Source organism: Shewanella aestuarii, from assembly GCF_011765625.1.
GTDB classification, from domain to species: Bacteria; Pseudomonadota; Gammaproteobacteria; order Enterobacterales; family Shewanellaceae; genus Shewanella; species Shewanella aestuarii_A.
The window spans coordinates 57,672-173,014 of the sequence record NZ_CP050314.1; the positions used below are offsets into that span (position 1 = coordinate 57,672).

Consider the following 115,343-nt stretch of genomic DNA (forward strand, 5'->3'; position numbering starts at 1 on the left):
CACAGAAATTAGAGCGAGTGGAATGGTCACCGTTTACGAAATTCGTAACGGTATCAAGGTACTTATTGGGGCTTCATGGAAATGGGGACCTCTTCTAACACGGTAAAACAAATCAGGTGCTTCATTGAGGCACCTTTTACCCACGACTCGCGGAAACCACCAAAGTTTCTTTTAGCGAGGGGATTTTGGGGTTTTCGTGAGTTATTAGGAGAAAAATTATGTATCAATCCACTCAATCTAAGATGAAAAAAGTCAAAACCTTGGTTAGTCAGCGTGGCGGTTGGCGAAATGTTTTCGATCACTTCAGTGGTTTAAAACTCGCTATTGACCGTTATCCAGCCCAAACACCTTGTCCAAAATCAGGTCAAGGTAACACTGTGTTTCGTCTCGTCTCTGGATGGGAAGAAACAGGGCAGGCGTTTCATAATCAAGAAGGTCGCTTAACTGACGGATTGAATGTCATTGCATTTTATTTGAATTGCTCTCTTAAAGAAGCAGCAGATGAAGTATTACGCATTACTGGTGGAGACATCAGTACAATCAAGAAACATGAAGTGGCCAAACAAATGAACCAAGAGAAAGTTTTATCATCAAGTTATTGCAGTAATGAAGAAAAAAGCAAGCGATTAGCAGCTTTGCAAAAAGTATTTGCAGGCGCTATGCCAGCAGATCAATCGCCAATCGCTATGAACTACCTACGCAGTCGAGGTTTAACATTGACCGAAGCAGAAGTTCAGCGTTTTTCTGACACACTGGGGTTTCATCCGGGACTCAGTTATTACTGTACTGAAGATAAAAAATTCAAAGGTAAATTTCCTGCATTACTTGGCATATTTAAAGATAAAGATGGCAACAACCTGACTATTCACCGCATATACCTCAAGCCTGATGGCAGTGGTAAGGCTGAAGTTAGCAATCCCAAGAAGATGATGAGTCCACCTGATTATGTCGGTGGTGGCGCATTTCGTTTGGGGGAGCCGATAACCTTAGCTGGTGGCGGTAAATATTTAGGAGTAACAGAAGGTATTGAGACTGCGCTTGCGCTTTTCAATGCCAATCAGTTACCTTGCTGGTCGTTGTACTCTGACACTGTACTAGCTTTGTTTGAGCCAGCATCAGATATAACACACGTTGTTATATGGGCTGACAAAGAACCAAGTCAGGCAGGTCTTAATTCTGCCCAAAAGTTGCAGGAAAAACTGAGAAATAAAGGGGTTGTGTGTCAGATAGCATACCCTGATTTTCTCAACACAGAAAAAGAGGATTGGTTGGATGTTTTTGTAAACTGTCCGACAAATATCCGAGGCTATATTGCCCGGTGAATACTCCGTTACCGGCCCTTAATGGGTCGGTAACTGGGTTGTTCATCTCTAAACGCATCATGGTGCGTTTAGGGATGAACAACCTTATTAACTTTTAATTTAATGGAGTATCACTATGCAAGTACAAGGTATTTATGATGTAGATTCTCGCATTCTCACTGTAGGGATGGACAAAGCTTTTCGTGTAAGTGAAACATTGGATACATTAGATGTGGAAGCACGATTGCAAAAACTAACTGAGTGGGCACGAGCTAATTCTTACATCGGAAAAGACAGTATCATAGCTGAAATTTGACTGTGGATTGCAGAGGTTAGATTAACCTCTGCAATAAACCTAAATCGATTTAAATTGAGTCGCTTTAGGTTTATTCAGTTCCACCAATCGTTTTTTTTATTCACTTGTCCACTGTACCTTTTTTGGTACTCGTTCATTTGTTTAATAAAACGCATGTCAGCTAAACATGGGAAACATTAGCGGTTGCACTATTCACGAATATGCAATGACCGGTATAACGATATTCAAAGCGAATAATGTTATATGAGAGCGATTAAGCTACTTAACCTACCCAACTGGGAGACTAATTATCCCATTGGGATCAATGTCTTCCTATACTTGTCTGGAGGACATCTATGAATAAATTACACATCAATCAACACATTGAACTCAAAACGCTCACCAATCTGATTAAATTCGATTGCAAAAGCGGTTTTTGTGGCCAATGTAAATCAAAACTTATAAGCGGCAAAGTAAAACTCATTCAACAACCTATAGCAATTTTGGAAAAGGATGAGATTTTAGCTTGTTGCTGTGTTTCGGTATCACCCATTGTCATACAACAAATTTAAGGGATCATTATGCAAAGCATTGTAATAGATAACTTAGTTTTGGTGGCGCTGGTTAAAGCAATCGGGAACATTCTCACTGCTGCGGTACCATCTATCACGACCTATATCATCGGAAAAAAGTTGATAGCAAGGGAGAGATTGAAGCGAAAATTGAATGTGGCTCTAATGGATATTCAATATTTGCTAATGGTCGAAGCCTTACATTGTCGTGAACACATGGAGTACCAAGGGAAGAGTAACAAACGAACAATACGTAACCTTGTTAACCAAGAAACAAAGTTCATTTGGTCGGGCAAAAACACATTATCTCAAATAGATAAAGCCATGGAAAATGACTTAAACAATATCGTTAAAGATAATACCCCCGTAAGACCTTCTCGATACTACTCAAAATACTAATTTTTAATCAATTTTACCCATAAGGGCACTTACCCCTTACGGGATTTGTGTCCTTTAAATTTTGGAGAGACACAACATGACTACACTAATTGAACTCAAACCACTTAAAGAACAAAGCTTAGATGCTCAGTTGATGCAATTGACTGGTGATGGATTTGGTTATTCTTCTTTTCATAATGAAGGAGATACAACTAAATTAACCCCTTCAGGGATTCTTGTTCATAAAAAAAGCGGTATGCGTTTTAAGGTGCCTTTACCCATTTTTACGCTTGCAGAGTATAACCAACAGGCTCAAAAGGATGTTTGGGATACAGAGCGAACAGATTGGAAAGATTGGCCAAAGATACGACATCAATTCATAGGAAAGCGTACTTTTCTCGGTAACGAGAATGGGGCGACAGTTCTGTTTATTGAAGATCAACATTTTGTTATAGAAAACTAACCCATAAGGGCACTTAACCCTTACGGGATTTGTGTCCTTTAATTTTGGAGAGACACACTATGTTAAACGCAACAGAAATCATCAAAAAAATGACTGAAATTTCAAACAGCTTTGATATGCCAAAAGCATATAAAGAAGATTTGAATATCGATTTTTCACTCATCAAGCAAGCTGAAACTCAATCAAACTCAACTGAATATGTCTGGATATTACGGGAAAACGGAACCTGCCTAATACCCTTGTATTGTGGCGCTAATCCGGTCCACGTATCCGCTTGGGAAAGTAGTGACTACCACTATTTTCATATCGCGGGTGCAAATGTAAATCAGATAAATTTTAAGTTCGCCTTATCTTTGGCAAATGAGTTTCCATTTAATCCAACAAAGGTGACTTCTATGTCGCAATTGATGGCTGATATGGATCGCTTATTGTCGGGTTCAATTGTCCAATCGTCAGCATTTGAAGTAGTTCATTTAACCACTTCACTCAGTTCTTGGAGTGATTGGCAAAAATGGTTTGCATCAACTAAAAACACGATGATGGCAGAATTTATGATAAAGGCAATTAAGCAACACAAGTTGCTGATTGACATCAAGCTAGCTGCTTAAACCCCATAAGGGCGTAACTTCCCTATGGGGATGATTGCGCCTGCAATTTCGTCTTGGAGGACAATCATGAACACTCAACAACAATCGATTTATAACAACGCTATTGCGGTGTATTTAACGTTAACTGAAGGTGCTCAACAGTCACTAATGGAAGTCTATGAAACTATAGAGGATTACGTGGTTGAAGGCGGTACGCTTGAAATTCAAGCGGTTGTCAATGTTGAGTACCAACATCTATCTTGGCGCCAAATTCAAGATGGTATTCAGCATTTAGTTAATTCACAAATTTGAAAAAGGCGTTAGTTAACCAATAAACAAACGCTAAACCTATCCTGACGGGATCACATACCCGCTAGGGAGGTTGTGATCCACAACATTTAATTTATTAATAATTTGGAGTAACAACTTATGGGCTTTTTCTCATTTAAAACATGCGATAGCAAAGAATCGATTGCAAACATTCATAGCAATCACCCCAATGCAGGTAGAACCGTCTATTTGCTTCAACCTAATGGTGAGCGTCCCATTCAAGAGACCGCTTATCAGGGATATGGCGATTTCGGTCATGTCGATGCGTATGCATGGCTAGCTAAGTTTAACGCGACAGATGTGGAGCATTTGGATTTAGTTAAGGATGCTGAAACGCTGCGACATATTGGGATAGCGATGACATTTGAAGAACCAGAAAAAATCAAATATCCGCTGAAATTTTCATTTAATGAGAAAGCGGTATATGAATTACTGGCTGCATCAGAAGATTGTGAATATCAAGGCTATTTCTACCATGGAATAGCAATTTAATTTAATTAACACACCCCTATGGGCGCAATTATCCCATAGGGGCTGATTGTGCCTTCAAAATACTAAACGTCTTTGGAGGACGCATTATGTTAACAGCACATCAAGTAAACCAGCAGAAAAAGTATGACGAATTTCGAGCCAGTATACTAAAAGAGTCACCAACGCCTTGTAATTTAGAGGTAGGTGATTACGTCACATTTACGAATGATTATGGCGTATTCTTTAGGCGACCAAGGCAAGTTATTGGTTTTGATTTTGCTGACGATTCCAATCGGTTTATCTATACCGAAGGTGATGCTTACTGGTTTCCTAGCTCACCGGAACAGCTGCACAAGGTTGAAAAAACACCAACAGGCTGTTTGCTTGTACGTGAATTAACCTTTTTACCAATGTATGAGTTTGAAAATCAATTATACGAGCAACAAGGTTGGTGCCGCTTAGTGATTGAGAGCTCATTACATTGTGTTTGGTGTAATGCCGAGAGGTTAGAGTTAGTAACGTACTGCGAAGGAGATGTCATTTGGGCCACTGCTTTGAATGAAGACATGTATGAATCTGAAATTAAGCGAACCATTGAATTTTTCAATGAATGCTAAGGAAGGTGATATATGTTTAATTCTAGTGTGGTGTCTTATCCAGATAGGGGGCATTTTGGCAATTCCCAGTATAGAGGTAACACAACCGGAAAAATCATCATTGATTTGATTGATAACTTTTTACCTTGCGATGGATTATTTGTAGATCCAGCTGTAGGTGGAGGGACGACCATTGATGTTGTAAATCATTTATGCATTGCAAATCGATTTGCTGGCTTTGATTTACATAGTGGTTTTAATTTAATTCGTGATGATTTAACCAGTGCTGTTGGACAACAAGCCGATCTCATCTTCTTTCATCCTCCCTATGGTGGCATGATACATTACAGCGGGAATATGTGGGGCGAACCGCATAAAGATGATCTCAGTCGCATGAGTGAATATGACTTTGAGCAAGCATTAAAACTTGCCCTAGTGAATATTTCTGATGCAACAAAAGCTGGTGGTCACTACGCTGTATTAATAGGCAATCAAAGAAAGAAAGGGCGCTATTTGAACTGGTCATCAATGACAGAGCAATTGGCACCAGATCCTTTGGTTGAAGAGATTATAAAATGCCAACACAACTGTGTTAGTGATAATCGCCAATATGCAAAACCACTCATACGCATTAATCATGAAAAGCTGCTTATTTTTAAAAAAGGTCAAAATACTAATGCAATAACAGACCTTGAGGGTATCCTCAACGGTATGAGCGAGACGTTTATGGCCAACATTTTGGTCATGTTAAAACGCCTGTTTCAGTGTCGAGACTGGACGCAAAAAGAGTTATTTGACACGTTAGCGCATTTAGCCAAAAGCAGTCCCTATGAACTGTTTCCGGCAATTGACTATTTATTAAAAACCGAGCATTTCAAAATGATTGATGGCCGATACACTTTGGCCTAAAAATCACAACAAGATAATCAATGTTGAGTTCACTCAATAATATTATCAACTACCCAATGGGACATTTATCCCATTGGGGTAAGTGTTCCTAAATCGAGGACACACTTATGAAAACACCCCAAGAAAACCAAAACCCATATTTATTTATGGCTGGCATTGCCCGTGGATCGTCAATAAGACGCATACACACTCAATGGCGGCCACATAATTCAACAATCAATGTCGCTACTTTTGGGATACCAGATAAAAAATGTGTAGTCCATATTGCGCGAGATGGCCGTACCTGTTTATCGCTGGATGTCAGAATACTTGACAGATATTCGATGGCTACTGCGATCAATCAAGCGCAAGAAATTTTAGCGAAACTGTAACCATAGCCCTTGTAGCCTCCGACTGTCGGAAGCACAAGGGCTTTCTCGTTAGAAATTAATGCCACAAATGGAAATGGGATATGCAAAAACAAGTGTTATTTAGTGCGATTGTCATTGAATCAAAAGACAAAGGAGTTGGAAATGAAGATCACTTAAATGCCTGGGATATTGATTCGTCACCAGAGCGTTGTGAAATTGAATTGATGTCACTAGGCTGCAATAAAGAAACGTTTATTGAAGCATTACTGAGTAGCAGAATAGGCCATTGTTTCGTAAGGTATAGAAGTGGAAAAATTGCTGATATTGGCGGCAGCTCTCTGTTATTAGAAGCTGGACAGACAATCAACATATTTAGTGACTTTTCAGTTTCAAATTAATATGTTTGTTAGGTTCTTTGTTACATCAACTAAGCTAATAAAAAACCGCATAGCAATGCGGTTTTTCAGGAAATCAATTTACAAATTCAAATTTAATCATCGACATTCTTTGCAATAACTTTGATTTGTAGTTCCTTGAGGGATGTTCCTAAAACCAAATGTCGCTTCAAGTTCCTGTAGGGTTTTAGCTACCTTTTTACACTTAGGGCAGGTGTGTGGTAATTTAATTGTGCCGCTCATAATTATTCCTTTATTTACGTTTACTCAAATACTCTTCGGCTTTAACCTTGAGTTCATCCTTGGCATTTGGATCTTTCAGAGTGTCCTCGGCCATCTTATTCACTTTGTTAGTCATTGCAGGTAGCACTTCTGTCACAGCAAAAACACCAACATTGGCAACACTTTTACCAAAAACCTTCAGACCCGACTTCAACCGTTGTCCAGCACCAAACCCATATCGAACATCATCGATGTCATCACCGATTTTAAAATACTTGCTCATCGTATAATCCTTCATTTAGATAAAACAAGTCTGATAATACACGTTTCTAACGAAATAAATATATAAAAATCTTAAATAAATGTAGAGATAGTCAAAACTAAGTAAATTAATATTTTGTATTACTGCGCCGTAATAATATCAATAGGTAGAATGGTGAAAGTGAGGCTAAAGGCCCTTAGAAAACTTCATTAAATTTACACTGATGAGTTCGCATAAACTTTCTGAAAAAAAAGTTAGTTGATACAACGTCACTAATGTTGATCTTGAAGTTTAGAGATGGGTCAATAATCACGTCAACAGAATTGAGAGAATTTTGACATTTTAAACGTAGCTGCTTTGCTTTTTTTAACGCAAACTTTACTCCTTCATCATGCGACATCTCAGTAGATAGCGTCTCAAGTTTTTTTTGCATAATTTGATAAGGTGATATGGCAATATTCCAATCAGTTGCAACTACATTCAGGATCATAGGGCGCGAGTTATCAGGAAATACAAATTTATCAGCTTTAATTTTGGACATTATGTTAGAAGCATCTAATCGATACTGATAGCGTAATTCATTAAACTCTTGTGCTTCATATTTTAAAAATACGACCTCCCCGTCAGATAATTGCATACAAGAACGAGCATATTTAGGCCATTTAAAATCAAGCTCAGATAGGATTTCAACAAGAGAGACCTGAGATAGCGATGGTCCGAAAAAATAAGCATCCATATGTCAGAATACTCCGTAGCTCGTCATTAACCCAAGCAAAAATGAGTGTTGTGTTTTATTGCAAAGTACCGGTGTTTTACCACTGATATTAAAAAAATCGCCATTGCTATATAAATATTTATTCAGTGTGTTACTTGTTGGTTGGCTAGAGCTACTTTCTGGCGGGCGATTAGTAGGTATAAAAATAGTCTGAAAATCATCTGAATAAACAGGCTTGATTTGCTCTACAGCTAGGATATTTAAAGTCATCAAAGAAGGCGCCTAATAGTTATAGATAATCATTATGTGAGATTTTAAAGAAAAATTTTAGCTAAGTGTCAGATTAAGGTGTCTTTTTTTGAAACGCTAAAATAGCGAAACATCACCTCATACAGTCAATATTGGGGTTAACACCTATACTTACAAGCAAGAGAATATGAAAAGTAAGATTTAAATCGAAAAAACAAGTGATTAAGGCTGTTTAATGCAGGGGTTATCAAGACTACAATTTATGGTTGTGTTGTGATATTAAATTTGGTGTGATAAAAATTTGTAACAGGTTGATACGTTTCTAACTGAGCGCAAACGAAGAAATCCTTTAACATGAATAAATTGCTGAATAATGTTTATATTCTCACTAAAAAGTTAAACTCGGGCATAGAGCACTTTATGTTAAGTTGGGTTGGCTCTGATATTAAATTGACTAATATCGAGCAAGGCACTGAGTTCTTTTTTGAACCATCTCATCTGAAAACACTAATAGATACAGGTGTGTTTGATATAGCGAGCAAATCTGAAATATTAGCTTTATTTTCTCCAAAACCGAATCCCGATAGTCCTAGAAAATTAAAAGCGATCACGGAGCAAAAAAGGCGTTTGGATTACGTTAAGGGAGCTATTAGTGCGGGAATAGCTGTCGGTACACAAAGAGTATTAGAAGATTACATAGCGATAAAGTCACTTGAATTATTAGACCAGAAGGCGCCTAGCGCGGTTACTCTATACAGGTGGATTAGAGCATACAAAAAGAATTATGATGATAATAGCCTGTTCCCACGATATAAAAAATCTGGGAATAGACTACCTAAAATAGCTAATAAACATAATGAACTGCTAAATAACTTCCTGAACACGATAGACCTCAGCTTAAAGGTAAGCGTGATCTATAAGAGTTACCTTCAATTGGTAGGTAACGAAAATATAGAACCTATAAGCGTAAATTCACTAAGGAAGCGAATAACAGCAAGGAAACTGCAGACGCATAGTGATAACTAATTAGAAAATATGGCAAAAATACCAGTCGCATGTAGTCGTGATGATTTAAGTAGGTTACTTGATGTAATGGACGTTCCAAGCGGCAAAGCTTGTAATTGTGTTTGCCCCTCTTGCAAAGCACCATTGATCGCCCGTCATTGCAGCGGAGACCGAGAAAGTAACTTTGCACATGATCCCGCATTTGAAACTGAATATAACTATTCAGAATGTGCATTATCTTATTATGTAGCGTTAAAACTAATGCTCAAACAGATAATGGCCACTGCTGATAAAATCTGCCTACCTGATTATTTTATTAAAGATCCTTATACTGGCAATAAAATTGAAGTCACGAAAAGAAGGACATTGAATTTCGATAAGATTGAAGTAGACAAAATGGGATTTGATGCCCTGATTTATTTTAAAGGTGTTTATAAACTAGCTATCATCATTACATATCCTGAACGTACTTTTATATCACTACCTGAGCATGAGGATATACACGGTATTCTTGAGATTGATTTAAGTTTATTGCAAAGAAGCAATTTTGCTGTCCAAAAGAGTTGGACTGATAGACTAAAGTGCGCCCTATTGAGTCAAAGCAAAAGTAAACAATGGCGTTGGCATATTAGAGCTGACAAAATGCTAGAAAATGCTAAGTTAGAATTTGAAAAAAAGATGGTTGCTGAAAACGAACCAATAAAACAAATGCTATCTGAACGGAGAAACGACTTCGCTAAGGCTCAGACGCATACCAATTCATTAATGATTAATGTATATCGTTGTTATAATTGTGGTAAAGATTATTCAGAGAATAGTGGGCTAGAACTGTGTCCCAATTGCAATAGGATTTTGCATCTGACCTCAATAGCTCAGAAAAATTTTCAACGTTAAAGCGACACATTCAATTAACTCTCAACTACGTAATGGGAAAGCAGATGAACATACTGGTTGAGTTCCTAAGCATTATAAGCGATGTCATACTGAATTTAGCAATCGCTTTTGCAGCAATATTGATACCTATATTGCTGTTTAATGTTCTACAAAAACTCTTTGTAACCGGAATAAAAAATAGACCAGGGTTGATGCTGCGACTCATTGGTTTGCTCGCTGTGCCAATACACGAATTAAGTCACGCCTTTATGTGTATCATTTTCAAACACAAAATAGATAAGGTGGTACTGTTTAATTTAACGTGTTCAAACAAAGCTCTCGGTTACGTAGAGCATCGCTATTCTCCTACATCAGCCTTTCAGCTAATTGGCTGCTTTTTTATCGGTATCGCACCTATCTTCGGTGGTCTTTTTGCCATCTCATTACTAACAATCGGTATGCTGGATAATGGTCACCAATGGTTGCTTGAGCTCACAAGCATAGGAGCTGCTTTACGGATTGAATCGCCAATTGACATCATATTGTTATCACAAAGTTGTTTTGCTAGCACAATACAGCTAATCACCGTTGAGTTTAATAGTAACAGTTTAATGACTATTTTTTGGTTCATGCTGGTGGCAAGCATTGGCCTTTATTTATCACCATCAAAAGCTGATCTACAAGGAAGCCTAAAAGGGTTCATTGTCATAATTATTGGCCTTGTCAGTATTCAATGTTTTACTTCAACACAGTTAAACTTTACTTTTATAGAAGCAATGCTGATCCCATTGTCCACCATTTTAACAATGACTTTGTGCCTATCATTGGCCTTATTTGTCCTCACCATTGCAATATCAACAATAATTTCTCATTTGTTTACTTCAAAGAGAAATTAGTGTGACGAAATAAGTAACCTTAAATTAACGAATGCCTCAAAATAATAGATAGACTAGCGCCAGTATTCAGAGTTGAGGCTGAAATATGGAAGATAAAGCAGAGGCATTAGGTCAGGTCATTGAGTTGGCGAAGTACAATAATTTTTACAATTCAGCAAATACCAAAACTAGCAGCCATGAGAATCAGAATGAAGCAAATGATGCTAATGAAGCTAATGATGCTCAAGATACAGATTTAGCAATAATAGAGGTAACTAATGACTCATCTAGGTCTGTAGAAGTTGATATTAAAGAACCACAAATCCCTGATTTCTTGCTCGAAAAAAGGCGAACTGAATTATTACACGCTATTTATGCCAAAAAACGCGTAGGTGGTAGTAGATTGCATATGAGCCGGTTAATTAAGTCGTTTGCTGACAACAATGGTTGTGACACTCAAGACATTAAAGAAGACTTAGTGCAAATGCGTGATCCAGCAATTTTTTTAACACATAAAAAGGCATTGAGATCTCACTTGCATAAATTAAACTCTCAATGTAATGCTGCAATATCGAGCGCAATGAACGACTCTGAAGTCTTTACAGAAGATAAAATAACTCACTTAGCCACTCAATATAAATGCTCGCCAAGAAAGATTTCTAAAGAAATTCAACGAAATAAAAAATTTAAAACACACCTAGCAGATCTAAGAACTGGCTCTAAACGTGGGGTTATTAAAACAATAGGACGTTATCTGAAAATGAACATGCTGTATTAATATTTTGTAACCGTTACAAAAAAGCAATATACAAAAGGCCAAAATAGATAATATAATACAACCTGATACATTGTTGATTGCGAAATCATAATGTGTCCTCCAAACAGCGGGAGGGGTCCTGCTGGGAAAAGAACCTGTCTTTGACAGGTTTTTTTTCGCCCTAAGAATGTAGGTAATAGTTCCGTACTGTCATGTACTTGTAGCAATAATGGTTGTCACATTAGAAAGCACTTCTTTTTCCTATATCGTCCTGTTGTGCGTCCGTATTAAAGTTTGATAAATCATAAAGTTTGATCATTTTCAAACACACTTTTGGACATTTCTGAGTTGCATTTTAGCTAATTTAGAAAAACATGAATTAGATAAAGTATGGAAATTTCAAATCAATATGAGGCGGACATGAAGAAATTGAAAAAAGTAGCTTAACTGGGTTGGTCAATTTTGGTTGACCACGTCATGTTCCGGTGAGTACGCAAGTCATTGGCGCTAACGAATATGAAGGTCACTTTGCTTTTGACTTACTCTATAACAACTCTTCAGATATACAGCCTAATACCTTATCGACCGATACGCATGGTACCAATAATGTTAACTTCGCTATATTAGATTTCTTTGGTTACACATTCGCCCCTCGATACGCGAAAATGAAAAAGGTGTTTTTTGAGCTATTTGAAGTGACTGAAGAGAACGGAGGCCGTATTCAATTAAAGAAAGATATTAATCATAAGCTAATTGCTGAAGAATGGGACAATATTCAGCATATTGTTTGTTCATTGAGTCGTAAAACCACCACTCAAAGCACAATCATTAGAAAGTTGAGTAACGGCAAGAGCCGAAGATTGTCAGCATTGCATGAGTACGACCGTTTAATTAAATCTATTTATGTTTTGGAGTATGTTGATAATTCAACGTTGCGTCATTACGTCCAGCAAGCCTTGAACAGAGGTGAAGCATACCATCAGTTAAAACGTGCTATTACTTCAGTTAATGGCAATAAATTTCGTGGGGGAATGATTACCAAGTATCACAATGGGGTTCTAGGGATTTTCCCCTCTAAAAAGACTTAATCCTCTGTAGACCACACCAATAAATGGCTGCGGAGGTGGGTTACTACTTATAAGTGTGGCAAATTAGGTAAATATCGTACATTTAATACGGAACAGCCCTGATATGGCCATCAAAAACGAAATTACTATTCTCACGAGAGCAGAACAGGCAGATCTTTATTCCCCACCCATTTTTTCAATCGAAGAACAACGTCTGTACTTTTCTCTGAACGATGCGGAATTGGCAGTTTTTCGGTCAATTCGTCTCAGAGCTCATAGATGTTACTTTGTCGCGATTTTGGGATACTTCAAATCAAAGCCCGTCATCCTAGATATCGCTTACTCGCAGGTTTCTAAGGATTTAATGTTCATCAGTAAAGAGCTGCTTGGCGGCAAGGGGCTCAGACCATTCACTCCCTCACAAAAACAAAAAGATCGACTCTACGCAAAAGTATTAGACCTTGCTGGTTATCACAAATGGGACGAAAGTCAGCACTTCAATTCTCTTTTCGACCACCTTGTTCAGGTGGGCAATGCCTGGCTGGAGCCGCGTTACCTCTTTGATACTGCTATTGAATTCCTAACCAGTCACAGCATTGCTATCCCTAGGTACACCGTACTCCAGAGACTGATAAGCAGAGCGATGCAGCAGGTCAGAAAAGACCTGGCGCACCAACTTAATCAACTCACCAGTCCTGAACTTCACGTCTTTCTGGACAGCATAACAGCCATTGATGACGGACTAAGCCTGAACCAGCTCAGAGGCGGTGCAAAAAGTCTGACCGTACCTGAACTTAAAAAAGAGCTTGCCCTTTATCATCAGTTAGCGCCATGGCGCACGCAAATCAATGGCGTTATCGATGGGCTTAATCTGTCTCTTAAAAATCGACAACACTTCGGTGAGCTCATCAACTATTACGGTAGTAAACTCAAACGATTCAAACGCGCACAGCAGCATCTATGGTTGCTATGTCACCTGACAGAGCGGATACAACTGGCACTGGAACGGTTAACTGATGGGTTCATTTACCATATCCGCAAGCAACAAGAAGCTGCCAACACCTTTGCACAACAAGCAGTGTTCCTGTCCTGGCAGTCAGCCGCGGACAATGTCACGAAAGCGGCAGAGTTACTGCATCTGTTTGTGGATGAGAACATTGATGATAATCAACCCTTCTCAGTAGTCAGACAACAGGCATTGAAGGTCATGAATGACAGGGATATCCAGACCCTCTGCCTTTACCTGAAAAAACAGAAACGGACCGTGGAAGAGTACCAGTGGCAACATTACGATGAACAATGCAATCTCCTGGAGCAACTGTTAAGGCAGGTGTTCTTGTGCCTTGAATGTGAGGCCGGTAAAGGCTCAGAAGCCGTCGTCGCCCAACTTCAACAGATGCAGACGGAAATCGCATTCGGTGGACCACTGAAGACGATGGATACGTCGCTCATCCCGAAAAAGCACCTCCCATGGTTGGTTAAACAGGATAACGTTAACCCGCAACGTTACGAATGGCTGCTCTACCGGCAGTTAACCTCACGACTGAATGGACGCATTTATTTGCCAAATGTTACCAAATACCGCGCACTGGAAGACGACCTGATCCCCCAGACATCGCAGGATACCTTGCTGGCCTCATCAACACTGGACAGACTAAAACAGCCCGCAGAGTTATTGTTACAGGAGAAACAACACCGGCTGGAAAGTGCACTCAAAGACGTTGCTCTCCATATTGATGAGGGAGACAATCGAAATGTGATCATGAAAAATCGTACCGGTACCCGCTGGCGTCTGCCGACCAAAAGCGCTACATCTCTGGTCAACAATCCCTTTTTTAAGCGAATGCAACCGGTCGGTATCGCGGATGTACTGCGGTATGTAGAGCGCGAAACCGGGTTCATGAAATGTCTGACTCATGTACTTCCGATACAAAAACAAGGGTTCACTCATCAGGATGATTTACTGGCCATTCTGATTGCCAACGCCACTCACCGTGGTGTGTATGGCATGGCGCAGATCTCCGATCGAAGCTATGAACACCTGAGTACGGTGCAGGCCAACTATATCCGGCCTGAAACGCTGCATGACGCCAGCGACGTGATCAATAATGCGGTTGCAGCGCTACCCATCTTCCGCCACTACCATATTCAGGAGGACCAGCTGCATGCCAGTGCGGATGGTCAGAAATTCGAAACCCATCTGGAAACCTTTAAAACCCGGTACTCCTCTAAGTATTTCGGCACCAACAAAGGGATCACGGCCATGACACTGGTGGCCAACCACAGCGCCCTCAATGCTCGGATCATCGGTTCCAACGAGCACGAATCACACTATATTTATGACCTGTTACAATCCAACAGCAGTGAAATCAAACCTGACGTACTCTCGACAGATACACACGGTGTCAATCATGTTAACTTCGCCTTACTGGATCTATGCGGTTACAGTTTTGCACCGCGATACGCGCAGTTCAGTAGTGTCATCAATGATCTGTTTGACGTAACTGAAAATGAACACGGCGGCACCAACCTTGCCCTGAAAAAGCCCATCAGGACGAATGTCATCGAAACGGGATGGCAGGATATTAGGCGCATTGTTCTGTCACTTCAGACAAAGCGAACGACACAGGCAATGCTGGTAAGAAAGTTGTCTGGTTATCCTTCGGGGCACCCGACATTACAGGCGCTGACGGAGTATAATCGACTGGTTAAAGCGCAATATTTACTTGACTACATCGACGATGCCAGTTTGCGGCAGTATGTGCAACGTGCCCTGAACCGGGGAGAAGCATGGCACTTCCTTAGACGAGCCATTGCGTCGGTGAATGGTGATCAGTTCCGTGGCAAAAACGAGTCTGAAATCGCTATCTGGAATGAATGCGCAAGATTGCTTGCCAACGCGATCATCTACTTCAACTCCGCGATACTGAGTCATCTTCTGGGACACTTTGAAGCGAGAGGAGATGAAGAGAAAGCGGGTATCACTCGTGCTGTTTCGCCCGTTGCGTGGCAAAATATCAACTTAAGCGGAACGTATAACTTCACTAATACTGGGAAATTGCCCAATATTGGCGAAATAACAAGGCCGATAGTGGATGATTAGGCTCCAAGCTGAAAGTAAACCACCTCCGCAGCCATTTATTGGTGTGGTCTACAGAGGATTATGTCTTTTTAGAGGGGAAAATCCCTAGAACCCCACCTTGAGACAGAACGCGCCTTGGTCAGAATCCCAGTCGCTGGGCGGGTTTGCGCCTACGCTCTTGACCCCCACGAGGTCTGGAAAGGGTACGACAACGCCAAAGAATACGCGGCCTTCGTGACCAAGACGCTGGTCAACAAGGACGGCGATATTAAGCGCCGGATCATGTCGATGTTTAGCCCAGAGGAACGCCCAGACGACAGGGAGTGACGGGCACTGGCTGGCAATGTCTAGCAACGGCAGGCATTTCGGCTGAGGGTAAAAGAACTTTCCGCTAAGCGATAGACTGTATGTAAACACAGTATTGCAAGGACGCGGAACATGCCTCATGTGGCGGCCAGGACGGCCAGCCGGGATCGGGATACTGGTCGTTACCAGAGCCACCGACCCGAGCAAACCCTTCTCTATCAGATCGTTGACGAGTATTACCCGGCATTCGCTGCGCTTATGGCAGAGCAGGGAAAGGAATTGCCGGGCTATGTGCAACGGGAATTTGAAGAATTTCTCCAATGCGGGCGGCTGGAGCATGGCTTTCTACGGGTTCGCTGCGAGTCTTGCCACGCCGAGCACCTGGTCGCTTTCAGCTGTAAGCGTCGCGGTTTCTGCCCGAGCTGTGGGGCGCGGCGGATGGCCGAAAGTGCCGCCTTGCTGGTTGATGAAGTACTGCCTGAACAACCCATGCGTCAGTGGGTGTTGAGCTTCCCGTTTCAGCTGCGTTTCCTGTTTGCCAGCCGGCCCGAGATCATGGGGTGGGTGCTGGGCATCGTTTACCGCGTCATTGCCACGCACCTGGTCAAGAAAGCGGGCCATACCCACCAAGTGGCCAAGACGGGCGCGGTCACCCTGATCCAGCGTTTTGGATCGGCGCTCAATCTGAATGTTCACTTCCACATGCTGTTTCTCGACGGTGTGTATGTCGAGCAATCCCACGGCTCAGCGCGTTTCCGCTGGGTCAAGGCGCCGACCAGCCCAGAGCTCACCCAGCTGACGCACACCATCGCCCACCGGGTGGGTCGCTATCTGGAACGGCAAGGCCTGCTGGAACGGGATGTCGAAAACAGCTATCTGGCCTCGGATGCGGTGGATGACGACCCGATGACACCCCTGCTGGGGCACTCGATCACTTACCGTATCGCTGTCGGTTCACAGGCGGGGCGAAAGGTGTTCACTTTGCAAACTCTGCCGACCAGTGGTGATCCGTTCGGTGACGGGATTGGCAAGGTAGCCGGGTCCAGCCTGCACGCCGGCGTGGCGGCCAGGGCCGATGAACGCAAGAAGCTCGAACGGCTGTGCCGGTACATCAGCCGCCCGGCGGTATCCGAGAAGCGGCTGTCGTTAACACGAGGCGGCAACGTGCGCTACCAGCTCAAGACGCCGTACCGGGACGGCACCACGCACGTCATTTTCGAACCATTGGATTTCATTGCAAGGCTGGCCGCCCTGGTACCGAAGCCCAGAGTCAACCTAACCCGCTTCCACGGGGTGTTCGCACCCAACAGTCGGCACCGGGCGTTGGTCACGCCGGCAAAACGGGGCAGGGGCAACAAGGTCAGGGTGGCTGATGAACCGGCAACACCAGCACAACGGCGAGCGTCGATGACATGGGCGCAACGGCTCAAGCGTGTTTTCAATATCGACATCGAGACCTGCAGCGGCTGCGGCGGCGCCATGAAAGTCATCGCCTGCATTGAAGACCCTATAGTGATCAAGCAGATCCTTGATCACCTGAAGCACAAAGCCGAAACCAGCGGGACCAGGGCGTTACCCGAAAGCCGGGCGCCACCGGCTGAGCTGCTCCTGGGTCTGTTTGACTGACGAGCCTGAAGGCCAACGATACCAATCAAAATGCTGCGTTCACAGCGCCGCGGCAGGGATCCGCCGTGCTGGTTGTCGGAAAAGGAGCCGCTAGTGGGAAAGAGGAGGGTAAATTTTCAGCGTTGCTGGCTCCCCGTCAGCCGGATTGGGTTGCATCGCAGGGGTGTCGAAAGAGTCAACTGCGGTCCAAAGCTGTTGGACTTGGGTGAAAAGGGCGTTTATTCTTCCTATACGTTCATTAGGTCATCTAGCCTTTCTTCCGCAGGTTTTGTTCTTGGTTTTTTAGGGGTAATGTCATAGGGTTTGTCTCTTAATATCTTGTGCTAAAAGCAAATCTGATAGGGGTATCATAGCACTTAATATTGATATGCTAAAACTTAGCTCGCTGGTAGCTTCGCTATTTTAACTATCTTTTTGGTGCTTCTATAAAAAGATAAAATAAATACAATCAATAAAACATACATTATCGCACCAATCATCCATATCCAGCCATCCCAACTTGCCAGTGTTTGACCAAAAATAAAGCTAAATAATAATGGGCCGATCACCCCCGTCGTATTGGTTAAGCTGACTAGAACGCCTTGTAGCTTACCTTGGTTAGTTTGATTGACTTGAGCTGACATTAACCCCTGTAAGGCTGGTAGCGCAATACTGCCGCCGGCGAGTAAGATTAATGTAGGGTAAATCATCCAACCCTTTGTCAATAATGACAAAATAATGAATGCTGCTCCATCAACAACAAAGCCCACAATAATCGTCACTTTTTCATTGAATTTCTTGGCGATTGCGCCCGCTACAAATGCTTGGAACAAGGCATGCATGATGCCTAACCCCGCTAAAGATAGGCCGATCTCCATACTGCCCCATTGAAAACGATGTTCCGTAAATAACACCCATGTCGTTGCTGGAATTTGCCCTATCATTTGAGTCATAAAAAAGATAAATAACAATAGTATGACTGGCTTGATCACTTGCAGGAAAGGTCGCGAATTTTCTGCTGTTTCTGTGGTGTTTTTTTCAGTATTTTTGATTTTATTATCTTTAAATATCAACATAATAACTAAAAAAGAGAGCGCATTTAAAATGGCAGCAATAATAAAAGGAAGATGAGCTGAGAATTGCCCTGTAAAGCCGCCAATTGCAGGGCCAGAGATTAACCCGACACCAAAAGCCGCCCCTAAGCGTCCAAACCACTTAGTACGCTCTTGTGAAGCAGTATTGTCAGCAATAACAGAAGCGGCGACCGCACCTGTTGCGCCAGTAACTCCAGAAATTAATCGCCCAACGTATAGCATCCAAAGTGAGCTAGATAATGCAAGCAAAGTGTAATCCACAGCAGCGCCTGCAAGAGATAGTAGTAATATTGGTCGGCGCCCGAATTTATCAGACCATTTGCCAAGTAGAGGAGCAAAAAAAACCTGCATGATGGCATACAGTGCCAGCAGGATACCGTAATGATTTGCTAAATTTTCAGCCGACACGTATTCACGTAACAATGTAGGCAATACAGGCATGATCAAGCCGATCCCCATAGCATCTAGGGCGGTGATCGTTAAAGCGGTGATCGCAAATTTATTCATCGTTTTTTCTCTATCATTGATAGAGTTGGAATATATCCCTATCAGTGATAGAGTGTCAATAGAAAAAAAGAGAGGGCAGTATGGCGCGATTAGATAAAGAAACCATCATCACAGTGGCATTAGAGTTGCTAAATGAAGTGGGAATGGAAGGGCTGACAACGCGAAAACTAGCTCAAAAACTGGGCGTAGAGCAGCCTACACTATATTGGCATGTGAAGAACAAGCGCACATTGTTGGATGCATTATCTGTTGAAATGCTAAAGCGTAATCATCGTCATTCATTACCCGCAGTTGGGGAAACGTGGCAACAATTTTTACGTAATAATGCATTGAGCTTTCGTGATGCATTATTAAGTTACCGTGATGGCGCAAAAGTGCATTTAGGGACTCGCCCGAGTTCAGACCAATATGACACCGTAGAAATGCAGTTGCAGTTTATGGTGGACAATGGTTTTTCATTAAAATGTGGGTTATATGCAATAAGCGCGGTTGGTCATTTTACGTTAGGTTCTGTGTTAGAGCAGCAAGAACATATCGCAGCACTTAATGATAGGCAACAAATAGCAGATGATACGATGCCTCGACTATTAAAAGATGCTTTGCAAATTATGGATCAAGATGATGGCACAGAGGCTTTTTTATTTGGTTTAGAAGCATTGATTAATGGTTTCGAAAAGCAGTGATAAGGTGTCTGTGTTTTTAGGCTCGCACAATAGGGGGGATTTGTGCGAGTGGTGGATTTATTTAGAACATTGTTTTTCAATTTGGCGTTTTTGTTCTACCAATTTTTTAGCTGTTGCCATCGCGAGTTGTTCATCGGCTTGCATTTTTGCTAAACACAGTATTGCAAGGACGCGGAACATGCCTCATGTGGCGGCCAGGACGGCCAGCCGGGATCGGGATACTGGTCGTTACCAGAGCCACCGACCCGAGCAAACCCTTCTCTATCAGATCGTTGACGAGTATTACCCGGCATTCGCTGCGCTTATGGCAGAGCAGGGAAAGGAATTGCCGGGCTATGTGCAACGGGAATTTGAAGAATTTCTCCAATGCGGGCGGCTGGAGCATGGCTTTCTACGGGTTCGCTGCGAGTCTTGCCACGCCGAGCACCTGGTCGCTTTCAGCTGTAAGCGTCGCGGTTTCTGCCCGAGCTGTGGGGCGCGGCGGATGGCCGAAAGTGCCGCCTTGCTGGTTGATGAAGTACTGCCTGAACAACCCATGCGTCAGTGGGTGTTGAGCTTCCCGTTTCAGCTGCGTTTCCTGTTTGCCAGCCGGCCCGAGATCATGGGGTGGGTGCTGGGCATCGTTTACCGCGTCATTGCCACGCACCTGGTCAAGAAAGCGGGCCATACCCACCAAGTGGCCAAGACGGGCGCGGTCACCCTGATCCAGCGTTTTGGATCGGCGCTCAATCTGAATGTTCACTTCCACATGCTGTTTCTCGACGGTGTGTATGTCGAGCAATCCCACGGCTCAGCGCGTTTCCGCTGGGTCAAGGCGCCGACCAGCCCAGAGCTCACCCAGCTGACGCACACCATCGCCCACCGGGTGGGTCGCTATCTGGAACGGCAAGGCCTGCTGGAACGGGATGTCGAAAACAGCTATCTGGCCTCGGATGCGGTGGATGACGACCCGATGACACCCCTGCTGGGGCACTCGATCACTTACCGTATCGCTGTCGGTTCACAGGCGGGGCGAAAGGTGTTCACTTTGCAAACTCTGCCGACCAGTGGTGATCCGTTCGGTGACGGGATTGGCAAGGTAGCCGGGTCCAGCCTGCACGCCGGCGTGGCGGCCAGGGCCGATGAACGCAAGAAGCTCGAACGGCTGTGCCGGTACATCAGCCGCCCGGCGGTATCCGAGAAGCGGCTGTCGTTAACACGAGGCGGCAACGTGCGCTACCAGCTCAAGACGCCGTACCGGGACGGCACCACGCACGTCATTTTCGAACCATTGGATTTCATTGCAAGGCTGGCCGCCCTGGTACCGAAGCCCAGAGTCAACCTAACCCGCTTCCACGGGGTGTTCGCACCCAACAGTCGGCACCGGGCGTTGGTCACGCCGGCAAAACGGGGCAGGGGCAACAAGGTCAGGGTGGCTGATGAACCGGCAACACCAGCACAACGGCGAGCGTCGATGACATGGGCGCAACGGCTCAAGCGTGTTTTCAATATCGACATCGAGACCTGCAGCGGCTGCGGCGGCGCCATGAAAGTCATCGCCTGCATTGAAGACCCTATAGTGATCAAGCAGATCCTTGATCACCTGAAGCACAAAGCCGAAACCAGCGGGACCAGGGCGTTACCCGAAAGCCGGGCGCCACCGGCTGAGCTGCTCCTGGGTCTGTTTGACTGACGAGCCTGAAGGCCAACGATACCAATCAAAATGCTGCGTTCACAGCGCCGCGGCAGGGATCCGCCGTGCTGGTTGTCGGAAAAGGAGCCGCTAGTGGGAAAGAGGAGGGTAAATTTTCAGCGTTGCTGGCTCCCCGTCAGCCGGATTGGGTTGCATCGCAGGGGTGTCGAAAGAGTCAACTGCGGTCCAAAGCTGTTGGACTTGGGTGAAAAGGGCGTTTATTCTTCCTATACGTTCATTAGGTCATCTAGCCTTTCTTCCGCAGGTTTTGTTCTTGGTTTTTTAGGGGGTAATGTCATAGGGTTTGTCTCTTAATATCTTGTGCTAAAAGCAAATCTGATAGGGGTATCATAGCACTTAATATTGATATGCTAAAACTTAGCTCGCTGGTAGCTTCGCTATTTTAACTATCTTTTTGGTGCTTCTATAAAAAGATAAAATAAATACAATCAATAAAACATACATTATCGCACCAATCATCCATATCCAGCCATCCCAACTTGCCAGTGTTTGACCAAAAATAAAGCTAAATAATAATGGGCCGATCACCCCCGTCGTATTGGTTAAGCTGACTAGAACGCCTTGTAGCTTACCTTGGTTAGTTTGATTGACTTGAGCTGACATTAACCCCTGTAAGGCTGGTAGCGCAATACTGCCGCCGGCGAGTAAGATTAATGTAGGGTAAATCATCCAACCCTTTGTCAATAATGACAAAATAATGAATGCTGCTCCATCAACAACAAAGCCCACAATAATCGTCACTTTTTCATTGAATTTCTTGGCGATTGCGCCCGCTACAAATGCTTGGAACAAGGCATGCATGATGCCTAACCCCGCTAAAGATAGGCCGATCTCCATACTGCCCCATTGAAAACGATGTTCCGTAAATAACACCCATGTCGTTGCTGGAATTTGCCCTATCATTTGAGTCATAAAAAAGATAAATAACAATAGTATGACTGGCTTGATCACTTGCAGGAAAGGTCGCGAATTTTCTGCTGTTTCTGTGGTGTTTTTTTCAGTATTTTTGATTTTATTATCTTTAAATATCAACATAATAACTAAAAAAGAGAGCGCATTTAAAATGGCAGCAATAATAAAAGGAAGATGAGCTGAGAATTGCCCTGTAAAGCCGCCAATTGCAGGGCCAGAGATTAACCCGACACCAAAAGCCGCCCCTAAGCGTCCAAACCACTTAGTACGCTCTTGTGAAGCAGTATTGTCAGCAATAACAGAAGCGGCGACCGCACCTGTTGCGCCAGTAACTCCAGAAATTAATCGCCCAACGTATAGCATCCAAAGTGAGCTAGATAATGCAAGCAAAGTGTAATCCACAGCAGCGCCTGCAAGAGATAGTAGTAATATTGGTCGGCGCCCGAATTTATCAGACCATTTGCCAAGTAGAGGAGCAAAAAAAACCTGCATGATGGCATACAGTGCCAGCAGGATACCGTAATGATTTGCTAAATTTTCAGCCGACACGTATTCACGTAACAATGTAGGCAATACAGGCATGATCAAGCCGATCCCCATAGCATCTAGGGCGGTGATCGTTAAAGCGGTGATCGCAAATTTATTCATCGTTTTTTCTCTATCATTGATAGAGTTGGAATATATCCCTATCAGTGATAGAGTGTCAATAGAAAAAAAGAGAGGGCAGTATGGCGCGATTAGATAAAGAAACCATCATCACAGTGGCATTAGAGTTGCTAAATGAAGTGGGAATGGAAGGGCTGACAACGCGAAAACTAGCTCAAAAACTGGGCGTAGAGCAGCCTACACTATATTGGCATGTGAAGAACAAGCGCACATTGTTGGATGCATTATCTGTTGAAATGCTAAAGCGTAATCATCGTCATTCATTACCCGCAGTTGGGGAAACGTGGCAACAATTTTTACGTAATAATGCATTGAGCTTTCGTGATGCATTATTAAGTTACCGTGATGGCGCAAAAGTGCATTTAGGGACTCGCCCGAGTTCAGACCAATATGACACCGTAGAAATGCAGTTGCAGTTTATGGTGGACAATGGTTTTTCATTAAAATGTGGGTTATATGCAATAAGCGCGGTTGGTCATTTTACGTTAGGTTCTGTGTTAGAGCAGCAAGAACATATCGCAGCACTTAATGATAGGCAACAAATAGCAGATGATACGATGCCTCGACTATTAAAAGATGCTTTGCAAATTATGGATCAAGATGATGGCACAGAGGCTTTTTTATTTGGTTTAGAAGCATTGATTAATGGTTTCGAAAAGCAGTGATAAGGTGTCTGTGTTTTTAGGCTCGCACAATAGGGGGGATTTGTGCGAGTGGTGGATTTATTTAGAACATTGTTTTTCAATTTGGCGTTTTTGTTCTACCAATTTTTTAGCTGTTGCCATCGCGAGTTGTTCATCGGCTTGCATTTTTGCTAAACACAGTATTGCAAGGACGCGGAACATGCCTCATGTGGCGGCCAGGACGGCCAGCCGGGATCGGGATACTGGTCGTTACCAGAGCCACCGACCCGAGCAAACCCTTCTCTATCAGATCGTTGACGAGTATTACCCGGCATTCGCTGCGCTTATGGCAGAGCAGGGAAAGGAATTGCCGGGCTATGTGCAACGGGAATTTGAAGAATTTCTCCAATGCGGGCGGCTGGAGCATGGCTTTCTACGGGTTCGCTGCGAGTCTTGCCACGCCGAGCACCTGGTCGCTTTCAGCTGTAAGCGTCGCGGTTTCTGCCCGAGCTGTGGGGCGCGGCGGATGGCCGAAAGTGCCGCCTTGCTGGTTGATGAAGTACTGCCTGAACAACCCATGCGTCAGTGGGTGTTGAGCTTCCCGTTTCAGCTGCGTTTCCTGTTTGCCAGCCGGCCCGAGATCATGGGGTGGGTGCTGGGCATCGTTTACCGCGTCATTGCCACGCACCTGGTCAAGAAAGCGGGCCATACCCACCAAGTGGCCAAGACGGGCGCGGTCACCCTGATCCAGCGTTTTGGATCGGCGCTCAATCTGAATGTTCACTTCCACATGCTGTTTCTCGACGGTGTGTATGTCGAGCAATCCCACGGCTCAGCGCGTTTCCGCTGGGTCAAGGCGCCGACCAGCCCAGAGCTCACCCAGCTGACGCACACCATCGCCCACCGGGTGGGTCGCTATCTGGAACGGCAAGGCCTGCTGGAACGGGATGTCGAAAACAGCTATCTGGCCTCGGATGCGGTGGATGACGACCCGATGACACCCCTGCTGGGGCACTCGATCACTTACCGTATCGCTGTCGGTTCACAGGCGGGGCGAAAGGTGTTCACTTTGCAAACTCTGCCGACCAGTGGTGATCCGTTCGGTGACGGGATTGGCAAGGTAGCCGGGTCCAGCCTGCACGCCGGCGTGGCGGCCAGGGCCGATGAACGCAAGAAGCTCGAACGGCTGTGCCGGTACATCAGCCGCCCGGCGGTATCCGAGAAGCGGCTGTCGTTAACACGAGGCGGCAACGTGCGCTACCAGCTCAAGACGCCGTACCGGGACGGCACCACGCACGTCATTTTCGAACCATTGGATTTCATTGCAAGGCTGGCCGCCCTGGTACCGAAGCCCAGAGTCAACCTAACCCGCTTCCACGGGGTGTTCGCACCCAACAGTCGGCACCGGGCGTTGGTCACGCCGGCAAAACGGGGCAGGGGCAACAAGGTCAGGGTGGCTGATGAACCGGCAACACCAGCACAACGGCGAGCGTCGATGACATGGGCGCAACGGCTCAAGCGTGTTTTCAATATCGACATCGAGACCTGCAGCGGCTGCGGCGGCGCCATGAAAGTCATCGCCTGCATTGAAGACCCTATAGTGATCAAGCAGATCCTTGATCACCTGAAGCACAAAGCCGAAACCAGCGGGACCAGGGCGTTACCCGAAAGCCGGGCGCCACCGGCTGAGCTGCTCCTGGGTCTGTTTGACTGACGAGCCTGAAGGCCAACGATACCAATCAAAATGCTGCGTTCACAGCGCCGCGGCAGGGATCCGCCGTGCTGGTTGTCGGAAAAGGAGCCGCTAGTGGGAAAGAGGAGGGTAAATTTTCAGCGTTGCTGGCTCCCCGTCAGCCGGATTGGGTTGCATCGCAGGGGTGTCGAAAGAGTCAACTGCGGTCCAAAGCTGTTGGACTTGGGTGAAAAGGGCGTTTATTCTTCCTATACGTTGACCCGATTAAGGTGTCAGCCCCTACTAAAAAAAATCTACTCAACACCTAACTGTAATTTTGCAGAACTAAGATGAATTTCATCTTGTGTTTCTAAAGCAAAATATCCATAAGCTAGAGGTGCGGCAGCAGCTCGTTCAACTGCTTGTTCAAACAGTTTATCCCATACTTCTCCACCTTGTTTTTCGTATGCCGCAATTAAATTTTTCAGACTTTCTTCACCGAAAACAGTAACGTGACCTGAAAAATCTTGTGCTATATCGCTGACTTGTGCAGTTGACCAATCAATAATTCCACAAACTTCTCCATTATGATGAGTAAGTGTATGACCTGCATACAAATCACCGTGAATGAATTTTGTAAAATTCGGCCATAAGGCATCATTATCCAGCCATTTTTGGTACCGAAGTTCTAATTCGGCATTTATCCCTAATTCAGATTTCACCAAAATCAATCTTTCAGAAATCTCATTTCTAACCTGTTCAGGTGTCAAAATTTTTAGATTATTACGAAGTACTTCTTCCGTAGGAATTGAATGAAGTTCTATAAGTGCTTTCGCTAATGATGGTATATAAAGGTCGTTTTCTTTAGACATATTCCAGGTTACTTCATAAGTCTCCGCATCATAAGTAAGTGCAGGTTTTCCATCGAGCAAAGGATAGGCTACCAGTTTTTCATTAGCTATACGCCAATCAGGAACTTGAACCGAAAGGTATTTCGACACCAATTGAAGAATGCGTTTCTCATTCGCAATCTGTTCGCCTAAGGTTGTTCTTCTTGGAATACGCAACAACCACTTTGTGCCATCCCTATCTGTAGCGAAACCAACCTTAAAATCAATTCCCATTTCATTAAAACTCATTTCATCCGAAAGAATTAACCCATTTCTTTCCGCTAATTTTTGAATATCTCTATTTTTCATTTTTTTAAATATTTTTGATTTTACCTAATTGCATTAAGTTGCGAGTGCTAAACGAAAGAATACCCACAAGGATTGCCAAACAACCGCTTATGATAAACGTAATGTTTACACCAATAACTTCTGCAATCAGGCCTGTGAATAATAAACCGATTACACTTGGCAAAACTGCCAAACTATAATAAAGTGAAAATACACGTCCTAATTTTTCAGGACTTACCTCTGTTTGTACAATTGCTGTAAAACAGCCATTGAAAACAGACAGGCTGATACCGCCAATGGCTGTTACCATCACAAATCCTACAAACCAACTTGCAGGTAATACACCACTCAAAATAAATGTAAGTCCCAATAATACATACATAACATTGACTGCGACTACTTTTGAGCCTTTCAATTTGAAAATACTCAGGATGACACCGCCAATAAGCATACCTCCGCCCCAAACCACTTCTACAATTCCTATCTCCCATTTTCCTCCTGCAAAATGCCCTGTTGTGAGCAACGGAAACATAATGGCAGCTGGCATTATAACAAAGGTTATCGCCATTGCATAAAGAAAAAGATAACGCAAACCTTTGTTTTTTGAAACAGTCTGAAACCCTTCCGAAAATTCTGTAGCAATAGAATGTGCAGACGATTTTGACTTCGCAACCACATTGGGAATTTTCACCATCACGAGTGAAAGAATAGCCAGCAATGCTCCAATCAAATCCAAGTACAATACTTTTGAAATAGGAAGATAAGCAATGGCTAATGTGCCAATGGCAGGACCACCAATACTGCAAACCGAATGTAACACCTGATTAATTCCTGCTACCTTTATCAATTCATTTTGGGGTACAATCAGCGGAGCAATTGCCTGTAGTGCCGGAGCGTGAAAAGCATTACCAACAGAGCGTAAACCCAATAAAATGTATATCCATATAAGATTAACATTTTCATTTTGTAAAATGACGAGTAACAAAAGGGCACAGAGAGCTATAAAAGCATCCGAAAAAATCATTACATATTTACGATTGAGACGGTCAACATATACACCTGCTATTAAGCCTATCAATGCTTGAGGCAACATAGCTGCTATTCCTGCGTAGGCTAAAACTTCGGCTGACTTGTACTCCAGACTAAGCCATATAACAATAGCAAACTGAACAGCATAACTTGTAAGCATTGAAGCAAACTGTCCAGCCCATATAAACATATAGGTCTTAAACCATTTACGGTTTTCCATAAAAACTTGATTAAATTATACAACAAAATAATTGTAGCATAATACTAATAGAGTACTATACCATAAAAGTGGGTTTTGAAGAGAATTACCCTAATAATTATTTAATCCAAGGCTTTGCCACGTGTTGTATACTTTTTGGAAGTGAAGCCACAAAAGTACAAATTATTATCTCAAAAAATAAGCTATTTTATCAAAATTAAGCCCAGCAGCTAACATGAACTCGGGTCGCCCTCAAAGGGGACATGCCTGCTGAACCGCGAATATAGAGAAATATCCCGAATGTGCAGTTAACGAATTCTTGCGGTTTCTTTCAGCGCCGCCAATACCGCCAGCCCGTCGCGCAAGGGGCGCGGCTCGTGTGTGCGGATGAAGTCAGCTCCACCTGCGGCGGCGGCAAGCTCTGCAGCGAGTGTCGCGGCCCCGACATCCCCCGGACCACGGCCTGTGAGCGCGCGCAGAAAGGATTTGCGCGAAACAGACAGAAGCACCGGCAAATCGAAGCGCAGCCGCAATTCATCGAACCGCGCCAGCACCGAGAGCGAGGTTTCGGGAGCAGCCCCCAGAAAAAACCCCATGCCGGGATCAAGGACAAGGCGGTTGCGTTTGATACCGGCACCCGTCAGCGCCGCGATGCGCGCGTCAAAGAACGCCGCAATGTGATCCATGATGTCGCCAGCGGGTGCCTCGCGCCGATCTGCCTGCCCGTCTTGCACCGAATGCATAACGACGAGTTTGGCAGATGATTTCGCCAATTGCGGATAGAACGCAGCGTCTGGAAAACCGCGAATATCATTGAGATAGGCCACACCACGCGACAAGGCATAGGCTTGCGTCGCGGGTTGATAACTGTCGAGCGAGACGGGAATGCCATCTGCCTTGAGCGCGTCCAGCACCGGCGCGATACGCGCGATTTCTGTGTCGGACGAAACAGGCGCGGCGTCGGGATTGCTGGATGCCGGACCGAGGTCGATCACATCTGCCCCCTCGGCCATCAGCTTACGCGCCTGCGCAATGGCTGCGTCTGGCGCCAGATACCGGCCTCCATCGGAGAAACTGTCCGAGGTTATGTTGACGATGCCGAAAATGATGAGCGATTTATTCATGGGGGCTTCTATAATAATAATAATCGAGCATGAGTCTCATACGGATGCTCGGGTCGAAAGGGAATCCCCAGGCGAGTAACCTGTTTGCGGTGATCCATTAGCTGCAGGAGCAGAATAGCATACATCTGGAAGCAAAGCCAGGAAAGCGGCCTATGGAGCTGTGCGGCAGCGCTCAGTAGGCAATTTTTCAAAATATTGTTAAGCCTTTTCTGAGCATGGTATTTTTCATGGTATTACCAATTAGCAGGAAAATAAGCCATTGAATATAAAAGATAAAAATGTCTTGTTTACAATAGAGTGGGATACAGACACGCTTGATATGTTTGGAGATGGGGTTCTAGGGATTTTCCCCTCTAAAAAGACTTAATCCTCTGTAGACCACACCAATAAATGGCTGCGGAGGTGGGTTACTACTTATAAGTGTGGCAAATTAGGTAAATATCGTACATTTAATACGGAACAGCCCTGATATGGCCATCAAAAACGAAATTACTATTCTCACGAGAGCAGAACAGGCAGATCTTTATTCCCCACCCATTTTTTCAATCGAAGAACAACGTCTGTACTTTTCTCTGAACGATGCGGAATTGGCAGTTTTTCGGTCAATTCGTCTCAGAGCTCATAGATGTTACTTTGTCGCGATTTTGGGATACTTCAAATCAAAGCCCGTCATCCTAGATATCGCTTACTCGCAGGTTTCTAAGGATTTAATGTTCATCAGTAAAGAGCTGCTTGGCGGCAAGGGGCTCAGACCATTCACTCCCTCACAAAAACAAAAAGATCGACTCTACGCAAAAGTATTAGACCTTGCTGGTTATCACAAATGGGACGAAAGTCAGCACTTCAATTCTCTTTTCGACCACCTTGTTCAGGTGGGCAATGCCTGGCTGGAGCCGCGTTACCTCTTTGATACTGCTATTGAATTCCTAACCAGTCACAGCATTGCTATCCCTAGGTACACCGTACTCCAGAGACTGATAAGCAGAGCGATGCAGCAGGTCAGAAAAGACCTGGCGCACCAACTTAATCAACTCACCAGTCCTGAACTTCACGTCTTTCTGGACAGCATAACAGCCATTGATGACGGACTAAGCCTGAACCAGCTCAGAGGCGGTGCAAAAAGTCTGACCGTACCTGAACTTAAAAAAGAGCTTGCCCTTTATCATCAGTTAGCGCCATGGCGCACGCAAATCAATGGCGTTATCGATGGGCTTAATCTGTCTCTTAAAAATCGACAACACTTCGGTGAGCTCATCAACTATTACGGTAGTAAACTCAAACGATTCAAACGCGCACAGCAGCATCTATGGTTGCTATGTCACCTGACAGAGCGGATACAACTGGCACTGGAACGGTTAACTGATGGGTTCATTTACCATATCCGCAAGCAACAAGAAGCTGCCAACACCTTTGCACAACAAGCAGTGTTCCTGTCCTGGCAGTCAGCCGCGGACTGACACATCAAAATCAAGCACTGGAAGCATCGAGTCGAGATTCATCTTTTTTTGAAGAGCTGAGGATTCCAACAAACCAAACTCTTCACCATTATGATACTGAAATTGGTATTTTTTAGGCTCACTAGCAATGTCAACTAAGCGCCGTAACTCACCTGAGTTACCAGCGTAATAAAGATATCCAGCCTGACTAAAAGGGTCGAACTTCTTAATGTCGCAAAATGCAATGTAAGTCTTTAAGGCGCTTAATTTAACTACTAGAGACCATGCATTGGTTTCATTTTTCTTCTCTTGATCAACCCATCTTTTTAGCTTTTGCATTCTTTCCAGTCGAGAGGGTTTAGCTAATGGTTTTTTGGGATCACACTGTTCATGACACCAATAAATAAAATTGTGTCTTGTGCTGTTTAGCACCCCTTCTGGCCGTATATCAACGATCAAATCTAATGAAGTAACATTTTTCTTAGTAATCGGCGGAGCGGGTGATTTATTTTGATTTCTCGATGCTGCTAATCGACTTTTTGCCATATCATCACCTCAGCGATTGTTGTGCGAATTGATTTTTACGCTGAGCGAATTCCAACCATGTTTTATTGTCATTCATGTAGTTAACGTATTTTTGAGTGGTAGAGGTGCTTTCATGCCCCATCAAATCAGCCAGCTCCTGTAACAAAGCCTCGAAGGGCTTACCTGTTTCCATATGTTTGCTGTACAGCCAGTCGGTTGCGAAAGTGGCTCGTAAGTCATGAGGGGCAAAATAAATATCAAGCCCACAGTGTGTCAAATCATTGCGGATAGTTTCCACATACTTTTGAATGGTGTTTGGAGCGTAGATATTGCCATTCGATTTAACGAATAAGTGGTTATGGCGAAGTAATCCTTTTTCAATAGCCTTCTTCCTCGCCTTACTTAACTTGTACTCGTACAACAGATCCATGACACTGGCTGGGATTTCAATTGTTCTGTTTTTTTTGAACTTGGTTAAGCAACCGTTAATATTCTCACCAATTTGCACCTTAACTACTTTAGCTTTTGGCTTGTCCACGACAGAGGCAGGAAATGTTATTAATTCCTCCAATCTCAATCCCGTTTCAGTTTTTAAGTACACCATTAGGGCTTTAGTGTCAGATGAATTTTCAATATCAAGGTGTTTATAAAGCTCTTGTTTTTCATCTTCACGAAGTGGGTTAAGCTCTCGAATATCAGCATCTTGAGGTTTTTTTATGTTCTTAAATGGTCTAGTGAGACCTGTGGTGTATACAATAATTTCCTTACTGTGACTGCGATTGAGATGTGAGAGCATTTCATGTTGTGCTCTGTTTCCTTTGTTGCTTATGCGAACAGTCTTTGCCTTAAACTCAAATGGTCGAAAGGTTTTGCTGATTGAAATGATCCGCTGGCGATGAAGGAAGATGAAGTAATTGACAACTTTCAAAACATAGTTAGAGGCTGTACTTGGAGAACCACCGACTTTTCCAGTTTCATCCTTGGTATAAAGGTTTTCCAATAAATAGTCTCGATATCTCACGATTGGACTTTCCTCTACCTTCTCGGTGCAGTCATATATTGTTAACGGAGGTTTTTCATCAACCAGAAGGCCAGTCCTTGGGTGTGTATGTTCGGGGATTTCCGTGCTCAACCACCGATAGAAGCTCAATAACGCAACTGCATGGGATTGAATCGTCTTATCGGAGGATATATCTGGATCTGCCAACAAAGAGTGAAGATATAGATTCACTGGCACCACATTGATACCATCGGGGTCTATTAAAATTGGAAGTTTATGAGCAAATGGTTTTGAGTTGTCCCTAACGTCATGGATGATCTCGCCACTGTCTGTCAGGGTGTGGCCTACTTATAAATGAGGGATATTTCTCCGTACTAATCCACATAAGACAATAGTCAAAGCCGAAGTCATCTGGAAACGACCTATTTTGTTCAATCACATTAACACCTAAATCATCCGTTATTCACACTGCTAAGCCTTCCCCCAGGGGGTTACGCGTTCATACATCTACTTTTTCAAGATATTTCTTAACCAATAGTAAAAATTGTAACCACCCCTCATCTCGACGTCTAATTTATACAACCTGAAACATTACAACATGTGATGTCTAAAGTATTTCCCAACTGTAAGCGCATAGTTGGACGAGAATGCCAAAATGCCATGGCGCTGCATTTCAGCTTTGATTTGAAAGACGGGTACGCCCATTTTAATACCGAGTAACTTAGCTTCACGCGACCGTGCAACCACGCAGCCGTCATTGTTGGACAGCACCACAATCGGCGTATCTTTTAAATCAGGACGAAACAGCTTCTCACAACTGGCGTAAAAGTTGTTGCAGTCCACCAAGGCAAATACTGGCATGGGATAGTCACGACTTACGGCGTATGTTTCGCACCACATTGGTGACCACACCAAATATCTCTAACTCTGTCCCTTCAGGAATATGAATGGGCTCATACACCTGGTTTCTTGGGATCAGCATGACGCACGGCCTTAGTTGAAGCTCCTTTACCGTGAGTTCACCATGGATGCCAGCGATGACAATGTCACCGTGTTCGGCTTGGACAGAGCGATCAACCACCAGAATATCATCTGGGTGAATCCCGGCATCAATCATTGAATCACCTTCAACACGCACAAAGAACGTTGCAGCCGGTCGCTTGATGCACAGCTCGTTGAGGTCGAGCGTTTGCTCAACATAATCCTGCGCTGGTGAAGGAAAACCAGCAGAAACACGTTCCATGAACAATGGAATACGAAGGCGCTTGGCTTTGATGAAGGCAAGTGCGCCGCTACGGCCTATCAGCGAGACACTCATGACGAACCTCGAAAAATCATAATTAATACTGTTTGTTTATACAGTATCTAATGCTATGCTGATTTCTACAAGTAAAATTGTAGGTAAAACTGTAGTTGTTCGAGTAAGACGTTGTGTCGTGGGTGATTTATTTCTTGTGTTGAAAAGCTTGATGTGGGGATTGCTCGCCCTCGTCAAAGCCTGCAAGGCTTGGACAATACTGCTTCTGCCTACTGCTCTTGTTTCTGTTACTGATCCTGTTACTGCTACTGGTTAACGCATGGGTCAAGTAACCGTCAGACAAGGCTTGTTGGACCCTTCGCAAAGGGTTTCAAAACAGTTAGTAAAATTCTGTTTCGTATTGAATTTACTGGCTTAAAGGGAAGTCAGGAGCATCATTAAAATGCTCAGTCGAACTCAGTTAAAGCCTTTTTCAACCGTTTGAAAAGGGGTTGGCTAAGCCATACGTAAAGGGTATTGGTAAGGGTTACCTAAAGGGTTTAGCTAAGGCTTTCTGAAAGGCTTAGCCAAAGCCTTCATACATGGGTTCACCCAGTAGAAAGATTAAAAAAACGCTGAGGTATCCAAGGTGCATTTTGAAAAACCTGTGGCACAGTGAAATAACCCAAAGCGAACAATAGAATTGAAGAGGAACCATCAATGACAAGAGCCCCTGCGCCATTTCCGCTAGAGCGCCTCGCGGAGATCCCAGAAAGACCAGAAGATTTTAGATTGCTGGAGCGCATTCCATTAACGCGTGAACCGCAGTCCTGGCCACTTGAACTTTCTCCTGTGGTCGGTGATGAACAGCCAATGGTGCTGCTCGATACAGAGACAACCGGACTGTCTGCCGATGACGAGTCCATTATTGAGCTTGGTATGGTTAAGGTGCTTTACAGCCCATCAGCTATGCGGATTGTGTCGATTGTTGATGTGATCAGCCTGTATGAAGATCCCGGCAAGCCAATCCCCGAGCTGATCACCGAGTTAACCGGTATCACCGATGATATGGTGCAAGGCCAGCGCATTGATGATGCAATTGTAGCGAGTTGGTTATCCGATGATCCGCTGGTGGTTGCACACAATGCACAGTTTGATCGTCCTTTCTTTGAAAAGCGGTTTGCTGCATTAGGCCATCTATCTTGGGCCTGTTCAGCCAGTGGCATAGATTGGAAAGCACTGGGCTTTGAAAGTAGAAAGCTTGAGTACCTGCTGCTTCGCTTAGGTTGGTTCTATGAAGGACACCGAGCTGCAACCGATTGTTTGGCGATGGCCTGGTTGTTCTATTTGTTGCCCGAGTCCGTTGCAAACTTGTTGTCTGAAGCAGACAGGCGAACTGTATTAGTTCGTGCGTTTGGTGCGCCGTTTGACGTAAAGGACTATTTAAAAGAGCGCGGTTACCGTTGGCATGACGGTGTTAAAGGTGCCAACAAACATTGGTGGCGCGAAATCAGCGAAGACGAGCTGCCGCTGGAGCAAGCTTACCTGGATGATTTGTACCATCGTGGCTCAGAACATGCCCACTATGACTACAAAGATGCCCGCAATCGATTTAAAGCTTTGTCATAGCCTCTTGCATATTTGAAAACCTCTGGAAAATGGAAAGTGAACTCATGGTTTAACCAACAAGAGGAATCTTTCCATGTACCAAGACAGCTACATTGAATACTGGGGCGAAATCTTCGTCTCTGCCCGCATCATTGAATTTGGCATCACGTTCGAGCGCTTTCTTAAAGATCCATGGAAGCATTTGATGTCCTGTGGCCAAGAGTCTGCCCCAGACGCGATTGCTGAAGGGATGCTGCCATTGCTGCCAGCTCAGGCAGAAGTTGCCAGGCGCATTCGGGAGAGTGAGCAACGAGCCCTGATGTCCACATACTCGGAAAAAGGGAAGTCTGAAAGCAGTAACATCGTGGTGCCACTGGTTCGGGTAGCGCATTGATAGCGGCTACCAGCAATGGCATGAAACAGTGTCTTCACGCCCATACCTGAGCGGCAATTGCAATCCAGATCAAAAAGTTGCCGCTTAGTCTTCCCTACAAAATAATTTGTGATAGGATGATACCTAATAAAATTAATTAGGTTGAAGCCTATTCAGTGTGTTATGGCCATCTGTCCAGCTTCAACCGGTAGAGATTGCTAAGTCATTGCGGATAAAGAGCAGCATTGAGTGACACTATTCAATGTGATTACGCGATGTCGGTCCGTACTTTATAAACAGAGTTTTAAGAAACTGGTTGAATTGGATAAACAAGACGCATGACAAATGATGGTCTGAAACAAACGGTAGTGGCGAAGTCAGATAGGCTTTCGCAGATAGCGCAGTTGCCACAAGCAACCAGGGATCGCATTGCCCACATCGATTTCACCTTATTGTTTAAGGGAGAAGCGGTGCGAGCGGATTTAGTCGATCGCTTCAGCATAGCCGCTGCACAAGCAACGAAAGACTTCACAATGTACAGAGAGCTCGCGCCAGGCAACATTGAGTATGACCAAAAGCTCAAATTGCATAAGCGTGGTGAAGCTTTTGAGCCCCTGTTCGACTATGACGTTGTGAGAACACTGGCGACGATTAGCCAAGGGTACGGAGATGGCTTCACTGGAAAGGTAAAACCACCACTGGCTTGTGAAGCGCCTTATCACCTTAACAAGCCGAGTTTATCGATAGTAGCGAAAGTCACCGAGGCCATCTACAAAGGCAAAGCCTTGAGTATCACCTATGTGTCGTTATCGAGCGGTGAAACCACGCGTGAAATTGTGCCGCATACGCTGGTGGACAATGGCCTGCGTTGGCACGTTCGTGGTTTTGACCGCAAGCATAATGAGTTTCGTGACTTTGTACTGACCCGAATTAAAGCAGCGGGTGTGCTTGAAGATTCAAAGCTGTCTGAGGCTGAACTTGAAACTCAGGACCGACAATGGAACAGATTTGTAGAGCTGGAGTTAGTACCACACCCACGCATTGAACACAGCGAAGCGATAGAGCTGGACTATGGCATGACGGGTGGCGTTCTAAAGGTTGAGATTAGAGCAGCAACCGCTGGGTATTTGCTACGCCAATGGCATGTGGATTGTTCTACGGAACACTCATTAATGGGCTTTGAGTATCAGCTTTGGTTGCGTAACAGCCAAGCACTTTATGGTGTCACAAACTTAAATCTAGCGCCTGGCAGAACAAGTTAATCGAACGATGTAGCGTCCATTTAGGCGTTACATAAAGAACAGAATTTTAAATTTGTAGTGAAGCCGTTGCAGCAACCTAGTGGGGTGCAACCAACACTGAACAGGAAAAGAAAATGGATCATAGTGTACATAACAAGCTCATCTCATTTATTTGGAATATTGCCGACGACTGTTTACGGGATGTGTACGTTCGCGGTAAGTACCGTGATGTGATTTTACCTATGGTGGTATTACGACGTTTAGATACGTTACTTGAACCTACCAAAGAAGCCGTGCTTGATGAGGTAAAGTTCCAAAAAGAAGAGATGCAAGCCACGGAGCTTGATGATGAACCATTAAAAGCGGCCAGTGGTTATGTTTTTTACAATACATCTAAATGGACGCTGAAATCCCTATTCAACACCGCAACGAATAACCAACAGATATTACTCGCCAACTTTGAAGAGTACCTGCTTGGCTTTAGCGATAACGTTAAAGAGATCATTGAGTGCTTTAACCTCAAATCGCAAATTCGTCATATGGCCTCCAAGCAAGTCCTTCTTGATGTCGTCGAGAAGTTTGTTTCCCCCTATATAAACCTAACTCATGAAACGGTCGAAGACCCAGATGGCAACAAGATGCCAGCCCTTACCAACCTGGGTATGGGTTACGTGTTCGAAGAGTTGATCCGCAAGTTCAACGAAGAAAACAACGAAGAAGCAGGCGAACACTTTACGCCACGTGAAGTTATTGAACTGATGACGCACTTGGTGTTTGACCCGGTGAAAGACCAGTTGCCGCTTACCATGACAGTGTATGACCCTGCGTGTGGCAGCGGTGGTATGTTGACTGAATCTCAAAACTTCATTGAAGAAAAATACCCTAACGACAGCCGTGATGTTTACCTCTACGGCAAAGAGATCAACGACGAGACCTACGCGATTTGTAAATCGGACATGATGATCAAAGGTAACAACCCTGAGAACATCAAAGTAGGCTCAACCTTGTCTACCGACGAGTTTGCGGCTTCTCGCTTTGACTTTATGTTGATTGACTACCTACGAGTTGCGTGATTATGGACATTGCTAAAAGCATTGTAGAATCTTATCTGTGGCCTTATAGAGTATGTCCATAGGCGTTTTGCAAAATTTACTATTATTAATCAATTTTCGTCCATGCTATTTCGTAAGGTTGATCCATCTAAATCTTTAATTTTTTCATACTGTTCATCAATTTCTTTTAAGGTCAAATAATACCTTGGCCAGCGATTATTGCATTTTTGGCACATAATTAGCACAATAGGGTTTTCAGGCGTACTCTTTTCAGGGCTAAATTCAACAAACTCTACAGCATCACAATAAGGATCTCGACGTATTATTTCAGCTGGAATAAATGCCCGATTTGTCAGTAAAATCTAGCACAGATTCTAAAGAGTCGCGCACGTCATCAAATTTCTTTCCCACATTGAAAATTTTTTCAAGTTGATTTAATTGCTCTTCAAATAACTCACGAGAAAAAACACCTTCATAAGGGTCATTTAACTTCTCCCTTGTAGGAGCCCAAAACTCGTTATTCACTAATGAATCAATGTCTCTACTTGAACCAGCTCTATATTTAAAAACTCGCATATCAAGAAGCTTACTCACCATGAACATTATGAAAAGGACTAATTCTTTCTAAGTTTTCTGATACCTTCTTTTGGTCATTTGAAATTTCCATCAGACTCTGAGATATGTCAACATGCTTGCTTGAAATGTCTTTCAAGGTTTCGGAAATAATCTGTAACTCACTTGGTATTTGGCCAAGGGGCATCTCTTCTACTTTGACGGTCGTTTTGCCCCAAAGATTGATGCTAACAGAGGCCGCTGAAACTATTGTTGATAACACAAGAGCAGAAAATGATAACCAAAAAGCTTTTTTAGTATGAGTCAGTTGATCTGATAGTTTCCCCATTTCCACTTCATGCCTTAAGTCTTCAGCGGATTTGTATTTATTGTTAACATGATTCATCAACGTCTGGCTAATAAAAATTTCAGATGCTGCAAATGGGTATAGCTTTTTTCGGAAATTATCAGGCAAGCTATCAAAACTGTCGGAAGGCAATAATTATAAATAGTTCGTTACATGTAACTGTAGCTAACCTTATGTTTTATATAACTTTGTTTAAGGTTACACTTTTGGATGTTTTTAACTATCTCAAAAGTAACCTTAATTTGAAATTATTACCATTAAATTCAGGCAATTAGCTGTATATTAGTTGCGTTACATTGTTATTGTCCGCACGAGCATTGCTCAGAGCCATGTTTTTTCGTATTAACGTAGCATTTTGTGATTGAACTTTAGCGAGCATAGCTTTCAATTCTGCCACCTCAGACCGCAACTCTCGATTGCGGTCTTTGTATTTATTAAGTTCAGTTTGTTTGGCATCACGTTGCTGTCGAATGTCTTTGTTTACACCGCCTTTAATACGCTCTAATAGTTCAGGGCAATCACGGTGAATCAATGCTCGACTTACACCTGCTTCTTCGGCAACGGCAGCGACACTCATTTTACGTTTATGAGAAACAGTATTTGGACGACCTTTTTCGATTCGAACAATGGCAAGTCGAACCGCTTTATGTGTCGCTTTTTCTTTCTGGTTAGACATTTATCACCTCGATATCCTTTCTCTCGTTAATCTCTTGCTTCATAGCTTCAACATCAATACCCAATGCCACTAGAACCTTTTCACAGCGTTCCATGCCTTTTTTTACCGCCGCTCTACCAGCTTCACCAATATCATCCAATTGCATCAGTTTCATTTGCTGCACTAGCATTCCCTCCCAATAAGGCAGGTGTCGCTTATCTACAATGCCGCTTTCACAGCTATCAGGCTTACCACACTTACACTCATCATCATTGGTGCACCACCCAATACCTGTTGAGCGAATTGGTATGGAGCTAGAGTATGCCTTTGCCATAGCACTAAGAGAGCCAAAAGATTTAATTAACTCTTTATCCTCACGGACCTTCATGATGTTTTGAGCTATGTCGCCACCAGTGATAGGCGTGTCTAGTTCAAACCAATCTTGCTTAATTTCTTCTTCAACCAGATATTTCTCTCGAAGCATTTCTTCAAACAATTCAGCATCCAAAGCATCATTAAAGGCATACAAAGTGGTCATGGTAATTGACCAATGTTTAAAGTGATCTTTTAATGCTCTCAAGTCACCTAATTCAGAGTGAACCGCATAATTAGCAAAGGTACGTCTGAATTGGTGCGCTGATAGGTTCCAATTACTCCCTATCTGTTCACATAAGTTTGGCAACCTAGCGTTAGTCATTGCCACCCCTGACAATAGGTAAATTGCGTTTCCTTTTCCCAGGTTTTTCGATAGGCAGATGTGGTTTGATATTTCCTCAAGTCGATGTGCTTCCACATGATCGTTGCTTGCTTTCGCTTTTAGTAAATCACACTCAAGTTGATCTTGAAGTGGAGCGCTCAAACGGCCAAGAATATCAATCGCTTCCGTGGCTATCCTTGGCGCAATCCACTCAGCTAACCCTGTATGTGTTTTCTCAGAGACAGTTTCGATGTGGTAGTAAGTGGTGTCACCTTTCGTTTCAGAGCGATACGCATCACGCTTAATGCCTAATATTTCATGGATACGCATACCCGTTGTGAGTAACAGCCAGAAGATACAGCTATCTCGCAGTAGCAATGTTTCTCTCTTTTTTGACGATTTCAGAATTTCATCAGCTTTATCTAGGTATGATTTAGTAAACTGGCACAGCGGAATTAGCACTTTATTTGGAATAATGGGGGTCTTACCTTTGGTAATGGCTTCCCGATACGCTTCACCAACATACCCTGCTTGCTCATTAGCGGTTGATTGAGGCCAAGGATGCTCTTTGACAAAATCAAACTCTTTGCAGTGGTAATAAAGGTCTTCTAGAATGCGGAATCTATCCACCTTGGTGACTGCTGTCAGTGGTTTAGTCTCGCCTTTTCGTTTTGAGTGCAGGGTATTTACATGCCTAACGTAGGCATTTGAGGTAAAAGCTGTCAGCCCATGTGTAACTGTAGTATCTGAACTTAAAACCCACTGAAAATAACTTTTCAACTTGTCCAATGTTTTCACAAGAGTATTAAGAGCTAACCCCTTTTTGAATTTGCTCCAGATTACCCACTTTGCCATGCGCTTCATTTGAGTATCATCAATCGTAGAAAAAGTAAGGTTTAATGCACTTGCTATAGTTGCTTTCGTACCTTTACTAGCAGGAAACACCCATACATCTTCCTCAAATCGAGATAGCGTTTGGTATTCACCATTGGCGAGTTTAATGTAGGTCACGATACCCGTTAGAGAGCCATCAATGACTTGCTCAAGCGCACTGGTGCTTGGCTTTGGACATTGCTGAATTGCAAACTCAGCTTGTGTGAGTATTAACTCAATTGAACTCATTGCGTCACCTTCAACATATCAAGGTTTTGCCAGTACGGATGTGGATTAGATCTTGCCCGTTCTTTTTCAGTCTCTACACGCTGTAGCTGGCCAAGCTTAGCAAATTCAGGGACAACTTCTTCATCTACGATTCTTAGAACATTTTTTAAATGACGCTTCCAGTCTTTACGACCAAACTCGTCACGGCTTCGAATAATCGCCCAATAAAAACTAAAGAGTTTATACAAATCATCACCTGTAATAACGAAGCTTTTACAGCGGAAGCAGCCTAAAAAGTCATTACAGAACGAGCCATTTTTCGGTGCTTTATCGCCATTCTTAGGGTCTTTACAATGCCCTACAGGGACGCTTGGCTCTGCGCACGTTAGCTCTTTAACTCGTATCTCACCCATTAAGCCCAAGTTGCGCTTTGATTGCTCGGGAGCTTGCAGGTAGTGGTCAAGCGTTCCTGTCCCACTGTGTTTGGCTTGCCGCGCAGCAATTAACAAACTCTCACCACTCAGCTCATAAATACCATTGATGAACGTCTTGCGAAAACGGCTTACATTAAGTTTCATCGTTCGACCATCTTCATCTCTTAAGTCGTACTCTTTGATGAATTTTTTGATGTTATATCTAAGCAGCCTTTCTGCTAGAGAGGAGGCCGTACCTCTCTCGGCACCTATGTGGGCAACTCTAGACTCATAGACAAATAACAAGTCGGAATCGATAGACTTTCTCACTTGGCTATTACGCTCAATGATAGCCTCAATAAGATAAGCCACATCAAGCTTTATTCCTTGCACTACTTCAAGTTCCTGTGATTTTCGTAAATTGTGCAATTGCGTGGAGTTGCCTCTTTTTTTGAATACGGTTAAGAGCTTGCGGCAATCTTTAAGTGGGTGGTCGGTCAATGAGTCGGTAGTCATATTGAGAAGCGGAGATGTGTTGATGCCTGTCTGAATCGCCACAGCTAACAAACACAGTGTTAACTGATAACCTGTTAGTGGTTCGGTCTTTTGATAAATCGGCTTAATTGCTTGTTTTAGCGCAACCACCACCTGCCTTTTTTCATGGGGAGTCAGTGGTTTCTCGCCCTTTGCACGTTTACTTGAATTTGGAAATGGGCTCTTAGGAAAGAAATCACTGTTTAGGTTTATGTCATCAATGACTGACCAATAGCCCTTGTCCCTCATGTGTATCAGCATTGACTTGAGATGAGTGTAGTAACCTTTTAGGGTGTTATACCCTAACTCACAACCTCTAAGGTGCAGTAAATATTGCTCGATCAACTCTGGCGTAATGTCATCTTGTGTTAAGTCCTCACCCGCTGAATACCTAAATAATGTAAGGTATTCAGCGAAATGGAAAAAACCATTTTTAAAATAACCTTTTTGAGTTTCCTCGCTAAGAGCATCGGTATTTTTCAGCAGAGCTTTTGCGGTGTAGTACACTCGATTTGTAATGTCGTCATAACCTTTGCCATAGAAACGAGTAAAATTGACGTTAGAACCATTGCCACCTTTTGAACCGATATTCGGGTAATTCACTACAGGGTTGATTGGTCGGACTATTTCTCGATTTTGAGCAGTGTCAGTTGTTGACTCTACTGCCGATGTTTTCTTTAGCTTGTCTTTGTTAATAGACAGTTTTTTTCTTTGTCTCGCCATATTTCACCTACACAATCGCATCAATCTGTTGTTGATACTCAATCGACAAGTCATCGACCAAATCATTAACCAAATGTAAATATTTCATCGTGGTTGTGATACTTGAATGTCCAAGCCGAGCTTGTAGGTACATCAACGGTTCAAATTTACTGCTTTTATGCTCTAACATTCCTTTCAGCATGTGCGTTGCATAAGTATGCCTTAACATATGCGGTGATACGTGAAAGGGTAATTTAAGCGACTTGAGAGCCTTACCAAAAGCAGAACCTTGAGAAGCCCACCCTTGACCATCAGGCGTTAAAAACAAGCAATTTGACTCCACTTCCGACTCTTGTTGCTTCTGAAAACGAGCCTCATTGACATAACGCCACAAGTCCTCCATCAATCGTGTCGGGATGTGTATTTTGCGCTCTTTCTCACCTTTGGTTCGTGAAATATTGACCTCATAGTAAGCTCTGTTTCCAGTAGGCTTTCTTATTATATTCAAGGGAAACAGCAACAGTTCTTTTCGTCTAATTCCTGTCTGTAGACATAAGCGAACCATCAGCTTTAAGGTTGAATTTTCAATCGCAGATAAAAGATCTCGCACTTCAATTACCGATAAAAATTGAGCTTTTTTCTCAAAGGTTTTCATCATCAAATCAGAGCTGTATTTCTTACCACCATTTCTTTCTGTATGAGCTAAAAACTGCTGGCCTTTATTCACTGAAACGGATTCTAGAGAGTAAGGTAATGACTTAAACCACTTACCGACGCCATAAGAATAGAAACGCACTATCGTTCTTAAATGCTGATTGGTTGAATTTACCGACATGCCAAACTCACCAACACAAAGGTCACGATAAGCACTGACTAACATTTCATCTTCACTGCTTTCTGAAATGTCTCGCCAATCCAAACTGTTCTGCTCACAGAATGTCAGGAATTGAGCTAGGTGATTGCCATACGTCCACCAAGTGTTCTCACTATTCACTCGACCTCGTTTTAAGCACTCATATACCAAGAACTGCAACGCCTCTACACAAAGCATTCCTGATTCAATCCCTAGATCTGAATTATCAACTTCCCACGTTAAGAGGGGAAAGTTAGGGTACTTCACACTTTCAATTTCAAAGTCAGATGTGGATTTAATGCAAAGCATAATCGCCCTAATTCACTGTATATTAACACAGTATAATTGTACGCATTATGCTTTGCTACAAAAATAAACGATTTTTTATGTGGACATTGGTATGTAACACGTTTCTGGACATAAATGAGTTAAGCCATCTAACCCACTTTGGGGCAACTATGTCTTTGAATGTCGGGATCGGAGCCCTAATAAATAGGGCTCCTTTCAACTAACAATCAATGCTTTCTGAAAGTAACAGTGCATCTTCTAATTCAACACCAAGATAGCGGATCGTGTTATCTACCTTTGTATGCCCGAGTAAAAGCTGCACTGCTCTGATATTCTTAGTTTTTGCATAGACTAATGTCGCTTTGGTTCGCCTCATTGAGTGCGTACCATACAAATTTGAGTCTAATCCAAGATTTGAAGCCCATTTTCTGACAAGGCATCGATAGTATGAATAGCTAATTGGTTGCTGTTTTCGTCTTTGGCTTGGGAAAAGAAAATCGTTAGGGTTTAGAGAAGCAATCAACATCCATTTCATTAGACTTTGTTGAGTTCTTGTCGTTATTTCAAATTGGACTTCAATGTCTGTTTTTCGCTGAATATGCTTAACACGGTTAAATATTCTATCTTGCGAAGATACATCGCAAACTCTGAGTGGCAGTAAGTCACTAGATCTAAGTTTACTATCAATAGCTAAATTAAGTAGCGCAAGTTGCATCAAACTATTTTCAATCTCTAGCCTGGTTCTGATACGCCATATCTCTTCAAGCCGAAAAGGCTTTTTGACACCACTACGTTTCGCTTTACTAAAACACATCATGACGACCTCCTTTTATTTTGGTCATCACGATTGTAGTTAGAAAGAAATGGATGTATTCACATTAGTATTTCTACGGAATAACTCTGTAAGAGTGTGCCCAGTTAAGCCAATGAAATACTGGTCATTCCAAAACTTTAATTAATCAACTTGAATAGCCCCACACAAAGAAGGAATGGGGCTATACAGAGTTGTTATGACCTAAACTCTTTTAATTTTCCTTTAGAAAAGAACTGATATAGGCTTGGAACAACAAATAGCGTGAGTAACGTTGCTGTAATTAAGCCACCAACAATTACACTAGCAAGCGGCCTTTGAATTTCAGAACCAACCCCATTTGACATCAACATAGGTATTAATCCTAATGCTGACGTAATTGCGGTCATAAGCACTGGACGTAATCTCGACGTAGCACCATCAAATATAGCTTCTGCTGTTGTCAGTCCATCTTTGACGCGTTGGTTAATGCTTTCCACCATGACAACACCATTGAGAACTGCTACCCCAAATAAGGTAATAAAGCCTACGGAGCTTGGAACCGATAAATACTGACCTGAAAGGTATAGTGAGAATACCCCCCTATAACTGCTAAAGGAACGTTAAGCAGGATCAGCATAGCTTGCCCGACAGAACCAAACGCATAATATAGGAGTGATGCTATCAAAGCCAACGATAACGGTACTACAATAGAAAGGCGCTGCTGCGCTCTTTGTTGGCTTTCGAATTGACCTCCAATCGATACTGAATAACCTACAGGTAATTTTACTTCTGAGGCTATCGTTGCCTGAATATCTTCAACTACACTTCCCATATCACGGCCTTGGACGTTAGCTTGAATAACCACTCGGCGCTGCACATCATCACGCCTAACCTGTGGAGGTCCAGACTCAAAAGACACAGAAGCTACATCACCAATTCTTACCCAAGCGCCTGTAGGAGACTGTAACCTTATATCGGCTATAGCTTCACTATTCGCTCTAAATTCCTCGCCTAGACGCACGTAAATATCATAACGCTCGTTTCCATTAACAATCTGACCGGCTTCAGCACCACCAATTCCGTTTTGAACCACTTCCATGACATCGCCAACAGATAAACCATATCGAGAAAGTTCAATTCGATTAGGTGCAATAACCAGCTGTGCTTCACCAGCTATCTGCTCAAGAGCAACATCTTTCGCACCTTCGATTGATTTTATAGCAGCTTCTATTTCTTGGCCTTTATTAGCAAGTACCGCTAAATCAGGTCCAAATAGTTTTATTGCAAGTTGGGCTTTTACACCTGATAACAATTCATCCACACGAGTAGCAATAGGCTGGGAAAAATTTAGTAGTAACCCAGGGAACTCTTCTAATGAGAGTTCCATTTTATCTTGTAACTCATAACGATTAGAGGCGCTTGTCCATTCTGAAACAGGCTTAAGGCCAATGTAGATTTCAATGTTGTTCACAGGCTCGGGGTCGCCGCCAATTTCTGCTCGACCAATTCGGCTCAGTGCATAGGTCACTTCAGGGAAAGCCATTAACTTTTCTTCCAATATTGGAGCAACCGAGAGCGCTGTTTCTAAACTAGAAGAAGGGGCTAGAGTAACCCTTAGGTTAATCGTTCCTTCTTCAAGTTCTGGCACGAACTCTGTCCCAATTTGTGGAATAACTGCCGCAGCTGAAGCAACAAGTGCTAATGAAACAAAAACAACAAATTTGGTCTGATTTAAAGCAATTTTCAATGACTTCCGATACAGAACATCGATAGGTTTTAAAATCAAACCTTCCCTTTCTTTTACCCCACTTTTAAACATAAAAGTGGCAAGTGCAGGTACAATAAATAAAGCAACAACTATAGCTGACACCACAGCTAGCATAATGCTGATTGCCATTGGCTGAAATAGTTTTGCCTCGACACCTTCAAAACTAAACAGTGGTGTAAAAACAACAAGAATGATTGAAGTAGCAAAAAAGATTGGACGAGCAACTTCTTTACCCGCAAGTTTTAACTTTTGCTTAATTTCAATACTTGCTTCATCGTTGCCGCTTTCCAGTTGCTTATTTAGATGTTTAAACATGTTTTCAACCATTACAACGGAACCATCGACTAACATGCCAATAGCCACGACAATACCACCAAGCGACATCAAGTTGGCTGAAACACCCAACCACGCCATCACCATTAATGCAATACCAATAGAAATTGGAATAGAAATCAGCACTAAAAATGTAGCTCTTAAATTCATTAAAAAGAGCGCCAATACAACGGTAATAAAGACAAAAGCTAAAGCAAGGGCTTCAACAACGGTTGTCACCGCTTTTTCAATTAAATCTGCCTGATCGTAAAAAGGCTCAAACCTTACACCTTCCGGGAGTGCCTGGTTGATAAGCGTGGTTCTAGCATTAATACCATCTATCGTCGCTTTGGTATTCGAACCCATCCGCTTTAAGACTATGCCAGAGACAACTTCACCCAAATTTTCGACAGTACCGTTGTCAGCTTTGCGTGTCATAGTGACAGCACCTTGTCTGATCTCTGAACCAAGTGATACATTCGCTACATCAGAAACAGTAACAACGACACCATTTAGTGTTTTCACAGGCACTTGCTGAATATTTTCAATACCTTTCTCACCACTTTCAAACCAACCTGTACCACGAATAACTAACTGCTCTTGGCCGCGGTTCATGTACCAGCCACCGACATTGGCGTTGTTATTTTCAAGCGCTGAAACTACTTCTTCTTGTGTTAACTCGTAGGATAATAATTTGGAAGGGTCGACATTAACTTGATATTGTCGAACATTACCACCAAATGACAGTACATCAGTCACACCGTCTACAGGCATTATTAATAGTTTAATGATCCAGTCATTCAGACTTCTAAGCGCCATTGAATCATACTTGCTAGTGTCATCTGAAATCAGCAAATATTGAAAAACTTGTCCTAAGCCAGAAGTGTTGGGCCCCATTTCTGGTGTCCCAACTCCGGCAGGAATAAGCTCCTTTGCAGCCTGTAACCGCTCAAAAACTAACTGTCTAGCAAAATATATGTCAGTGCCTTCTTTAAATACTACAGTTACACCGGACAAACCTGTTTTTGATATAGAGCGCACTTGTTCTACATCCGGCAATGCATACATCACAGCTTCAATTGGATAGCTAATAAGCTGTTCTACTTCTTCAGCGGCTAAACCCGGCGCTTCAGTATTAACGGCGACTTGAACATTTGTTACATCTGGAAAAGCATCTAAGTTCAACTTAGGTATGGTTATAACGGCACTTGCCATCAACGCAAATAGTGCGATTAGCACTAGCAACCTGTTGTTAATGGACCAATCAATTATTCGATTAAACATGGTTGGCCTCCTTAATGGTTATGCGGATCAAATCCGCCCTTAGCTATCTCAGAGGCGACAAAAAAAGCGCCACGGGTAACGACTCTAGTTCCAGGTTCAATACCTAAAACTTCGCGATACTCGCCAAAAGATCTGCCTCTTGTCACTTCAACTGCCATAAACTCATTTGGATGGTCTTCAATAAACACTGTCCAATCACCATCACTGCTTCTTATCAACGCTTCTTCTGGTACGGCAATGACCTCACTGTTCGATTCGAACTGAAAATAGACTTTCACAAACATACCTGAATGAAGCTTATGTTCAGTATTATTAACTGACAGTCTGACAATTCGGGTACGGGTGATAGGATCGATTGTGTGAGCTTCTTGTATTACATTGGCAGGATATTTAGAACCACTTACTTCAACTAGAGCAGGGCTGCCTAAGACTATATTTAACGCTTTATTTGGTGGAACATTTGCTTCTACCCAAAGGTCTGTCTCATCGGCAAGTAACATGATGGTTTCACCCGCTTCAATGCGCTGACCTTGCATAAAGTCATCCTGTAAAACAACACCTTCTCGCTCAGCAATAAGCGCATATTGCCCAAAGGTTGAGTTATCTTGCTGATATATTTTTTCAATTGCCTGTTGAGTCAAACCAAAAGCAAGTAACTTACCGTAAACTCCTCTATAGATGCTTTCAGCCTCCACAAGAGTTCGCTCGCTTACATTATCACTACCTAACTTTTTAGCTCGCTTCCAATTGGAAGATGCAATGATAAAATCAGCTTGCGTTTGTGCCATCGTCTCGCTAAACAATGTAACCAGCTCTTGCCCAACTTTAACGTGGTCTCCTAAGCTTGCATGGCGGCTAATAACTACAGAGTCAGTTCGTGGAGAGACAATATAGCTCTTATAACCATTTGCTTGGATTTCTCCCGGAGCATAAATACTTTTAAAATGTTTTTTTAGTACAAGCTCTTCAACTTTTATTCCTGCTAATTTAATTTTCTCAGCACTTAAAGTAATACCTTCTTCGTGCTCCTCTTCCTCAACTGAAAGCTTCTGAGGGATATTTAATTCCTCTGTAGCATGCTCAAGCTCATGAACAACAGTTTTAGTGGAGTGTTCATGCGAATGTTCATCGTGATGAGTGTTATTTTTGCTGCTACTAGCCGATGTTGGGTTTATTGAAAACACACCCAAAGTAATCACTAGGGTTACCCCTGTGATTTGAAGAAAATCATTCATAATGTCTCTTAACTTTTATTAAACCAAATTTTGTTTGCGTGAAGACGCGGTGCATTGAGTAAAGTTAAGCGATGGGAGGGCGATTGAGCCTAGTTGAATAACTATGAGGAAACAAAGTCAACTTATTGAAATTGTAGAAGTGGTTTTTGGGCAGGTTTAAGGTAAATGCTTTCACCAAAAACCAATTGGTATGATTGCCACTACAGTGCCCACAATGGTGACAGTCATGCATATCATGTTTTTTATCATCATCAAGCTTGGATGTATGATCAGTCTCGTGGTTATGAGTAGATTGGAAATGTTCAGCATCTAGTTGATGAGCATCTGCAGATACGGATACCGCAAATGATTGTAAAATAATAGATAATATAAGCAGTATTTTTAAAGCAACGTTAGTTTTCACAGCTATACTCTCATCGTTAGATGAATATAAAATAGCAAATTCATGAACTCAAATCTAAGGCTATCATCACATCATCACATCATCAATGATTTTTTTCTCTCCTTAGCATTTTTAATACTAAATGTACTATCGGTCTGTAGTGAAACGTGTAAGATTTGAAACAACTCTACAGCAATTTGGTGTATGTAAAATTCGGCACCGGTTACACAAATCAGTAACCAAACAAATATTCAGGGAGGAAGCTGCTAATGAATTCAGGTATTTGGTTCAGGGCGGGTATCGTTATCATATATGGCTCGTCTGTAGATGCCTCTCCTCATAGCCACCATGCAATTCAACTTGCGTGGCCTCGATCTAATTCTGGTTGTACATTAGATAATAAGGAAATTAATACAGCTGTAGTTATTGATTCTAGCATCAAGCATCAGTTACAAATGGATGAGGGTTGGATCTTATTAGTAGAACCCTCCAGTGAATTAGGTGTTGCATTGACAAAAAAGTTGGAAGGAAGGCCATCAAGGCTATTTGAAGGCTCTGTTCTCTTTTTCAACCATCCCAAAAACACTGATGATTTGACGGAACATCTATCTTCACTGTTTGAAAGCCTAGGTCTGCAGACCATGTTTCCACTTTGCAATCAAACGCTAACAATAGACCCTCGTATTAGGACATTACTGAGCGAACTTTCTCAATGCTTAGATGGGCAATGCCTAAAGCCAAACCATTGGAGAGCATCAGATGTTGCCAAAAAGCTTGCACTATCTGAAAGTCGATTTCTGCATTTGTTTAGTGAGGAACTAGGCATACCTTGGCGACCATACCTGTTGTGGTGTCGAATGATATGTGCGGTAAGAGCGATACTTAAAGGAGCATCAGCGACAGACGCGGCCTACATGGCTGGTTTCTCTGACAGCCCACACTTGAGCCGAAGTTTTAGAAAAACGTTTGGAATGACAATTCGCCAAGCAAAGACCATTTTTCAAGAAAGGTAGCCAGTTTATTCAAGTCTTGTATTCTCCTTTTGTTTACTCTTTATGTGTGTTCTCAGAGAGGAGATATTCATGACTTTGGTATCTAAAAAATATCTACAAGAAACGGCGATGCTAGATTTTAAGCACCCAGACATCCAAGAGCTAGTTGAGAAAAAAGAGTGGAATAAGCTCTCTCAGTACGAGGTTATTGGTGCAATTTACAAGTATGTCCGAGATGAAATTCAATTCGGTTATAACAAAGATGATCGCTTGGCGGCAAGCCAAGTGCTAAAAGACGGCTACGGGCAATGTAATACCAAAGGTACTTTATTGATGGCATTGTTACGTGCAGTAGGTATAGCAACACGCTCCCATGGTTTTACTATTTTTAACGAACTGCAGCGAGGAGCGATACCGAACTACCTATTTGTGCTCGCGCCAGAGCGTATCATTCATAGTTGGGTAGAAGTCTATCAGAATGAACGCTGGATTAATCTAGAAGGCTATATTTTAGATAGTGATTACTTAAAACAGGTGCAAAACAGATTCGCTGAAGTTAATGAACCATTCTCAGGTTACGGAGTTTCTACCAAATGTTTGTCCAATCCTAGTATTGATTGGAAAGGAGAAGATACCTATATACAAAGTGAAGGGATCGCCGACGATTTTGGCGTGTTTTCGCAACCCGACGATTTCTATTTTATACACGGTAGTAACTTGTCAGGTATAAAAAAAGTGATGTTTCAATATGCACTCCGCCACTTAATGAACTGGAATGTAAATAACATACGAACAAAAGGGATTTCAAACTGAGTGGATTAGATAAATTGGCTACATATATAGAGCTTTCTGCATGAGAAAAGTAAGTCAAATTGCAGGATTTGAAACTGACTTCAATTCCTTCCTAGCTCACTTTGGGGCAGAAATGCTTTAAGAAGCTCTGAAAGCTTCCATAAAAAAATCCAAGTGCATTAAATACACTTGGATTTTGATAACTCTGGAAGGCCTTTCTACCAATCAATTCTACTCTAACTAGTGCAGGCTAAAATAGGGCTGACCTGCTAGCAATTGTTAACATTTACTTGGGTCGGTTGTTACTTCGTATTTCGGTAAGCCGCCAAGAGTTTTTGCTTCAGTGTACAACAAAGAACAAGTAGGAAAACCAGTACTATCCAAAGGTGATCCTCGCTGCCATATTCTAGCTAATCCTTCTGCAGGATTAATACTTTGAGTAATCACCCATTCGCTTTTTGAGTCAACAAAACTGACATCAGCCACATCTAGATCCATTGCAAGTCTAAAATTCAATGCTGTAGCTTTCAAGTAACCAAAAGCAATACCTACCTCTTGTGCAGCGCCAATATCAACGGAAACACCGTCGCCATTTGCAGCCTTTTCTTTTCCTGCGATTGCCGCTTTGGAATAGACTAAAGAATTAGCACCTTGAAGTGCGGCTTTAACACCAGCTAGTGCGGATACTCTGGCATCACCTTGAAGATTAATAAATTTAGGCGCGGCAGTTACCGCTAAAATACCTAAAATAATGATAACTACAACTAACTCGATTAATGTAAAACCATGTTGCTTTTGCATTTATCACCTCTTAAATAATAGAACAAAACATTTGTTATTTTGTTAGTGAATTTATAGTTAAAGGTTAAGTATCTGTCAACATTCATAATGCACTCTACTTAGATAAGAAAAAATAAGCCAAATAACTACTCTCTAAAGTGAGCTGTCAAATAAACCTATCAAACTTTGGGGCAGAAGTAAGCTTGCCACATAAGGTTCTTAGCTTTAAGCTAACGTTGAGTGCCTCGGGTATCCCTGCTTTTTCATTGAACTGCTATTTGCTGTCTGGCCAGAAGTAATAGCATCAATCTGAACTTGGCGTAATTACAAAGCAGCCCTCCGAGGACGTACGATAGCCCTGTTATCTTCCGCTCATAGAGTATTGACCATAGGCAGCGCGTAATAGAGCCACTAATTTTAGTGGTTCTTGTCGTTTCTAGCATTCGAAAAAGAAAAAGCTCTGCAAACGCAGAGCTTTATCATCGTGAGATTTACTTGTAGTACTGATAAAGTCGTTTGGAATTATGTTTCCAACTTTTTGCTAGGCCAAAGACATACGCTGGATAGTCATCCCATGGGTTAGCCAAAGATCTTCCTCGAGCAGCTCGCAGCTTGATCGGGTACCCTCTGCACTCAATCATGTGAAGGAAATAATAGCCCTTTTCCTGTTTTGTTGAAAAATGCTTGTGGGTTCCACTGTGAACTCTGGGATAAAAATCCCAAAGATATTGATTCTGGCATTTAATACGTTTTCGGTACTGCTGTTTTAATTTTTTCATTTACCCTCCAGGTTTACATTACCTAGAAGGGGTCCTCTGCAAAGTAGTTCATTCGTCCACCTTTATGTGATGTCTAATTTAGTCCAGCAAATCAGCAGTCGTATGATCACAGTTAGTGGTAGAACCTGAAATCATTATCAAAGCTTATCGATAAAAACATGAAACCTCAAACACTTTGGGCAAAAATGTGCTAACTCTTAACCCGCAAATTCACCAAAAACCCCCTGTGTCAGGATAGTTGTCGCCTCTAATTTTACTTAGAGGTAAAGCAAATGAAGCGTTATTTTACAACATCATTTAAGATACAAGCCGTTGAGAAAGCACTTAGCCGAGGCGAAAATATATCCTTAGTTGAGATAGCTGAATCTTTAGGCGTTGGTTATTCAACACTCAATAGGTGGATAATCAAAGCAAGAAACCAAGAGTTTGATTCTGTTTCATCTGTCGAGATAAATAACATGAGTAAAGATAAGCGTCCGTCAGATTGGACACTTGAAGAACGCCTTAAACTGATTGTTTCCTGTGGCTCGTTGACTGGTGAAGAGCTAAATGAATACTGTCGTGAAAAAGGGGTATATCCTCATCATCTTGAACAGTGGAAGCGTGATTTCATCAATGGCAGTACTCCGAAAGCCAAAACAGCGATGCCTACAGAAGTAAAAACGCTTAAGCATGAAAATAAAGCGTTAAAAAGAGAATTAAACCGTAAAGATAAGGCGCTAGCCGAAGCGGCTGCGTTACTTGTTCTCCAAAAAAAACTTCACATTCTGTGGGATGGGAACGAAGAGGAAAGCTGACACATTTTGATGACCGGCAACAAACAATCGATTTAATTGAAGAGGCTATGGCCTCTGGTGCAAGACAATCAACAGCTTGCAAAGTATGTCATGTTAGTACTAAGACATTGCAGCGGTGGATGAAGCCGGATAACCAGTGTGATGGTCGCATAGAAGCGCAGCATACGCCAAAAAACAAACTGACAGAGCTCGAGCGTCAACGACTAATCAAGGTGGCTAACAGTGATGATTTTAGCTGTTTACCACCGAGTAAGATTGTCCCTAAACTAGCGGACCAAGGGGTATACCTTGCTTCTGAGTCAACATTTTACCGCGTTTTAAAAGATGCGAAACAGGTAAAACATAGAGAAAGTAGTAGACCTGGGCGTAAAGTCATTAAGCCCAAAGCCTTAACTGCAACAGGCCCAAATCAAGTTTACACTTGGGATATCACTTATTTGCCAAGTCAGGTTAAAGGGGTATTTTTCTACTTGTATTTAGTACTAGATGTTTTCAGTAGAAAAATTGTAGGTTGGCAAGTGCATAACGAAGAGCTGAGTTCATTTGCTGCAGAATTGATAAGGGATATTTGTTATAGAGAAGGTATTAGCAAGCAGCAAGTTACTTTGCACTCAGATAATGGTAGTCCGATGAAAGGAGCGACAATGCTGGCAACTCTACAGGATTTAGGTGTAATTCCTTCATTCAGTCGCCCATCGGTAAGTAACGATAATCCTTATTCGGAATCACTGTTTAGGACTTTAAAATATCGACCAGAGTACCCTGAGAAACGGTTTGAAAATATAGTAGCAGGACGTAAGTGGGTACAAGATTTTGTGACTTGGTATAACAATGAACATTTGCACAGTGGCATTAAATTTGTCACGCCTAATCAGCGTCATACTGGTGCCGATATTGATATCTTAAAGAGCAGAGATAAGGTCTACCAAAAAGCAAAACAAACACGTCCAGAGCGTTGGTCGGGCAAAACTCGAAACTGGGAACCCGTAAACGAAGTGAATTTGAATCCAGAGAAGAATAAGACAGAAAATAAGGCGGCATAAATTTAAACTTTAGGCGACAACTCTCTTGAAAAACGCCGAAAACGCCAAAAAATATCAAACTATTATATAAATGCACATTTGGAAGTTGCTTTCTGCTGCTGATGGGATCATCTTTGTTGCTGTTATAAAGTATGATGCTTTTTTGTTATGAATAAATTGCTTATTTCCCCGACCACAAATAAAAGTATGATACTTTTAGATATTTAATGTTATCTCACTTCAATAAAATCAAAGTCTTATACTTATTAAAGTATGGTACTTTTTTGTTTGTTTACACTGAAATGAAGTCGTGCGCTTTAATTGATGCTGCAAACCAGATAGATACAACGTTATCCAGATCATCTTTACGTAATGGTCTAATCATATTTTCCCCAATAATTAATACTTTAGGGAGGCGAGGTTGTTCTTAATTGATATATCTACAAAATCAACGAACCCAACTCCATTATTTGACGCTTCAATGCTCTGTAATGAAGTGAATTACTGTTAATAGCCTTTTTTATATTGTCGAGATGCATTCTGAGTGCTATTTATTAACTTCCCAAACGCTTTATCTTTCGATCTTTTTTCTGCCAGCGATGCTCCGTTCAGAGCCTGCTCTCGCATCAGTTTTTGGTAACTATGCAGACGTCGCTCTGACAGGAGCCCACCTTTAATTGCTTGTTGAATCGCACAGCCTGGTTCAGACGTATGCGCACAATCAGAGAAACGACATTTATCTGCAAATTCAGCTATCTCGCTGAAAGTTTCGTTCACTCCCTGTTCGCAACTACTGAGCTGTAGTTCACGCATTCCAGGTGTGTCCATAAGAATCCCACCTTGAGGAAGAACTTTTAATGCTCTATGTGTCGTGGTATGTCTTCCTTTACTATCTTCTTCCCTAATTTCGCCTGTCTGCTGAGATTCATAACCGACTAAGGCGTTAACCAGAGTCGATTTTCCGACTCCAGACGACCCCAAGAAGGCCAGAGTACTACCGCTATTGCAGTAGCTTTCAAGCAGCTTGATATCGTGGTTATCCAACGCATTTATGGTGTAAACCATCAGCATTGGGTCGAGTTCTTGAACTTGTTGTCGTTTGATATCTGTATCTTCACATAAATCCGCTTTAGTAAGGATGACCACGGGCTCCACCATAGCTTCTCGTGCGGTGGCTAAATACCGCTCTATTCTGTTAAGGCTAAAATCATGATTGAGCGAGCAGACAATCATGACGGTATCAATATTGGCAGCGATGATCTGTGTTAACACTTTCGAGCCTGGAGCTTTTCGTTCAAATAAAGACTGGCGTTCCAGGCGTTTACATATTCTCAATGTGTCATCAAATAGTACCCAGTCGCCTACGCAGACTATTTTATCAAAAGGCATAGGTCTTAAACTTGATTGCCCTTTAGGAGACACTACTACAATGCAGTCTCTGTGCTGTTCAACAACCCGTCCAATGGTTAGATTGCTTAACTCTTCCAGACTGACTTGTTGCTGAAAAAAAGGTTTCCACCCAAGCTGTTGAAGTGTAGGAGCTAAGTTGTTCATATTTCGGTCTCATCAAATCGTTTAGGGCATAATAATTGATCGACAAACGACTTGATTGAACATTTCCGACAGATTACGTAGAGCTAACTCCGCCATACACATCAATCGTTAAACCACGCTCTTTTTCGTATGTTTTAGGTGTTAGGCCAATTTGTTTTTTTAAGTAGCGGATGAGGTGAGGTTGATCGCTAAAACCAAACCGAAATGCAATCTCGACCCAATCGATATCATCAGAATCGCGTTGGTAAACGTACTCCAGCAGAGCCTCAAGTTTATTCATAGACTGACACTGTTTTAACGTTAAACCTGTCACCCTGTTAAAGCTTCTTTCTAGTGTACGTTGTGAGCAGTAGAGCTGGTTACCCAGTTCAGAAATTGATCCTGAGTCCAGCGCCTGAAGAGCTTTGCGTGTAATCTGGCTATGTTGATCCTCATGACTGTTCAACGCCAACGGCAAAAACAAACTATCTAGTTTGTTACAACACAGATCTGGATTGCTTTGTGCCAGCTCAATCAGTTTCATCTCTCCCTCAAATAGATCAGTAAACAGGGTACTTAGTTGAACTTCTTCAACGCAATCAAGTATTGGCTGTTGATCTGAGAATAGTTTCAGTGAATAAAAAGCGCCAATATGAAACTTGACTCCAAGGTGGATAAAAGGTTTTGAGTGATCGAGTTGAAGTGTCTGATGATGGGGAAACAACCAGTGGCTTCCTTTACCATCAACCGATCCTGGGTTCATATCGTAGTGATAGCCCTGTTTGGCTGGAGAAATGATCAGATGAGCGGATGGATCTGGGTTTAATTTCGGGTAATCGAAACTTTTGACATCGGGACGTTTTTCAATAAGCCAATAACACTCAATGTATTTTGCAACTTCTGGTATTTTTGAAGGCTTTAGCCAATGGATCATAATACTCTCAATCTGTTCGCGTCATATACTATCACTATATGCTAGGTTAACATTTTCACAAATAAGCCCTGACAAGATTGGGGCAAGGGCTTACCCATTAACTGCCTATTGATAGTCAAATTCAATCTGGATAATTCGGTTTAATGGTTCAAGCCCCGCTCGCTGTATCGCCTTTTGAGCGCTTAAATTGTCACTTTCGGTTGAGCAGATAGGAATTAAACCCAGCTCATTGGCTACTTTTACTAAACTGTGTAGTACACGAGTGGCAATTCCCTGACCTCGTTCTGACTCGGCTACAATCATCCCTAAGTCTGCATATCGAGTTTGATGTTCATCAAACAGACGACACTCACCCGTTGCTAATAACTTTCCATCCCTCCAATACCCTCGAAGCTCTTCTCGTTTTATTAAATTACCGAAGTACTCAGATAACCATTGTGCTGGAGCACCAAGATTACTCACTGCAAATTCAACGAACTCAGGCAGTTGATCCTGACTTGCAAGAGTTAAATTTAAACCTGTTACGCATTCAGAAACAAATGGAACAACTTGTTGATACATTAACGCATTTACTTTAAATGAAGATGAGTTATCTAAGCAAAGCGATAGATAGTGAGGTTCAGCTGTACTCACAAATGCACCTTTAATGGAACCAATCACTGAGCTATTTTGCTCTGCAATCAAAGTAAACAGTTCTTTCGCCTTAGTTTGGGCTGCCTGTGACAGATAAAACTGCAACATATAGCCATCAGCATTAATGCAGCAGTACCCAACTAAAATATCGTTCTCATAAAAACCAAAATGAGACGACATGGGAACAAAACCAAAGTGCCACATACCATCAAGTGGCGCTGTCGATTTTTCAAAATACTGTTTTTTTAGTTCGTTAATGTCTTCTAAGGTTTCAATTGGCTTGATTTCTAACATGACTGTTTATCCTGCTTATAGCTGTAGCGTTATTACGAAAAAGAAACGCATCAAAGAAGATGTGCTGCCTTATATGCTGCAAATAATAGGTGATGGGAAGCTTAATAGATTGAACAAAAACGACACTTTCTGGTAGGTAATCAGAACTCAAAATATTGGTTGCCGATAAATACTATAGCTACATAGTTATGCAAAAATGAGACTTGAGTGTTTGTTGTGAAACTAAAAAATGAGGAGTTCTGTCACTGCCTCTCAACTGCCAAACATTAATAAAAGTAAGATGATTTCGGCGGCACGATTCGTCACTGAGTATTTGTGCAAGCTCACAATGAGGCAGAAATGAGTTTGGCAACATCTTAGTGAGGCTTTTTCTTGTCTATCGTTGCCTATCTGCAAAACCTATCCTTAGTGATGAGTTCTTTTAGTTATTCGCCTTGCCTGATAAATGTTTGCTTATAAAATAGTTTGAAATGAGATAGATCAGTTATTGAGATAAACCAGCTTATGCTGGTTTTACCTTAATTTGGACATACAAGCTGATAAAACTAGAAAAAAAACGTCTGCATGCTAGTATCAAAATTCGAATAACATTCAACAAATTGGTTTATTTATGACGCCATTATCTGAAATGCAAAGAGAAGCGATTAGCCAAGGTAATTTTGCATTGAAATTTGCAGTACACAAATACAATTCTTATATGCCTGGACATATCTTATCAATTGAAGAGGCCGCTAAATGTGTTGTATTGCAAAGTAAATGGGCTGTAAGTCATGATATAAATGGCTTTGAGAATGTGAAGGTTAATCTGCTATCACATGAAATTGTCACTGGATTGGGGATATTTATTACCATTATTATTTCTGAGGTTGAAAATAAGCCTTACCAGCAATCATTTATCGTAACTGAAAGTGAATCTCATTGGTTCTTATTTGATCACACCCTTTCGACGCTCACTAAACCGAAGGATGTAATAAACGGCAAACCCATAATAGCTAAATATCAATCTGTTTAGTGTATCTAATCTAAACGGTTTGCTGCTGGAACAAAGCGCTTTTGCCCAATCAATGGCTCTAGCTGCATACTTTCCTGAAATCCATCAATAACTTAGCGTGATTATCAAAAATTTCTTTATTTGAAATGAAAAATACAGTGTCGGCTTTAATTAATTTGATGGCATTTTCAATTGCCTGCACTGAATTTAAATAGAGGTAAAGACCGAGAGGGCCAGGACTGCCAGTTCGCTGTATATTATTAAATATCTCATCTTTTATGACATAGAGGCAGTCAGGAAGGGCGGGCTCATCATAAGATGTAACCTTTAAATTAAATCCATGGTTTTGTAAGCGCAATAAAAAATCTACCCAAGATTCTTCAGCTTCAGCTACTGCATTATTTTCAACTATCAAAGCACTCAGTTTAATCAACTGCTGCTCGATGTTGATGGATTTAGATCTTACAATCAGTGTCTTAATTTCTTTTTTAATGGGTTTATTAACGGGCTCTTTGTATTGATTTTTTAATCGCTTAAGCAGATAGGCATTGCGCTTCTGTGGAGGTACAAACCCGCGTTGTTCTGCAACATCGATATATAAACTAATGAGATTGTTAAAACAGAAATCAACGACATGCTGCTTATAATTAGGTTTCATTTACTTGTTCCAACGTGCTTTGGCCATAGCACTTTCTTTAGCTAGAATATTACGGCCATATTGAAATACCATCTGCCCTGAAGTCCATCGTCCAGCTTGCTGAACCTCAAGAGTGGAATAGCCTGCACTTAATAAATCTTGGCAAGCGCCGACTCTAGCACTGTGACCGGACCACAATGAAATACCTTCTAATAGTTCAGGTCGATTAAGTGACAAACAATCATAAGCCTGCTTAAAAACACGATCAATGGTATAGCGTGAAATAGCTTGATTCTGAGAAGTAGGCTTACCATTTCGACGCATTTTTTTGAACAAATACACAGAATCATTAACGTCTAAGCTAAGGTATTTTCTAATCGTATCAACACATTGGCGACTTAGCATCGTTGTATCGGGTTCGCCAGATTTACGAGATTTGGTAAATGGAATGAGCAATGTTGCACGTCCATCCTCATGATAAGTGAGGTGTGATAGCTCAATACGGGCGAGCTCACTTTCACGAAGCATCGTTTCATAAGCGGTAACCAATATGGCTAAATTTCGACTAATTAGCGGATTAGGATCATGGCGCCACAACTCAAAAATAGCATCACAATGCACCTCTCTAAATGGTTGCGCCTGATCAACCAATTCACTTGAAATCACCTTATTCTTCCTAATGCCGGTCACAATATCAATTGCTTTTTGGGTATGTGAAGGAGAAGGTAGCCCGGCTGCTAAGTGAATTTTACTCACAGCCCAACGATATTGGCTGAGAGTATTCATTTTAACCAAAGACTTTTTTTCATTGATAAATTGAATAAAATTTTGCGAACTTGAAGGCAGAGAAATCACTTGTTTATCATTACACCATTGCTCAAAAATAGCCCAATTAATAAAGAGCGCCTTCAAGGTGTTTTCACTCAATTGACTATCATTGTTAGCAAAATCAGCTAACAAACTGGAAATTAGACGTCTAATCTCCTGATTATCGACTTCATCAATTGGCCTTTCAAGTTGTAATTTTAACCTCTTTTCGAGTATAGATCTGTCATCTAAAAGTGATTCAGCAATCGACTTAGGCGCTATATCTTGTGCTGTGGCCAACCCCGTAATGCCGGGCAATATTGGTAGATTACTGTTCATCATTCACCTCAGAATTTTCATTGTGGTACTTGTGAAATGAAAGTAATTCATCAATGGATTCATCGATAGTCGCAAATCCCTGTTGCTCTTTGTATTGATTAAGCGCATTAGCGACTCCTGTGGATAATACGACTCGGACTTTACGTTGGCGCTTATCTAGCTGACGGAACTTTTTTTTCATTTCACGCCAGCCAATATCGCTAAATATTCGATTAATAGCGGTGTTGAGCGAATCCATATCATGCTCAGTGACTTCATTTTTATTTAGTTTTTTTATGTTATCTATCAGCCTGTTACAGTAAAGCCATAAGCTTTCATACTCCTTAGAAGTAACAATTGGCTTGTACATCTCAGGATTATCAATTGAGTTAGTTGGCTTAATCCATTTTTTTAGCAAGTCAGCAGATACAAATACTTCATCAATAGAGAGCAACTTTAAATTATAGCCTTTGCCAGATTTACCATACTCGTAATGCCAACGAGGTGCTTTATATTCCGTCATGCTGAATACCTATCCAATGTGTTAGAAATAAACTCAAATCGGTTGTCTTAGAAAAACATTAAATATACTCGGTCATAGAAACACAATGAATTTAGACCGAGCCATGCCAAGCTATTCGTTGTCATAAAACCACAACGAACTAACCAACGATAAGTCTGCGTGTTCTTTTGTGGTGCCACCACTTAATAAACTTAACTATAAACCTCTAAAATGTTTAATGCAACATAACTGTAATTATGTTGCATTAATATTTTGAAAAAGGCCATTTTCAAAAGTGTGGCCACCACTTTTAAATAATACAAAAAGGTGAGGGTAGTTGTCGCAAAGCAAGCGCGTAAAGCAAGAGTTGTTTTTGGCACAATATAGTTTGTTATTAACCAAAAGTTTGTACACAAACGCAGGTTTGGAATAAAACGTGTACAATTGCGAAGTATTATTTCATTTTCACAGAAATACAATCAATTTTATGTGCTAATATCTACTACATAGCTAACACATATATGTACTAGGTTATGGACATTGACGACAAACATTTTAAAAATTACAAATCCAGGATTAAAGATCTGTATCTTCTGTGTTTTTGGGGAGCCTTTCAGGATAAATTACTTGGCGCGTATGTTTCAGCGGAGATAAAATCGATTAAAAGGGACCACCTTTGCTATCTAATTAAGAGAAAATTATCCGACTATGATGTAACACCTACTTATGCCTTAAATTTATGCAAAAATATTCTTGGCCGAGGTGTAGATAATAAATATCTGTTAGGTCAGTTCGGACGCTCTGGTAGAACCGCTGCAGAAAAGTCAAAAATATTTGAAATGGATATACAGCGATTTGAAAATGAAATCCTTGTTGAATATCAGCTATTTACAGACAAGTTAATTCTTCTTAAAAGACAGGCCAAGAGCGAAGCTATAAAGGAAACTAACAACTAATCTTAGTTCACTACTTAACTATAAGCTAAATCATATATGTGTTAGCTATCTGGTATAGGTCATAGAACAGTTTGTTAAGCGAAGAAAATTATGGATTTACTTACATTGAATATAGCAATGCATCATATGCTTGTTTTAAGAAAGGCTTTTACTGCCAACTTGAATCTGAAGCATCGACTTGCCGCTAACTTATAGTGTTTGTTGGCCTGTTCATCATTCGCTAGCGCTTGATATACTGAATCCCATCTTTGTTTTAACATTGTTTTAAAACACAAAAAAAACAAATAATCTGTTTTACTTAGCAACGTACAGAAAGTTACTTTATTCATCAAATTACCTCAAGTGAGTTAAGCTTATTTGGCCTGTAAGCTTAAAGCCCGCCCTATTGACTCCAAGTGTTCATTAAGTTGCTGATAATTATTATCAACTTCCTCTTCCGAAGATGGTGGACAGTGAAATGATTTGTCGTTGCGACAATGGACCACCCACATTTTTTTAAAACCAAAATACCTTTCAACTATCCAAGTTACGTTACATTCTTTATTTTGAAAATTTTCGATAACGGATTTTATACTTTGTGCTAATTTATCTTCCGAAGAAAAAATCACTGTGGGTAGTACCCATTTATTATTTAAAGTGATATCACGTGTTAAAATTGGATTGGCACCGAATAAATAAAGTGATTCGCAGATAGGCAGAAAGTGACTTCTGATCTTTCCTTCTTTTTTTGCGGTAATGTAATCTGGATGTTCACAGATATTTTTAATCACAGTGTTAAATTTTTTTTCACTCTTTATTTGTTTACTCATAACAATACTAATCTTTTGTTTATTCAGTTGGTAAAAATCAATACTACATGAGCGCGCAATAATATTTCCAACATAATATTGATTAGAGAGAGTCATCGAGTTGATCATCGAAGTAAAAAGACCATTGTTTAAATTAAACAATGGTCTTTATTATTACTGCTACAACGTAATAGTCTGAAAATCCTTGGTTTGTAAGATACCGTTAAAATCCACAACCGCTAAAGGACTATCACCGAACTCTGCAAGCCGGATTACCTTAAATGCTGCTTTTTGATTGAATTTCCGCTTTGAATGGATGAAAAACAAATTAAAATCTTCAGTATTGTCTAGTTTGAAGCGACCATCAGAGCCTACTGTAGACACATACTCTAATTCATTTAATAACAAGTTATTTATGTGAAAATCTTCATACATTGTGACTGTACGAAAATGATCCATAACTACTTCATCGATAATTTGTTGGTCTGAAGGCAATGCTACTCTATCAACACCTTCTTGCGCATATTTCAAACTCGACTCAAGACCTTCCATTTTTCGTCTGTCGGTGTACCGGTATCGATCATGTAAGTCTGCTATATCAGGATGTGTCTTATAATACTCATTGCGCAGTTTCACCAATTGATTGCCATCATTTACATTTATGATAGCTTTGTTCAATGCATTGGTGATTGCATTCAACTGTGGTTCACCTAATTTAGAGACACTACTATCACTGAAACTTACTATAAACGAAGCGCATGAAATTTCTGTTTTGTTTGCATCAATACTGGCATCTGAATAGAAGTGGTGAGTCAGTGTTTTGCCAGAAGTTGCATTATTCAGTTCACGGCAACTTTTTTTGCTAATTTTTTCAGAATAATTATATGAATAAACTCTGAATTTCCAATCTTTAGTCAATCCTTTTACAAGATCACTTGATCTGCCAATCCCAACCTGGGATAAGCTTTCAATAGCTGCATTTCTAGCATCTTGAAAGTCTTTATTTAATTGGTCCTTTTTAGCTGACAATGCGGCTCTATCGGCCTCACCTTTTTCATAAGCACTTTTAGACTCATTATAAATTGGAAGGTAAGCATCAAACTCGGCTTTTACTTTTGTTAATGTTTTATTTTCTGCATCAAGTCTTGCCTGATAGATAGCGAGTAGTTTTGCTTTTTTTTCCTCTAAATCGAATGGCTTAACATCATCAATAAGTTGTACCAAGTCCATTTCGTCAATCAATTTATTGATCGCACTAATTTTTGCTTCAGATTCATTTATCCCACGTATTGCCTCGACCTTCGCTTCAAAGTCAGCTTTATCGTCAAACCAGTCTTTAATTGCGGATTCGTTTAGCGTATAGACATCGATGATTTCATCACCGAGTTTTCGCATAGCGGTATCATCCAACTTGCCAATATCGGGTCCTTGTGTACAACCTTGAGCAAATAGCACTGCAGCAATCATAGAAATTTTTAACTTATTCATTATCTATCCTTGGTAATTAATAACATAACTGCAAAATTGTCTCAGAAAATTTAAACAAATTGTCAAAATAAGGTGCTCAAAATCGAAACGCTAATTTATTACTATAAATAAATTTTGTGACAAAATTCATTTTGATGATTAGCAAATAAGAAGTGCAACGAGAATGATGCTGATGATTAAAATTTGACTTGTACGATAATCAAGCTCATAATCCAAATATTGACAGTATGAGGTAACATAGTTGAGCAATCGGGCAACCCTTAATTCATACATTCTCATCAACCACCAACGATTAGTTGTGGCATTAGATGAGCTGGCTAACTTTGTTTGTGAAAATGCATCGTTAATTCATATGTATAGACTTCCTAACCTCCCTTTAGGGGCAGAAGATGAACAACCTGAAAGCATTGAAATAAAGAATATTTTCGATGGTACAGACCAACAATCAAAATCATTTTTAAAGCAGGCGTTAACACAATTAGAGATAAACGCTTTTGAGGAAAACACATATCTAGCAAAACGGTATCCAGGACTGGTTGTGTTACCTCCTCTTTTAAAAGATGCTTTTCGTAAGTTAAACGATAGGGTTACTTCTCTTAGAGAAGAGTTTTACGCTTCAGTTAAAAGAGGATTCAAGAATCGCCAGTCAGTGCACGAAAATCTACACAAAATTTTGCCTAACCTTGTTTTATTGTCTGCGGTAAGAAATATAAGGTACGTAGAGCAAGATATAGATGAACTGGCATCTGTGAATTTTTATTGGCTGTCAAAGAAGATGGTTAAACACGTAAAGCATGAGTCGGCCACTGAAATTATCAATGATGGCGTAGCTAAATTACGTAATAAAGACTGCTTTGGTTTGACAAATGAAGAGTTACTAATTAGGCAAAAAAAAGAGTTAGAGTTGATTTCAAGGGTGCCTAAATCATCGAGTATTGTGGAAATTCGATATGCCCGAGTACAACCATTTATCGATGTTTGGGGGCGAAACGAATCGGATTCAAGAAACACTAAATTATTAGGGTTGAATGCTAGTTTACCAGTGATCATGTTTAGTATGCCACACCAGATAAAGCAGCTTTGTAATTATAATTACAAAGCACCAAAAAAAATCAATTTGCCGGTACTGATCCATAGAAAGCATTGGTATGTAAAATAAGGATAAATTATGATTTCTTCTATAGTTTTCGCTATTGGCGTGTCTTTAGGTGTTTCGGCCGATCAAGGTTATGAATTTCCAAAAGGCATTATTATTCGTGAATATAATGATATCCGTATTCGCGAGGTTACAGAGGTGAGTCACGCTCCAACTTTAATTACTGAGCAAGATAAGTACATTCACCAACTTTACCGCGAGCAATTTAAACGATTTAACCCACATTCATATTTCGACTTAACAGAAAAAACTAAAGCTGAAATTAAGCCTTTAAAACAGGGGAAGCCCCTTGAACGATTTAGCGTTCAAGTAGATCCCTACTTCATGGATCGATTTGATAAATGACCTATAGCCTATTTAAGAAAAATCCATTATATCAGGCAACGCTAGTTGCGCTACTGTTGCCATTTTGCGTATTCACCTTATCCAGTATAACGACGTTCGCACTTTACTCTTTCACAATACCCTTGTCCTACTTAGTTATTAGTGCTCTGCCATTGCTAGGGACCATGGTAAAGGTTACGATTAGAACAACTACTAAACAATTAGTTATTAGCCGGTCACTCATTGGATTTACATTTCATAGCAAAATTTTTCAGATTAATTCTGAAAATGATGTTTTTTGGGTCCAAGAAAGTAAAAATAAGCGATTACACACATTATATGTCGATAGTCGGACTACTGGACTTACAATCTCAGATTAAAAAAACTCGTGCTATAATCAATATATGACAAAAAAATTATCTTACATTGAAGCGCGTACACTAATTAGGGAAAATTTCGTATCCAGCGCACTTGAATATCAAGAATTTAGAAATTCTTGTGAAGCTTTACGCTCACAATTACCATCGCAGCCGTTGGTGTTTTATAAAGAGGACTGGAAGGGTTGGGATGAGTTTACTGGGGTTAAACACAAAGAGTTAGATATAGATATCAAGACTCTCCAAACGCTCGCTGAACATTTAAACTTACATACAAGATCTGAATGGGAACAAGCAATCAAAGAAAATATGCTAGGTGTCCCCATATCGATAAATAAAATTAAAGGTTTTTCTAATTGGAGTAACTTTCTAAGCAAATCTGAATACATCTCATTCAAAGAGCTACTTGTTTTCACTAGATCTCTATCTATTAAAACTCAAATGGATTGGCGTGAATGGTGCAAAAAAAATTCTCGACCAGATCGAGTACCATTTAATTTACGTAAAATTTATTATGATGATTATTTAGCAGAATGCCTTAATCAAAATGTAAGCTTTTGGAAATTTATATTTGTAGGTGAAGATTAGCCCTTAGATGTAGATTTTACATGCACATGCAAGGGCTAATATGTACTCCATTTTATACTCTATCTACCACCCACGAATCCAAAGTTAGACGGTGTTAACCGGGTCTCATTTTGTTGATTCATTTCACTTTCTTTTTCGTTTGTAGCTAAAGTGTTCTCACCATTATTCTCATTCGCTTGGGCTTTAATGGTTACTTTCTGTTCATCACTTATATTGTTACGTGAATCTGCAGAATTTTTACCATTAGCACCAACATCATTGCTGCCTGTGTCATTTGTTGGGCTTGAACTCATACCGACATCATTGGCTCCAACATCATTGCTGCCTGTGTCATTTGTTGAGCCTGACCCCATACCGACATCATTGGCTCCAACATCATTGCTGCCTGTGTCATTTGTTGGGCTTGAACTCATACCGACATCATTGGCTCCAACATCATTGCTGCCTGTGTCATTTGTTGGGCTTGAACTCATACCGATATCATTGGCACCAACATCATTGCTGCCTGTGTCATTTGTTGGGCTTGAACTCATACCGACATCATTGGCTCCAACATCATTGCTGCCTGTGTCATTTGTTGGGCTTGAACTCATACCGACATCATTGGCTCCAACATCATTGCTGCCTGTGTCATTTGTTGAGCCTGAACCCATACCGACATCATTGCGGCCTGCGTCATTTGTTGAAGTGTCTGAACCCACGCCAGCACTATTAACACCAACATCATTGCTGCCCGCATTATTTGTACCTACTGAATTGCTGCCTGTGTTATTTGTTGGGCTTGAACTCATACCGACATCATTGGCTCCAACATCATTGCTGCCTGTGTCATTTGTTGGGCTTGAACTCATACCGACATCATTGGCTCCAACATCATTGCTGCCTGTGTTATTTGTTGAAGTGTCTGAACCAACGCCAGCACTATTAACACCAACATCATTGCTGCCTGTGTCATTTGTTGAGCCTGAACCCATACCGACATCATTGCTGCCTGTGTTATTTGTTGAAGTGTCTGAACCCACACCAGCACTATTAACACCAACATCATTGCTGCCTGTGTTATTTGTTGAGCCTGAACCCATACCGACATCATTGCTGCCTGTGTTATTTGTTGAAGTGTCTGAACCCACACCAGCACTATTAACACCAACATCATTGCTGCCCGCATTATTTGTACCTACTGAATTGCGGCCTGCGTCATTTGTTAAAGGTGTCTCACTACCACGAACTGATCCAGTTTCTGTGTTACCCGTCTCAGCCTTGGCCACTCCACCCGATGCTGCTTGAGGGCTTGCTGTTTGAGGGGTATCACTACCACTGACAGAGCCTACTTCTGCTTTGGCCGTTTCGCCACTAGCCACATCGCCTTTAGCTACTTCGGCAACATGCGCTTCAGATTTAGCCGTTGAAGGTGTTTCACTGCCGCTAACCGAGCCAGCTTCAGCTTTACCCGTTTCGGCCTTGGCAACTTCGCCTTTAGCCACATCGCCTTTAGCTACTTCACCTTTGGCTACTTCACCCGATGCTGCTTGAGGGGTTGCAGTTTGAGGGGTATCACTACCACTGACCGAGCCTGCTTCTGCTTTACCCGTTACGGCCTTGGCGACTTCGCCACTAGCCACATCGCCTTTAGCTACTTCGGCAACATGCGCTTCAGATTTAGCCGTTGAAGGTGTTTCACTGCCGCTAACCGAGCCAGCTTCAGCTTTACCCGTTTCGGCCTTGGCAACTTCGCCTTTAGCCACATCGCCTTTAGCTACTTCACCTTTGGCTACTTCACCCGATGCTGCTTGAGGGGTTGCTGTTTGAGGGGTATCACTACCACTGACCGAGCCTGCTTCTGCTTTGGCTGTTTCACCACTAGCCACTTCACCACTAGCTACTTCGGCAACATGCGCTTCAGATTTAGCCGTTGAAGGTGTTTCACTGCCGCTAACCGAGCCAGCTTCAGCTTTACCCGTTTCGGGCTTGGCAACTTCGCCTTTAGCCACATCGCCTTTAGCCACATCGCCTTTAGCTACTTCACCTTTGGCTACTTCACCCGATGCTGCTTGAGGGGTTGCTGTTTGAGGGGTATCACTACCACTGACCGAGCCTGCTTCTGCTTTGGCTGTTTCACCACTGGCTGTTTCACCACTAGCCACTTCACCACTAGCTACTTCGGCAACATGCGCTTCAGATTTAGCCGTTGAAGGTGTTTCACTGCCGCTAACCGAGCCAGCTTCAGCTTTACCCGTTTCGGCCTTGGCAACTTCGCCTTTAGCCACATCGCCTTTAGCTACTTCACCTTTGGCCACTTCACCCGATGCTGCTTGAGGGGTTGCAGTTTGAGGGGTATCACTACCACTGACCGAGCCTGCTTCTGCTTTGGCTGTTTCACCACTGGCTGTTTCACCACTAGCCACTTCACCACTAGCTACTTCGGCAACATGCGCTTCAGATTTAGCCGTTGAAGGTGTTTCACTGCCGCTAACCGAGCCAGCTTCAGCTTTACCCGTTTCGACCTTGGCAACTTCGCCTTTAGCCACTTCACCTTTGGCCACTTCACCCGATGCTGCTTGAGGGGTTGCAGTTTGAGGGGTATCACTACCACTGACCGAGCCTGCTTCTGCTTTGGTTACTTGACTGTTTGGTATTACTGCTTCTTCTTCCTCTTCCTTTGCAATCATTGAAATAGTCGATACAGATGGACTATTCTGCTGGTTGCTATTAGTAGAGTAATCTTCAGTTTTGTAGGTTTCTCTAGCGTGTTTCAAGTAATCATCGTAATTCTGCTTTTGCTCTGGTGACATAACGGATTCAAGTTTTCCGCCAAGATCCTTGAGTTTGTTGTATTCGATTTGTTGATCTGCGCCATGCTCAGCTCTATCACTAAATCTACCTTTGTCATAATAAGTGCGGCCGAAACTTTCACCTGAGCCCGTTATACCTAACTCTTGATCTACAGCTAAAGCAGATTTACCATCTAAGATCATACCTAAAGCTGTTGCTGTTTTATCTGCAGGCGAGTTTGTATCAACTGTAGAAGCAACTTTTCCTCGATTTTCTTGTGCATCAACATAAGCAGATGCAATATTTCCATTATTATTCTGACCTGCTTCAATACGTGATAGAGATTGTTCGATTTGGTCAGATTTAGTATTCCCGTTTAGATAGCTCTTATACCAGTCGTTACCTGCTTTGATTTGATTTAATTGCTCATCGGTAAAGGATTGGCTTGCCACTGGTGTAGGGTTACCCTCTGGAGTAAACAAACCATCGACAAACTTCTGATCTGAAATCACTGCTAGTGCAGCATCAAATCTTTCCTGTGTTGCGCCATCAGTTCTTAATCCCTGATCCAGAACTTTAGTGTTGATGGCACCAATATCATTCAGTTTCTCCATACCTTTAGCATAATTATCTTGCACAGAATCGACATTACTGGCGTTCCCACTATTAACAGAGTTAATAATGTAATTGCCCATGGCCTCACCACCGCTACCTTTTAAGAAGTAATCGGCAGCTGGTTTTAAAATAGAATGATCAGATTGATGAAGTGTTTGAGCCAAGCTATTGCCATCAACAGAACTACCCGCATCTGTAATTTTATCAGCTGCATTTGCACTAACACCCTGCGGAATTACCATTCCAACGTCATTCGCCTTGCCAGAAATATCGATATTATTTTTAGCAACGTCTTCCATTCCATTTTTCGTATTTTTTGTAGCATCATCACGAAATTGGTTAGAATCAGATTCAATTTTCTGAGATTTAGTTGCAAGTTCTTCAGCGTTAGGTTGGGCTAGACGTTTAGCTGAATCATCAAATACTTTATTGATATTTTGACTTGCATCCTGCATTAGATCTAATTGTTCGCCACGTTGTTTGTAAAAATCAACCCCTTCTGCACCACCAGTAATGCCATTATCTTTCAGGGCTTGGAAAATTCCTTGGCTAATCTGGTTGTCGGAACGTTCTTTATCAAAATCAACGCCGCCGTTACCAGCTTTTAAATCTATTGCATCGTGCTGATCCAATAAATTCATCAAAGCCTTACCCTTGGCCATAGCATAGCCATCAACAGAAGTGTTATTTGACGAAAGAAGATGGTCGCTAGTTTTCTCATTCAGATAATCATCAATACCACCTTTTTTCCCGTCACTTAACTGATACTGCTGAGATTGCAACTTATCCCACAATTCAGGGTCAGACGATTTTAAGAAATCCTGAATTGATTGATTACCCAATGCTGAGTGAAGTTGTGACATACCAATTTGCGTCGAAGCTGACACTTGACTAGAACGTGATTGCATAGCAGATAAAGAGGCACTTTGCTGCCTAAGCGCTTGTTCTTGCCTTGCAAGTTCAGCACCTTCTGTTGCACTTTTTTGAAATGCTGCTGACGTTGTATCGGACCACCCTTCTGAAGCGAGTTTGGTATTAGCAAGAGAAGCATTAATTTCTTTTGAATGTCGTTGAGCTAGATTCATGGATTCTTGGAGTGATTTCTTTTCGGATGCCGAAGCGCTTTCATCAATGCCCAGTGCAGCTTGGGCTTTGGCACCTAGCTTAAATCCTAAAGGACTTTTCTCACCACCAAATGTAAGCGAACCGCCCATTTCTCCCGAAACAGTACCCGAAGCTGCGACTTTTCGAGCTTGTGAAATATCCATACCAGTGGCTTCTTGAATGGCTTGAGCAGCGGCCTCAACCGCAGCCTCTTTTGAGCCAACAGTATATTGATTACTCTCGCCATTTTTATAGTCGTAAGAACCAACATTACCTTTGCTAAACATCTCATTAACTGCAGATTTTCGGCTATTGGCAACTTGTTCTGCACTGGAACTCAGTGATTGCGCTGCCATGCCCGCGCTGTTAGCTGTAGATGAACCAACAGAATAATCGGTTGCTGAGGTTTTAGCTAAGGTATCACCTCTATTCCATTCACCAGTATTATTTTGATAAACACTGTTTTGGTTGCCGTATGCTGTTTGGCCATTAGTAACTGTAGCGCCTGTATCTGGTGCAAAACGCTCTGCCTTGATATTTGGATCTGCCATAGATTTTGAGGCTAAACCCTGCATCGCGTGAACACCCTTATACATAACAAAAATGCAAATAGCAGGAATAAAGGTATAAAGCATACCGCCCATAGAAATGTAGGAATTTGCGGTAGTGAACTGCGAGTCTATTGATGTCAAACTAAACTGACTTGTTCCAGCAGCAACGTTTTCTGTAAATCGACCAGTCATGGCCATAGCCATAAAGCCATTAACAAGAACGAGCATCACTGCCCAAAGGTTAACAAAAACCCACACCATGAAATATTGACCAACCGCCAATAACCCTTGTCCAGAAAATGCCAGCGTGACACCAATAAAAGGAGTAATAAATACACATAATGCCTCAAAAAATGATTGCATGATTTCGGCATTTTCCATCCAATATTCTTTTTTCTGAGCATTAGCTAGATGGCGCTGATTAACGGTATCAAACATGCCTTTTGCCACTTGATTGCCATAAGGTGAATTATTGAAATAATTCGCAAATTCACTTTGCAAAAACATCACTTTCGCTAAGTCTAATGATGATTCTGCTTCAGGTATCGTGCCATTTGGAGTTTGTTGTGCAATAAATTTATCCACCTCAGATAACTTAAGTCCTTGACTAGCCATTGACTTATCAAGAGCTAAATTAAAATGTGCAGAATTGACCGCATTTGTCAGATGGGTATGCACTTCAATACACGAGGCCATAATACCGTCTGACGCCGCAGGATTCGTGCTCAAAAAATAAACAGAATCGAGGGCTTTATTTGATATTGCTATTGATGGTACAAGTTCCTTTGGGTAAGCTTTTGCTAAAACATCCAGCGGTTCATTTTTGCTAGGAGAAAGCAATTCTGAGGTAACATAGCAATCATTCAGATATTGGTTGAGTGTTTTACAAATATTATATGTTTTTTCGCTACCTTCGATGGGTACACAGGCAGATTGATAATTAACGCTAGCCAACCCTACAAAATGTTGAATTGGTGAAAATGCAGTCCACGTATTAGCAACACCTACCACAGAAAATGCTTGAGCGAACTGATCTGCTACAACGGTAATAGTACCAGTGATCATCCATCCACTTAGAGCAGGCAATAATGGGACATTACTAATGTTTTGATAGGTATTATCGCGTTTAGAAATAACAGTAACGTCAACTAAGGATTGAGGACCAAGTAAACCTAAAACGACAATGATGGAAATGATAAATCCTTTTGCTGGAAATGGGGATTTATCTTGATCAATAGCCCATTTAAACATTCCAGCCATTAATCCTAAAAGTAAGGCGATACCAAACAACACAAAAATGTCATTTGTAGACCACATTCGAGATAAACCTTTGAAGATTTCGATTAGAAATTCAGGGTTACCCATTGAGTAAACTTCAAAACCCGTCATTTGTTATCCCTCACTCGATAGATCTTTCATTAATAAAAATTGTGAAAACTCTTTATGAATGTTATCTAATTCTTTGGTTAACTGAGTCGATACTAAGTTTTCATAATGCTTGTGAAAGTCATCTACGTTTTTAAGCACTTCATTGATACCAAGCTCAGGGATTTCACTTAACTGGTTGGCAGCTCTCAAAGCTGTAAGTGAATTTCGAGTCTGTGTAACAAAGTCATCTTCGAGATAATCCATCATAACGCGAGTCATCATGAGCGATTTTAACTTTACATATTGATCACGCGTATTCGAGGAATATCCCAACTTTTTCATGGTGATAGTCATATCGTTACCCATAAAATAGCTTAATAACTTTTGATTTTGAGTTAATTCCACATTGCCTTTAACAATCGTATCCCATAGCTCGGTAATGTCAGCGCGTAATTTAGGCAGTAAGCGAGGAACAGAGACTTGCGTTTCAGTGGTTGAAGTACATCCGGGGCTTCCATCACACTTATAATATTTGAAACTAAAATCTTGCGTGCTATGGATGTTTTCGAGATCGAGAAACAAATTTATATAAGCTAATGCGCCTTTAGGCCGCAAAGGAGTCAAACACGTTTTTTCACCGTCTCTTTCAGGTTGTGGACAGGTGCCATTAGTAACATTAGTCAGGTGTGAGCCAACCAGAGTTTGTGCTAACTCACCAGGGCGCAATGATAAAAATGATTCAAAAAATTTACCCTTAGCGTTAGCTTGTGCTATCGCCTTCATTGTTGCGTTTGAACTCGGGTCAATATTCACAGCCAAAGCTTTTTCGGAAATGCCAGCAACAGACTTATAAAAGGTATCTACATCATCAGCATAATTGCCAAGATTCGAACCACCGACCCCTACCATGTCAAGACGTTATTATATAAAAATCAATCAATATCTAAATCCCACCTATACATCTATGCCATTCTTTTATCTCAATTTTTTATAAAAACCAACACCTAGCTTTAGCTAATGTTCGCTTTGAATCAATTTATAATGGGCACAAGTTAGGCACAAAATATAAATGTCTAAATCGACCACTATTTTGTAAGAATCTAGTAAAACACAACCAGCATCGACAATCTGATTACCTGAAAATACCCGCTCAATGATAAATTCGGAGTAGATGATAACAAACGACAAAAACAGGCCAGTAGTTGTTATGCTGATAAGAGGTTCTATCGCAAAGTGAATTCTTACCGCTATGGTTTGAGACGCGCAAGATATCTCAGATACAATTAGGCCGCTAATGAATAAAATTGCTCCAAGGGCTCATATTTTCTGCGTTTACCATCTGACCTTTTTTTAAAAAGTGTTACATACTTCAATTCCAGCTAACACGACACAAAGCCTGAGGATGAGATGATGTACAGTGACATGGATAAACTCTATGCAGATAAAGGGTATATCAGTAAAACGCTGTCCTGTGAATTGCTAGAGAAAGGCGTGAAGTGGGTGACGAACGTGAGTAAGAATATGAAAGCGAAGGCGGTGATTTTGAGGGATAGAGCGATGTTGTCGAGACGTTTTATCTTAGAAACCATCAACGACCAGTTAAAAAATAACTCACACCACACCAGACACCGCAGTGTGCATGGTTTTATGCTCAATATGATTACGGGACTTATCGCCTATCAATTGAAAGACAATAAGCCACAACTGAACATCACTAACGCAGAGTTTAATGCTATTGCAGTTATGGCTTGTTAAACCGAACTCAGGTTGACTAGGTTAAATATATCCCAAGACAATTGGCTTAAGCTTACCACCGACTTTGGTAAGCTATTACATGGCCCAGTCGTACGCTGCAAGAACTGACTGATTTCTGCGAACACTTAGGAAAGCGACGACATTTTGCTAAATGCTGTCAGCATCTCAACGTTGGCTGATTTCAGGCCAGCTTCATTGACCCTTCCTTACAAGACCGCCAACAAGATAATGGGATGGGATTTTTTTACTAAAAATCACCGTTTTTCAGCCAAATAGGTTAATTGAGTCAGTCATCACCCTTTGAAGCCATACTTCGCTCGCTTTTTAGCTCCGAAGTGACTTTTAGTCACTTGAATGCTAATCGAAAGTGCATAATGTTCTTGTTTAAAATGGCTGGCCTGATTTATGGATCAATTTTTGTGATAAGTTCGACCCAGACAGCCACTATTTCACCGTAATGGCAATCCCCACCGGTAGCGCTTCAAACCAATCTAAAAAGCGCTGTACATAAGCACCCCGAAAAATTCGCCCATGCTGCGGGCACAGCATCTCAATATCTAGTTGCCGCACCCGTTTTATCCAATCCATTTTGGCAGTTTCAGAGGACATCCAACGTTGATGAAAATACTGCATTTTACTGATGTGACTATCAAAATCTTCGACAAATAATGGACTATCCACCGGCTCTAGTGCCGCGCCAATATCGCCACTGAATAGAATTTTAGCGACGGGATCATACACATTCATATTTCCCGATGAATGTAGGTAATGTGCAGGGATAAATTGCAGCTTTAGGCCAAGCAGGTCTAGCTCGCCGCCTGTATCAGCAATCGGCACAAATTCGGTACGCTCCATCCCAAAATGACGGATAAATCCTTCCCATAGCCATGGGCTATAGAGTTTGGCGTCTTCTAACACTTGGTCCCATAAGCCAAGTGAGGAGATAATGTCAGGGTCTTGATGGGAAGCAAAAAGATAATGAATATCTTCTAAGGGCATAATTTTCACTAAGGCTTCTAGCATAGGGGCAAACAGCTCGATACCACCTGGATCGAGTAATATCGCTTGTCCATGGTGACAAATTAAATACTGATTTGTATCGATAATATTATCGGGTTTACATGCATCTCGCCCTAACATTATCCAACGGTGATGTTGCTGCCTTTGAAACAGATCGACAATCTTCATATTTATAAAATTTCCTTAATTAAGCTTTTGCAAATATGTACATCCTCTAAGATCACCGCAGTGCTTTGATCAATTTTCTCTGACAATCCGTCCATCTGCCGCTGATACTCAGGAATACTCCCCGCTTCAATGCGCGCATTCACCGCTATTACTTGCATGCTTTGCATAAACTTGAATAACTCTTCGAGTTGCATATCTAGCTGGCGACAGTATTGCTGTGTATTCAATCTAAACTCATCACAACAGGTCACCACGTGCTGTTTTTTAGCCATCAATAACGCGGTGGAATACAGTGGATCAGACTCCAGCACCTGGGTCACTTTGTTGCTAAACATTTCACGGCGCCAGCGTGACACAGAATCCAGGGCAATACGTGCCACTAGGCGGTTAATCTCGTTAGAAATCACTATCGCACTCTGTGCAAACTCATCATAAAACAGTGAAAGTACTTTTAAACCAGCTGCTTGCTGGCCAATCCTTACCGCAAGTACAGAGAGATTTTTAGCCGACAGTGACAATAAACCCGCTTGTTTACGTGAGCGATTCAATCGTGCAGATATATCAGCAGCAGCCGCAGTTTGCTGAGCAAGGGGGTGACGCTTGGGCAGGTGGTTATTATCAGACACTAAAAGCTCCTTTCTCGCAAAACAAGTTTAAAATATACCACTTATCTCAGCATAGCCAGCATTTAGTAAATATCTGTGTGCTTTTAAAAAAAACCTTAATTTACAACGCAAATTAACAAGCCTGCCTTAAAAGCGATTGGACTGCCCTATCGCCGCCCTTATGAGACTCGACACACAGCGGCAACCCTATGGTTAGCTGCAGGTGAGTCGCCAGAATGGATTGCACAACAAATGGGCCACTCTACACTACATCAGTGCTGTCACATACCAAACTATTTATCTTGAGCGTTTATTGTCTGCATTTTTTCGACAATTATTCAAACTCTTGCAACAGTTGTTGTGAATGTTGCCAAACACCCCTTCATGAATGCGGTAAAGAAGTCAGCGAAGAGCTCAAAATCATTCCACAGAAAGTCAGCGTTATCCGTTATGAGCGTACCAAATACACGTGTCGTCAATGTGAAAGAACACACGTAAGCAATAAAGTCATTACCGCCCCTAAGCCTGCGAGCATGCTGCCTAAAAGCATGGGCTGTGCTGAAACGTTTGCCGCTATTGTCACCGCTAAATACGTGGATGCATTACCACTGTATCGCCAGGTTGATATTTTAAATCGCTCAGGAATTGATATCAGCAGAGCCACGCTCGCAAATTGGTGTGTACAGCTAGGTGATAAAGTCCAAGTCATTATCGATGCAATGAAGGATAAGCTCCTGAGCGAAAAACTCATTTGTGCCGATGAAACAACGGTACAAGTCCTTCGAGAAGAAGACAGAAAGGCTGAAACTAAGTCGTACATGTGGGTTTACCGCAGTGGTGAATTTGCAGAAAACCCTGCGGTTATTTATGACTATCAACCGAGTCGTGCTGCCGCCTGTGTAAAGGATTTCCTAACGGGATACTCAGGCTATCTCCTGACCGATGGCTACAGTGCTTACAATACGCTTGAGCTGGTTACTCAAGCCGCTTGTATGGCACATGCTAGACGTAAATTTACCGATGCACAAAAAGCATCTCCATCCAAAAAAGCAGGTAAACCCGAAAAAGCACTGAGTTACATAGCCAAACTTTACGGCATAGAAAAACAGGCAAAAAACTTAACGTCCCAAGCGCGTCAACAGCTGAGAAAGCAACAAGCAGAACCTATCCTCAATGAATTTTACAATTGGCTAAACAGCCAACATGTTTTACCTAAAGGGGCATTAGGTAAAGCCATTAGTTACACCTTAAATCAATGGCCCAAATTACTGACCTATCTTGGAGATGGGGATATCAGTATTGATAATAATGTCACAGAGCGGGATATCCGGCCGTTTACCACAGGGCGAAAAAATTGGATGTTCTCGACGTCGGTGGGTGGGGCTAAAGCCAGTGCGAATTTATACAGCCTGGTGATGACCTGCCGTGCCAATGATTTGAATCCCTACTACTATTTCCGTCATCTCTTTACGGAATTACCCAAGCGTGCACCATCAGATGAACTGTCTGATTTGCTGCCGTGGAATGTTGATTTAGGTGAAGCAGAATAAGCTTCACCGGTTCATTGAGCGCTTACCATAAATAGACGGAAGGCACATCAACAAACATCTTCATGTCATTAGCCCCTTAATGATGGTTTCGATATCCGTTGTTGCTAAATCCTATGGAAGAGTGAGTTGGCCGGTTCGCGCATTAAACAGCACGGAATGCTGTTTAATGCGCGCAGATTACAGTCGTTGTTTGTTTTAGTTGTATAAAGCGTGATTGAGTGGCGTTAGACGTTTGCTCTGGCACGCTTAGCTGTTGCTTAACCAGTAAAGCGCGCTGTTTATAATAAGTGGCAATCGAGACATTATGTTGCTGGCAGAATTCAATATTAGTGCCTTTGAAATTGCTGCGCTGCTGAAGTAATTCGAGCCACTGTGCCGCTGTTCTGTATGTTTTCATCAACTGCTCCAAATTTATCATTGAGCAGGCATTTTCAAATAGTCAGATTAACGATGCGAGGTGTGGTTCGCTAGACGTTACCAACACCATAGTACTCGTGGCTTATCAAAATTAACCTTTATGCGAAACATTGATTAATTCTACTGTTCCATCCTCCTTGATTTCAGCGATTTGGCCGCGAGGTTCTTCCATAAAAAATAGCGCAAAAAAACCAACTAAAGCAGTCGCTGAGATAATTAAAAAGAATGATTTATAATCAACAAAAGATAATACGGTCAAAAAGGTTACAGCTCCAACATTCCCATAAGCACCCGTCATACCCGCGATTTGGCCTGTAAGTCTTCTTTTAATTAATGGTACAACAGCAAATACTGCTCCCTCACCTGACTGAACAAAGAAAGAGCAAGCCATCGCAGTTACAACAGCTAACCACAGTGGCCAACCACTATTTACTTGGCCCATCAGGAAATAACCCACAGCCAATCCAGCTGTCAGAATTAATAGTGTAGACTTTCTGCCGAACCTGTCCGAAATAAATCCACCTGCAGGACGAGACATCAGGTTCATAAATGCATACGCACCTGCAACAAGTCCTGCTAAAACGGGATCCAATGAAAAAGTGTCTGAAAAAAACAACGGTAACATGGAAACAACAGCAAGCTCAGAACCAAAATTCGTAAAATAGAGAATATCGAGAACGGCGACTTGTTTGAAACTGTATCTATGTATTTCAGGTACTTTTTCACTAAAAATATGTTTGTTAACGCTCCATGCTTTATAAACTTCAAATAAATAAAGCACAAATAAACCACTATAAATGAAGTAAGTGATAAGGTGACTCAGCAGATTTACGCCATATGGAGATAGTTTCCAGGTGAGTAGTGACAATGCGGCATACATAGGGATTTTCATTAGTAGTAATAAATAAAAATCACCAACTGAAGTAACCTCCATTGCGGATGAATTTTTAGGACGGAAATAAGTAGAGCCTTTTGGTGTATTTGTGACATTAAAATAATATATAAAACCAAATAAAAAACTAATTATACCAGTAATTCCAATAGCATAACGCCAACCATCATCACCGCCAAATAACAGTGCGATGGACGGTAAAGTAAATGCTGCTGCAGCAGAACCAAAGTTCCCCCAACCTCCATAAATCCCTTCAGCTGTTCCCAGTTCGTTATGCGGAAACCATTCGGATACCATCCGAATACCAATGACAAACCCTGCACCTATAAAACCTAGTAAGAATCTAGCTATTGCGGCTTGGATAAAATCATCAGCTAACGCAAACATGAAACAAGGAATTGAGCAAAAGATCAGTAAGGCAGAATAAACAATTTTGGGGCCATATTTATCCGTTAACATCCCAATAATCACGCGTGCGGGGATTGTTAAGGCAACATTCAAAATTAATAACGTTTTAATTTGATCCGTAGTTAGTCCAAGCGACTCTTTTACTGCCATTAACATGGGGGCGAAGTTAAACCAAACAAAAAAGGTTATAAAAAACGCCATCCAACTAAGATGCAAAATTTTCATCTTGTCTTTGAAAGCAAAAAGGTTAAATTTTTCAGTAGCCATATTGAACTCCAATCATGCAGTGATAAGGTATTCTGGCTGACTAAATAATAAAAAAGTTGATGTATGTCATTTAATTCAAAAGCATTACTTTAGCCTTAAAAACCAGCTACTCAATATTATTATTTTGTTATATTGCTGAACTATTGGTGTTACTGATATCATATCCACAAGTGAGTATGTGTTATTTGGTATTTGGTAAAGGTTAACTTTAAAGGAATAGATCTCTGATGGGTGAAAATAATCAGGGCAACCGCATGAGTGTTCATTAATTAGCCATGTCAATAACCGAACTCATCAAGGTAAAATGTGTTGCGGAAGAACTCCGCTTGGAACATTACCCTATGGAAAACAGATTTGTGCCGAAAAAACTTAGCTCAAATCTAAGCTGACAGACACTAGTTAAAATGGGTAACTGTTAGATCAAGTCTGAGCTAGTACATTTAGGTAGTGTTAACACCAAGCGACTTTGTCGTATCTTAATTACCAAGCGATTCTGTCGTAGTCGCTAATTACCAAGGGAAACTGTCGGTCTATTTTATACATCTCTGTTAGTGTTATTTCTTTTTAATGCTAAGGGGGTGTTGAGGATGATTGTGATGGACTCTAAAGCTCAACTCACCGTTGATATTATTGCTAAAGTGGTTGAAGGCCGGATAACAATTGGCAATGCAGCTAAGTTACTCAGTAAATCTCGACGAACCATTGAACGTTACGTTAAGCGTTATCAAGAAGTCGGTATTCAATTCGCCGTGCATGGTAATAGTGGTAAGTCACCACCGAATAAAACGCCCACTTCAATTAAAAAAGCAGTACAGGTATTAATCAAAGAAAAGTATTTTGATTTGAATTTGCTTCACTTAGCTGAGCAGTTAGAAGCAAATGAAAACATTAGTGTAAAACGTGAAACGCTGCGAGGTTGGGCGCATGATATTCACCATGTAAAACGTGCTAAACGTAGACGAGGTAAAATCCGTAAACGCAGAGAGCGTATGGAAGCGCCTGGCTTAATGATGCAAATGGATGGTAGCCCACACCGTTGGTTTGGTGATAAAAAACATTGCTTAATTGCCATGATTGATGATGCAACTAGTGAAGTTTATGCAGAATTTTTCCCTTCTGAAACCACTGCCGGGTGCTTAAAGGTTATGCGGGATTGCATTGAAAGAAAGGGGGTATTCAAAACACTTTACGTTGATAGAGCTGGCATCTTTGGTGGCCCAAAACGCTGTAATTTCTCACAAATGCAACGGGCTTGTGAGGAGCTAGGTATTGAAATTATCTTTGCTAACTCTCCGCAAGGTAAAGGGCGCGTTGAACGAGCATTTGATACCTTCCAAGACCGATTGGTGCCTGAGCTGAGATTGAATAATATCAGAGATTTAACAAGTGCCAATGCTTACCTCAAGCATGTGTTTATCCCGCAATTTTGGCAAAGTAAAATCCAAGTGAAATCAAAACATCAAGCATCAGAGTTCACAGCACTGAACAAGCACACCAACCTTGATGATATCTGTGTGATTAAAGAGCATAGAAAAATACGAAATGACCATACATTCAGCTATGGCAATAAGTTTTACTTGATTGATTCACCGCTCAAGCATTCAATTGCCAACCAAAAAATCGAAATCAGAAAAACCAACAAGAAAGACTTTACTGCTCACTTCGCTGGACGGAGACTCAAGGTCTCAGAGGTCAATGAGCCGAGTAAACTCGCGACAGAAGACTTGACAGTACAGAAGAAGTTAGAGGTGCTAGCCTTGGTTGAGAAACTGGGCAATGTGAGTGAGGCATCACGCCAAAGTGGTGTCTCCCGTGACACTATTTATCGTCACCTGAAATTGGTTAAACAAGGCGGTGTTGATGCATTAAAACGGCAAGAAACGCCAAATATACGGCATAAAAACTGTGTAAATATGGCAATCGAAAAGGCGGTTGTTCAATTCTCAATCGAACATCCCCACCTTGGTCAGCAGAAAGTCGCTATGAAGCTGACAGAAGCGCTTGGTATTGATATTAGCCCTAACGGTGTGCGTAGTGTATGGCTAAGAAACAATATGAATACTACTGCGTTGAGGGTTGATAAATCACAGTCTTTAAAAAAGTCAGCGTGAATCATAGCCAGTTTAGCAACTGGCTGTTATTCTATTTACGACAAAGTCGCTCGGTAATTAGACCGACAGTCTCCCTTGGTAATCACACTAGTACATTTAGGTAGAGTTAATTTCAGGGTGAGATCGCGAATACTTTTCGCTCAATCAGTGGAAGTTTATTAATCGAATATCAACTGCATGGACGCAGTTGTTAAGCCATCATCATTCATTCGGTAGCCCTGGAGTTAATTTACTTCATATTATTTATTCTTCATTTTTACTGCTTTCATTATCCTCGCCGTCGTTTATTCTCGTATTACAGTAAGTCATACAAGAGAAATGTAAAAGTATAAAGCTGTATTTCATCATCACAACTCTCCTCATATTTTCAATTAGTTAAGCGATAAGCAATCCTATATGAATACTTAATCAATTTATCAGCTAAGACTTTTCATATACTAAAAATTAACGTTACGTTAGCTATGTTGGCTAACGATCTTTCTTTGTACCTGATGTCCCATTGCTAATAGTTTGGGAGTTTTTTCTTGTGTATTGATAAAGTCCGTTTTATTAGTCCAACCATAACCTTGTGTATTTATAATTGACTGAGCCATTGGCCCGCCTAAGGTATTGCCAGGGCCTAGTACGATAACTTTGTCTGGAGCAAACTCTTTTATTCCTACGGCTATCGCTTTGGTAAAATCATATGGAGCTAATACCTGATGCCCTAAGGTGTATTCATGTAATTTATTGGTATCTGTGCTGTATTGTGTCCAAATACGTCCTTCGCCATCTATCATTGGGATTTTGGGATGCTGAAATAACTCGGCAGTTAATGCAGCCTTACCTCGCGCTGAAATATCCGCCATTAAAGGAGAATGAAATGCGCCATGGTTATACAGGCGCATTGGGTATCTATCGTCAATATTAGGGAATAACGATTCCGCACGTTTAAGTCCGGCTTCGTTTCCCGCTAACACTCGATAACCACCAAGGAAAATTGATGTATAAAGCTGACAATCCTCTTCATTATTAATTTGTTCAACTAGGCTATCAATATGCTGAATTTTGACATTGTCCAGTCGCCAAAGCTCATCCATTTCAGGATAGATAAGCTGCCCACCAATTAAGCCATTGGCCATCATAGAGCCCATAGTATTAATAACTTGAATAGCGCCATCGGGATCTAATGCGCCCGCCATCGCTAGGGCGATATACCACCCCATCGAATTGCCTGTTACGGCAACTATTTCATATTTCTCACAGTCGATGTCGATAAAGTCACTCATTGAACACGCATAAATTAGCGCTGAGGCATTTTCGCCCGAAGTATGCTGCTTGAATGAATATTTAGTTTCACTATCAAGTGCGGCAATACTCATTTGGTTTTGCTTATGCCGATAAGCATCGATATGGGCAATAAATTCCTGTTTGTCAGCATGATTACGTTGTAAATAACCCAGCTCATCTTTGTTATAGCAGCCTCTACCAGGGGCAACAACTAACACTCTTTGTTTAGGTTTATGAGCATTTATTTGATTTTGGTTCATGCTGGTATCTCCTGTTGTTGCACCATACTGTTAATTAATGCTTGATTAACTGATTGCTCAACAGGCATGTTTTTAACTAAGGCTAAAGCTGTGTCAACGATGGTATCTCGTATCGGTAACGGAAGGGTTGCAGCATCCGCTAACGGAATATAACAATCCTCAGCTGTTATTCTTGCCACTACCGGGCATAACGAACCAAGTTGTTCATGCAGACTGGTTACAATCGCTTCGCTCACCGAGCCACTTCGACGGCACTCATCGACAATCAATATATGACGGCAATGGCGAGCTTTTTCGGCGATTGCTGTTTCATTGAGTGGCGCGAGGTAACGTAGGTCGATAACCGTAACCGCAATACCCTGCTCGGCCAATATTTTTTCTGCTTGGCGACTTAAATAATAACCATTGCCATAGCTAATAATGCAGAGGTCTTTACCCTCGCCAAACTGGCCTAATTCACCATAAGCAAGCGGCAAAGCTTTGGCTTGTGGTACATATTGTCCAGCCCATAAGTTATCACCTACCTCGTGTAAATCACGGGTCATGTAAAGGGCTATAGGCTCAAGAAATACTACGACACGTTGCTCTTCCTGAGCTAAACGCACACATTCGCGCAGCATAGCCATCGCGTCTTCACCATTAGATGGACACGCCAAAATAAGCCCCGGAATATCCCGAAATACGGTAAATGAATTATCATTATGAAAATGACCACCGAAGCCTTTTTGATAACCAAGTCCCGCTATGCGGATGACCATGGGATTAGTGAATTGACCATTAGAGAAAAACGATAACGTTGCGGCTTCACCGCGAATTTGATCTTCTGCATTATGTACGTATGCCAGAAATTGGATCTCAGGGATCGGCAAAATACCGTTGTGCGCCATGCCGATCGCCAAGCCTAAAATTGCGGTTTCATCTAGCAAGGTGTTGATCACACGATTAGGACCAAAGCGTTCAATTAAGCGAGAAGTAACATGATATACCCCACCTTTTTTACCCACATCTTCACCGCAGACCACAATATTGTCGTTACGGCCCATCAGCTCCGTTAAGGTGAGATTAATGAGTTTACCCATGTGCACTGGCTTATCTAACGATAGTTTGTCGGCGCTAATTAATTGATTGAATGTATCGTCAGTGAATTGACTCGTTTGGGCTAACGTTGATTTCACTAATTTTGGCGGAATAATACTAGCCATAGCTTGTGCGGCCGTTTGCAGTTTTGGCTTGTTGACCACTTGCATGGCAATCGCACTTATCCTTGCTTTAAGATCTTGATATAATTCAATCACTTGGCCTGAGGTTAAAAGCTTGGCTTCAATTATTTGTTGTGCGGTAACCAGCAAAGGATCCTGGGCTTCATTTTGTAAAATATAGTCTTTACTTAAATAGGCTATTTCGGCGTCACTGCCAGCATGGCCCATTAATCGCACCGTTCGCACATGTAAAAACACTGGTTTTTTATGTTTACGGGCATAGTCTGCCGCAAGCTTACTGACTCGATAGGTATCCAATACATCACGGCCGTCGCAATAAAAATATTTAAGCCCTGCACGCTGGCTAAAATTGGCTGTTATCCAGCCTTTGGGAGTACGAGTTGAAATACCAATACCGTTGTCTTCGCACACAAACATTATTGGCAACGGAATTTGCTGATACGCTGTCCAACAGGCTGAGTTGATCGCAGTTTGGGCGCTGGCATGATTCGATGAGGCGTCACCAAAATTACACACGATGATACTGTCTGCGGGCATATTGGCAGCTACCGATAATCGCGCGGTAAGTGGAATACTAAATGCAGCACCAATGGCCTTTGGTAGATGTGACGCAATGGTTGACGTTTGCGGCGGAATAAATAAGCGTTTACTGCCCAGCACTTTATGGCGTCCACCAGAAATAGGATCGTCACTTGAGGCAGAAAAAGACAATAACATGTCCCAAAGCTGGGTTTCACCAGCAACTCGCCTGCCACGCTCTATCATGAAAGCGGCGCTGCGATAATGCAGAAACGCCATGTCTGTAGGCCGCGTTGCTAATGCATAGGCCGCATTACCTTCGTGTCCTGAGCTACCAATAGTATAAAAACCTTGATTACGAGCACGCATGCGGCGCGACTCTAAATCCAGTAAACGACTTTTTAGCTGCGACTCGAATAACCCAAGAAAATCGGCATCACTTAACCCCAGCTCGGTGTGATCCCAGCCTTCGCCTATATCTTCAAAATCCTCAACTAATACGCGCTCAATAAACTGCCGCTCTAATGCTATTGCTCTGTCTTCCATTGCTGTAATCCCACATAATTTGCTGTGTCACACACGGGCTTAACCACAGCTAATTCATGTTATTACTTGGCTGAATTAACAATTTTAGCTAGCAAAAATTCGCCTCTTGAGAAAACCCAAAGGACATTGCAACTTTATATTTGGCTAAGTCTTACTTGATTTGATTTTTTAGTGACTCTAGTTCTGATACTTAGCGTGATGCTTAAAATAGAACTGCTATTTACTTGACCTCTTCATACGTTGACCTGTGCATATGTTGGTCTGATGTACATGTTGGCCTGACACATAGGTTGAAGCTTTGCGGCACACTGACTGACGAATATGAGATACGCGTCAGTCATTATCCATTTGAAACTAAGTTAATATTCAGCTCACAATCTACTTAGCATAACCTCGGGTTAGCCAAAGGCTTGAATGCCCGTTTGCGCCCGACCTAAAATCAGCGCATGAATATCATGAGTGCCTTCGTAGGTATTGACCGCTTCAAGGTTCATGACATGGCGAATAACATGAAACTCATCGCTAATGCCATTGCCACCGTGCATATCACGAGACATGCGGGCTATGTCTAACGCCTTACCACAGGAATTACGCTTGATCATCGAAATAGCTTCAACGGGCAAAGTATCGTTATCCATCAACCGACCCGCTTGTAAGCAAGCAAATAACCCCATGGTGATATCGGTTTGCATATCAGCAAGCTTTTTTTGGATAAGTTGAGTTGCCGCTAATGGGCGATTAAATTGAATTCTATCTAGGCTGTATTGACGCGCCGCGTGCCAACAAAACTCAGCGGCACCCAATGCACCCCAAGCGATACCGTATCGGGCTTTATTAAGGCAACCAAAAGGCCCTTTTAAGCCAGACACATTAGGCAGCAATGCATCTTCACCCACTTCAACGTTATCCATCACAATTTCACCTGTGATAGAAGCACGCAGTGAGAATTTACCTTCAATTTTGGGGGCGCTTAACCCTTTCATGCCTTTTTCTAGTATGAATCCTCGGATCTCGCCGTCTAATTTGGCCCACACCACAAACACGTCGGCAATTGGTGAATTGGTGATCCACATTTTAGCGCCAGTTAGGACATAACCCTCTTGGGTTTTAGTCGCTCGTGTTTTCATGCCACCAGGGTCTGAGCCAACATCTGGCTCTGTTAATCCAAAGCATCCAACCCATTCACCACTGGCTAATTTTGGCAAATATTTCATCCGCTGTGCTTCGCTGCCATAGGCATAAATCGGATGCATCACTAAAGATGACTGCACGCTCATGGCTGAACGGTATCCACTGTCCACGCGTTCGATTTCACGGGCAACTAATCCATAACTCACATAATTAGCGTCTGAGCCGCCGTATTGCTCCGGCAACGTTGAACCTAATAAACCAAGTGCACCAAGTTCATTAATGATCTCGCGATCAAAATGTTCTTTTCGATTTGCCATTAATACTCGAGTCATTAATTTTTCTTGTGCGAATTCATGAGTCATATCTCGGATCATGCGTTCTTCGCCAGTTAACAAACTATCGAACTGTAATGGATCTTTCCAATCAAATATTACACGAGACATGGGTTCCCCTTATTTTTATTGTTTTATCTACAAAGACAGTGTTTAACTTCTCTAATTGTTTAACTACTGTAACTATTGCATTAATGGACTGGCATCAACATCAAATTCAAATCCATCAATATTAGCCTGGCTTATTAGGTGTCTAATGTATTGTGCTATTGCTTTACGTTTTACTTTTTCATTTAAATAAGTCGTGATACGTTGCTTAACTAAATCATAAGGTAATTGATTACCGGCAATTTTCATGTCAATAAATACCACATGGTATCCATAACGTGATTCTACTGCATGAGTCATTAACCCTTCACTTGCAGCAAAAACTTGTCGTTCAAATTCTGCAACGGTTTGACCTTTACTCAATTGCCCCAATACACCTCCATGCTTGGAAGAGTCACATTTAGAATGTGCTGAAGCTAAAACGCTGAAGCTTTCCCCCTGTTTTAGCTGCTTAATAATTTCGTCAGCTAATGCTTTGGCCTCTAATCTGGTATTGATATCTTCTACTGGGGCTGGTAATAAAATGTGTCTTGCTGCTACCAATGGTGATGTCGTAAATTTTGATAAATTGGCTTGGTAATACTGTTGGCACTCTGCCGATGTGGCTTGTGGTATTTTAATATCTTGATTAATAAGTTGCTCTAAAACGGCATCTTGGTAAGTTTTTTCATCTGCAAATGTTGTTGCATCAATGTTATTGGTCAAATTGAGTTCGTCTGCACGTTGTAATAGCAATTTACCAATAATTAAACTTTGAGCAGCACTTACCATAGCTGCTCTATGATTGTCTGCTGGATGGTATTGCATTTCATTCAATACGGCTTGTTCAGAGATAGACTCTTGATTAACGCTTATCATAAGGTACCCTCAATGGAAATGAAAAATGCCCTGAGCTAAGCCCAGGACATCACTATCATTAACGTTTCACACGAACAACTTGGTAGTTTCTGCTTAAGTATTGAACTGGAACACTGGCAATGTGAACTAGACGACTAAACGGAAATAATACAAACAAACTCATACCAAGAAATATATGCAGTTTGAAGATAATATTCACATCGGCAATCGATGCTGTCGCTTCAGAAATATCAAATGTCACCACATTTTGAGCCCAGCTCATCAGCAATAACATTTCTGAACCATCAAGATGCCCCAAAGACACTATGATAGTTATTAATCCGAGTACAAGCTGGACATAGAGCACCATCAAAATGGCAATGTCCATGTTACTGCTTGTTGCTTTTATTCTCGGGTTGTTTAAGCGACGTTTGATTAAAATGGTTAATCCATATAAACAAATTAAACCAAATATTCCACCAGCCGTTATCGCGATTAATTGTTTGTCACTGGCTTCAATGCCAAACAAGTGCCATACCTCCGCTGGAGTAAGCAAACCAACAAAGTGACCAAGTAAAATCGCGATAATTCCAATATGAAAAGCTCGACTTCCTCTTTTAAGGTCTTTACTTTCAAGTAGCTGGCTTGAACCTGTTTTCCACGTATACTGCTCTCTATCGTAACGTACGATAGAGCCTACAATAAAAATAGCGAAGGCAATATAAGGGTAAATGCCAAAAAACAGCGTGTTTAAATAACTCATGGTTTACTCCTAACTGGCACGTTTATCAAAACCAGTCCAGGTGACTGGCACAAACTGATCTTTGCGTTGACTTTCACTCGGACGATTAACAGAGCTTGGGCAGTTTTCTGCATCAGGGGCACCAAAGGTAACCGCTTCTTCTTCCCATTCTTTATCAATCGCCTGCTTAGTATCATCACGCTTTTCATTAACGAGTTGGGCTCGAATTGGAGCCAAGTCGACCTGGTTTTGCGCTATATGAAGTAACGCATCAAGCAACACCGCGTAATCACTCTGACGTTTCTCTAGGCGACAAAATAGAAGTGCAAGAATATGCTCTACTTCTTGTATTCCCGCCCTAGCATTTTCATCACCTTGGCTTGATAAAAACTCAAGAAATAGTGGGATATAATCCGGCAATTCTTTTTTATCGAGTTCTAATCCTGCTTGTTTGTATTGGCTAACCAAATCAACCATCGCTTGACCACGATCCCGGCTTTCGCCGTGCAAGTGTTCAAATAACCACAAACCAAGAGCACGACCACGCTCAAATAGGCCATCATACTCTGCTTGCCAGTCCATTAAATCACCTGCAAAACGGTGTTCAATAAATCCGACTACAGCTGCTTGATGTTGCTCATTCAATGGACTATTTTGTACCACTTCAATGAGTTCATCACACGCATCAATCATCTCCTGCTTGGGGTAATCCAGCAGATGAGATATCACACTCAATACTTGCATGTTTTACTCCTTATTTGATCTCAACAGGGATAATCTGGCGAACAGTTTGCTTTTTGTTACCAAACAAATTCACGCTATTTCCACCGTCACTACAACCGTTACCAAAGCTAAATCCACAGCCGCTCTTCATGTCATAAGCATTGGCAGCATAGGCTTTATGGCTGGTTGGAATGACGAAGCGATCTTCGTAATTTGCAATCGCCATATAGCGATACATTTCTTCAACTTGGTTTACCGTTAAACCAACTTGCTTAAGCACGGCTAAATCTTCAACACCCTCAACTTGCTGAGCACGTTTAAAGGCGCGCATTGCAATCATTCTTTCAAGCGCATGAATAACAGGGCGTTCGTCACCAGCTGTTAATAAGTTAGCCAAATAGCGCATTGGAATTCGCTGAGATTTCAAATCAGGAATAACACCATTCATGCCAATATGACCTGCTTTTACGGCAGTTTGTATTGGTGATAGAGGCGGCACATACCACACCATTGGTAAAGTGCGATATTCAGGGTGTAATGGTAGTGCCACTTTCCAGTCAACAGCCATTTTGTATACTGGTGACTGACGAGCTGACTCTAACCAACTATCAGGGATCCCTTCCGCTCTAGCAGCTGCAATAACTTCTGGGTCACTTGGGTCAAGGAACATACTTAATTGAGCGGGATACAAGTCATGCTCATTAGGTACGCTTGCGACTTCTTCGACTCTGTCAGCATCATATAAAAGCACGCCTAGGTAGCGAATTCGACCCACACAGGTTTCTGCACATACTGTTGGTTGCCCAGCTTCGATACGTGGGAAACAGAAAATACATTTCTCTGATTTACCTGATTTCCAGTTGTAATAGATCTTTTTGTATGGACAACCCGATACACACATACGCCAGCCACGACACTTGTCTTGGTCAATCAGCACAATGCCATCTTCTTCACGTTTATAGATAGCGCCCGATGGACAACTCGCAACACAAGCAGGGTTGATACAATGTTCGCATAAGCGTGGCAAATACATCATGAATGTTTTTTCAAACTGACCATAGATGTCTTTTTGCACAACTTCATCAAAGTTTTTATCTTTTTTACGCTCAGAGAACTCTGTACCAAGAATTTCTTCCCAGTTTGGCCCCCAGTTAATTTTCTCCATACGTTGACCGGTAATCAACGAACGAGGACGAGCCACTGGCTGATGCTTGCTATCTGGTGCATTGTGTAAATGTTGATAATCAAAATCGAATGGTTCGTAATAATCATCTATTTCAGGTAAATCTGGATTAGCAAAAATATTAGCTAATAATCTACGGCGATTACCTTGACGAGGCTCTAGAGAGCCATTTTTATTGCGCTTCCATCCACCATTATATTTATCTTGGTTTTCCCATTCTTTTGGATAACCAATACCCGGTTTGGTTTCTACGTTATTGAACCAGGCATATTCCACACCCTCGCGGCTAGTCCAAACGTTTTTACAAGTAATAGAGCAAGTGTGGCAGCCGATACATTTATCTAGGTTTAACACCATGCCAATTTGTGCACGTACTTTCATATTTTTATCCTCGACTTACTCTGCGTCTAACCAGTCAACATTGTCCATTTTACGAACAATCACGAACTCATCTCGGTTACAACCTACGGTACCGTAATAGTTAAAACCGTATGATTGCTGTGCATAACCACCGATCATATGGGTTGGTTTCATCACAGCTCGAGTGACTGAGTTATGGATACCACCACGAGTTCCTGTTGTTTCAGCACCTGGGGTGTTAACAATTCGCTCTTGAGCGTGATACATCATGCTCATCCCTTGTGGTACACGTTGTGATACAACCGCACGACACGCTATTGCACCGTTTACGTTAAAGACTTCAATCCAATCGTTATCTTTAATGCCTGCATCTTTGGCGTCGATTTCGCTTAACCACACAATCGGACCACCACGACTTAACGTAAGCATGAGTAGGTTGTCTGAATAGGTTGAATGAATACCCCATTTTTGATGCGGAGTGATCCAGTTCAACACCAACTCTTTATTACCATTTGGTTTTTTGCCTATAATAGGTTGAGTCGTTTTTAAGTTAACAGGTGGTTTGTAACTCACTAATGTCTCGCCAAAATCGCGCATCCATTGATGATCTTGGTAGAATTGTTGACGCCCCGTTACAGTACGCCAAGGAATATACTCGTGTACGTTGGTATAACCCGCGTTATAAGAAACATGCTCGTCTTCTAACCCAGACCAAGTCGGTGAGCTAATAATTTTGCGTGGTTGCGCTTGAATATCGCGAAAGCGAATTTTCTCTTCTTCTTTAGGCTTAGCTAAATGGGTGTGATCTAGACCAGTAAATTCACCTAAAGCAGCCCATGCTTTAACCGCTACTTGACCATTAGTTTCAGGCGCTAAACTTAAAATCACTTCAGCGGCATCAATAGATGATTCAATTTTTGGTCTACCTTTTTGAGGGCCTTCAGTAGTGTGCAGATAGTTGAGCTCACCAAGGAATGCCACTTCTTTTTCGGTATTCCAATTAATGCCTTTACCTCCATTACCTTGGCTTTCCAATAAAGGACCAAGAGAGGTAAATCGGTTATAGGTATTAGGATAATCACGCTCTACAACCATAAAGTTTGGCGCTGTTTTACCCGGGATAAGGTCACATTCACCTTTCCACCACATTTTAACCCCATCTGGTTGAGCTAATTCAGCAGGTGTATCGTGCATTAAAGGCACTGAAACAAGGTCTTGCTCCAAACCTAAATGCCCTACACAAAGGTTAGAGAATGTTTTAGCGATGCCTTTAAAAATGTCCCAATCTGAACGAGATTCCCAAACAGGATCAACCGCCTTAGATAATGGGTGAATAAATGGATGCATATCTGATGTATTCATATCGTCTTTTTCATACCAAGTCGCGGTAGGTAAAACGATGTCTGAATACAAGCAAGTTGTAGACATACGGAAATCCAATGTCACCCATAAATCTACTTTGCCTTCAGGTGCTTTATCATGCCAAATCACATCTTCTGGTTTTTTATCACCACTTTCGCCTAAGTCTTTACCTTGTAGGCCATGCTTAGTGCCAAGGAGGTGGCGCAACATGTATTCATGGCCTTTACCTGAAGATCCCAGTAGGTTTGAACGCCAAATAAACATGTTGTGTGGGTAGTTTTTAGGATTATCAGGATCTAAACTCGCAAATTGCATTTCACCTGAAGTTAACTGCTGCACAGTATAATCTTTTGGTGACATACCCGCTTTAACCGCTTCTTTACATAAATCAAGTGGGTTTTTATTAAATTGTGGCGCTGAAGGCAACCACCCCATGCGTTCAGCACGTGTGTTGTAGTCAAGTACTGATGCTGTCCACTTAGTCTTATCTGCCAGAGGCGACAACACTTCGGTCATTTCTAATTTTTCATAACGCCATTGATCAGAATGGTTATAGAAAAACGAAGTTCCGTTCATTTGACGAGGTGGTTTTTGCCAATCTGAACCAAAAGCTAATGGTACCCAACCGCACTGAGGGCGTAACTTTTCTTGGCCAACATAATGCGCCCAACCGCCACCTGATTGACCAACACAGCCACACATCATGAGCATGTTGATTAAACCACGGTAGTTCATATCCATGTTGTACCAATGGTTTAAGCCGGCACCCACAATAACCATGCTGCGGCCTTTCGTTTTATGTGCATTATCTGCAAACTCACGGGCAACTTGAATGACATTTTCAGGATCAACGCCGGTGATTTGTTGCTGCCAACCAGGTGTATAAGGCACATTATCTAAATAAGATTTAGCGGTATTGTCGTCGCCAAGACCATTATCTACACCGTAGTGCGCAATCATTAAATCAAATACGCTGGCAACTAAAACGCTGGTGCCATCTTTAATCGTAACGTTCTTAACAGGAACTTTGCGAACTTGGATTTCATCATGTTCAGTGTGTTGGAAGTAGCCTAAATCATGAGCTTTACTGCCAAAATAAGGAAATTGTACATCGGCTACGCTGTCAGCTTGTTGCTTTAAGCTCAATGCAAACTTATGTTTTTCTCCTGTTTTGCCGTTACGTTGCTCAATGTTCCATTTACCCTTCTCACCCCATCGGTAACCAATTGAACCCGTTGGAGAAATAAGTTCTCCCGTGTTTTCATCTATTGCAATGGTTTTCCATTCAGGGTTGTTATCTTGGCCAAGATTATCTGCTAAATCAGATGCACGTAAAAATGCACCTTGGACTAAGCCAGTGTCATTTTTATCTAACTTAACCAACATTGGCATATCGGTATAAGTGCGCACATAGTCAGCAAAATATTCACTCTGTTTTTCAATGTGAAATTCTTTTAAAATGACATGGCCAAAAGCCATCGCAAGTGCAGCGTCGGTTCCCTGCTTTGGTGATAACCAAATGTCAGACAATTTAGAACATTCAGAATAATCTGATGTGATAACGACAGTTTTAGTACCTTTGTAACGCACTTCAGTAAAGAAGTGGGCGTCAGGTGTACGAGTTTGAGGTACGTTTGAACCCCAAGCAATAATGTAGTTTGAGTTATACCAATCAGCAGACTCAGGTACATCTGTTTGTTCACCCCATATTTGCGGTGAAGACGGGGGTAAATCACAATACCAATCATAGAAACTTAAACAGTTACCACCGATTAGCGATAGATAACGAGAACCTGCGGCGTAGCTCACCATACTCATGGCTGGAATAGGAGAAAATCCCATAATACGGTCTGGACCGTATTCTTTAGCAGTATAAATATTCGATGCAGCAATAATTTCATTCACTTCGTCCCATTCAGAACGAATAAAGCCGCCTAAACCGCGCTTCGTTTTATAGCTTTTAGCCTTAATTGGGTCATTAACAATTGAAGCCCATGCATCAACAGGATCGCTAAATTGAGTTTTAGCTTCACGCCAAAGTTTTAATAAGGCTTGACGTACTTTAGGGTATTTTAAGCGGTTGGCACTATAGATGTACCAAGAGTAACTTGCCCCACGTGGACAACCTCTAGGTTCATGGTTTGGTAAGTCTGGGCGAGTTCTTGGGTAGTCAGTTTGTTGGGTTTCCCATGTCACCAAGCCATCCTTGACATAAATTTTCCAGCTACATGAACCAGTACAATTTACTCCGTGGGTTGAACGTACAATTTTATCATGTTGCCAACGACGACGATAACCATCTTCCCACTCGCGACTTTCATCAGTAGTCACACCATGTTCATTAGAAAACGATTGTTTATTAGTCTTAAAAAAGCGCATTTTATTTAAGAAATGGCTCATGTATTCATCTCCTCACCGACTTTGTAGCGGGCCTGTTACTCTTTACTTATGCCAAAACAAGTTTTTTTATTATGCTTAGCGATAGACTGTAATATATGATTAGAAAACAGACTTTAACTTGACGCAGATCACGTCAAGGTGAGTAGATAATGTGATGAAAAACATGAAAATACCCTCTTGTAGGTAGTGAGGGAAGTAGTGTTTTTTAGCGTAAACAGTGGGGTTTGTAACCTGTTGTAGCTAACTACAAACACTGTTGCGGTGTGGTGAATTCTTTGTGGGTAATTTGATGAAAAAACGTTTCCTTGGTTCAGTAATGTTTCACATTACTTTATCGCTAAGCAGTATTATTGCCATTGCAATAATGACAATGTTTGCCTCTTATTGGATTACAGAACAAGCCGATATAGATGCTTATGCTATCAATGTTGGTGGGTCGCTCCGAATGCAAACTTACCAAATAGGTTTTTATACCAATACTGGTTTGACTGATGAAGCTGAAAAGGCCACCTTACTATTTGAAAAGAAATTAGACTCGCCTATTTTTAGTCAGCTCAGGCAATCAACGGATGTCATTTCAGTATTGAATGACTTAAAGCTTTTCTGGTACGAAGAATTAAAACCAAACCTGTCTCAAAATAACCCACTATTAACACAACATCTTGCCACCCAAGTTTTGCTCGCAAACAAAATGGTGACACTTTTACAAAATAACGCTGAGCATAGAATAGTACTACTTAGAACAATTCAACTTGTGGCGGTTTTTATCACCCTTATTTTAGGAGTATTAATTTTCTATTTAATGAAATTATGGATTCAAACACCTATGGCGCAACTCACTCAAGCTGCACATGCTATAGGTAAAGGAGACTTTACTCAAAGAGTTCATGTAAAAGGTGATGATGAATTAGCGTTACTTGCTGCAACATTAAATCATACTTGCGATGCTATCGCTGCAATGTATGGTCAACTTGAAAAAAGGGTACAAGAACAAACTCAAGAACTAAAAAGAAATAATAAGGCGTTGTTATTTTTATTTTCGACCGTCAGAACGATGCTAGAAAAACAAGGGCATAAGATTGATTATCAAAAGCTTCTAGATCAATTGACTGAATTAATTAATATCCAAAACATTGAATTATGCTTAATGACCGCACATGGTGAAACCCCGTATTTACATTTACATAACCAGCAAATGAAAGATCATTTGTGTGTGGCTAAAAACTGTAATATATGCTTTGGTGATGCTGTATTTACCAATATAGAAAAACCAGACAACACTCTATATCCACTGGTTTATAATAATATTAATTATGGAGTGTTAGTGGTAAGCAATGATCAAACCATGAGCACACATAGCTGGCAAAATCAGTTAGTTCAGTCGGTTGCGGATCAAATAGCTTTATCACTTAACTTAGCTGATCAACACAATAAAGAAAGGCGTATAGCATTACTCCAAGAACGGACTGTTATTGCTAGGGAACTGCATGATTCTCTAGCACAGGCACTATCCTATTTAAAAATTCAAGTTACCCGTTTAGATTTCAGCCAGAAGAAACTCCAGTATGATCAACAACAACCCATTATTGATGAGTTACGCTTAGGTTTAGACTCTGCTTATCGTCAATTAAGGGAACTATTGACAACTTTCAGATTAAAAGTACTCGATGAAGGCTTATATCCTGCGCTAAATAAAACGCTAGAATTACTAACTGAACAAAGTGACATGCATTTCAGTCTTAATTTTGCTATTCAACAAGTGCCCTTATCTCCTATGGAAGAAATTCATTTACTACAAATTGCCCGTGAAGCTTGTCAGAACACGGTTCACCATAGTCAAGGAAGAAACGTTTGGATAGATGTCAAACAAACACACACCAACACAGTGGTATTAACCATTAGCGATGATGGTATTGGTATCACGAAGACAGCAAAACTTAATCATTATGGTATGGCCATTATGCAAGAACGCGCAAAACAGTTAAATGGCGAGTTAAATATAAGTGATAGATTAGGTGGCGGTACAGAGGTGATGCTGACTTTCACCCCACAAAACTCGACAGCGCAATAATGACAATAATAATCAATTTTTTGTGATTATTTATAGCTCCAGAATTAATGAAGAAAAACAGATTACATCAGGGCCACCGCATGAGTGATTAGATTTTATACAAACCGTGAAAATTTATTAAACGAAACGCCGTGAAATCATCCATGATGGCTTAACAACCGCATCCATGCGGTTGATATTCGTTTAATAAACTTCCACTAATTGAACAAAAAGCATTCGCGATCTACCCTGCTGATTACATCCACCAATTCGCACATGTAGATATTTTGAGGGCGTTCAAAATTCTGTGTCAGTGTAATTCATTAAATATCCAGTACGCTGTCTAAACGCCCTTCAAAATAAATAGCTAGTTGAGATAAACAGAGACTCCAATTGTGAATTGGCATTGTCCATTTCTCTGACGCATTTAATATGCCCGCGTACAGTAGTTTCAGCAAGCTATTTTCATTAGGAAACGCCCCTTTAGTTTTGGTTAATTTTCTAAACTGACGATGTACAGCCTCCACGGCATTGGTGGTATAAATCACCTTTCGAATGTGTTCTGGGTACTTAAAGTAATGCGATAAGTTATGCCACTTCCTACGCCAGGAGTTAATGACTAATGGGTAAGCATCACCCCATTTGGTCTCTAGTTCATCGAGCGCTAGCTCAGCTGCTTCCTTTGTCGATGCTCGATATACTGGCTTCAAATCTGCCATAAATTCCTTCTGGTTCTTAGAGGCGATATATTTCATCGAGTTACGAATTTGGTGGATCACACACAGCTGAGTTTCTGTCTCTGGGAAAATAGTCGCGATGGCCTCAGGAAATCCAGTTAGACCATCAACGCAGGCGATGAGGATGTCTTTTACGCCACGGTTATTAAGATCCGTCTGCACTGAAAGCCAATAATTAGCCCCTTCATTCTCTGATAGGTGTAGCCCTAAAATTTCTTTTTTACCCTGCATATTAAGTGCAAGCAAGGTATAAACAGCCTTGCTGACGTAGCGGCCATCCTCTTTAACTTTATAGTGAATCGCATCAAGCCAGACGATTGGATAGTGGCTATCTAAAGGCCTTTGCAGCCATGCTTTTAGCTCTGGGATAAGTTTATCGGTAATTGCGCTGACAGTGCCTGTGGCGACATTCATACCGTACATATCTTCAATGTGCTTATGGATATCACGATAACTCATGCCCATGCTGAACATTGAAAGTATCTTTTGATCGATTTCATCTGAAAGTGTTGTTTGATTCTTTTTAACAAGTTGAGGCTCAAAGCTACCGTTACGATCTCGTGGTGTATTAAGCTCAAAGCTACCAACGGATGACTTTATGGTTTTACTACTAGCGCCGTTCTTACGATTGGGCTGTTGGTCATTATCAAGATTCTGTTCAATTTCAGCTTGGAGTGCCGCTTCTGTTAGTTGCTTGATGAGTGATGTAAGGACACCATCTTTACCGTTTAGGTTTTTACCTGCTTGAAGCTCTTTAACTGCATCGTTAAAGTTAAATTTATTGTTTGTCATGTGTCATTCCTGTTTTAGTAAACTCTACTGAAATGACACAGATTTTTGAACACTACCGATATTTTTTCTTCATTATTTCAATCACATACCCATTGAAAGAGCAATTTTTTAAAGCGTGATTATGATTTGTTGTTTTGTTGGCTTAACATCCAAACTGCAGCTTCAACACGAGAACGCATACCGAGCTTCTTTAGTAAATGCTTAACATGAACTTTTACTGTGCCATCGGTAATATCCAGCTCTCTAGCAATTAGTTTATTAGTCAATCCTTTCGCTATTTGCTTTAATATTTCAAACTCTCGACTGGTCAATGAGTTTAATAAAATAGCCCTTTGCGATACGTCAGGTTTACGTATTGCCTTAGCTAAAATCGCTGCGAGTTTATCTGAAATCACCATTTTCCCTGTCACTGCTTGTTTGATTTTTTCTAATATCAAGACAGGATCCATATCTTTCAATAAATAACCATCAGCACCAAAACTAATTGCTTGAATCACGTCTTCATCATTGTCGGAAACTGTTAACATAATAATTCGAGAAGTCACGCCTTCAGAACGCATAACTCGTAAGGTTTCAAGCCCATCTATACCTTGCATATTTAAATCTAAAATAATCAAGTCAGGATCTAACTTTATCGCTAGTTCAATACCATAAGTGCCATTGTCAGCCTCCGCCACGACTTCAAGATCACTTTCTAATGCAATCAATTGTGTTAATCCTTTACGTAATAAAGGATGATCATCAATTAATAAAATTGTGGCAATATTATTGTTCATTTTTTAGCCCTATTATTTATACAAGTAAACCCAGAATCATTGTAGGTAACATTTGTAAGGCAAAAGTTGATTTACATCATGAATATGTAAAAACGCTTGCTAGGTCACATTATTAAAAAGTACTTATGAAGAATAAATATAATTAGAAAAATACAACTTAAATAACAACAACATAGAAAAAAAGAATACTCACTCATAGGTAGTCACTCCCGCAATCTAGCAGCTCAAAATTACCTACGATTGTGCATTGTTTCAATGTGAAACTCTCACCATAGTTATGTTAAATTTCATACAACTGGATGAGTATAATGGCAGATCTAAAAAAATGGGAACCAGAAAACGAGCAGTTCTGGGAAACCACTGGTAAATCAATTGCTCGACGAAATTTGTGGATTTCAATACCCAGCTTATTATGTGGCTTTGCGGTCTGGCTTTATTGGGGTATTTTAACGGTTCAGATGATGAACGCAGGATTTAGCTTCTCCTCCGACGAACTCTTTACTTTAACCGCCATAGCTGGGTTATCAGGTGCAACACTACGTATCCCGAGTAGTTTTTTCATACGTTTCTGTGGCGGCAGAAATACCATTTTTTTTACGACTTCATTGTTACTTATCCCTGCCTTTTTTACAGGAGTTGCATTACAGAACCCTGATACCCCTCTTTGGCAATATCAACTACTAGCACTACTATCTGGTTTTGGAGGAGGCAACTTTGCGTCATCAATGTCTAATATCAGTTTTTTCTTCCCTAAAAAACAACAAGGTCTCGCTCTAGGATTGAATGCCGGTTTGGGTAATTTTGGCGTAACAACAATGCAAATACTTATCCCTTTATTCATGACTTACAGTGTTTTTGGTGCTTTTGGTGGTGACCCAGTCACTTTAGTCAGCCCATCAGGAAGCTTGATTGGTAAAGTACCGGCAGGCTCTCATACCTGGATCCAGAATGGTGGCTATTTATGGTTACTCATATTGGTCCCTTTATTCTTTGCAACTTGGTTCGGCATGAATAATATAAGAACAAAAGAAGTGTCACCTGATGTTGGGTCGCCACTTAGCGCTATCGCTATGATTAGTGTGATGTTAAGCATCGGTTTAATCATTGCAGCAGCAGGGTTATGGCTAATATTACCTGAATCTGCAAACGGCTCCGGCTGGGGAGTTCCAAAGGAACTCGTTTTGGTATTAGTTGTCACAACGACCGTATTTTGCTTAAAAATGCTTCCAGGAGCCATTGGGGATAGTTTATCTAAACAATATCAGATATTTAACAATAAACACACTTGGGTGATGAGCGTTATTTACACCATGACATTTGGCTCATTCATTGGCTTCTCTGCTGCATTCCCATTAGCGATTAAAGTGATTTTTGGTTTCCAACATGTGATGGTTGACGGACAAATGACCCATGAGATGGTAAACCCTAATGGACCCAGCGCATTAATGTACGCTTGGCTTGCTCCATTTATTGGCGCATTAATTCGTCCTGTGGGTGGCTGGATTGCCGACAAGTTCGGAGGCGCCTTAGTCACACAGTTATGTTCAGCTACGATGGTGGTTTCAAGTTTCGGTGCGGCATATTTCATGAAACAGGCATACAATTCAGCCACACCTGAAGAGTTTTTTATGCCATTCTTCATCACCTTTTTAGTTTTATTCGCTGCAACGGGTATTGGCAACGGCTCAACATTTAGAACTATTGCAATGGTGTTTCCAAAAGAACAAGCAGGACCTGTTTTGGGCTGGACTTCGGCTATTGCCGCTTATGGAGCATTTTACATTCCAATGGTATTTGGTCAGCAAATAAAGTCAGGGACTCCTGATGTCGCACTAATTGGCTTTGCTATATTCTATGCTGTTTGCTTACTTGTTAATTGGTGGTTTTATCTACGCAAAGATGGTGAGTTCTATAATCCATAAAATATGATTACCCACAGGCTTATTAAAACAATAAGCCTGAACCTGTACCTATTCCTAAAATCGATGACATTAAGAGTAATATTATGAGCGCATTAAAAGAGTTAATTTCGATGGCAAACTATCAAGGTGAGTCAGTAAAATTATTATTTCTATTTGCTAAAGCTGAATATGCACAATCTGATAATGGCGAAAATAAAGGCCATATGATACCTCTCATGTGTGTAGATAAATATCCAAAAGATCTTTCTGATTTTGCCGGTTTATGTGATGAAGCTGATAATATAAACTCTGAGTGGGAATTTATTTTTGTTACCAGCATGCTGGCTGACGTGGACCAAGAAGCGCTAGATAATGGCTTAAAGCGCATGGCAAGTGATATTGAAAATGGTGAAAATACTGCGATGTATGTTGTCTTAGACAGACAAGAAAATGTCATTGAAATGATGCGCAGTTAACCTGCCGATTTTATCATTATCACCCGAGAGCTAGTTTTGCTGAGCATCGCTAGCCTTAGAGCTACCGCAAAAGTGGTTGTATTTTTGTACAAGCAGTGAAATGTATTAAACGAAACGTCGTGAAATTATCCATGATGACCCTCATAGACAGGATCTTTAGCGATAACGCTATATTTTAGGTAGAAAAAAGGCCTTATTTATGATCTGATAATTGTCGCCAAACAAACCACCATGAGCAATAAATAAAGCCGATGACGATTATCTCCTTAAAAAAGCAGTTTATGCAATTTTTCAATGCAAATATTCTTCAAAAAATGGCTAAGCGAACAGGGTTTATTCAACGAAATAGGTCTATTCTTCCGGAAATACTGGTCCCAAGTTTGATATCTGCGTTAAGTAAAGGTAACTGTCATGCCATTGCCGACTTGCATCGTCAGTTCAATGGTATGTGTCTGACTGAAGACGATAATGTGGCTTACAAGCCATTCCATAACCAGCTCCGTAAAGAAGCCTTTCCTCATTTTATGCAGCAACTGGTTCAGTTGGCTATCGCTCAATTTGCCCGCCAGCAATGTGCTCAGCTTCCGAAGAAACTCTCTTGCTTCAGGATGGCAGTTCTTTTCATGTTCACAAAGCCTTAGCTGATATCTACCCCAGCCGTTTTAAGCGTAATCCAGCAGCGATAGAGTGCCATATGACCATGTCTCTGCGAACATTTAACCCAACCGCGATGACGATAACTGCTGATACAGCTTCAGAAAGAGCCTATCTCCCCAAGCCATTTCGGATGAAAAACAAGCTACTTCTGGCTGATGCAGGATATCCTGATTTCGATTTTTTTGCCGATGTGGAACGTCATAATGGTTTCTATATTGTTCGGGGTGCAAAGTCACTCAACCCAAGGGTTGTTGAAGCTAAAAATGGCAAGGGCTGCATTCTTCCTAAGCTTGTTCGAATGAAACTCAAAGACATAACGCGCCGTACCAACCTCTCTGAAGTCCTTGACTTAACAGTTCGCAGAGGGAAACAAGAGTTTCGAGTTGTAAGACCTTGGTTCGCACAAGAAAAACGTTTTTGTATCTGGTTAACAAACCTACCGACAGAGGCCTACTCAGCCGATGATATTATGACGATTTATCGCTGCCGCTGGCAGGTTGAACTGCTGTTCAAAGAGTTGAAATCACATACAAACTGGCAGAGATTTGCTACTGCGCAAAAAGCGATAGTTGACGGCCTAGTCTGGGCCAGTCTGCTGGCCGTTATCATCAGGCGCAGTACCGCACTTCAGATAATGCCCTCTGTTTCACTGTTCAAAGCAGCGAAGAATGTGGACGTTTGGCTGCTGCCAATCTTTGAATGTATCTGTCATCGAGCCTGGTCAGAAATAGCAGAAAAGCTAGACTGGGCTATTTGTTATATAACCAGAAACGCTCAAAAGTCACAGCAAAGAAAATCTAAAGAAGACATAACTTTAGATGGGATTTATGCCAAGCTTAATGCTTAAGGTCCAGTGTATGTGATGACCCTAATATAAAAGAATAACCGCGCTCATGCGGTTGATGTTCGTTTAATGAACACATAGAAACATACCCAATCAACTCTCACCAAAGGTGACTCTACCACCACAACTTACTCATGATTAACGATAGTAATAAATAATTCTGCAATTTCTTCTTTAGTTAAGGCTTCATCAACCGTTGGGTAAAATATACTTTCCTTTTTGATGTTTAGCAGATTCAATAAAATCCTTAACTCTTCAAAGATTGGAAGTAAATTACTGATAGTTGAGTTAGCTTCTACTTTTGCTTTATCATTATTGCTTTGAGACAAAGTAGATATTTTTGATAAATCCAGAGAAATATGTTCAATCAGCATTTTGCAATGCTGAAATTCTTGTAGAAGTGAATAGGTTGGATAGCTTTCGAATAATGGATTTTTTTCATCTTTAAACAAAGGAAATAATACCTCCTCTTCCCAGTGAATAAACAGTAACAAATCCCTCTTAATAAAATTAAATACATGTTGTGATTGAGCAATATTACTCCTTATTAACCCATAAGAATAAGATAATAAAAAACTCTGCTTGTCGTGTATTGCTGAAAAATAATTAGTCATTAATCCTTGCATATTAATACTCCTTGGATAAATCCATTTAAAACCAACCTCACGATGTTTGACTAAATAAATAAATAACAACTAACAATGTAATAAACCAAAAACCACTCACTAACTTCCAAAAGAAGAGACTGTTTGATTGTTTAACTTCTGGTACTGGTTTTAAAAAAATCGGGTTAGGTTGAGTTAAATCAGTCATAAACTCAGCGACTGTGTTATATCGCTCGTATAAATCAAATTTAACCCCTTTCTCTAAAGCTTTATCAAACCACACGGGTATAATAGGGTTAATGCTAGTAGCTGAAATATATCTTAGTTTATCGTAATCTCTTATACTTCTACATTCTTCAACCTGTTGCCCATAAGGCAAACTATGAGTAAAAACTTCATAACTCAACGTAGCAAGACTATAAATATCACCTTGAATTCCAGGATTTTTACCTTGTAGATAATTGGGGTCGGAATAACTTGCCGTACCTAAAACGCCTTGAGACTCAATGGGGCTATATAGCTCTGCAACACCGGCAACAAACACCGAACCAAAATCGACAATTTTCACTCTATCATCATCTAATATGATAATATTAGCTGGTTTTAAATCTTGATGAACAGCATCATGTTGGTGGAATGCCTCAAGTGCCAAAGCAATTTTTTTTACAAGCTCAATAGCTCTTTTCGGTGAAATAGGAAAATACTGCTCAAGCCATTTATCTAAACTTATCCCCGGTAACCACTCCATTAGATAATACAAGCCTGTTCTAGGTCTATGGTGTTGAATAATTTTTACTACATACTCAGACTCGATACGACTCCCTATCCACTGCTCTCGTATAAAGCGATCGATATAATGAATATCATCAATAAAATTTTTAGAAGGAACTTTCATGGCAAATTGCTCATGCGTTTCTTCGTCTTCGACAAGATATAAATGGCTTCTGCTGGATGCAAAGACCTGGCGTAACACTCGGTAACCATCAAGCTTCATGCCTGTTGTCAATATTGGTGGAAAAGGTAAACGAGTAAGCTCCAAGTTTAAGTCATCAATATGTTGTTGAGGTAAAGATTTGATATGTAGCGCTAAACAAGTCATATTGTCATCACTATGGCCTTTTTCTGCCGCATCAATAAGTTGAATACAAATTTGCTCCATAGATAAAGGCTGATTCATTAGTCTTGTTAGCTCATCCTCACTAATAAAATCATGAACACCATCCGAACAGAGTAAATAACGATCATCTTGCTGAAGGTCAAAGCAGCTATAATCAATATGCAGTTTGTTATCCATACCCACTGCTCGAGTCAAAAATGTTTTATCTTTTTCAATACTGGCACAGTGGTCCTGAGTTAACTGCGTCAATTGGTTATCTCTTAAAAGGTAAATCCTACTGTCACCCACATGAAAAAAATATCCTTTATGTCCTTTTAACACTAAGGCGCTCAACGTGGTTAGATACCCTTTATGGTCGTTTTTATATTGATGACTTTTACGGAACAATCGTAAATTTATTGCTGATAAAACTTGCTCTCCACTCTTACTTACAGACCACATATCGGGAGTTTGGTAGTATTCAACTAGAAATCGCTCTACAGCAATGTGGCTAGCCTCACGACCTGCTTCAGCTGAGCTCACACCATCTGCGACAATAAATGAATAGCCTTTTACTTGCTTTAAGTATGGATCATTAGGTAATGAAAGGTCAGAGGCATCTTCGTTGATGTCTTTTACACCTGCACAGGATTGATATGAAACATCAATATCGAAGTCAGTAGCGGCCATAAATAAACCTTCTATACAGATTTATGTAATTATTGATAACCATAACCGACTTAATGAGTCAACGATATGAGCTTAACCTTATTCATTTATCAAATATTGAAGATAAACAGAATGCAATTACTTAATTTCCCGTGATGGAATCAGTATTATTTCATTAATAAACAACAATCTAAAGAAGCGCATACCCACTAGTAGATAGTGAAAACACGTTACAAATACAATTGTGGATATTAAAGGGTAGTATGATCAAACAACCAATAACTTAGTTAAACTCACAATAACAGTTATCGGAAATCGAGAGAGTCGTGGCATACCAACACCCTAAAGCTTGGAAGGCGTTACTGTTCGCAACATTAGCATTTGCTGCCAATTTTTCAGTGTGGACATTATATGCAGCAGCAGTGATTCCTTTTGCTGACCAACTCGGTTTTTCACATACTCAACTGGGAGTTTTACTAGCATCCCCCATGTTAACTGGCGCACTAAGCCGTATACCGGCAGGTCTTTTAGTCTGTCAATTCAACCCTAAAAAGTTATTTATTATTCAAATGTTGCTGTGTATCCCCCATTATTATTATTGCCTTTAGCCGAACAGTATCACAGTTTACTTTTCGTCGGTCTTTGTATCGGACTTAGTGGTAGTTCCTTCACTTTTGGAATCAACTATATTAACGATTTCTTCCCTAGAAAAAACCAAGGTACGATAATGGGAATATTCGGTGTAGGCAATGCTGGCGCTGCAATTAACCTAGTGTTTGCCCCAACCATAATTGAACTTTGGGGATGGTCATATTTGGGGCCAGTATACGCTATTGGATTGGTCATTATTTCTGGGTTGTTTTATTGGTTAGCACCCACACCAGTGGTAACAAAACATCCTATTCACATTGTTCAGAATTGTCATAATATTTTTAAAGCCTTTAAAAACCTCCATGTATGGGCATTGGGTCTGTATTATTACTTTGTGTTTGGTTCTTTTCTAGCATTATTGATGTGGCTGCCCAATTACTACATGCATGCCTACCAATTAAATATTATGCAAGCAATGGCCTTTACATTATTTTTTGTAGCTACATCATCAGTAGTTAGAGCTCTCGGTGGCTGGTTTGCAGATAAATATGGCGGAAGAACTGTTAATTGGAGCGTGTTCTGGGTCTGCTTGGTTTGCTTGTTCTTTCTAAGCTATCCTCCAACAACCATGACAATACATGGTGTTCATCAAGACGTTAATTTAACGATTTCAATCAATGTTTGGCTGTTTTCGACCCTGCTTTTCATTATAGGTATTGCACAAGGGTTTGGGCGAGCCAGTGTATTTAAAGTTATTTATGATCAATATCCCAATAATACCAGCGCTGTCGGTGGTGTTGTAGCTGCTATTGGTGCTTTGGGTGGTTGTACTTTACCTATTCTCTTTGGCATATCCGTAGATGTTATTGGTATTTATAGTGCAAGTTTTATGGTGTTGTATGGTGTTTTAGCGCTGTGCATGATGGCAATGTATTTGGCGATTCAAGCAGAAGAACATCAAAAAAGAATTGTAGAAGCAAAAAAATATAATTTCCTAGAGGATGATAATTTATGAATCAGATAATTAATAATGGTGATTTACCCTTAGTTTATTCATGTTCGGGCAGCTCAAATGTTGCGCAGTTAGCTAATAGTTTGGCCATCGAACTTAATGCTTTGGGGATTGCAGAAATGTCTTGTATTTCCGGTGTGGGAGGAAATGTACGGCCTTTGGTTAAATTGGCTAAATCAGGCAGGCCTATTATTGCAATTGATGGCTGCCCATTAAGTTGTTCCGCATCATGCTTAAATCAACACAATATTAAAGCGACACATCATTTTGAGTTAACAAACACTATGAACTTACAAAAGCGTCAATATAACCAATGCTCACAAACAGATTTACAAAGTGCTTTGGCAATGATCATCTCAAAAATAAGTGATTAATTTTCAAAAAATATGCATTTCGATATTTTAAGCCAACTAAAATATATATTTATCATATTTAAGATCATCTAAACCCTGATCGAGGTTGTGAACATTTTTTGAACAGCCAATGTTTGACGAGTAATCTATTTGACGCCATTGCTTAGCTGTGATTTTATACTCTCTTTTAGGGGAGTAAATTATGTACCTTGAAGCCTTCACAACCTATTTCAGTGAACTCACCGCCCCCGTCAATCCACAGGGGCTGATTACACTTTTTGACCAGTGCCAAAAATAATCTCTTCCCTGAAATCATCACTCCAACAGGCTCGATTGAATTTCTGATTTTGGCTTGTTTTAGCGGGATGTAGTTTCACTAGATTTAATGCCCAACGCCTTAAAATAGCCAGAATACTTGCACCATCCTCATCATACATTTTTTGCTTATCCTCTTGAAATAATGTGTCCAAAAGCCAATGCTGATTATTTTCCGTTTGCCAATGAGCCCTAATCGCTATGCCAAAGGCTTCTGATGTCAGGACAGCACTGCTGACATAAAAGTGCGTGTCTATACTGGTTTTGTTACCCACTTTTCGATGACGTTCTACTGCTATTAATGTTTTTAGTTGAGACCATTTCATTTTTATTTCAGCGGGTAAATTCAGTGGGCACTGAAACGTTATCCGTTTTTCAACTCGACCATGGCCTTTATCATCTTGCGTAAAGCATTCTGCATCAGAGTTATTTGTAATATAATCAGCAAATTGTGCCTGCACTGCCTCGTACAGCTTTGGCTGATTACCTTTGACTTGCAAAATACAATGCCCGCCTTCTTTTACTATGTAATCAACTGTTTGAACCTGACAATGTAACGCATCAAATGTCAGTAACTCAGACTTCAAATCAAGACACGTCAGCAATTCTTGAACGAGTTTGAGTTCACTCTTTTTGCTTGCTCCTGATTTAGCGCTGAATACTAAACCAGAGCCTGTATCATATGCGGTTACCATATGTAACGCAGCGCTTGAGGCTGATGCTTTGGCACCTTTAAGCACTTTGCCATCAATCGCAATAGATGATAGACCAGTACTAAGCCGATGTTCGTTGACCCAACTCAACAAGGCGTCTAATAAGGAATGCTTTGACACCCCCCTAAAGATACGACCAATACTTTGCTGGCTGGGAATACCATTGGTAAAGGGGCGGTATTTTCGTAACCACTCCAATTTCAAGGTGCCGAATTCATGGTAAGCAGACCAGCTTTGAGCACCAGAGATGACGGCGCTTAGTACAAGAAAACAGATGTCAATAACATCATGTTCTTGATTTATATGGGAACGGCAATCAGTTATGTTATCAAGGTGTTTTAGCATAATCGGTCAAAAGGCAAAGAAAAAGAAGCCTATTTGATCATACTGGTTGGATCAATCAAGTTATTTTTTATCTCATTGTTTTTAAATGATACGTGTAAAAAGCGATCAAGTATGATCAGCCCCTGATGCCAACCTGAGCTAAACTTTCAATAGCTGCATTTCTGGCATCTTGAAAGTCTTTATTTAATTGCTCTTTCTTTGCTGACAATGCGGCTCTATCGGTCTCACCTTTTTCATAAGCACTTTTAGACTCATTATAAATTGGAAGGTAAGCATCAAACTCGGCTTTTACTTTTGTTAATGTTTTATTTTCTGCATCAAGTCTTGCCTGATAGATAGCGAGTAGTTTTGCTTTTTTTTCCTCTAAATCGAATGGCTTAACATCATCAATAAGTTGTACCAAGTCCATTTCGTCAATCAATTTATTGATCGCACTAATTTTTGCTTCAGATTCATTTATCCCACGTATTGCCTCGACCTTCGCTTCAAAGTCAGCTTTATCGTCAAACCAGTCTTTAATTGCGGATTCGTTTAGCGTATAGACATCGATGATTTCATCACCGAGTTTTCGCATAGCGGTATCATCCAACTTGCCAATATCGGGTCCTTGTGTACAACCTTGAGCAAATAGCACTGCAGCAATCATAGAAATTTTTAACTTATTCATTATCTATCCTTGGTAATTAATAACATAACTGCAAAATTGTCTCAGAAAATTTAAACAAATTGTCAAAATAAGGTGCTCAAAATCGAAACGCTAATTTATTACTATAAATAAATTTTGTGACAAAATTCATTTTGATGATTAGCAAATAAGAAGTGCAACGAGAATGATGCTGATGATTAAAATTTGACTTGTACGATAATCAAGCTCATAATCCAAACATTGACAGTATGAGGTGACATAGTTGAGCAATCGGGCAACCCTTAATTCATACATTCTCATCAACCACCAACGATTAGTTAAGGCATTAGATGAGCTGGCTAACTTTGTTTGTGAAAATGCATCGTTTATTCATATGTATAGACTTCCTAACTTACCTTTAGGGGCAGAAGATGAACAACCTGAAAGCATTGAAATAAAGTATATTTTCGATGGTATAGACCAACAATCAAAATCATTTTTAAAACAGGCGATAACACAATTAGAGATAAATGCTTTTGAGGAGAACACATATCTAGCAAAACGGTATCCTGGATTGGTTGTGTTACCTCCTCTTTTAAAAGATGCTTTTCGTAAGTTAAACGAGAGGGTTAGTTCTCTTAGAGAGGAGTTCTACGCTTCAGTTAAAAGAGGATTCAAGAATCGCCAGTCAGTGCACGAAAATTTACACAAAATTTTGCCTAACCTTGTTTTATTGTCTGCGGTAAGAAATATAAGGTACGTAGAGCAAGATATAGATGAACTGGCATCTGTGAATTTTTATTGGCTGTCAAAGAAGATGGTCAAACACGTAAAGCATGAGTCGGCCACTGAAATTATCAATGATGGCGTAGCTAAATTACGTAATAAAGACTGCTTTGGGTTAACAAATGAAGAGTTACTAATTAGGCAAAAAAAAGAGTTAGAGTTGATTTCAAGGGTGCCTAAATCATCGAGTATTGTGGAAATTCGATATGCACGAGTACAACCATTTATCGATGTTTGGGGGCGAAACGAATCGGATTCAAGAAACACTAAATTATTAGGGTTGAATGCTAGTTTACCAGTGATCATGTTTAGTATGCCACACCAGATAAAGCAGCTTTGTAATTATAATTACAAAGCACCAAAAAAAATCAATTTGCCGGTACTGATCCATAGAAAGCATTGGTATGTAAAATAAGGATAAATTATGATTTCTTCTATAGTTTTCGCTATTGGCCTGTCTTTAGGTGTTTCGGCCGATCAAGGTTATGAATTTCCAAAAGGCATTATTATTCGTGAATATAATGATATCCGTATTCGCGAGGTTACAGAGGTGAGTCACGCTCCAACTTTAATTACTGAGCAAGATAAGTACATTCACCAACTTTACCGCGAGCAATTTAAACGATTTAACCCACATTCATATTTCGACTTAACAGAAAAAACTAAAGCTGAAATTAAGCCTTTAAAACAGGGGAAGCTCCTTGAACGATTTAGCGTTCAAGTAGATCCCTACTTCATGGATCGATTTGATAAATGACCTATAGCCTATTTAAGAAAAATCCATTATATCAGGCAACGCTAATTGCGCTACTGTTGCCATTTTGCGTATTCATCCTATCCAGTATAACGACGTTCGCACTTTACTCTTTCACAATACCCTTGTCCTACATAGTTATTAGTGCACTGCCATTGCTAGGGACAATGGTAAAGGTTACGATTAGAACAACTACTAAACAATTAGTTATTAGCCGGTCACTCATTGGATTTACATTTCATAGCAAATTTTTTCAGATTAATTCTGAAAATGATGTTTTTTGGGTCCAAGAAAGTAAAAATAAGCGATTACACACATTATATGTCGATAGTCGGACTACTGGACTTACAATCTCAGATTAAAAAAACTCGTGCTATAATCAATATATGACAAAAAAATTATCTTACATTGAAGCGCGTACACTAATTAGGGAAAATTTCGTATCCAGCGCACTTGAATATCAAGAATTTAGAAATTCTTGTGAAGCTTTACGCTCACAATTACCATCGCAGCCGTTGGTGTTTTATAAAGAGGACTGGAAGGGTTGGGATGAGTTTACTGGGGTTAAACACAAAGAGTTAGATATAGATATCAAGACTCTCCAAACGCTCGCTGAACATTTAAACTTACATACAAGATCTGAATGGGAACAAGCAATCAAAGAAAATATGCTAGGCGTCCCCATATCGATAAATAAAATTAAAGGTTTTTCTAATTGGAGTAATTTTCTAAGCAAATCTGAATACATCTCATTCAAAGAGCTACTTGTTTTCACTAGATCTCTATCTATTAAAACTCAAATGGATTGGCGTGAATGGTGCAAAAAAAATTCTCGACCAGATCGAGTACCATTTAATTTACGTAAAATTTATTATGATGATTATTTAGCAGAATGCCTTAATCATAATGTAAGCTTTTGGAAATTTATATTTGTAGGTGAAGATTAGCCCTTAGATGTAGATTTTACATGCAAGGGCTAATATGTACTCCATTTGATACTCTATCTACCACCCACGAATCCAAAGTTAGACGGTGTTAACCGGGTCTCATTTTGTTGATTCATTTCACTTGCTTTTTCGTTTGTAGCTAAAGTGTTCTCACCATTATTCTCATTCGCTTGGGCTTTAATGGTTACTTTCTGTTCATCACTTATATTGTTACGTGAATCTGCAGAATTTTTACCATTAGCACCAACATCATTGCTGCCCGCATTATTTGTACCTACTGAATTGCGGCCTGCGTCATTTGTTAAAGGTGTCTCACTACCACGAACTGATCCAGTTTCTGTGTTACCCGTCTCAGCCTTGGCCACTCCACCCGATGCTGCTTGAGGGGTTGCAGTTTGAGGGGTATCACTGCCGCTAACCGAGCCAGCTTCAGCTTTACCCGTTTCGGGCTTGGCAACTTCGCCTTTAGCCACATCGCCTTTAGCCACATCGCCTTTAGCTACTTCACCTTTGGCCACTCCACCCGATGCTGCTTGAGGGGTTGCAGTTTGAGGGGTATCACTGCCGCTAACCGAGCCAGCTTCAGCTTTACCCGTTTCGGGCTTGGCAACTTCGCCTTTAGCCACATCGCCTTTAGCTACTTCACCTTTGGCTACTTCACCCGATGCTGCTTGAGGGGTTGCTGTTTGAGGGGTATCACTACCACTGACCGAGCCTGCTTCTGCTTTGGCTGTTTCACCACTAGCCACTTCACCACTAGCTACTTCGGCAACATGCGCTTCAGATTTAGCCGTTGAAGGTGTTTCACTGCCGCTAACCGAGCCAGCTTCAGCTTTACCCGTTTCGGGCTTGGCAACTTCGCCTTTAGCCACATCGCCTTTAGCCACATCGCCTTTAGCTACTTCACCTTTGGCTACTTCACCCGATGCTGCTTGAGGGGTTGCTGTTTGAGGGGTATCACTACCACTGACCGAGCCTGCTTCTGCTTTGGCTGTTTCACCACTGGCTGTTTCACCACTAGCCACTTCACCACTAGCTACTTCGGCAACATGCGCTTCAGATTTAGCCGTTGAAGGTGTTTCACTGCCGCTAACCGAGCCAGCTTCAGCTTTACCCGTTTCGGCCTTGGCAACTTCGCCTTTAGCCACATCGCCTTTAGCTACTTCACCTTTGGCCACTTCACCCGATGCTGCTTGAGGGGTTGCAGTTTGAGGGGTATCACTACCACTGACCGAGCCTGCTTCTGCTTTGGCTGTTTCACCACTGGCTGTTTCACCACTAGCCACTTCACCACTAGCTACTTCGGCAACATGCGCTTCAGATTTAGCCGTTGAAGGTGTTTCACTGCCGCTAACCGAGCCAGCTTCAGCTTTACCCGTTTCGACCTTGGCAACTTCGCCTTTAGCCACTTCACCTTTGGCCACTTCACCCGATGCTGCTTGAGGGGTTGCAGTTTGAGGGGTATCACTACCACTGACCGAGCCTGCTTCTGCTTTGGTTACTTGACTGTTTGGTATTACTGCTTCTTCTTCCTCTTCCTTTGCAATCATTGAAATAGTCGATACAGATGGACTATTCTGCTGGTTGCTATTAGTAGAGTAATCTTCAGTTTTGTAGGTTTCTCTAGCGTGTTTCAAGTAATCATCGTAATTCTGCTTTTGCTCTGGTGACATAACGGATTCAAGTTTTCCGCCAAGATCCTTGAGTTTGTTGTATTCGATTTGTTGATCTGCGCCATGCTCAGCTCTATCACTAAATCTACCTTTGTCATAATAAGTGCGGCCGAAACTTTCACCTGAGCCCGTTATACCTAACTCTTGATCTACAGCTAAAGCAGATTTACCATCTAAGATCATACCTAAAGCTGTTGCTGTTTTATCTGCAGGCGAGTTTGTATCAACTGTAGAAGCAACTTTTCCTCGATTTTCTTGTGCATCAACATAAGCAGATGCAATATTTCCATTATTATTCTGACCTGCTTCAATACGTGATAGAGATTGTTCAATTTGGTCAGATTTAGTATTCCCGTTTAGATAGCTCTTATACCAGTCGTTACCAGCTTTGATTTGACTTAATTGCTCATCAGTAAAGGATTGGCTTGCCACTGGTGTAGGGTTACCCTCTGGAGTAAACAAACCATCGACAAACTTCTGATCTGAAATCACTGCTAGTGCAGCATCAAATCTTTCCTGTGTTGGGCCATCAGTTCTTAATCCCTGATCCAGAACTTTAGTGTTGATGGCACCAATATCATTTAGTTTCTCCATACCTTTAGCATAATTATCTTGCACAGAATCGACATTACTGGCGTTCCCACTATTAACAGAGTTAATAATGTATTCGCCCATAGCCTCACCACCGCTACCTTTTAAGAAGTAATCGGCAGCTGGTTTTAAAATAGAATTATCAGATTGATGAAGTGTTTGAGCCAAGCTATTGCCATCAACAGATCTACCCGCATCGTTAATTTTATCAGCTGCATTTTCACTAACACCCTGCGGAATTACCATTCCAACTTCATTCGCCTTGCTAGTAATATCGGTATTGTTTCTAGCAACGTCTTCCATTCCATTTTTCGTATTTTTTGTGGCATCATCACGAAATTGGTTAGAATCAGATTCAATTTTCTGAGATTTAGTTGCAAGTTCTTCAGCGTTAGGTTGGGCTAGACGTTTAGCTGAATCATCAAATACTTTATTGATATTTTGACTTGCATTCTGCATTTGATCTAATTGTTCGCCACGTTGTTTGTAAAAATCAACC

The 115,343-nt window shown here is 41.3% G+C and carries 96 protein-coding genes and 12 pseudogenes (1 of these 108 only partly in view); 52 read left to right on the top strand and 56 right to left on the bottom strand.

Going from position 1 to position 115,343, the window contains the following annotated elements; translation table 11 throughout:
- The first annotated feature begins 218 nt into the window (after positions 1-218).
- The 12 genes from HBH39_RS17790 (at position 219) to HBH39_RS17845 (ending at position 6,650) form a co-directional block, all read left to right on the top strand.
- Positions 219-1,322, top strand: a complete 1,104-nt coding sequence (locus tag HBH39_RS17790; RefSeq protein WP_167680187.1) for a DUF7146 domain-containing protein — start codon at positions 219-221, stop codon at positions 1,320-1,322.
- Between the two features lie 115 nt (positions 1,323-1,437).
- Complete coding sequence (locus HBH39_RS17795) at positions 1,438-1,617, top strand: hypothetical protein (RefSeq protein ID WP_167680188.1); 180 nt, start codon at positions 1,438-1,440, stop codon at positions 1,615-1,617.
- A 335-nt stretch (positions 1,618-1,952) separates the two neighbouring features.
- On the top strand, positions 1,953-2,168 hold the full coding sequence (locus HBH39_RS17800) for a 2Fe-2S iron-sulfur cluster-binding protein (protein WP_167680189.1): 216 nt from the start codon (positions 1,953-1,955) through the stop codon (positions 2,166-2,168).
- A gap of 9 nt (positions 2,169-2,177) precedes the next feature.
- Positions 2,178-2,567: a hypothetical protein gene (locus HBH39_RS17805; protein WP_167680190.1), complete on the top strand. Its 390-nt coding sequence runs from the start codon at positions 2,178-2,180 to the stop codon at positions 2,565-2,567.
- Between the two features lie 76 nt (positions 2,568-2,643).
- A complete protein-coding gene (locus HBH39_RS17810; protein ID WP_167680191.1) occupies positions 2,644-3,009 on the top strand; it encodes a hypothetical protein in 366 nt (121 codons plus the stop codon).
- Positions 3,010-3,068: 59 nt separating this feature from the next.
- Positions 3,069-3,617: a hypothetical protein gene (locus HBH39_RS17815; protein WP_167680192.1), complete on the top strand. Its 549-nt coding sequence runs from the start codon at positions 3,069-3,071 to the stop codon at positions 3,615-3,617.
- Between the two features lie 66 nt (positions 3,618-3,683).
- Positions 3,684-3,908 (top strand): hypothetical protein, encoded by a 225-nt coding sequence (locus tag HBH39_RS17820; protein WP_167680193.1) that lies wholly within the window; start codon positions 3,684-3,686, stop codon positions 3,906-3,908.
- A 117-nt stretch (positions 3,909-4,025) separates the two neighbouring features.
- A complete protein-coding gene (locus HBH39_RS17825; RefSeq protein WP_167680194.1) occupies positions 4,026-4,418 on the top strand; it encodes a hypothetical protein in 393 nt (130 codons plus the stop codon).
- An 86-nt stretch (positions 4,419-4,504) separates the two neighbouring features.
- Positions 4,505-5,014, top strand: a complete 510-nt coding sequence (locus tag HBH39_RS17830) for a hypothetical protein (RefSeq protein WP_167680195.1) — start codon at positions 4,505-4,507, stop codon at positions 5,012-5,014.
- 12 nt (positions 5,015-5,026) lie between these two features.
- Positions 5,027-5,902 carry a DNA adenine modification methylase gene (locus tag HBH39_RS17835; RefSeq protein WP_167680196.1) on the top strand — a complete coding sequence of 292 codons (876 nt, stop codon included), beginning with the start codon at positions 5,027-5,029 and terminating at the stop codon, positions 5,900-5,902.
- Positions 5,903-6,009: 107 nt separating this feature from the next.
- Positions 6,010-6,273, top strand: coding sequence for a hypothetical protein (locus tag HBH39_RS17840; protein ID WP_167680197.1), 264 nt, complete (start codon positions 6,010-6,012; stop codon positions 6,271-6,273).
- Positions 6,274-6,353: 80 nt separating this feature from the next.
- On the top strand, positions 6,354-6,650 hold the full coding sequence (locus HBH39_RS17845) for a hypothetical protein (RefSeq protein WP_167680198.1): 297 nt from the start codon (positions 6,354-6,356) through the stop codon (positions 6,648-6,650).
- Between the two features lie 250 nt (positions 6,651-6,900).
- On the opposite strand, the gene HBH39_RS17850 is transcribed toward HBH39_RS17845, so the two are convergent.
- From HBH39_RS17850 to HBH39_RS17860, 3 genes are all read right to left on the bottom strand, one after another.
- Positions 6,901-7,152 (bottom strand): hypothetical protein, encoded by a 252-nt coding sequence (locus HBH39_RS17850; protein WP_167680199.1) that lies wholly within the window; start codon positions 7,150-7,152, stop codon positions 6,901-6,903.
- Between the two features lie 175 nt (positions 7,153-7,327).
- The gene (locus HBH39_RS17855; protein ID WP_167680200.1) at positions 7,328-7,867 is read right to left on the bottom strand and encodes a hypothetical protein; all 540 of its coding nucleotides are present in this window, start codon (positions 7,865-7,867) and stop codon (positions 7,328-7,330) included.
- 3 nt (positions 7,868-7,870) lie between these two features.
- Positions 7,871-8,116: a hypothetical protein gene (locus HBH39_RS17860; RefSeq protein ID WP_167680201.1), complete on the bottom strand. Its 246-nt coding sequence runs from the start codon at positions 8,114-8,116 to the stop codon at positions 7,871-7,873.
- Positions 8,117-8,449: 333 nt separating this feature from the next.
- Between HBH39_RS17860 and HBH39_RS17865 the strand changes: the two genes are divergently transcribed.
- The 8 genes and pseudogenes from HBH39_RS17865 (at position 8,450) to HBH39_RS17895 (ending at position 17,686) form a co-directional block, all read left to right on the top strand.
- Entirely contained in the window at positions 8,450-9,121 is a 672-nt protein-coding gene (locus HBH39_RS17865; RefSeq protein ID WP_167680202.1) for a hypothetical protein, read from the top strand.
- A gap of 9 nt (positions 9,122-9,130) precedes the next feature.
- Complete coding sequence (locus HBH39_RS17870) at positions 9,131-9,994, top strand: hypothetical protein (RefSeq protein WP_167680203.1); 864 nt, start codon at positions 9,131-9,133, stop codon at positions 9,992-9,994.
- 44 nt (positions 9,995-10,038) lie between these two features.
- Positions 10,039-10,869: a hypothetical protein gene (locus HBH39_RS17875; protein ID WP_167680204.1), complete on the top strand. Its 831-nt coding sequence runs from the start codon at positions 10,039-10,041 to the stop codon at positions 10,867-10,869.
- A gap of 85 nt (positions 10,870-10,954) precedes the next feature.
- Positions 10,955-11,626, top strand: a complete 672-nt coding sequence (locus HBH39_RS17880) for a hypothetical protein (RefSeq protein ID WP_167680205.1) — start codon at positions 10,955-10,957, stop codon at positions 11,624-11,626.
- 455 nt (positions 11,627-12,081) lie between these two features.
- Positions 12,082-12,659, top strand: a pseudogene (locus HBH39_RS17885) (Tn3 family transposase); the annotation flags it as partial.
- Between the two features lie 137 nt (positions 12,660-12,796).
- Positions 12,797-15,775 carry a Tn3-like element ISShfr9 family transposase gene (locus HBH39_RS17890; protein WP_167680206.1) on the top strand — a complete coding sequence of 993 codons (2,979 nt, stop codon included), beginning with the start codon at positions 12,797-12,799 and terminating at the stop codon, positions 15,773-15,775.
- 93 nt (positions 15,776-15,868) lie between these two features.
- Positions 15,869-16,081, top strand: a pseudogene (locus HBH39_RS20060) (hypothetical protein); the annotation flags it as partial.
- A gap of 111 nt (positions 16,082-16,192) precedes the next feature.
- Complete coding sequence (locus HBH39_RS17895; RefSeq protein WP_001120888.1) at positions 16,193-17,686, top strand: IS91-like element ISCR2 family transposase; 1,494 nt, start codon at positions 16,193-16,195, stop codon at positions 17,684-17,686.
- Between the two features lie 377 nt (positions 17,687-18,063).
- On the opposite strand, the gene tet(59) (HBH39_RS17905) is transcribed toward HBH39_RS17895, so the two are convergent.
- Positions 18,064-19,266, bottom strand: a complete 1,203-nt coding sequence (gene tet(59), locus HBH39_RS17905) for a tetracycline efflux MFS transporter Tet(59) (RefSeq protein ID WP_001031679.1) — start codon at positions 19,264-19,266, stop codon at positions 18,064-18,066.
- Positions 19,267-19,346: 80 nt separating this feature from the next.
- On the opposite strand from tet(59) (HBH39_RS17905), the gene tetR (HBH39_RS17910) reads away from it, so the two are divergent.
- Positions 19,347-19,949 carry a tetracycline resistance transcriptional repressor TetR gene (tetR, locus tag HBH39_RS17910; RefSeq protein WP_000113092.1) on the top strand — a complete coding sequence of 201 codons (603 nt, stop codon included), beginning with the start codon at positions 19,347-19,349 and terminating at the stop codon, positions 19,947-19,949.
- 57 nt (positions 19,950-20,006) lie between these two features.
- Here tetR (HBH39_RS17910) and HBH39_RS20010 read toward each other — a convergent pair whose 3' ends face one another.
- Entirely contained in the window at positions 20,007-20,129 is a 123-nt protein-coding gene (locus HBH39_RS20010; RefSeq protein WP_001998389.1) for a hypothetical protein, read from the bottom strand.
- Between HBH39_RS20010 and HBH39_RS17915 the strand changes: the two genes are divergently transcribed.
- Positions 20,128-21,621: an IS91-like element ISCR2 family transposase gene (locus HBH39_RS17915; RefSeq protein ID WP_001120888.1), complete on the top strand. Its 1,494-nt coding sequence runs from the start codon at positions 20,128-20,130 to the stop codon at positions 21,619-21,621. The two genes, HBH39_RS20010 and HBH39_RS17915, sit on opposite strands and share 2 nt — an antisense overlap.
- Positions 21,622-21,999: 378 nt before the next feature.
- Here HBH39_RS17915 and tet(59) (HBH39_RS17925) read toward each other — a convergent pair whose 3' ends face one another.
- Positions 22,000-23,202, bottom strand: a complete 1,203-nt coding sequence (gene tet(59) / locus HBH39_RS17925; RefSeq protein ID WP_001031679.1) for a tetracycline efflux MFS transporter Tet(59) — start codon at positions 23,200-23,202, stop codon at positions 22,000-22,002.
- An 80-nt stretch (positions 23,203-23,282) separates the two neighbouring features.
- On the opposite strand from tet(59) (HBH39_RS17925), the gene tetR (HBH39_RS17930) reads away from it, so the two are divergent.
- Positions 23,283-23,885: a tetracycline resistance transcriptional repressor TetR gene (gene tetR, locus HBH39_RS17930; RefSeq protein ID WP_000113092.1), complete on the top strand. Its 603-nt coding sequence runs from the start codon at positions 23,283-23,285 to the stop codon at positions 23,883-23,885.
- Positions 23,886-23,942: 57 nt separating this feature from the next.
- Here tetR (HBH39_RS17930) and HBH39_RS20015 read toward each other — a convergent pair whose 3' ends face one another.
- Positions 23,943-24,065, bottom strand: coding sequence for a hypothetical protein (locus tag HBH39_RS20015; RefSeq protein WP_001998389.1), 123 nt, complete (start codon positions 24,063-24,065; stop codon positions 23,943-23,945).
- Here HBH39_RS20015 and HBH39_RS17935 point away from each other — a divergent pair.
- Positions 24,064-25,557, top strand: coding sequence for an IS91-like element ISCR2 family transposase (locus HBH39_RS17935; RefSeq protein WP_001120888.1), 1,494 nt, complete (start codon positions 24,064-24,066; stop codon positions 25,555-25,557). The genes HBH39_RS20015 and HBH39_RS17935 overlap by 2 nt on opposite strands.
- 272 nt (positions 25,558-25,829) lie before the next feature.
- On the opposite strand, the gene HBH39_RS17945 is transcribed toward HBH39_RS17935, so the two are convergent.
- The 3 genes from HBH39_RS17945 to sul2 all read right to left on the bottom strand — a co-directional run bounded on the left by HBH39_RS17945 (position 25,830) and on the right by sul2 (position 29,045).
- Positions 25,830-26,714: an Mph(G) family macrolide 2'-phosphotransferase gene (locus HBH39_RS17945; protein WP_014386803.1), complete on the bottom strand. Its 885-nt coding sequence runs from the start codon at positions 26,712-26,714 to the stop codon at positions 25,830-25,832.
- Positions 26,715-26,718: 4 nt separating this feature from the next.
- Positions 26,719-27,942 carry a macrolide efflux MFS transporter Mef(C) gene (gene mef(C), locus HBH39_RS17950; RefSeq protein WP_085286200.1) on the bottom strand — a complete coding sequence of 408 codons (1,224 nt, stop codon included), beginning with the start codon at positions 27,940-27,942 and terminating at the stop codon, positions 26,719-26,721.
- Between the two features lie 287 nt (positions 27,943-28,229).
- Positions 28,230-29,045, bottom strand: a complete 816-nt coding sequence (sul2, locus tag HBH39_RS17955) for a sulfonamide-resistant dihydropteroate synthase Sul2 (protein WP_001043260.1) — start codon at positions 29,043-29,045, stop codon at positions 28,230-28,232.
- 470 nt (positions 29,046-29,515) lie between these two features.
- Between sul2 and HBH39_RS17965 the strand changes: the two are divergent.
- Positions 29,516-30,499, top strand: a pseudogene (locus tag HBH39_RS17965) (DUF4158 domain-containing protein); the annotation flags it as partial.
- On the opposite strand, the gene HBH39_RS17970 reads toward HBH39_RS17965, so the two are convergent.
- From HBH39_RS17970 to umuD, 4 genes and pseudogenes are all read right to left on the bottom strand, one after another.
- Positions 30,488-31,027 (bottom strand): hypothetical protein, encoded by a 540-nt coding sequence (locus HBH39_RS17970; RefSeq protein WP_180824602.1) that lies wholly within the window; start codon positions 31,025-31,027, stop codon positions 30,488-30,490. The pseudogene HBH39_RS17965 and the gene HBH39_RS17970 sit on opposite strands and share 12 nt — an antisense overlap.
- 4 nt (positions 31,028-31,031) lie before the next feature.
- Positions 31,032-32,243 carry a tyrosine-type recombinase/integrase gene (locus HBH39_RS17975; RefSeq protein ID WP_226083541.1) on the bottom strand — a complete coding sequence of 404 codons (1,212 nt, stop codon included), beginning with the start codon at positions 32,241-32,243 and terminating at the stop codon, positions 31,032-31,034.
- Between the two features lie 390 nt (positions 32,244-32,633).
- A pseudogene (locus HBH39_RS17980) lies at positions 32,634-32,867 on the bottom strand (translesion error-prone DNA polymerase V subunit UmuC); the annotation flags it as partial.
- A gap of 7 nt (positions 32,868-32,874) precedes the next feature.
- Positions 32,875-33,324: a translesion error-prone DNA polymerase V autoproteolytic subunit gene (gene umuD, locus HBH39_RS17985; RefSeq protein ID WP_008844764.1), complete on the bottom strand. Its 450-nt coding sequence runs from the start codon at positions 33,322-33,324 to the stop codon at positions 32,875-32,877.
- A 639-nt stretch (positions 33,325-33,963) separates the two neighbouring features.
- Between umuD and HBH39_RS17990 the strand changes: the two genes are divergently transcribed.
- The 4 genes and pseudogenes from HBH39_RS17990 to HBH39_RS18005 all read left to right on the top strand — a co-directional run.
- A complete protein-coding gene (locus HBH39_RS17990; RefSeq protein ID WP_008844765.1) occupies positions 33,964-34,872 on the top strand; it encodes a 3'-5' exonuclease in 909 nt (302 codons plus the stop codon).
- Positions 34,873-34,945: 73 nt separating this feature from the next.
- Complete coding sequence (locus HBH39_RS17995) at positions 34,946-35,245, top strand: hypothetical protein (protein ID WP_040522712.1); 300 nt, start codon at positions 34,946-34,948, stop codon at positions 35,243-35,245.
- Positions 35,246-35,562: 317 nt separating this feature from the next.
- Complete coding sequence (locus tag HBH39_RS18000; RefSeq protein ID WP_167680208.1) at positions 35,563-36,486, top strand: WYL domain-containing protein; 924 nt, start codon at positions 35,563-35,565, stop codon at positions 36,484-36,486.
- A 113-nt stretch (positions 36,487-36,599) separates the two neighbouring features.
- Positions 36,600-37,514, top strand: a pseudogene (locus tag HBH39_RS18005) (type I restriction-modification system subunit M); the annotation flags it as partial.
- Positions 37,515-37,844: 330 nt separating this feature from the next.
- Here the strand turns inward: HBH39_RS18005 and HBH39_RS18010 are convergent.
- The 10 genes and pseudogenes from HBH39_RS18010 to HBH39_RS20170 all read right to left on the bottom strand — a co-directional run bounded on the left by HBH39_RS18010 (position 37,845) and on the right by HBH39_RS20170 (position 49,474).
- Positions 37,845-38,093 (bottom strand): hypothetical protein, encoded by a 249-nt coding sequence (locus HBH39_RS18010; RefSeq protein ID WP_167680209.1) that lies wholly within the window; start codon positions 38,091-38,093, stop codon positions 37,845-37,847.
- A gap of 10 nt (positions 38,094-38,103) precedes the next feature.
- Positions 38,104-38,568 (bottom strand): hypothetical protein, encoded by a 465-nt coding sequence (locus tag HBH39_RS18015; protein WP_167680210.1) that lies wholly within the window; start codon positions 38,566-38,568, stop codon positions 38,104-38,106.
- A 139-nt stretch (positions 38,569-38,707) separates the two neighbouring features.
- Complete coding sequence (locus tag HBH39_RS18020; RefSeq protein WP_024592037.1) at positions 38,708-39,112, bottom strand: hypothetical protein; 405 nt, start codon at positions 39,110-39,112, stop codon at positions 38,708-38,710.
- Positions 39,105-40,910, bottom strand: coding sequence for a tyrosine-type recombinase/integrase (locus tag HBH39_RS18025; RefSeq protein ID WP_024608498.1), 1,806 nt, complete (start codon positions 40,908-40,910; stop codon positions 39,105-39,107). The genes HBH39_RS18020 and HBH39_RS18025 overlap by 8 nt, the downstream gene beginning before the upstream one ends.
- Positions 40,907-42,559, bottom strand: coding sequence for a phage integrase SAM-like domain-containing protein (locus tag HBH39_RS18030; RefSeq protein ID WP_024608497.1), 1,653 nt, complete (start codon positions 42,557-42,559; stop codon positions 40,907-40,909). The genes HBH39_RS18025 and HBH39_RS18030 overlap by 4 nt, the downstream gene beginning before the upstream one ends.
- A gap of 7 nt (positions 42,560-42,566) precedes the next feature.
- Positions 42,567-43,700 carry a tyrosine-type recombinase/integrase gene (locus HBH39_RS18035; protein ID WP_024592040.1) on the bottom strand — a complete coding sequence of 378 codons (1,134 nt, stop codon included), beginning with the start codon at positions 43,698-43,700 and terminating at the stop codon, positions 42,567-42,569.
- A 199-nt stretch (positions 43,701-43,899) separates the two neighbouring features.
- Positions 43,900-44,496, bottom strand: a complete 597-nt coding sequence (locus tag HBH39_RS18040; protein ID WP_167680211.1) for a tyrosine-type recombinase/integrase — start codon at positions 44,494-44,496, stop codon at positions 43,900-43,902.
- A gap of 191 nt (positions 44,497-44,687) precedes the next feature.
- A pseudogene (locus HBH39_RS18045) lies at positions 44,688-47,836 on the bottom strand (efflux RND transporter permease subunit).
- 11 nt (positions 47,837-47,847) lie between these two features.
- Complete coding sequence (locus tag HBH39_RS18050) at positions 47,848-49,071, bottom strand: efflux RND transporter periplasmic adaptor subunit (protein WP_167680212.1); 1,224 nt, start codon at positions 49,069-49,071, stop codon at positions 47,848-47,850.
- Between the two features lie 64 nt (positions 49,072-49,135).
- Positions 49,136-49,474, bottom strand: a complete 339-nt coding sequence (locus HBH39_RS20170) for a DUF2946 family protein (RefSeq protein ID WP_167680213.1) — start codon at positions 49,472-49,474, stop codon at positions 49,136-49,138.
- 248 nt (positions 49,475-49,722) lie between these two features.
- Between HBH39_RS20170 and HBH39_RS18060 the strand changes: the two genes are divergently transcribed.
- Positions 49,723-50,466: a helix-turn-helix transcriptional regulator gene (locus HBH39_RS18060; protein WP_167680214.1), complete on the top strand. Its 744-nt coding sequence runs from the start codon at positions 49,723-49,725 to the stop codon at positions 50,464-50,466.
- A 69-nt stretch (positions 50,467-50,535) separates the two neighbouring features.
- Entirely contained in the window at positions 50,536-51,258 is a 723-nt protein-coding gene (locus HBH39_RS18065) for a transglutaminase-like domain-containing protein (RefSeq protein WP_167680215.1), read from the top strand.
- 258 nt (positions 51,259-51,516) lie between these two features.
- Here the strand turns inward: HBH39_RS18065 and HBH39_RS18070 are convergent, their stop codons facing one another.
- Positions 51,517-52,038: a type II secretion system protein gene (locus HBH39_RS18070; RefSeq protein ID WP_167680216.1), complete on the bottom strand. Its 522-nt coding sequence runs from the start codon at positions 52,036-52,038 to the stop codon at positions 51,517-51,519.
- 470 nt (positions 52,039-52,508) lie between these two features.
- Positions 52,509-52,796: a hypothetical protein gene (locus tag HBH39_RS19905; protein ID WP_244325823.1), complete on the bottom strand. Its 288-nt coding sequence runs from the start codon at positions 52,794-52,796 to the stop codon at positions 52,509-52,511.
- Positions 52,797-53,068: 272 nt separating this feature from the next.
- Between HBH39_RS19905 and HBH39_RS18075 the strand changes: the two genes are divergently transcribed.
- A protein-coding gene (locus HBH39_RS18075) for an IS3 family transposase (RefSeq protein WP_167680217.1) occupies positions 53,069-54,636 on the top strand; the annotation gives its coding sequence in 2 pieces (ribosomal slippage) (positions 53,069-53,555 and positions 53,555-54,636; 1,569 coding nt in all).
- 486 nt (positions 54,637-55,122) lie between these two features.
- Here HBH39_RS18075 and rsgA read toward each other — a convergent pair.
- From rsgA to HBH39_RS18095, 3 genes are all read right to left on the bottom strand, one after another.
- Complete coding sequence (rsgA, locus tag HBH39_RS18085; protein ID WP_167680218.1) at positions 55,123-56,169, bottom strand: ribosome small subunit-dependent GTPase A; 1,047 nt, start codon at positions 56,167-56,169, stop codon at positions 55,123-55,125.
- A gap of 73 nt (positions 56,170-56,242) precedes the next feature.
- Positions 56,243-57,082: a helix-turn-helix domain-containing protein gene (locus tag HBH39_RS18090; protein ID WP_167680219.1), complete on the bottom strand. Its 840-nt coding sequence runs from the start codon at positions 57,080-57,082 to the stop codon at positions 56,243-56,245.
- 105 nt (positions 57,083-57,187) lie between these two features.
- A complete protein-coding gene (locus HBH39_RS18095; RefSeq protein WP_167680220.1) occupies positions 57,188-58,009 on the bottom strand; it encodes a GNAT family N-acetyltransferase in 822 nt (273 codons plus the stop codon).
- 610 nt (positions 58,010-58,619) lie between these two features.
- Between HBH39_RS18095 and HBH39_RS18100 the strand changes: the two genes are divergently transcribed.
- Positions 58,620-59,021, top strand: coding sequence for a hypothetical protein (locus HBH39_RS18100; protein ID WP_167680221.1), 402 nt, complete (start codon positions 58,620-58,622; stop codon positions 59,019-59,021).
- Between the two features lie 58 nt (positions 59,022-59,079).
- On the opposite strand, the gene HBH39_RS18105 is transcribed toward HBH39_RS18100, so the two are convergent.
- Genes HBH39_RS18105 through HBH39_RS18115 form a run of 3 tightly spaced genes read right to left on the bottom strand, consistent with a single transcriptional unit; the run spans position 59,080 to position 61,285 of the window.
- Positions 59,080-59,658, bottom strand: a complete 579-nt coding sequence (locus HBH39_RS18105; RefSeq protein WP_167680222.1) for a DUF2913 family protein — start codon at positions 59,656-59,658, stop codon at positions 59,080-59,082.
- Positions 59,659-60,783, bottom strand: a complete 1,125-nt coding sequence (locus HBH39_RS18110; RefSeq protein WP_167680223.1) for a tyrosine-type recombinase/integrase — start codon at positions 60,781-60,783, stop codon at positions 59,659-59,661. It abuts the gene before it with no gap.
- Positions 60,773-61,285: a hypothetical protein gene (locus HBH39_RS18115; RefSeq protein ID WP_167680224.1), complete on the bottom strand. Its 513-nt coding sequence runs from the start codon at positions 61,283-61,285 to the stop codon at positions 60,773-60,775. Before HBH39_RS18115 ends, HBH39_RS18110 begins: the two co-directional genes overlap by 11 nt.
- A 512-nt stretch (positions 61,286-61,797) precedes the next feature.
- Here HBH39_RS18115 and HBH39_RS18120 point away from each other — a divergent pair.
- Entirely contained in the window at positions 61,798-62,220 is a 423-nt protein-coding gene (locus HBH39_RS18120) for a hypothetical protein (RefSeq protein WP_167680225.1), read from the top strand.
- 353 nt (positions 62,221-62,573) lie between these two features.
- Here HBH39_RS18120 and HBH39_RS18125 read toward each other — a convergent pair whose 3' ends face one another.
- Together HBH39_RS18125 and HBH39_RS18130 are read right to left on the bottom strand one after the other, a co-directional pair.
- Entirely contained in the window at positions 62,574-63,125 is a 552-nt protein-coding gene (locus tag HBH39_RS18125; protein WP_167680226.1) for a hypothetical protein, read from the bottom strand.
- A gap of 63 nt (positions 63,126-63,188) precedes the next feature.
- The gene (locus HBH39_RS18130; protein ID WP_167680227.1) at positions 63,189-64,496 is read right to left on the bottom strand and encodes a hypothetical protein; all 1,308 of its coding nucleotides are present in this window, start codon (positions 64,494-64,496) and stop codon (positions 63,189-63,191) included.
- A 298-nt stretch (positions 64,497-64,794) separates the two neighbouring features.
- Here HBH39_RS18130 and HBH39_RS18135 point away from each other — a divergent pair, with 298 nt between their 5' ends.
- The 3 genes from HBH39_RS18135 (at position 64,795) to HBH39_RS18145 (ending at position 66,941) form a co-directional block, all read left to right on the top strand.
- Positions 64,795-65,655, top strand: a complete 861-nt coding sequence (locus HBH39_RS18135) for a DNA replication terminus site-binding protein (protein ID WP_167680228.1) — start codon at positions 64,795-64,797, stop codon at positions 65,653-65,655.
- A 9-nt stretch (positions 65,656-65,664) separates the two neighbouring features.
- Positions 65,665-65,997: a hypothetical protein gene (locus HBH39_RS18140; RefSeq protein ID WP_167680229.1), complete on the top strand. Its 333-nt coding sequence runs from the start codon at positions 65,665-65,667 to the stop codon at positions 65,995-65,997.
- 383 nt (positions 65,998-66,380) lie between these two features.
- Positions 66,381-66,941 carry a hypothetical protein gene (locus HBH39_RS18145; RefSeq protein WP_167680230.1) on the top strand — a complete coding sequence of 187 codons (561 nt, stop codon included), beginning with the start codon at positions 66,381-66,383 and terminating at the stop codon, positions 66,939-66,941.
- Between the two features lie 59 nt (positions 66,942-67,000).
- Here HBH39_RS18145 and HBH39_RS18150 read toward each other — a convergent pair whose 3' ends face one another.
- From HBH39_RS18150 to HBH39_RS20175, 3 genes and pseudogenes are all read right to left on the bottom strand, one after another.
- Positions 67,001-73,372: a conjugal transfer protein TraG N-terminal domain-containing protein gene (locus HBH39_RS18150; protein ID WP_167680231.1), complete on the bottom strand. Its 6,372-nt coding sequence runs from the start codon at positions 73,370-73,372 to the stop codon at positions 67,001-67,003.
- Between the two features lie 3 nt (positions 73,373-73,375).
- On the bottom strand, positions 73,376-74,260 hold the full coding sequence (locus HBH39_RS18155) for a hypothetical protein (RefSeq protein ID WP_167680232.1): 885 nt from the start codon (positions 74,258-74,260) through the stop codon (positions 73,376-73,378).
- Between the two features lie 374 nt (positions 74,261-74,634).
- Positions 74,635-74,734 (bottom strand): annotated as a pseudogene (locus HBH39_RS20175) (IS6 family transposase); the annotation flags it as partial.
- On the opposite strand from HBH39_RS20175, the pseudogene HBH39_RS18160 reads away from it, so the two are divergent.
- Both HBH39_RS18160 and HBH39_RS19910 read left to right on the top strand, forming a co-directional pair.
- Positions 74,735-75,106: pseudogene (locus tag HBH39_RS18160) on the top strand (transposase); the annotation flags it as partial.
- A 12-nt stretch (positions 75,107-75,118) separates the two neighbouring features.
- Positions 75,119-75,285: pseudogene (locus HBH39_RS19910) on the top strand (transposase); the annotation flags it as partial.
- 265 nt (positions 75,286-75,550) lie between these two features.
- Here the strand turns inward: HBH39_RS19910 and HBH39_RS18165 are convergent.
- Together HBH39_RS18165 and HBH39_RS18170 are read right to left on the bottom strand one after the other, a co-directional pair.
- Positions 75,551-76,294 carry an MBL fold metallo-hydrolase gene (locus tag HBH39_RS18165; RefSeq protein WP_167680233.1) on the bottom strand — a complete coding sequence of 248 codons (744 nt, stop codon included), beginning with the start codon at positions 76,292-76,294 and terminating at the stop codon, positions 75,551-75,553.
- Positions 76,295-76,296: 2 nt separating this feature from the next.
- Positions 76,297-76,920, bottom strand: a complete 624-nt coding sequence (locus tag HBH39_RS18170) for a hypothetical protein (RefSeq protein WP_167680234.1) — start codon at positions 76,918-76,920, stop codon at positions 76,297-76,299.
- A gap of 117 nt (positions 76,921-77,037) precedes the next feature.
- Here HBH39_RS18170 and HBH39_RS19915 point away from each other — a divergent pair.
- A pseudogene (locus HBH39_RS19915) lies at positions 77,038-77,166 on the top strand (site-specific integrase); the annotation flags it as partial.
- 89 nt (positions 77,167-77,255) lie between these two features.
- A pseudogene (gene tnpC, locus HBH39_RS18180) lies at positions 77,256-78,449 on the top strand (IS66 family transposase); the annotation flags it as partial.
- A 163-nt stretch (positions 78,450-78,612) separates the two neighbouring features.
- On the opposite strand, the gene HBH39_RS18185 reads toward tnpC, so the two are convergent.
- Complete coding sequence (locus tag HBH39_RS18185; RefSeq protein ID WP_244325819.1) at positions 78,613-78,846, bottom strand: hypothetical protein; 234 nt, start codon at positions 78,844-78,846, stop codon at positions 78,613-78,615.
- A 111-nt stretch (positions 78,847-78,957) separates the two neighbouring features.
- A complete protein-coding gene (locus HBH39_RS18190; protein WP_167680235.1) occupies positions 78,958-80,433 on the bottom strand; it encodes a NarK family nitrate/nitrite MFS transporter in 1,476 nt (491 codons plus the stop codon).
- 587 nt (positions 80,434-81,020) lie between these two features.
- Between HBH39_RS18190 and HBH39_RS18195 the strand changes: the two genes are divergently transcribed.
- The gene (locus HBH39_RS18195) at positions 81,021-82,544 is read left to right on the top strand and encodes an ISNCY family transposase (protein WP_167680236.1); all 1,524 of its coding nucleotides are present in this window, start codon (positions 81,021-81,023) and stop codon (positions 82,542-82,544) included.
- 455 nt (positions 82,545-82,999) lie between these two features.
- On the opposite strand, the gene HBH39_RS18200 is transcribed toward HBH39_RS18195, so the two are convergent.
- The 8 genes from HBH39_RS18200 to HBH39_RS18235 all read right to left on the bottom strand — a co-directional run bounded on the left by HBH39_RS18200 (position 83,000) and on the right by HBH39_RS18235 (position 95,536).
- On the bottom strand, positions 83,000-84,073 hold the full coding sequence (locus HBH39_RS18200; protein WP_167680237.1) for an ACP S-malonyltransferase: 1,074 nt from the start codon (positions 84,071-84,073) through the stop codon (positions 83,000-83,002).
- Positions 84,070-86,358: a thiamine pyrophosphate-dependent enzyme gene (locus HBH39_RS18205; RefSeq protein ID WP_167680238.1), complete on the bottom strand. Its 2,289-nt coding sequence runs from the start codon at positions 86,356-86,358 to the stop codon at positions 84,070-84,072. The genes HBH39_RS18200 and HBH39_RS18205 overlap by 4 nt, the downstream gene beginning before the upstream one ends.
- Positions 86,359-86,756: 398 nt before the next feature.
- On the bottom strand, positions 86,757-87,932 hold the full coding sequence (locus HBH39_RS18210; protein ID WP_167680239.1) for an acyl-CoA dehydrogenase: 1,176 nt from the start codon (positions 87,930-87,932) through the stop codon (positions 86,757-86,759).
- Positions 87,933-88,004: 72 nt separating this feature from the next.
- Positions 88,005-88,787 (bottom strand): peptidylprolyl isomerase, encoded by a 783-nt coding sequence (locus HBH39_RS18215; RefSeq protein ID WP_167680240.1) that lies wholly within the window; start codon positions 88,785-88,787, stop codon positions 88,005-88,007.
- A 58-nt stretch (positions 88,788-88,845) separates the two neighbouring features.
- Entirely contained in the window at positions 88,846-89,529 is a 684-nt protein-coding gene (gene narI, locus HBH39_RS18220) for a respiratory nitrate reductase subunit gamma (protein ID WP_167680241.1), read from the bottom strand.
- A gap of 9 nt (positions 89,530-89,538) precedes the next feature.
- A complete protein-coding gene (gene narJ / locus HBH39_RS18225) occupies positions 89,539-90,252 on the bottom strand; it encodes a nitrate reductase molybdenum cofactor assembly chaperone (protein WP_167680242.1) in 714 nt (237 codons plus the stop codon).
- Between the two features lie 10 nt (positions 90,253-90,262).
- Positions 90,263-91,795: a nitrate reductase subunit beta gene (gene narH, locus HBH39_RS18230; RefSeq protein WP_167680243.1), complete on the bottom strand. Its 1,533-nt coding sequence runs from the start codon at positions 91,793-91,795 to the stop codon at positions 90,263-90,265.
- Between the two features lie 15 nt (positions 91,796-91,810).
- Positions 91,811-95,536 (bottom strand): nitrate reductase subunit alpha, encoded by a 3,726-nt coding sequence (locus tag HBH39_RS18235; protein ID WP_167680244.1) that lies wholly within the window; start codon positions 95,534-95,536, stop codon positions 91,811-91,813.
- A gap of 289 nt (positions 95,537-95,825) precedes the next feature.
- Between HBH39_RS18235 and HBH39_RS18240 the strand changes: the two genes are divergently transcribed.
- Positions 95,826-97,607 carry an ATP-binding protein gene (locus HBH39_RS18240; RefSeq protein WP_167680245.1) on the top strand — a complete coding sequence of 594 codons (1,782 nt, stop codon included), beginning with the start codon at positions 95,826-95,828 and terminating at the stop codon, positions 97,605-97,607.
- A 302-nt stretch (positions 97,608-97,909) separates the two neighbouring features.
- Here the strand turns inward: HBH39_RS18240 and HBH39_RS18245 are convergent, their stop codons facing one another.
- Entirely contained in the window at positions 97,910-99,115 is a 1,206-nt protein-coding gene (locus tag HBH39_RS18245; protein WP_167680246.1) for an IS256 family transposase, read from the bottom strand.
- A 119-nt stretch (positions 99,116-99,234) separates the two neighbouring features.
- On the bottom strand, positions 99,235-99,891 hold the full coding sequence (gene narL, locus HBH39_RS18250) for a two-component system response regulator NarL (RefSeq protein ID WP_167680247.1): 657 nt from the start codon (positions 99,889-99,891) through the stop codon (positions 99,235-99,237).
- 308 nt (positions 99,892-100,199) lie between these two features.
- Here narL and HBH39_RS18255 point away from each other — a divergent pair, with 308 nt between their 5' ends.
- From HBH39_RS18255 to HBH39_RS18265, 3 genes and pseudogenes are all read left to right on the top strand, one after another.
- Positions 100,200-101,813, top strand: coding sequence for an MFS transporter (locus HBH39_RS18255; RefSeq protein WP_167680248.1), 1,614 nt, complete (start codon positions 100,200-100,202; stop codon positions 101,811-101,813).
- 83 nt (positions 101,814-101,896) lie between these two features.
- Complete coding sequence (locus HBH39_RS18260; RefSeq protein ID WP_167680249.1) at positions 101,897-102,268, top strand: ribonucleotide reductase subunit alpha; 372 nt, start codon at positions 101,897-101,899, stop codon at positions 102,266-102,268.
- Between the two features lie 251 nt (positions 102,269-102,519).
- A pseudogene (locus HBH39_RS18265) lies at positions 102,520-103,772 on the top strand (IS4 family transposase).
- Between the two features lie 125 nt (positions 103,773-103,897).
- Here the strand turns inward: HBH39_RS18265 and HBH39_RS18270 are convergent.
- The gene (locus HBH39_RS18270; RefSeq protein WP_167680250.1) at positions 103,898-104,395 is read right to left on the bottom strand and encodes a hypothetical protein; all 498 of its coding nucleotides are present in this window, start codon (positions 104,393-104,395) and stop codon (positions 103,898-103,900) included.
- A 37-nt stretch (positions 104,396-104,432) separates the two neighbouring features.
- Positions 104,433-106,160 carry a bifunctional protein-serine/threonine kinase/phosphatase gene (locus HBH39_RS18275; protein ID WP_167680251.1) on the bottom strand — a complete coding sequence of 576 codons (1,728 nt, stop codon included), beginning with the start codon at positions 106,158-106,160 and terminating at the stop codon, positions 104,433-104,435.
- 305 nt (positions 106,161-106,465) lie between these two features.
- Between HBH39_RS18275 and HBH39_RS20065 the strand changes: the two genes are divergently transcribed.
- From HBH39_RS20065 to HBH39_RS18285, 3 genes are read left to right on the top strand one after another with little or no spacing between them, the layout of a single operon-like run.
- On the top strand, positions 106,466-106,747 hold the full coding sequence (locus HBH39_RS20065) for a hypothetical protein (RefSeq protein WP_348273005.1): 282 nt from the start codon (positions 106,466-106,468) through the stop codon (positions 106,745-106,747).
- Positions 106,717-107,745: an MFS transporter gene (locus HBH39_RS18280; RefSeq protein WP_348273006.1), complete on the top strand. Its 1,029-nt coding sequence runs from the start codon at positions 106,717-106,719 to the stop codon at positions 107,743-107,745. The genes HBH39_RS20065 and HBH39_RS18280 overlap by 31 nt, the downstream gene beginning before the upstream one ends.
- Complete coding sequence (locus tag HBH39_RS18285) at positions 107,742-108,116, top strand: putative zinc-binding protein (RefSeq protein ID WP_167680252.1); 375 nt, start codon at positions 107,742-107,744, stop codon at positions 108,114-108,116. The genes HBH39_RS18280 and HBH39_RS18285 overlap by 4 nt, the downstream gene beginning before the upstream one ends.
- A gap of 248 nt (positions 108,117-108,364) precedes the next feature.
- Here HBH39_RS18285 and HBH39_RS18290 read toward each other — a convergent pair whose 3' ends face one another.
- Together HBH39_RS18290 and HBH39_RS18295 are read right to left on the bottom strand one after the other, a co-directional pair.
- The gene (locus tag HBH39_RS18290; protein WP_167680253.1) at positions 108,365-109,468 is read right to left on the bottom strand and encodes an ISAs1 family transposase; all 1,104 of its coding nucleotides are present in this window, start codon (positions 109,466-109,468) and stop codon (positions 108,365-108,367) included.
- 115 nt (positions 109,469-109,583) lie between these two features.
- Entirely contained in the window at positions 109,584-110,135 is a 552-nt protein-coding gene (locus HBH39_RS18295; protein WP_167680254.1) for a hypothetical protein, read from the bottom strand.
- 241 nt (positions 110,136-110,376) lie between these two features.
- On the opposite strand from HBH39_RS18295, the gene HBH39_RS18300 reads away from it, so the two are divergent.
- From HBH39_RS18300 to HBH39_RS18310, 3 genes are all read left to right on the top strand, one after another.
- Positions 110,377-111,294 (top strand): DNA replication terminus site-binding protein, encoded by a 918-nt coding sequence (locus HBH39_RS18300; RefSeq protein WP_167680255.1) that lies wholly within the window; start codon positions 110,377-110,379, stop codon positions 111,292-111,294.
- A 9-nt stretch (positions 111,295-111,303) separates the two neighbouring features.
- The gene (locus tag HBH39_RS18305; RefSeq protein ID WP_167680256.1) at positions 111,304-111,636 is read left to right on the top strand and encodes a hypothetical protein; all 333 of its coding nucleotides are present in this window, start codon (positions 111,304-111,306) and stop codon (positions 111,634-111,636) included.
- 383 nt (positions 111,637-112,019) lie between these two features.
- A complete protein-coding gene (locus tag HBH39_RS18310; protein WP_167680257.1) occupies positions 112,020-112,580 on the top strand; it encodes a hypothetical protein in 561 nt (186 codons plus the stop codon).
- Between the two features lie 53 nt (positions 112,581-112,633).
- Here HBH39_RS18310 and HBH39_RS18315 read toward each other — a convergent pair whose 3' ends face one another.
- Positions 112,634-115,343: the 3' portion of a conjugal transfer protein TraG N-terminal domain-containing protein gene (locus tag HBH39_RS18315; protein WP_167680258.1), read on the bottom strand. The gene runs 2,594 nt beyond the window's last position; the window shows 2,710 of its 5,304 coding nt (coding positions 2,595-5,304); its start codon lies beyond the right edge, outside the window — the gene reads right to left on this strand; its stop codon occupies positions 112,634-112,636.

Excerpts from the sequence above, each read along its gene's own strand:
- HBH39_RS17790 (WP_167680187.1), top strand. The coding sequence starts at position 219 with ATGTATCAATCCACTCAATCTAAGATGAAAAAAGTCAAAACCTTGGTT.
- HBH39_RS17795 (WP_167680188.1), top strand. The coding sequence starts at position 1,438 with ATGCAAGTACAAGGTATTTATGATGTAGATTCTCGCATTCTCACTGTA.
- HBH39_RS17800 (WP_167680189.1), top strand. The coding sequence starts at position 1,953 with ATGAATAAATTACACATCAATCAACACATTGAACTCAAAACGCTCACC.
- HBH39_RS17805 (WP_167680190.1), top strand. The coding sequence starts at position 2,178 with ATGCAAAGCATTGTAATAGATAACTTAGTTTTGGTGGCGCTGGTTAAA.
- HBH39_RS17810 (WP_167680191.1), top strand. The coding sequence starts at position 2,644 with ATGACTACACTAATTGAACTCAAACCACTTAAAGAACAAAGCTTAGAT.
- HBH39_RS17815 (WP_167680192.1), top strand. The coding sequence starts at position 3,069 with ATGTTAAACGCAACAGAAATCATCAAAAAAATGACTGAAATTTCAAAC.
- HBH39_RS17820 (WP_167680193.1), top strand. The coding sequence starts at position 3,684 with ATGAACACTCAACAACAATCGATTTATAACAACGCTATTGCGGTGTAT.
- HBH39_RS17825 (WP_167680194.1), top strand. The coding sequence starts at position 4,026 with ATGGGCTTTTTCTCATTTAAAACATGCGATAGCAAAGAATCGATTGCA.
- HBH39_RS17830 (WP_167680195.1), top strand. The coding sequence starts at position 4,505 with ATGTTAACAGCACATCAAGTAAACCAGCAGAAAAAGTATGACGAATTT.
- HBH39_RS17835 (WP_167680196.1), top strand. The coding sequence starts at position 5,027 with ATGTTTAATTCTAGTGTGGTGTCTTATCCAGATAGGGGGCATTTTGGC.
- HBH39_RS17840 (WP_167680197.1), top strand. The coding sequence starts at position 6,010 with ATGAAAACACCCCAAGAAAACCAAAACCCATATTTATTTATGGCTGGC.
- HBH39_RS17845 (WP_167680198.1), top strand. The coding sequence starts at position 6,354 with ATGCAAAAACAAGTGTTATTTAGTGCGATTGTCATTGAATCAAAAGAC.
- HBH39_RS17850 (WP_167680199.1), bottom strand. The coding sequence starts at position 7,152 with ATGAGCAAGTATTTTAAAATCGGTGATGACATCGATGATGTTCGATAT.
- HBH39_RS17855 (WP_167680200.1), bottom strand. The coding sequence starts at position 7,867 with ATGGATGCTTATTTTTTCGGACCATCGCTATCTCAGGTCTCTCTTGTT.
- HBH39_RS17860 (WP_167680201.1), bottom strand. The coding sequence starts at position 8,116 with ATGACTTTAAATATCCTAGCTGTAGAGCAAATCAAGCCTGTTTATTCA.
- HBH39_RS17865 (WP_167680202.1), top strand. The coding sequence starts at position 8,450 with ATGAATAAATTGCTGAATAATGTTTATATTCTCACTAAAAAGTTAAAC.
- HBH39_RS17870 (WP_167680203.1), top strand. The coding sequence starts at position 9,131 with ATGGCAAAAATACCAGTCGCATGTAGTCGTGATGATTTAAGTAGGTTA.
- HBH39_RS17875 (WP_167680204.1), top strand. The coding sequence starts at position 10,039 with ATGAACATACTGGTTGAGTTCCTAAGCATTATAAGCGATGTCATACTG.
- HBH39_RS17880 (WP_167680205.1), top strand. The coding sequence starts at position 10,955 with ATGGAAGATAAAGCAGAGGCATTAGGTCAGGTCATTGAGTTGGCGAAG.
- HBH39_RS17890 (WP_167680206.1), top strand. The coding sequence starts at position 12,797 with ATGGCCATCAAAAACGAAATTACTATTCTCACGAGAGCAGAACAGGCA.
- HBH39_RS17895 (WP_001120888.1), top strand. The coding sequence starts at position 16,193 with ATGCCTCATGTGGCGGCCAGGACGGCCAGCCGGGATCGGGATACTGGT.
- tetR (WP_000113092.1), top strand. The coding sequence starts at position 19,347 with ATGGCGCGATTAGATAAAGAAACCATCATCACAGTGGCATTAGAGTTG.
- HBH39_RS17915 (WP_001120888.1), top strand. The coding sequence starts at position 20,128 with ATGCCTCATGTGGCGGCCAGGACGGCCAGCCGGGATCGGGATACTGGT.
- HBH39_RS20010 (WP_001998389.1), bottom strand. The coding sequence starts at position 20,129 with ATGTTCCGCGTCCTTGCAATACTGTGTTTAGCAAAAATGCAAGCCGAT.
- tetR (WP_000113092.1), top strand. The coding sequence starts at position 23,283 with ATGGCGCGATTAGATAAAGAAACCATCATCACAGTGGCATTAGAGTTG.
- HBH39_RS17935 (WP_001120888.1), top strand. The coding sequence starts at position 24,064 with ATGCCTCATGTGGCGGCCAGGACGGCCAGCCGGGATCGGGATACTGGT.
- HBH39_RS20015 (WP_001998389.1), bottom strand. The coding sequence starts at position 24,065 with ATGTTCCGCGTCCTTGCAATACTGTGTTTAGCAAAAATGCAAGCCGAT.
- HBH39_RS17945 (WP_014386803.1), bottom strand. The coding sequence starts at position 26,714 with ATGAAAAATAGAGATATTCAAAAATTAGCGGAAAGAAATGGGTTAATT.
- sul2 (WP_001043260.1), bottom strand. The coding sequence starts at position 29,045 with ATGAATAAATCGCTCATCATTTTCGGCATCGTCAACATAACCTCGGAC.
- HBH39_RS17970 (WP_180824602.1), bottom strand. The coding sequence starts at position 31,027 with ATGGCAAAAAGTCGATTAGCAGCATCGAGAAATCAAAATAAATCACCC.
- umuD (WP_008844764.1), bottom strand. The coding sequence starts at position 33,324 with ATGAGTGTCTCGCTGATAGGCCGTAGCGGCGCACTTGCCTTCATCAAA.
- HBH39_RS17990 (WP_008844765.1), top strand. The coding sequence starts at position 33,964 with ATGACAAGAGCCCCTGCGCCATTTCCGCTAGAGCGCCTCGCGGAGATC.
- HBH39_RS17995 (WP_040522712.1), top strand. The coding sequence starts at position 34,946 with ATGTACCAAGACAGCTACATTGAATACTGGGGCGAAATCTTCGTCTCT.
- HBH39_RS18000 (WP_167680208.1), top strand. The coding sequence starts at position 35,563 with ATGACAAATGATGGTCTGAAACAAACGGTAGTGGCGAAGTCAGATAGG.
- HBH39_RS18010 (WP_167680209.1), bottom strand. The coding sequence starts at position 38,093 with ATGCGAGTTTTTAAATATAGAGCTGGTTCAAGTAGAGACATTGATTCA.
- HBH39_RS18020 (WP_024592037.1), bottom strand. The coding sequence starts at position 39,112 with ATGTCTAACCAGAAAGAAAAAGCGACACATAAAGCGGTTCGACTTGCC.
- HBH39_RS18025 (WP_024608498.1), bottom strand. The coding sequence starts at position 40,910 with ATGAGTTCAATTGAGTTAATACTCACACAAGCTGAGTTTGCAATTCAG.
- HBH39_RS18030 (WP_024608497.1), bottom strand. The coding sequence starts at position 42,559 with ATGGCGAGACAAAGAAAAAAACTGTCTATTAACAAAGACAAGCTAAAG.
- HBH39_RS18035 (WP_024592040.1), bottom strand. The coding sequence starts at position 43,700 with ATGCTTTGCATTAAATCCACATCTGACTTTGAAATTGAAAGTGTGAAG.
- HBH39_RS18040 (WP_167680211.1), bottom strand. The coding sequence starts at position 44,496 with ATGATGTGTTTTAGTAAAGCGAAACGTAGTGGTGTCAAAAAGCCTTTT.
- HBH39_RS18050 (WP_167680212.1), bottom strand. The coding sequence starts at position 49,071 with ATGAATGATTTTCTTCAAATCACAGGGGTAACCCTAGTGATTACTTTG.
- HBH39_RS18060 (WP_167680214.1), top strand. The coding sequence starts at position 49,723 with ATGAATTCAGGTATTTGGTTCAGGGCGGGTATCGTTATCATATATGGC.
- HBH39_RS18065 (WP_167680215.1), top strand. The coding sequence starts at position 50,536 with ATGACTTTGGTATCTAAAAAATATCTACAAGAAACGGCGATGCTAGAT.
- HBH39_RS18070 (WP_167680216.1), bottom strand. The coding sequence starts at position 52,038 with ATGCAAAAGCAACATGGTTTTACATTAATCGAGTTAGTTGTAGTTATC.
- HBH39_RS19905 (WP_244325823.1), bottom strand. The coding sequence starts at position 52,796 with ATGAAAAAATTAAAACAGCAGTACCGAAAACGTATTAAATGCCAGAAT.
- rsgA (WP_167680218.1), bottom strand. The coding sequence starts at position 56,169 with ATGAACAACTTAGCTCCTACACTTCAACAGCTTGGGTGGAAACCTTTT.
- HBH39_RS18090 (WP_167680219.1), bottom strand. The coding sequence starts at position 57,082 with ATGATCCATTGGCTAAAGCCTTCAAAAATACCAGAAGTTGCAAAATAC.
- HBH39_RS18095 (WP_167680220.1), bottom strand. The coding sequence starts at position 58,009 with ATGTTAGAAATCAAGCCAATTGAAACCTTAGAAGACATTAACGAACTA.
- HBH39_RS18100 (WP_167680221.1), top strand. The coding sequence starts at position 58,620 with ATGACGCCATTATCTGAAATGCAAAGAGAAGCGATTAGCCAAGGTAAT.
- HBH39_RS18105 (WP_167680222.1), bottom strand. The coding sequence starts at position 59,658 with ATGAAACCTAATTATAAGCAGCATGTCGTTGATTTCTGTTTTAACAAT.
- HBH39_RS18110 (WP_167680223.1), bottom strand. The coding sequence starts at position 60,783 with ATGAACAGTAATCTACCAATATTGCCCGGCATTACGGGGTTGGCCACA.
- HBH39_RS18115 (WP_167680224.1), bottom strand. The coding sequence starts at position 61,285 with ATGACGGAATATAAAGCACCTCGTTGGCATTACGAGTATGGTAAATCT.
- HBH39_RS18120 (WP_167680225.1), top strand. The coding sequence starts at position 61,798 with ATGGACATTGACGACAAACATTTTAAAAATTACAAATCCAGGATTAAA.
- HBH39_RS18125 (WP_167680226.1), bottom strand. The coding sequence starts at position 63,125 with ATGACTCTCTCTAATCAATATTATGTTGGAAATATTATTGCGCGCTCA.
- HBH39_RS18130 (WP_167680227.1), bottom strand. The coding sequence starts at position 64,496 with ATGAATAAGTTAAAAATTTCTATGATTGCTGCAGTGCTATTTGCTCAA.
- HBH39_RS18140 (WP_167680229.1), top strand. The coding sequence starts at position 65,665 with ATGATTTCTTCTATAGTTTTCGCTATTGGCGTGTCTTTAGGTGTTTCG.
- HBH39_RS18145 (WP_167680230.1), top strand. The coding sequence starts at position 66,381 with ATGACAAAAAAATTATCTTACATTGAAGCGCGTACACTAATTAGGGAA.
- HBH39_RS18150 (WP_167680231.1), bottom strand. The coding sequence starts at position 73,372 with ATGACGGGTTTTGAAGTTTACTCAATGGGTAACCCTGAATTTCTAATC.
- HBH39_RS18155 (WP_167680232.1), bottom strand. The coding sequence starts at position 74,260 with ATGGTAGGGGTCGGTGGTTCGAATCTTGGCAATTATGCTGATGATGTA.
- HBH39_RS18165 (WP_167680233.1), bottom strand. The coding sequence starts at position 76,294 with ATGAAGATTGTCGATCTGTTTCAAAGGCAGCAACATCACCGTTGGATA.
- HBH39_RS18185 (WP_244325819.1), bottom strand. The coding sequence starts at position 78,846 with ATGAAAACATACAGAACAGCGGCACAGTGGCTCGAATTACTTCAGCAG.
- HBH39_RS18190 (WP_167680235.1), bottom strand. The coding sequence starts at position 80,433 with ATGGCTACTGAAAAATTTAACCTTTTTGCTTTCAAAGACAAGATGAAA.
- HBH39_RS18195 (WP_167680236.1), top strand. The coding sequence starts at position 81,021 with ATGATTGTGATGGACTCTAAAGCTCAACTCACCGTTGATATTATTGCT.
- HBH39_RS18200 (WP_167680237.1), bottom strand. The coding sequence starts at position 84,073 with ATGAACCAAAATCAAATAAATGCTCATAAACCTAAACAAAGAGTGTTA.
- HBH39_RS18205 (WP_167680238.1), bottom strand. The coding sequence starts at position 86,358 with ATGGAAGACAGAGCAATAGCATTAGAGCGGCAGTTTATTGAGCGCGTA.
- HBH39_RS18210 (WP_167680239.1), bottom strand. The coding sequence starts at position 87,932 with ATGTCTCGTGTAATATTTGATTGGAAAGATCCATTACAGTTCGATAGT.
- HBH39_RS18215 (WP_167680240.1), bottom strand. The coding sequence starts at position 88,787 with ATGATAAGCGTTAATCAAGAGTCTATCTCTGAACAAGCCGTATTGAAT.
- narI (WP_167680241.1), bottom strand. The coding sequence starts at position 89,529 with ATGAGTTATTTAAACACGCTGTTTTTTGGCATTTACCCTTATATTGCC.
- narJ (WP_167680242.1), bottom strand. The coding sequence starts at position 90,252 with ATGCAAGTATTGAGTGTGATATCTCATCTGCTGGATTACCCCAAGCAG.
- narH (WP_167680243.1), bottom strand. The coding sequence starts at position 91,795 with ATGAAAGTACGTGCACAAATTGGCATGGTGTTAAACCTAGATAAATGT.
- HBH39_RS18235 (WP_167680244.1), bottom strand. The coding sequence starts at position 95,536 with ATGAGCCATTTCTTAAATAAAATGCGCTTTTTTAAGACTAATAAACAA.
- HBH39_RS18240 (WP_167680245.1), top strand. The coding sequence starts at position 95,826 with ATGAAAAAACGTTTCCTTGGTTCAGTAATGTTTCACATTACTTTATCG.
- HBH39_RS18245 (WP_167680246.1), bottom strand. The coding sequence starts at position 99,115 with ATGACAAACAATAAATTTAACTTTAACGATGCAGTTAAAGAGCTTCAA.
- narL (WP_167680247.1), bottom strand. The coding sequence starts at position 99,891 with ATGAACAATAATATTGCCACAATTTTATTAATTGATGATCATCCTTTA.
- HBH39_RS18255 (WP_167680248.1), top strand. The coding sequence starts at position 100,200 with ATGGCAGATCTAAAAAAATGGGAACCAGAAAACGAGCAGTTCTGGGAA.
- HBH39_RS18260 (WP_167680249.1), top strand. The coding sequence starts at position 101,897 with ATGAGCGCATTAAAAGAGTTAATTTCGATGGCAAACTATCAAGGTGAG.
- HBH39_RS18270 (WP_167680250.1), bottom strand. The coding sequence starts at position 104,395 with ATGCAAGGATTAATGACTAATTATTTTTCAGCAATACACGACAAGCAG.
- HBH39_RS18275 (WP_167680251.1), bottom strand. The coding sequence starts at position 106,160 with ATGGCCGCTACTGACTTCGATATTGATGTTTCATATCAATCCTGTGCA.
- HBH39_RS18285 (WP_167680252.1), top strand. The coding sequence starts at position 107,742 with ATGAATCAGATAATTAATAATGGTGATTTACCCTTAGTTTATTCATGT.
- HBH39_RS18290 (WP_167680253.1), bottom strand. The coding sequence starts at position 109,468 with ATGCTAAAACACCTTGATAACATAACTGATTGCCGTTCCCATATAAAT.
- HBH39_RS18295 (WP_167680254.1), bottom strand. The coding sequence starts at position 110,135 with ATGAATAAGTTAAAAATTTCTATGATTGCTGCAGTGCTATTTGCTCAA.
- HBH39_RS18305 (WP_167680256.1), top strand. The coding sequence starts at position 111,304 with ATGATTTCTTCTATAGTTTTCGCTATTGGCCTGTCTTTAGGTGTTTCG.
- HBH39_RS18310 (WP_167680257.1), top strand. The coding sequence starts at position 112,020 with ATGACAAAAAAATTATCTTACATTGAAGCGCGTACACTAATTAGGGAA.